91 protein-coding genes are annotated in these 108,741 nt (G+C 35.9%); 60 read left to right on the top strand and 31 right to left on the bottom strand.

Going from position 1 to position 108,741, the window contains the following annotated elements:
- The 6 genes from AC0KSB_RS03755 to AC0KSB_RS03730 form a co-directional block, all read left to right on the top strand.
- Positions 1-526 (top strand): ABC transporter permease (locus tag AC0KSB_RS03755; protein ID WP_472306873.1); only part of this gene is annotated, 526 nt, incomplete at its 5' end.
- A 27-nt stretch (positions 527-553) separates the two neighbouring features.
- Positions 554-1,510, top strand: coding sequence for a carbohydrate kinase family protein (locus AC0KSB_RS03750; RefSeq protein ID WP_472306872.1), 957 nt, complete (start codon positions 554-556; stop codon positions 1,508-1,510).
- Entirely contained in the window at positions 1,503-2,213 is a 711-nt protein-coding gene (locus AC0KSB_RS03745) for a ribulose-phosphate 3-epimerase (protein ID WP_472306871.1), read from the top strand. The genes AC0KSB_RS03750 and AC0KSB_RS03745 overlap by 8 nt, the downstream gene beginning before the upstream one ends.
- A complete protein-coding gene (hxlB, locus tag AC0KSB_RS03740) occupies positions 2,206-2,778 on the top strand; it encodes a 6-phospho-3-hexuloisomerase (RefSeq protein ID WP_472306869.1) in 573 nt (190 codons plus the stop codon). Before AC0KSB_RS03745 ends, hxlB begins: the two co-directional genes overlap by 8 nt.
- 5 nt (positions 2,779-2,783) lie before the next feature.
- Complete coding sequence (locus tag AC0KSB_RS03735; RefSeq protein WP_472306867.1) at positions 2,784-3,845, top strand: aldose 1-epimerase family protein; 1,062 nt, start codon at positions 2,784-2,786, stop codon at positions 3,843-3,845.
- A complete protein-coding gene (locus AC0KSB_RS03730; protein ID WP_472306865.1) occupies positions 3,842-4,522 on the top strand; it encodes a D-lyxose/D-mannose family sugar isomerase in 681 nt (226 codons plus the stop codon). Before AC0KSB_RS03735 ends, AC0KSB_RS03730 begins: the two co-directional genes overlap by 4 nt.
- Before the next feature lie 171 nt (positions 4,523-4,693).
- Here the strand turns inward: AC0KSB_RS03730 and AC0KSB_RS03725 are convergent, their stop codons facing one another.
- From AC0KSB_RS03725 to AC0KSB_RS03705, 5 genes are all read right to left on the bottom strand, one after another.
- The gene (locus tag AC0KSB_RS03725; protein ID WP_472306863.1) at positions 4,694-5,446 is read right to left on the bottom strand and encodes an amino acid ABC transporter ATP-binding protein; all 753 of its coding nucleotides are present in this window, start codon (positions 5,444-5,446) and stop codon (positions 4,694-4,696) included.
- Between the two features lie 70 nt (positions 5,447-5,516).
- A complete protein-coding gene (locus tag AC0KSB_RS03720) occupies positions 5,517-6,227 on the bottom strand; it encodes an amino acid ABC transporter permease (RefSeq protein WP_472306861.1) in 711 nt (236 codons plus the stop codon).
- Positions 6,217-6,984: an amino acid ABC transporter permease gene (locus AC0KSB_RS03715; protein WP_472306859.1), complete on the bottom strand. Its 768-nt coding sequence runs from the start codon at positions 6,982-6,984 to the stop codon at positions 6,217-6,219. Before AC0KSB_RS03715 ends, AC0KSB_RS03720 begins: the two co-directional genes overlap by 11 nt.
- A gap of 6 nt (positions 6,985-6,990) precedes the next feature.
- Entirely contained in the window at positions 6,991-7,914 is a 924-nt protein-coding gene (locus AC0KSB_RS03710; protein WP_472306857.1) for a transporter substrate-binding domain-containing protein, read from the bottom strand.
- 5 nt (positions 7,915-7,919) lie between these two features.
- The gene (locus AC0KSB_RS03705; protein ID WP_472306855.1) at positions 7,920-8,936 is read right to left on the bottom strand and encodes a uroporphyrinogen decarboxylase family protein; all 1,017 of its coding nucleotides are present in this window, start codon (positions 8,934-8,936) and stop codon (positions 7,920-7,922) included.
- A gap of 401 nt (positions 8,937-9,337) precedes the next feature.
- Between AC0KSB_RS03705 and AC0KSB_RS03700 the strand changes: the two genes are divergently transcribed.
- The 3 genes from AC0KSB_RS03700 to AC0KSB_RS03690 all read left to right on the top strand — a co-directional run bounded on the left by AC0KSB_RS03700 (position 9,338) and on the right by AC0KSB_RS03690 (position 12,868).
- Positions 9,338-10,912, top strand: a complete 1,575-nt coding sequence (locus AC0KSB_RS03700) for a hypothetical protein (RefSeq protein WP_472306853.1) — start codon at positions 9,338-9,340, stop codon at positions 10,910-10,912.
- Positions 10,913-10,997: 85 nt separating this feature from the next.
- Positions 10,998-11,915, top strand: a complete 918-nt coding sequence (locus tag AC0KSB_RS03695) for a hypothetical protein (protein ID WP_472306851.1) — start codon at positions 10,998-11,000, stop codon at positions 11,913-11,915.
- Positions 11,916-12,034: 119 nt separating this feature from the next.
- A complete protein-coding gene (locus AC0KSB_RS03690; protein WP_472306849.1) occupies positions 12,035-12,868 on the top strand; it encodes an L-ribulose-5-phosphate 3-epimerase in 834 nt (277 codons plus the stop codon).
- 1 nt (position 12,869) lies between these two features.
- Here the strand turns inward: AC0KSB_RS03690 and AC0KSB_RS03685 are convergent, their stop codons facing one another.
- From AC0KSB_RS03685 to AC0KSB_RS03675, 3 genes are all read right to left on the bottom strand, one after another.
- The gene (locus AC0KSB_RS03685; RefSeq protein ID WP_472306847.1) at positions 12,870-14,399 is read right to left on the bottom strand and encodes a xylulokinase; all 1,530 of its coding nucleotides are present in this window, start codon (positions 14,397-14,399) and stop codon (positions 12,870-12,872) included.
- A gap of 50 nt (positions 14,400-14,449) precedes the next feature.
- Positions 14,450-15,091 carry a class II aldolase/adducin family protein gene (locus AC0KSB_RS03680; protein ID WP_472306845.1) on the bottom strand — a complete coding sequence of 214 codons (642 nt, stop codon included), beginning with the start codon at positions 15,089-15,091 and terminating at the stop codon, positions 14,450-14,452.
- A gap of 75 nt (positions 15,092-15,166) precedes the next feature.
- The gene (locus AC0KSB_RS03675) at positions 15,167-16,198 is read right to left on the bottom strand and encodes a 2-hydroxyacid dehydrogenase (RefSeq protein ID WP_472306843.1); all 1,032 of its coding nucleotides are present in this window, start codon (positions 16,196-16,198) and stop codon (positions 15,167-15,169) included.
- Between the two features lie 180 nt (positions 16,199-16,378).
- On the opposite strand from AC0KSB_RS03675, the gene AC0KSB_RS03670 reads away from it, so the two are divergent.
- The 15 genes from AC0KSB_RS03670 to AC0KSB_RS03600 all read left to right on the top strand — a co-directional run bounded on the left by AC0KSB_RS03670 (position 16,379) and on the right by AC0KSB_RS03600 (position 33,344).
- Positions 16,379-17,149, top strand: a complete 771-nt coding sequence (locus AC0KSB_RS03670; RefSeq protein WP_472306841.1) for a DeoR/GlpR family DNA-binding transcription regulator — start codon at positions 16,379-16,381, stop codon at positions 17,147-17,149.
- Positions 17,150-17,277: 128 nt separating this feature from the next.
- Positions 17,278-18,753 (top strand): FGGY-family carbohydrate kinase, encoded by a 1,476-nt coding sequence (locus AC0KSB_RS03665; protein ID WP_472306840.1) that lies wholly within the window; start codon positions 17,278-17,280, stop codon positions 18,751-18,753.
- Positions 18,754-18,952: 199 nt separating this feature from the next.
- Positions 18,953-20,422: an ABC transporter substrate-binding protein gene (locus tag AC0KSB_RS03660; RefSeq protein ID WP_472306838.1), complete on the top strand. Its 1,470-nt coding sequence runs from the start codon at positions 18,953-18,955 to the stop codon at positions 20,420-20,422.
- Positions 20,423-20,489: 67 nt separating this feature from the next.
- Positions 20,490-21,431 carry a carbohydrate ABC transporter permease gene (locus tag AC0KSB_RS03655; protein WP_472306836.1) on the top strand — a complete coding sequence of 314 codons (942 nt, stop codon included), beginning with the start codon at positions 20,490-20,492 and terminating at the stop codon, positions 21,429-21,431.
- Positions 21,432-21,445: 14 nt separating this feature from the next.
- A complete protein-coding gene (locus AC0KSB_RS03650) occupies positions 21,446-22,273 on the top strand; it encodes a carbohydrate ABC transporter permease (RefSeq protein ID WP_472306834.1) in 828 nt (275 codons plus the stop codon).
- Positions 22,274-22,284: 11 nt separating this feature from the next.
- Positions 22,285-23,409 carry an ABC transporter ATP-binding protein gene (locus AC0KSB_RS03645; protein ID WP_472306832.1) on the top strand — a complete coding sequence of 375 codons (1,125 nt, stop codon included), beginning with the start codon at positions 22,285-22,287 and terminating at the stop codon, positions 23,407-23,409.
- Positions 23,410-23,420: 11 nt separating this feature from the next.
- On the top strand, positions 23,421-24,533 hold the full coding sequence (locus AC0KSB_RS03640; protein ID WP_472306830.1) for an ABC transporter ATP-binding protein: 1,113 nt from the start codon (positions 23,421-23,423) through the stop codon (positions 24,531-24,533).
- Between the two features lie 28 nt (positions 24,534-24,561).
- Positions 24,562-25,638 (top strand): alcohol dehydrogenase catalytic domain-containing protein, encoded by a 1,077-nt coding sequence (locus tag AC0KSB_RS03635; protein WP_472306828.1) that lies wholly within the window; start codon positions 24,562-24,564, stop codon positions 25,636-25,638.
- A 104-nt stretch (positions 25,639-25,742) separates the two neighbouring features.
- A complete protein-coding gene (rpiB, locus tag AC0KSB_RS03630; RefSeq protein ID WP_472306826.1) occupies positions 25,743-26,198 on the top strand; it encodes a ribose 5-phosphate isomerase B in 456 nt (151 codons plus the stop codon).
- Positions 26,199-26,222: 24 nt separating this feature from the next.
- Positions 26,223-27,224 carry a dihydroxyacetone kinase subunit DhaK gene (locus AC0KSB_RS03625; protein ID WP_472306824.1) on the top strand — a complete coding sequence of 334 codons (1,002 nt, stop codon included), beginning with the start codon at positions 26,223-26,225 and terminating at the stop codon, positions 27,222-27,224.
- A 16-nt stretch (positions 27,225-27,240) separates the two neighbouring features.
- Positions 27,241-27,888, top strand: coding sequence for a dihydroxyacetone kinase subunit DhaL (gene dhaL / locus AC0KSB_RS03620; protein WP_472306822.1), 648 nt, complete (start codon positions 27,241-27,243; stop codon positions 27,886-27,888).
- 100 nt (positions 27,889-27,988) lie between these two features.
- Positions 27,989-29,719, top strand: a complete 1,731-nt coding sequence (locus AC0KSB_RS03615; protein WP_472306820.1) for a sensor histidine kinase — start codon at positions 27,989-27,991, stop codon at positions 29,717-29,719.
- A gap of 31 nt (positions 29,720-29,750) precedes the next feature.
- Complete coding sequence (locus AC0KSB_RS03610) at positions 29,751-31,394, top strand: response regulator transcription factor (protein WP_472306818.1); 1,644 nt, start codon at positions 29,751-29,753, stop codon at positions 31,392-31,394.
- On the top strand, positions 31,384-31,764 hold the full coding sequence (locus AC0KSB_RS03605) for a hypothetical protein (RefSeq protein WP_472306816.1): 381 nt from the start codon (positions 31,384-31,386) through the stop codon (positions 31,762-31,764). Before AC0KSB_RS03610 ends, AC0KSB_RS03605 begins: the two co-directional genes overlap by 11 nt.
- A gap of 65 nt (positions 31,765-31,829) precedes the next feature.
- Positions 31,830-33,344, top strand: a complete 1,515-nt coding sequence (locus AC0KSB_RS03600) for an FGGY-family carbohydrate kinase (RefSeq protein ID WP_472306814.1) — start codon at positions 31,830-31,832, stop codon at positions 33,342-33,344.
- 57 nt (positions 33,345-33,401) lie between these two features.
- On the opposite strand, the gene AC0KSB_RS03595 is transcribed toward AC0KSB_RS03600, so the two are convergent.
- The 4 genes from AC0KSB_RS03595 to AC0KSB_RS03580 form a co-directional block, all read right to left on the bottom strand.
- Positions 33,402-35,810 carry an EAL domain-containing protein gene (locus AC0KSB_RS03595; protein WP_472306812.1) on the bottom strand — a complete coding sequence of 803 codons (2,409 nt, stop codon included), beginning with the start codon at positions 35,808-35,810 and terminating at the stop codon, positions 33,402-33,404.
- A gap of 303 nt (positions 35,811-36,113) precedes the next feature.
- Positions 36,114-36,848 carry a hypothetical protein gene (locus AC0KSB_RS03590; RefSeq protein ID WP_472306810.1) on the bottom strand — a complete coding sequence of 245 codons (735 nt, stop codon included), beginning with the start codon at positions 36,846-36,848 and terminating at the stop codon, positions 36,114-36,116.
- The gene (locus AC0KSB_RS03585; RefSeq protein ID WP_472306808.1) at positions 36,838-37,734 is read right to left on the bottom strand and encodes an ATP-binding cassette domain-containing protein; all 897 of its coding nucleotides are present in this window, start codon (positions 37,732-37,734) and stop codon (positions 36,838-36,840) included. The genes AC0KSB_RS03590 and AC0KSB_RS03585 overlap by 11 nt, the downstream gene beginning before the upstream one ends.
- Positions 37,715-38,107 (bottom strand): GntR family transcriptional regulator, encoded by a 393-nt coding sequence (locus AC0KSB_RS03580; RefSeq protein ID WP_472306806.1) that lies wholly within the window; start codon positions 38,105-38,107, stop codon positions 37,715-37,717. The genes AC0KSB_RS03585 and AC0KSB_RS03580 overlap by 20 nt, the downstream gene beginning before the upstream one ends.
- 227 nt (positions 38,108-38,334) lie before the next feature.
- Here AC0KSB_RS03580 and AC0KSB_RS03575 point away from each other — a divergent pair, with 227 nt between their 5' ends.
- Positions 38,335-39,603 (top strand): MFS transporter, encoded by a 1,269-nt coding sequence (locus tag AC0KSB_RS03575; RefSeq protein ID WP_472306804.1) that lies wholly within the window; start codon positions 38,335-38,337, stop codon positions 39,601-39,603.
- 8 nt (positions 39,604-39,611) lie between these two features.
- On the opposite strand, the gene AC0KSB_RS03570 is transcribed toward AC0KSB_RS03575, so the two are convergent.
- From AC0KSB_RS03570 to AC0KSB_RS03530, 9 genes are all read right to left on the bottom strand, one after another.
- Complete coding sequence (locus tag AC0KSB_RS03570) at positions 39,612-41,363, bottom strand: ABC transporter ATP-binding protein (RefSeq protein WP_472306802.1); 1,752 nt, start codon at positions 41,361-41,363, stop codon at positions 39,612-39,614.
- On the bottom strand, positions 41,356-43,155 hold the full coding sequence (locus tag AC0KSB_RS03565; RefSeq protein ID WP_472306800.1) for an ABC transporter ATP-binding protein: 1,800 nt from the start codon (positions 43,153-43,155) through the stop codon (positions 41,356-41,358). Before AC0KSB_RS03565 ends, AC0KSB_RS03570 begins: the two co-directional genes overlap by 8 nt.
- 143 nt (positions 43,156-43,298) lie before the next feature.
- Positions 43,299-43,910 carry a TetR/AcrR family transcriptional regulator gene (locus AC0KSB_RS03560; protein ID WP_472306798.1) on the bottom strand — a complete coding sequence of 204 codons (612 nt, stop codon included), beginning with the start codon at positions 43,908-43,910 and terminating at the stop codon, positions 43,299-43,301.
- 65 nt (positions 43,911-43,975) lie between these two features.
- Positions 43,976-46,027, bottom strand: a complete 2,052-nt coding sequence (locus tag AC0KSB_RS03555; protein WP_472306796.1) for a carbohydrate-binding domain-containing protein — start codon at positions 46,025-46,027, stop codon at positions 43,976-43,978.
- A 59-nt stretch (positions 46,028-46,086) separates the two neighbouring features.
- Positions 46,087-46,782, bottom strand: a complete 696-nt coding sequence (locus tag AC0KSB_RS03550; protein WP_472306794.1) for a DUF4956 domain-containing protein — start codon at positions 46,780-46,782, stop codon at positions 46,087-46,089.
- Between the two features lie 13 nt (positions 46,783-46,795).
- Positions 46,796-47,623, bottom strand: coding sequence for a VTC domain-containing protein (locus AC0KSB_RS03545; RefSeq protein ID WP_472306792.1), 828 nt, complete (start codon positions 47,621-47,623; stop codon positions 46,796-46,798).
- A gap of 87 nt (positions 47,624-47,710) precedes the next feature.
- The gene (locus tag AC0KSB_RS03540; protein ID WP_472306790.1) at positions 47,711-49,273 is read right to left on the bottom strand and encodes a sensor histidine kinase; all 1,563 of its coding nucleotides are present in this window, start codon (positions 49,271-49,273) and stop codon (positions 47,711-47,713) included.
- 5 nt (positions 49,274-49,278) lie between these two features.
- Positions 49,279-49,962 carry a response regulator transcription factor gene (locus AC0KSB_RS03535; protein WP_472306788.1) on the bottom strand — a complete coding sequence of 228 codons (684 nt, stop codon included), beginning with the start codon at positions 49,960-49,962 and terminating at the stop codon, positions 49,279-49,281.
- 152 nt (positions 49,963-50,114) lie between these two features.
- Positions 50,115-51,158, bottom strand: a complete 1,044-nt coding sequence (locus AC0KSB_RS03530) for a LacI family DNA-binding transcriptional regulator (RefSeq protein WP_472306786.1) — start codon at positions 51,156-51,158, stop codon at positions 50,115-50,117.
- Between the two features lie 289 nt (positions 51,159-51,447).
- Here AC0KSB_RS03530 and AC0KSB_RS03525 point away from each other — a divergent pair, with 289 nt between their 5' ends.
- From AC0KSB_RS03525 to dhaK, 7 genes are all read left to right on the top strand, one after another.
- Positions 51,448-52,791, top strand: a complete 1,344-nt coding sequence (locus AC0KSB_RS03525; protein WP_472306784.1) for an ABC transporter substrate-binding protein — start codon at positions 51,448-51,450, stop codon at positions 52,789-52,791.
- An 85-nt stretch (positions 52,792-52,876) separates the two neighbouring features.
- Positions 52,877-53,824, top strand: coding sequence for a carbohydrate ABC transporter permease (locus AC0KSB_RS03520; protein ID WP_472306782.1), 948 nt, complete (start codon positions 52,877-52,879; stop codon positions 53,822-53,824).
- The gene (locus tag AC0KSB_RS03515; RefSeq protein ID WP_472306780.1) at positions 53,821-54,636 is read left to right on the top strand and encodes a carbohydrate ABC transporter permease; all 816 of its coding nucleotides are present in this window, start codon (positions 53,821-53,823) and stop codon (positions 54,634-54,636) included. The genes AC0KSB_RS03520 and AC0KSB_RS03515 overlap by 4 nt, the downstream gene beginning before the upstream one ends.
- A gap of 12 nt (positions 54,637-54,648) precedes the next feature.
- The gene (gene lacZ / locus AC0KSB_RS03510) at positions 54,649-57,693 is read left to right on the top strand and encodes a beta-galactosidase, LacZ type (protein ID WP_472306778.1); all 3,045 of its coding nucleotides are present in this window, start codon (positions 54,649-54,651) and stop codon (positions 57,691-57,693) included.
- A gap of 196 nt (positions 57,694-57,889) precedes the next feature.
- A complete protein-coding gene (locus AC0KSB_RS03505; RefSeq protein WP_472306776.1) occupies positions 57,890-61,774 on the top strand; it encodes an alpha/beta hydrolase-fold protein in 3,885 nt (1,294 codons plus the stop codon).
- A gap of 145 nt (positions 61,775-61,919) precedes the next feature.
- Positions 61,920-63,050, top strand: coding sequence for a glycerol dehydrogenase (locus AC0KSB_RS03500; RefSeq protein ID WP_472306774.1), 1,131 nt, complete (start codon positions 61,920-61,922; stop codon positions 63,048-63,050).
- A 4-nt stretch (positions 63,051-63,054) separates the two neighbouring features.
- Complete coding sequence (gene dhaK, locus AC0KSB_RS03495) at positions 63,055-64,809, top strand: dihydroxyacetone kinase subunit DhaK (RefSeq protein WP_472306772.1); 1,755 nt, start codon at positions 63,055-63,057, stop codon at positions 64,807-64,809.
- On the opposite strand, the gene AC0KSB_RS03490 is transcribed toward dhaK, so the two are convergent.
- Complete coding sequence (locus AC0KSB_RS03490; RefSeq protein WP_472306770.1) at positions 64,806-65,636, bottom strand: aldo/keto reductase; 831 nt, start codon at positions 65,634-65,636, stop codon at positions 64,806-64,808. The two genes, dhaK and AC0KSB_RS03490, sit on opposite strands and share 4 nt — an antisense overlap.
- Positions 65,637-65,762: 126 nt before the next feature.
- Positions 65,763-66,722, bottom strand: a complete 960-nt coding sequence (locus AC0KSB_RS03485) for a D-2-hydroxyacid dehydrogenase (protein WP_472306768.1) — start codon at positions 66,720-66,722, stop codon at positions 65,763-65,765.
- Positions 66,723-66,977: 255 nt separating this feature from the next.
- Between AC0KSB_RS03485 and AC0KSB_RS03480 the strand changes: the two genes are divergently transcribed.
- The 25 genes from AC0KSB_RS03480 to AC0KSB_RS03360 all read left to right on the top strand — a co-directional run bounded on the left by AC0KSB_RS03480 (position 66,978) and on the right by AC0KSB_RS03360 (position 95,338).
- A complete protein-coding gene (locus tag AC0KSB_RS03480) occupies positions 66,978-67,562 on the top strand; it encodes a DUF1349 domain-containing protein (protein ID WP_472306766.1) in 585 nt (194 codons plus the stop codon).
- A gap of 137 nt (positions 67,563-67,699) precedes the next feature.
- Positions 67,700-69,070 carry an extracellular solute-binding protein gene (locus AC0KSB_RS03475; RefSeq protein WP_472306764.1) on the top strand — a complete coding sequence of 457 codons (1,371 nt, stop codon included), beginning with the start codon at positions 67,700-67,702 and terminating at the stop codon, positions 69,068-69,070.
- Between the two features lie 110 nt (positions 69,071-69,180).
- Positions 69,181-70,083: a carbohydrate ABC transporter permease gene (locus tag AC0KSB_RS03470; RefSeq protein WP_472306762.1), complete on the top strand. Its 903-nt coding sequence runs from the start codon at positions 69,181-69,183 to the stop codon at positions 70,081-70,083.
- Positions 70,083-70,949, top strand: a complete 867-nt coding sequence (locus AC0KSB_RS03465; RefSeq protein WP_472306760.1) for a carbohydrate ABC transporter permease — start codon at positions 70,083-70,085, stop codon at positions 70,947-70,949. Before AC0KSB_RS03470 ends, AC0KSB_RS03465 begins: the two co-directional genes overlap by 1 nt.
- Before the next feature lie 115 nt (positions 70,950-71,064).
- Positions 71,065-72,423, top strand: coding sequence for an ABC transporter substrate-binding protein (locus tag AC0KSB_RS03460; protein WP_472306758.1), 1,359 nt, complete (start codon positions 71,065-71,067; stop codon positions 72,421-72,423).
- Positions 72,416-74,221, top strand: coding sequence for a cache domain-containing sensor histidine kinase (locus AC0KSB_RS03455; RefSeq protein WP_472306756.1), 1,806 nt, complete (start codon positions 72,416-72,418; stop codon positions 74,219-74,221). The genes AC0KSB_RS03460 and AC0KSB_RS03455 overlap by 8 nt, the downstream gene beginning before the upstream one ends.
- Entirely contained in the window at positions 74,199-75,833 is a 1,635-nt protein-coding gene (locus AC0KSB_RS03450; protein ID WP_472306754.1) for a response regulator transcription factor, read from the top strand. The genes AC0KSB_RS03455 and AC0KSB_RS03450 overlap by 23 nt, the downstream gene beginning before the upstream one ends.
- Positions 75,834-75,844: 11 nt before the next feature.
- The gene (locus AC0KSB_RS03445; RefSeq protein ID WP_472306752.1) at positions 75,845-78,208 is read left to right on the top strand and encodes a glycoside hydrolase family 3 N-terminal domain-containing protein; all 2,364 of its coding nucleotides are present in this window, start codon (positions 75,845-75,847) and stop codon (positions 78,206-78,208) included.
- Positions 78,209-78,386: 178 nt separating this feature from the next.
- Complete coding sequence (locus tag AC0KSB_RS03440) at positions 78,387-78,701, top strand: hypothetical protein (RefSeq protein ID WP_472306750.1); 315 nt, start codon at positions 78,387-78,389, stop codon at positions 78,699-78,701.
- 110 nt (positions 78,702-78,811) lie between these two features.
- A complete protein-coding gene (locus tag AC0KSB_RS03435; RefSeq protein ID WP_472306748.1) occupies positions 78,812-80,005 on the top strand; it encodes a metal ABC transporter substrate-binding protein in 1,194 nt (397 codons plus the stop codon).
- Positions 80,006-80,740, top strand: a complete 735-nt coding sequence (locus tag AC0KSB_RS03430) for a metal ABC transporter ATP-binding protein (RefSeq protein WP_472306746.1) — start codon at positions 80,006-80,008, stop codon at positions 80,738-80,740. It begins immediately after the preceding gene.
- Positions 80,740-81,564 (top strand): metal ABC transporter permease, encoded by an 825-nt coding sequence (locus AC0KSB_RS03425; RefSeq protein ID WP_472306875.1) that lies wholly within the window; start codon positions 80,740-80,742, stop codon positions 81,562-81,564. Before AC0KSB_RS03430 ends, AC0KSB_RS03425 begins: the two co-directional genes overlap by 1 nt.
- The gene (locus AC0KSB_RS03420) at positions 81,561-82,178 is read left to right on the top strand and encodes a TIGR03943 family putative permease subunit (RefSeq protein WP_472306744.1); all 618 of its coding nucleotides are present in this window, start codon (positions 81,561-81,563) and stop codon (positions 82,176-82,178) included. The genes AC0KSB_RS03425 and AC0KSB_RS03420 overlap by 4 nt, the downstream gene beginning before the upstream one ends.
- Before the next feature lie 171 nt (positions 82,179-82,349).
- A complete protein-coding gene (locus AC0KSB_RS03415) occupies positions 82,350-84,140 on the top strand; it encodes an ABC transporter ATP-binding protein/permease (protein WP_472306742.1) in 1,791 nt (596 codons plus the stop codon).
- Position 84,141: 1 nt separating this feature from the next.
- Positions 84,142-85,872: an amino acid ABC transporter ATP-binding/permease protein gene (locus tag AC0KSB_RS03410; RefSeq protein ID WP_472306740.1), complete on the top strand. Its 1,731-nt coding sequence runs from the start codon at positions 84,142-84,144 to the stop codon at positions 85,870-85,872.
- Positions 85,873-85,983: 111 nt separating this feature from the next.
- Positions 85,984-86,526 (top strand): MptD family putative ECF transporter S component, encoded by a 543-nt coding sequence (locus tag AC0KSB_RS03405; RefSeq protein WP_472306738.1) that lies wholly within the window; start codon positions 85,984-85,986, stop codon positions 86,524-86,526.
- Positions 86,523-87,209, top strand: coding sequence for an energy-coupling factor transporter transmembrane component T family protein (locus tag AC0KSB_RS03400; RefSeq protein WP_472306736.1), 687 nt, complete (start codon positions 86,523-86,525; stop codon positions 87,207-87,209). The genes AC0KSB_RS03405 and AC0KSB_RS03400 overlap by 4 nt, the downstream gene beginning before the upstream one ends.
- Positions 87,206-88,633 carry an ABC transporter ATP-binding protein gene (locus tag AC0KSB_RS03395; protein ID WP_472306734.1) on the top strand — a complete coding sequence of 476 codons (1,428 nt, stop codon included), beginning with the start codon at positions 87,206-87,208 and terminating at the stop codon, positions 88,631-88,633. Before AC0KSB_RS03400 ends, AC0KSB_RS03395 begins: the two co-directional genes overlap by 4 nt.
- Before the next feature lie 308 nt (positions 88,634-88,941).
- A complete protein-coding gene (locus AC0KSB_RS03390) occupies positions 88,942-89,979 on the top strand; it encodes a sialidase family protein (RefSeq protein ID WP_472306732.1) in 1,038 nt (345 codons plus the stop codon).
- On the top strand, positions 89,972-90,907 hold the full coding sequence (locus tag AC0KSB_RS03385; protein ID WP_472306730.1) for a dihydrodipicolinate synthase family protein: 936 nt from the start codon (positions 89,972-89,974) through the stop codon (positions 90,905-90,907). The genes AC0KSB_RS03390 and AC0KSB_RS03385 overlap by 8 nt, the downstream gene beginning before the upstream one ends.
- A gap of 113 nt (positions 90,908-91,020) precedes the next feature.
- Positions 91,021-91,989: a Bug family tripartite tricarboxylate transporter substrate binding protein gene (locus AC0KSB_RS03380; RefSeq protein ID WP_472306728.1), complete on the top strand. Its 969-nt coding sequence runs from the start codon at positions 91,021-91,023 to the stop codon at positions 91,987-91,989.
- Between the two features lie 80 nt (positions 91,990-92,069).
- Positions 92,070-92,537: a tripartite tricarboxylate transporter TctB family protein gene (locus tag AC0KSB_RS03375; RefSeq protein WP_472306726.1), complete on the top strand. Its 468-nt coding sequence runs from the start codon at positions 92,070-92,072 to the stop codon at positions 92,535-92,537.
- 11 nt (positions 92,538-92,548) lie between these two features.
- Positions 92,549-94,048 (top strand): tripartite tricarboxylate transporter permease, encoded by a 1,500-nt coding sequence (locus tag AC0KSB_RS03370; protein WP_472306724.1) that lies wholly within the window; start codon positions 92,549-92,551, stop codon positions 94,046-94,048.
- Positions 94,045-94,494 carry a NanQ anomerase/TabA/YiaL family protein gene (locus AC0KSB_RS03365; protein ID WP_472306722.1) on the top strand — a complete coding sequence of 150 codons (450 nt, stop codon included), beginning with the start codon at positions 94,045-94,047 and terminating at the stop codon, positions 94,492-94,494. The genes AC0KSB_RS03370 and AC0KSB_RS03365 overlap by 4 nt, the downstream gene beginning before the upstream one ends.
- A gap of 85 nt (positions 94,495-94,579) precedes the next feature.
- Positions 94,580-95,338, top strand: a complete 759-nt coding sequence (locus AC0KSB_RS03360) for an IclR family transcriptional regulator (protein ID WP_472306720.1) — start codon at positions 94,580-94,582, stop codon at positions 95,336-95,338.
- A gap of 1 nt (position 95,339) precedes the next feature.
- On the opposite strand, the gene AC0KSB_RS03355 is transcribed toward AC0KSB_RS03360, so the two are convergent.
- From AC0KSB_RS03355 to AC0KSB_RS03320, 8 genes are all read right to left on the bottom strand, one after another.
- Positions 95,340-96,179, bottom strand: a complete 840-nt coding sequence (locus tag AC0KSB_RS03355; protein ID WP_472306874.1) for a MurR/RpiR family transcriptional regulator — start codon at positions 96,177-96,179, stop codon at positions 95,340-95,342.
- 104 nt (positions 96,180-96,283) lie between these two features.
- A complete protein-coding gene (locus AC0KSB_RS03350; RefSeq protein WP_472306718.1) occupies positions 96,284-97,480 on the bottom strand; it encodes an ADP-dependent glucokinase/phosphofructokinase in 1,197 nt (398 codons plus the stop codon).
- Between the two features lie 73 nt (positions 97,481-97,553).
- Positions 97,554-98,414, bottom strand: coding sequence for a ketose-bisphosphate aldolase (locus tag AC0KSB_RS03345; protein ID WP_472306716.1), 861 nt, complete (start codon positions 98,412-98,414; stop codon positions 97,554-97,556).
- A gap of 72 nt (positions 98,415-98,486) precedes the next feature.
- The gene (locus AC0KSB_RS03340) at positions 98,487-99,332 is read right to left on the bottom strand and encodes a carbohydrate ABC transporter permease (protein WP_472306714.1); all 846 of its coding nucleotides are present in this window, start codon (positions 99,330-99,332) and stop codon (positions 98,487-98,489) included.
- Positions 99,332-100,255: a carbohydrate ABC transporter permease gene (locus AC0KSB_RS03335; RefSeq protein ID WP_472306712.1), complete on the bottom strand. Its 924-nt coding sequence runs from the start codon at positions 100,253-100,255 to the stop codon at positions 99,332-99,334. The genes AC0KSB_RS03340 and AC0KSB_RS03335 overlap by 1 nt, the downstream gene beginning before the upstream one ends.
- 99 nt (positions 100,256-100,354) lie before the next feature.
- Positions 100,355-101,695, bottom strand: coding sequence for an ABC transporter substrate-binding protein (locus AC0KSB_RS03330; RefSeq protein ID WP_472306710.1), 1,341 nt, complete (start codon positions 101,693-101,695; stop codon positions 100,355-100,357).
- Positions 101,696-102,025: 330 nt separating this feature from the next.
- Complete coding sequence (locus tag AC0KSB_RS03325; protein WP_472306708.1) at positions 102,026-103,600, bottom strand: response regulator transcription factor; 1,575 nt, start codon at positions 103,598-103,600, stop codon at positions 102,026-102,028.
- Positions 103,601-103,656: 56 nt separating this feature from the next.
- Complete coding sequence (locus AC0KSB_RS03320; RefSeq protein ID WP_472306706.1) at positions 103,657-105,444, bottom strand: sensor histidine kinase; 1,788 nt, start codon at positions 105,442-105,444, stop codon at positions 103,657-103,659.
- A 216-nt stretch (positions 105,445-105,660) separates the two neighbouring features.
- On the opposite strand from AC0KSB_RS03320, the gene AC0KSB_RS03315 reads away from it, so the two are divergent.
- The 3 genes from AC0KSB_RS03315 to AC0KSB_RS03305 all read left to right on the top strand — a co-directional run.
- Positions 105,661-107,073, top strand: a complete 1,413-nt coding sequence (locus tag AC0KSB_RS03315; RefSeq protein ID WP_472306704.1) for a carbohydrate ABC transporter substrate-binding protein — start codon at positions 105,661-105,663, stop codon at positions 107,071-107,073.
- A 111-nt stretch (positions 107,074-107,184) separates the two neighbouring features.
- The gene (locus AC0KSB_RS03310; RefSeq protein WP_472306702.1) at positions 107,185-108,099 is read left to right on the top strand and encodes a carbohydrate ABC transporter permease; all 915 of its coding nucleotides are present in this window, start codon (positions 107,185-107,187) and stop codon (positions 108,097-108,099) included.
- A gap of 429 nt (positions 108,100-108,528) precedes the next feature.
- Positions 108,529-108,741, top strand: a 213-nt coding sequence (locus AC0KSB_RS03305; protein ID WP_472306700.1) for a transposase, incomplete at its 3' end; no start/stop codon positions are given.

The raw sequence follows: 108,741 nt of genomic DNA, 5'->3' as shown, positions 1-108,741 counted from the left end.
AACATATTCCTGGCTTGGAGCAGGCAGATTATTCAGAACAGATGATAAACCTACCGGCTGGCTGCCGATAATAACGATAGTGGTAATAGTGTTTGTAATAATTATGCATATTTTGCTATCTCGAACAGTATTTGGCAGACATGTGTATGCAACTGGTTCGAACAGAACAGTAGCGCATTTGAGTGGAATAAATACTGCTAGAATAATCTTTTTGGGACATGTGATTTGCGCAGCGATGGCTTCTGTTGGAGGTGTACTTAATTCTTCTAAGTTGCAAAATGGACAACCTGGTGCAATGGATGGTTACGAGATGTATGCTATTGCGGCTACTGTACTTGGTGGAACCTCATTGTCAGGTGGTAGTGGTTCTGTAGCTCGGGCTATGGTTGGTGTTGCGGTTATTGCAGTTATAAATAACGGTATGAATCTTCTGCACATTAATTCTTATTGGCAGAGGACTGTTATTGGTGCGATTATTCTGATGGCTGTTATCCTTGATATGGCTCAGAAAAAGAAAAAGCTTTAAGCTTTTCTTACCTTACAGGAGTTTTGCATGATAGATGTTATATGTATTGGAGAAATGGTTATAGACTTTATTCCAGGAAATGAAGCAAGTCATTACATAATGAATGCTGGAGGGGCACCTTCTAATGTATCAATTGCAGTGGCAAGAAATGGATATAAATCAGGTTTTATTGGCAAGTTGGGAAATGATGATTTCGGTAGGTTTCTTATAAATACACTTCTTGAAAATAATGTAAAGTATCTTTGTAAAAATTTAACTAATGATGCTATAACTACTTTGGCTTTTGTGACCCTCGACGAAAAAGGTGACAGATCATTTACTTTCGCTCGTAAACCTGGTGCCGATATGTTTCTTAGTATTTCTGATATTGATACAAAAGCAATAGATAGTTGCCAGATACTACATGCTGGATCTTGTTCTCTTTCTGCAGAGCCAGCTGCTGAAGCTACTGGGTTCGCTATGCGCTATGCGCATGAAGTAGGACGACTGGTTTCTTTTGATGTTAATTACCGAGAGTTGCTTTGGAATTGCGAAAATCATAGAGCTATAGAAGAAATAAATAAAATTATGCCTTATGTAGATTTTCTTAAAATATCTGAAGAAGAAATAGAAATGTTTGGTGGCGAAGATAGTATTAGATCTCTAATGCAGGAAAATAAAATATCCTTAGTCATAGAAACGCTAGGTCCCAAAGGTGCAAAAGCGTGGTGGAAGAATGAAGTGATACAAATTGATGGTCTTCCAGGAGATGCTGTTGATGCCACCGGTGCAGGGGATGCTTTCTGGGGAGCCTGTTTATCCAGTTTTCTTGATAATAAAGTTGAGAACAAAGAGGATTTAACCCGCGATATTATCAAAAAAGCAATGGACTATGGAAATATAGCGGGAACTCTTTGTGTAAGATCAAAAGGTGCAATTTCTTCCTTGCCAACAAAAAAAGAAATTCTTAATTATTTGGATTCTGCGGGTGAAACATATGAATAATATTTGGAATGAAAAAATAGTTTACTCACCATCTCTGATTTGTCTTGATATGTGTAATTTGCAAGATCAAGTAAAAGAGCTTGAGCAATCTGGAATAAAAATGCTGCATGTAGATATTCTTGATGGTCACTTCAGTCCTAGTATGCCGTTAGGTCTTGAAGCTGTCAGACAACTTAGACGTTTGACTTCTATGGAGTTTGATGTCCACGTCATGGCAATATCAAATGATTATTTTATCGATGAGCTTTTGGACATTGGTGTACAGCAGATCATATTTCACGTTGAAACTGAAGCTCATGTAGACAATCAAATAAACCGTATAAAAAATAAAGGGGTAAGGGCAGGGGTTGCCCTAAAGCCAACAACTTCATTATCGGAGTTGGATTATATTATTGAAAAGTGTGACACTATCTTATTAATGTTAATTAATCCAGGGTATGCAGGGAGTGCATCAGAAAAGCAGGTTGTATATGCAGATAGAAAGATTAAAGAATTAAAGAAATTAATAAATTCAAGAGGGTTAAATACTTTAATAGAGGTTGATGGCAGAATTTCTAAAGAAAATATAAAGATATATGGTAAAGAATATGTGGATGTTTTTGTAGCTGGAAGCACTTGTATATCAAAAGAAAATATAAGAGAAAGTGTCATGGAAATTCAAAATATCAGAAAAAATATATTAGCAGGTAATTATAATGGATAAGTTAAATTATGATTTTACAACAGCAAAAGATATGGTAATAAATGAGCTGGAAATAACATTAGCTAGAATAGATTCTGAACAAATTGAAAAGCTCGTAAATGAAATTATGCAGGCAGAACAGGTGTTTGTTGTTGGAGTAGGAAGAGTGTTATTGTCATTGCAGGCTATGGTTAAACGCTTAGCGCATTTAGGTATTGATACACATTTTGTTGGAGAAATAACCGAACCTGCTATTACTGAGAAAGATCTGCTAATTGTTGGTTCAGGAAGTGGGTCATCACTTTTTCCGCTTGGTATAGCAAAAAAAGCAAAAAAAATAGGTGCAAGAATTGTCCATATAGGATCTAATCCAAATAGTGAAATGATCGATATTGCAAATTTCATGGTTAGAATTCCTGTGCAGACAAAGCTATATCTTGAAGATGAAATTCCTTCTAATCAACCAATGACAACTTTGTTTGAGCAGTCTTTATTTTTGCTAGGAGATATAGTTGCAAAAATGATAATTGAAAAGAAGCATCTAAACTTAAAGAATCTTTGGCAACATCACGCTAATTTGGAGTAATTTTAATGAAAAAAAAGAATATTCTATCTTACATAGGAAGTATGCAACAGTTAGCTTATGTAAGACCGTTGACATTTAACGAGGGTCGATCCGCAGGATTGTCTGCATATAACGTAAAAAATGGTGATATTCAATTTGTTGCTATGGCTGATAAATGTTTAGATATTGCAGATTTTAGCTATAAAGGAATTAGTATCAATTTTCTTTCCAAACCAGGTCTTACTGGCAGAAATCATTATGATACCAATGGCAATGAAGCTCTTAGAAGTATCATGGGCGGATTGGTGTTCACATGCGGATTAGAAAACATTTGTGCGCCATGTACAGATGAGGGCAAAGATTATCCCATGCATGGAAGAATGAGAAGTACTCCGGCTGAACATTTGAGTGCGGATGCCTGTTGGGAAAAAGATGATTATGTGATAACAATCAGTGGCGAAATGCGGGAATCTGAACTTTTCGGTGAGAATTTAGTCTTGCGCAGAAAAGTTAAAACCATATATGGAGAAAAAATTGTCACAATCCAAGATGAAATTATTAATGAAGCATTCAGAGATGAGCCAATGATGTTGATGTATCACTTTAATATAGGCTACCCGCTTTTGTCTCCTCAAAGTGAGCTGATAATACCAAGTGTCGAGGTAAAACCCAGGGATGAAGTGAGTTCAATTGAAATAGACAAGTGGAGTTTAGTTGAATCCCCTGAACCTAATAAATCTGAGAGCGTGTTTATTCATGAACTGGCAGCAGATAAAAGCGGACAGACTTTCGCAGCGATCTGGAATAAAGAAATAAATATAGGAATCAAGTTGTCATTTAACAAAAAAAATCTACCTTTTTTCTATCAATGGAAGTCTATGGCATCTGGAGATTATGTTATGGGACTAGAGCCTGCAAATTCGAGTGTCTACGGAAGACTTTATCATGTAGAGCAAAATAATTTAAAGATGCTTAAGTCACAGCAAAATGAAAAGATAGAAGTTGTAATCGAATTAATCGATGATGAGATTGAAATTAATAAATTAAAGAAATTTGCAAAAAAATTGTGCGAGGAGAATAGAAAATGAAAAGATCACAAATTAATTTAGCCGTAAAAAGAATGGAAAAAATGATTCATGAGTATAAAATTGCTTTGCCTCCCTTTTTATACTGGACAAAGAATGAATGGCTAGAAAAAGGACATGAGTATGATGAAATTCGTGATTGTATGCTAGGTTGGGATGTTACAGATTATGGTATGGGTAAGTACGAAGAGCTGGGCATTGCGCTGATAACCTTAAGGAATGGCAAATTTGGTGATGCAAAATACAAAAAATCATATGCTGAAAAATTAATAATGATCGAAGAGGGTCAGGTATCACCAATGCACTTCCATTGGAATAAAATGGAAGACATAATAAACCGTGGTGGTGGCAATCTGATATTTACATTATATAATGCGGGTAAAGATCATAAAATGTTGGATACTGATGTAGAAATACTTAAGGATGGCTGTAAATATACAGTAAAAGCAGGCTCTGAAGTCGTTCTTAAGCCGGGAGAAAGTCTGACTCTTTATCCTTATTTATATCATGAATTTATTACTGAATCCGGTAAAGGATCGACTTTGATTGGCGAAGTATCTATGGTAAATGATGATACCAGTGATAACTGTTTTGTACAGGAACTAGGTAGATTCCCCACTGTTGAGGAGGACGAAGAACCATATAGACTGCTTTGCACAGAATATCCTAAAGCTAAATAATAGCAGCAATGGCTATCACAGACGCGTGTAAAAATTTTTGTATATACCTTAGTTAGTAATCAAATGGATCTGACGGGATTGCCTAAAATCAATCATAAACAAACCGTCTAGTTGCAAAAAGTATAACAGTCGATTCTAAGATATGTAGAATCGACTGTTTTTAAAAATAAATCATATGATAAAATCCTCGATTTGTCTGGTGCGCATCAAAAATTGTTTTGTTCTTGCTTGTTTTGGACGCTTGAAAATTTGTTCAGGACTACCTTGTTCAATAATATTACCGTTATCCATAAAAACCACCTGATCGGCAACTTCTCTTGCGAAATTCATTTCATGAGTGACGACAAGCATTGTGGTGCCTTCTTCTGCCAGTTTTTTCATTACTGCCAATACTTCTCCAACCAATTCAGGATCTAAGGCAGATGTAGGTTCATCAAATAAAATTACATCAGGTTTTACGGCTATAGCTCTTGCAATACCTACTCTTTGCTGCTGTCCTCCAGATAAAGTAGCAGGCCAGGAATTGTGTTTATCAGCTAAACCAACTTTGGCAAGTGCTTCCTCTGCGATTTTTTGTGCTTTTAACTTAGGAAGTTTGCGAGCTATAGTAAGACCGGCCATTACATTTTCCAAAACAGTTTTATTGTTAAATAGATTATAGTTTTGAAAAACAAAAGCGGTTTTTTTTCTAATGATTGATATTTCTGCAGATTTTGCTTTGTCGGCAGAAAGCTTTGTGTCGCCAAGTTTAATAATTCCTTTGTCTGCTTTCTCAAGAAAATTAGCGCAACGAAGAAGTGTTGTTTTACCAGATCCGCTTGAACCTATAATGACAACAACTTCGCTGTTTTTTACCTGCAGATTTACTCCTTTTAAAACATGATTATTTCCAAAAGATTTGTGAATATTCTCTAATACCAACATGTTTAATTTACCTCGTGCAGCAATCGGTTACTTCTTAAATCAGATCTCAACTTGCTGCTTTTCAAAATTTTCAGATGATTCCTAACTGACGGAAACGTCCAAATCTTTTTTCCGCTAGATTAAAAAGAAGCTGCGTTAAGGAACAGAGCAAAATATAGATTAGAAAAATAAGAATATATGCTTCTATATAATGGTAGCCGAAAGATGCTTCTATTCTTGCAATAGCTGTAACATCCTTGACTGTCATCAGAAATGCAAGAGATGTTGTTTTTATAAGATTTACTGTTAGATTACACAAGTTTGGTAAAGCACTTACCAAAGCTTGTGGAATTATTATTTGTTTATATGCTTGAAAGGTTGAAAAACCTATGGATAAAGCGCTTTCCAGTTGTCCCTTGTTTACAGTCGTTAGAGAAGATCTAAATATTTCTGATAATCCTGCGCTGCTGTTTATTGCAAAAACAATAAATGCATAGTAAATAGGATTGATATCAAAAACATTAAATGATAAACCTGCTTTTTGAGACAACGCATTCAGCATACTGGGGAAAAGGCTGTAGACAAGTAATATTTGCAAAACTATTGGTGTGCCGCGAACAAGAGAAGTGTATGTTTCTGCAATTCTGGATAAAATCTTAATCTGCTTTGTTTTTACAATAGCTATTAAATAGGCTAAAGGTGTTGCCAAAACAAGAGAAACTAGCGTGATACCAACAGTAGCAGGTATTCCCTTTAGAACAGATGGCAAGGCATCTAAAATAAACTGATAATTAAGATTCATTTTGCCTCACCTTCCCTTTACCTGAAAATAATTGTGCAAAATAGTTTTGTTTTGAGTTCAAAGTTAGACTTTTACATATGCTCAAACGATTTTCTATTGTGCCGAGCGCTTTCTCTATAATGATTGTCAGTACCCAATAGATAATAGCAAGAGCTGTATAAATTTCCAGACTGTATGCTCCATAATTTCTTGATACTATTAGTGTGCCTTGGCCCATCATATCTATCAGTCCGATTGTATAAGCCAGCGATCCATCTTTCATTAGATTTGTTAATGAATTTGTGAAATTCGGTAGTGCTGATATTGCGGCTTGAGGCAATATTATTTTGATAAATGCTTGGGTTTTGCTCATCCCAATGCTCAGTGCAGCTTCTCTTTGGCCTTTGTCAACAGATTGGTAGGCGGAACGCATAAGCTCTGCCATATTGGCTGCAAATAGAAGTGAAAATGATATAATTACAAAAATTGCTTTGTGCATTGAGTTGATATCAACACTGATTGCCTCTTGTATTAGTTTTGGCAATCCGTAATAAATAATAAACAGCATTACAATAGGTGGAGTACAACGCGTTACAGCTATGTATAAAGACGATAAATGAAAAGCAATTATAGATTTGCTGAGCCTGGCCCATGCCAGGAAAAATCCCAGCACAGACCCGGTGAAAATTGTGGCTACCAGTACGAGCAGTGTTACCGGCAAATATGACAGCAAATAAGGTAATGTCTCCAGAATAATTACTGGATCAAACTTGCGCATCAGATATTATTCCTGTACGTACTGGAATATGTCTTCGCCAAAATATTCCAGTGACAGTTCTGTAAGTATGCCATCTTCGCGTAACTGCTCTAACGCAATATCATAGGCTGATGCCAGATCAGCAGCTTCTTTATTAAACAATGGCCAGGTAGGTATTGCCTGATAAGGAACATATGATAGTTTATCTGCATAATCTGCATAAGGTGCTGACTCTGCAAGAATATTATTTTCGAAAGAAAGCTTGATGTCGAAAAAACCGTCATACCTTCCTTCAAGTACCCAAATATAAGCATCTGCTATATTGAAGGCTTCGGAAGGAGTTAGTTCTACCTGATTATCTGGATTGCTATCATTATACTGTTGAACAATTGTCCATTGAGCATTCTGCGGAGCTATTGGAACCAATTTACCGCTAAATTTGGCAAAAGATTCAAGATCAGTTATTTTATCAGCATTTTCTGACCTTATAGCCAGACCGATAATGCTTGCTCCAATATAGTTCTGAGGGAAAATATATTTTTCTGCTCTTTCTTCTGTAAACCAAGCTCCTTTTGTTCCACCATGATACTTGCCGGTTTCAATTCCTATCAAGAGATCATCATCTGATGTGGGAACAAATTCAAAAGTATATTGCGGTAAAAGTTCATCTACAGCTTTCATCACCTGTACCTCATATCCATCTGATTCGCCATCTTCATTTACAAAATCATATGGATAATAGGTCTGGGTATGAGCAATTCGAACGGTTATAGCTTCTTGATCATTTTCTGAATTATCAGAGATTTCATTGCTTTCTTTTTCGGTATCTGAAGTTGAAGTATTTTCGCTTGTTGAATCTGTATTTGAGGCTAAGCTTTGGCAAGCTGTTAAAAATAATCCTAAAGTAAGAATGACAGTTAGAACAACAAATAATAATTTATAATTTTTCATAATAATTACCTCACTTGTATAGTTTTTTTACTAAGAGCACTAGCTTTTTGACGAACCCATTCTAGTTTTGCTAAATCAATATCCCCTGGAAGAGTGCAGTCGGCACCCAAAATGATTCCTGCCTGTCCTGAATTGTTTAGAATACCTTCTACAGTTTGTTCTATTTCGGTACGATTACCACTGTAAAGAACTCCTTCGGGTCGATTGTCAAAACCACCTATGACGGCTCGTCCGCCAAATAGTTCTTTACCTTCTTCTAGGTTGATGTTTTCAATATGGACAGCCCAGTTAATTGCTTTTGCTTCATAATGAGTAAAGAAAGAAAGATCATTTCTACTTCCTTCATAACCGCATATATGCAAAATATTGTTGTCACTGAGACTGTTTGCAGATGCTAAAACTGATAATTCGGAAGGTTCAATTATTTCTTTATAAATATCACTTGCAACAGAGCTGTCCTGGATGCTTTGAACACTAAAATATATGCCATCTGCCCCGCCTATTCTTATAATCTCCTTAACAAGATGGGACAAGTCAGAGGCGATAATCCCTAGAACATACTTAACGGCCTGTTTATCTTCCTTAATAAATTCTGCCAGCACCTCATCGCCATTATCTCCATACAAAAGTCTGAGGTATTTTGAAGGTGAAAAAATATTGTAAAAAGAAGCGATGTCATGACCGAATAGTTTTATTAGTCTTTTCACATGCTCAACTTGTTTTTTGATCCACTCATGATCATGACCGATTGAATGAATTTTCCAAAAATCCGACGCTTTTTGTATTTTTACAAGTTCTTCATTAGGATACTTGAAAAATCCGTCACTCATAATTTTTATAAAATCAGGTTTAAAAGACTCATAGTATTTTTTGTGTCCGGCAAAATTTTGATCCAGGATTGAACTATTAACTAACCCATCGAAAAAATCATTTTCTTCGGTAAAGTGAAACCAAAATCCAACTGGCACACGTGAGACTGGTTTATTATTAAATGCATTAAAAACAAGATTTCTTTTAGACATATATGACCTCCTAAAAAACAATAAAAAAGCAGGTATCAGAAGACCCTGCACAGTTCCGAAATATAAAAAGAAACACGCAAAGTCAACACATTCGTGGCATCATTTTGCAACAACACATCTGCATGTTTCTTTCTTTAATAATGTTTGTTTGTACTGTTTTTGCAATTGTCAATTTCATATCGACTACCTCCTGATTACTATTCCTACTAAAACGGTATGCATAGTAGGGTATGAAAAGTTTATAACACAGCTTTTTTGATGTGTCAACAAAAATTTGCAACAAAATAAATCTATTAGGCAAAAGCATTGTATAATTAAGTAAATAGAAAAAGCTTGAGCTAGGCACTTTCTAATACTTGGAATATGGGATTAAAATATAAATTTTAATAAAGGCGATAGTTATGATAAAAAGTAAAAAAATAAAAATTAAATTCATTTCCTTATTCCTGGCTTTGATTATGGGCGTTTCCATAATGAGCGGATGTTCCGAAATCAAAGAGCTGCTGAATGATAAGATTAATACGGTAAAAACTACAGATGAATTGGATATCACCGAAAATTCAGCCGATAAAAACAATAAGCCTGAAACTACAGCCACGACAGAACAAGTTGCAGAGCCTACTGTTTTTGAGCAGGATCTTGAATACCTTAAAAGTCTTAACATAGATCTACCAAAGGTCAGACCGCAAGGAAATATAAGTAATGAACAGTTAATTGATATTATTGCTGAGGTTTATGAAGCCTTCGCCGGAGAAATAGACTTATCTTTAATGAACCCTGCATATGAAGTTAGTGAAGGGATAAAAAAACTAACTTATTTGGGAATATATTACAGTGATTATTTCTATGAAAAACCAGAACCTTATGTTGTTACTTATAGCCAGGCGTCTTTTTGGCTGACAGAAATATACAACAAATTATTGCAGGATTCTGTGAAACGGCAAAATAAAACTGCTATTGTTGAGGATTTATTAAAAAGAATTAATATCAGCACTTCTCTTTATGTCTGGACTCCTGAAATGACAGAACATATTACTTTTACAGTAGATGATCTTTTGGCTGATTATGCTGCTAAAGAAGCTCAAAATCAAAGTGATTATGTAATTAGAGGAGATGATCAGCTAACTAGAATAATAGCAGCACATATGCTGGTCAATGCTTTCGAAACATTTAATGGTGAGATTATTCCTGACAGGCAAAACAAGCCTTCTGACACAAATGATCTTGCCGCATGGAAAGCAAATAATTTTATGATCTGGCCCGATGATGAAAAATTTAATCCTAATCAAACTGGTGATTGGGATGATGTATATTTTCTAGGGGCTCTTGATTATGATAGTCAGCTAAGTATGACTATGAAACCGGGAGATCCACGCTGCCCCTACGGTGCAATAATTTCTGCACTGGCAAATCTGGCAAGATCCTGTAGCTTGCTAAATTTTAATTTTCCACCGGAGACCGTTGTTTTAAATGAAAGACCGTATCCCTGGTTTGTGTACCAACTTGATACAGGAGAATATGGGGATGTTAACTGTATGCCTTCATGCATAGAAATGTCTATAAGATACCAAAATCTCCCTTTCGTACCATCTACAGAAAACATGCGTGCAGAGCACCCGCTTGATGGACAAGGGTGGACTGACTTTCTTGCAGAAGAGGTGATGTATCAATACGATTTGAATTTCGGTTGGGCTTATGCCGAGGATATTGAAGGATCCCTTGACTATATGATGCATTTATTAGAAGAAGGAAATATACTATATGTAATGTATATTGAAACATATGCCTATGAAGGGCATGCTGTTATTTTGAAAGGATATCGACAGCGTGGCGATTTGATAGAATTTATTGTGTCAGATCCGAATTCAAGTCAGATAGGTTCGTATGGTTACCCGGATTATTTCAAAGATGCCAGAGTCATGATTGAAGATATTATGAGACATGTACCAAGATATTTTATAATATATCCCGACTAAATGAATCTTATTGAAAGTTTTATTTAATATATATTAAAAGAAAAAGAGTGAGTTGAGTAGGAATGTATATCAGGGGGAAAAAGATGTGAATGATGATGTCAATAGCAAAGATGGTAATAATAACAGTGAAAAAAGTGAAGATGTATTTACAGCAGGAAACTATGATTTGAAAAAGTGCTTAATAGGTCCGGAACTTTTTGACACTTACTTGCTGGTTTTGAAAATCGTTTTAATTGCTGTAGGAGTAGGTTTATTGATTGCCAAAACAATTCAGCTTGCGGGCATTAGTAGTGCAGTTGACAGTGGTGGTTCGGAAATATTATCGGCTTTTATGAGTTTAATAGGTGGTTTATGGTCAGGACTGCTTTCTGCTTTTGGTATGGTAACTTTAATTTTTGCGATGTTTGAGCGTTTTTCTGATGCAGAAGAATTACAAAAAATGAAGGAAGATTTTATTGGTAAGGGAATTTCTGGCAAAACAGCAGAAAAAAAAGAAAAAACAAATAAAACACGTATAAAATTAGGCGACCCTATTGCTACTATTATTTTCTCCTTGTTTTTTCTGATTGCTATAAATTTAATTCCCGAATTATTTGGATTATATAGACAAGGTGAAGCCGGTATCAGAATAACGGCTTTTTTAGGAGCGGGGTTCAGCCGTTATTTGATCTGGATTAATATTGTCCTGGTTCTTGGTATTGTTCTTGAAATGATAAAAATTATTTATGGTCGCTGGACTTTATCTCAGGTCGCAGCCGGCCTTATTCAAAATACTTTGTCTATTATTGTGTCTTTGCTTGTAATTAGAGATCCTCAGTTTATTAATCCATCTTTTGTAAACGAAATAAATAAGATGTTAGCAGAAGCAGGAGCTAATTTCTCTGTTAATTGGTCTTCTGGACTAATAACTGTATTAACTATTCTCGTTATACTGGGTTATCTAATTGATACGATTTCTATTGCTTATAAAGGCTGGTATCTTAGAACGGAGACTATAGAATAGACATGCTATTTTAGATATAATACATGAATGCCGCATATATTAATTGTTAAAACGTTTATTGCTTATTAGAAAAAATGTGTATAAATTTTGTTGTAAAATAATTAGGAGATCTTATATTTATGGATTATATGTTAGGACTATATGAAAAATCGATGCCTGATGAATTGACTCTTGAAGAAAAATTAATTTGTACAAAAAACGCAGGTTATAACTTTCTTGAACTTAGTATTGATGAAAGTGACATGAGATTAGCGCGTCTTGATTGGACAAAAGCAGAAAGAGCTGAACTGATTAATTCGATGTTGCGTACAGGTGTATGTATAAGAACGATGTGTCTTAGCGGGCATAGAAAATATCCATTGGGAAGTTTATCGGAAGATATAAAAAAAAGATCAATCGAAATAATGGAAAAAGCAATTATCCTGGCCTATGATTTAGGCATTAGAATAATTCAGATTGCTGGTTATGATGTTTATTATGAAGAATCTACACCTGAAACAGAAAGGCTATTTGCTGAAAATTTAAACAAAAGTGTTTCGATAGCCTCAAAATATGGTGTTGTGCTTGCTTTTGAAACTATGGAGACTGAATTTTTAAATACTGTAAAAAAATGTATGAAATACGTTAAATTGAACGATTCACCATATTTGCAGATATATCCTGATTTAGGAAACATTACCAATGCAGCCTTAAAGTATAAAACAGATCCTGTAGATGACTTGGAAAGTGGGCATGGTCATATTGCTGCCGTGCATCTTAAAGAAACAATACCGGAAGTGTTCAGAGAGGTACCGTTTGGAACGGGACATGTTGATTTTGCTGCTTTGATTAAAAAATCAATTGAATCAGGGGTGAATTTGTTTGTTGCGGAATTCTGGTTCACAGGTTCTCAAGAATGGGAACAGGATTTAATAGACAATAGACTTTTTCTAGAGCAATATCTGAGAAGATAAATTAATCTGGTTTTGCTAGATTGGCTAGCTTTTCAAAATCTGATTTTGTGTGCTGGTAAATGCTGATATATATATCAAAAAGCTTTGTGTAATATTTATGAAGTTCTTTGTTGGGATAATATATTTTCTTTTTGGAAATATATCTTTTAACAGTTGAAGGTGATTTTTCTAAATCACCTATAGACATAGCTGCGATCAAGGAGTTACCCAAGCCACCACCGCTTGAACTATCAATCGTGATGATTTTTTTGTTGATAATATCTGCTTTTATCTGTAACCAGATATTACTGCCTGATCCGCCACCAACTGAATACAAAGAATCAATTACAGCACCAGATTTTTCTGCTTCAATTACATTGTGGTACAGGGCAAAGGCGGTTCCCTCTAATATAGAACGTATAATGTCGTGTCTTGATGTCTTGTGTGTGAGGCCGAACATAAGCCCTTTGGCGTGAGGATCCCAGAGTGGTGATCTTTCACCGGAAAAATAAGGTAGGAATATGAGTCCGCTCGAACCTGGCGGTGATAAGCCGGCAAGTTCGTCCATATATTTGTAGGGGTTTGTCATATATTTTTGGAAATCATCATCCTGGGTGCAGCCGATATTGTTTCTGTACCATTTGAGAACTGATCCTGTCGAACTTATAGGGCCTATAAGCAGTTTTGAATCGGTAAAAATATGGTTCATATTTACCAGCATGCCCTGTGAGGAGCTGAAATTACCTCCTGCCATAAGCACTGTTGAAGTTCCTGTCATCTCAACGGCTTCCCCATGCCCTGTGACTCCGGCTTCTAAAGCTGCTGAGGAAGCATCAACATTCCCTGCTGTAACAGGAATTCCTTGTGGCAGTCCTGTTTCCTGTGCAGCACTGTGCGAAATTCCGCCGATTATATCAGTAGAATTGTAGATGGCCGGAAGGATGTTTATATCAAGATCAGCTTTTGTGCATATTTCATTTGACCAGGTTTTTTTCTTGATATCATAAAGGCCGGTTAAACTGGCGTGAGCACAATCGCAGCTTATTAAACCGGTTAATTTGTAATTTATGTATCCATTAACTTGCAAAAGATTGGCTGTTTGAACATAAAGATTTTTTTCTTTTTCTCTAAACCAGAGAAGTTTTCCTATTAAGTAATACGGATCCAGTCTGTTGCCGGTTATATTTATAAAATTTTCGTTAGAAAAGATTTCCTTGTATTTTCTACATTGGCTGGTTGAGCGCCTGTCTGCCCAGATCAGAGCATTTCTCAGTGGTTTGCCGGTTTTATCTAAAGGAAGCAGGGCTGGTGCATGTGAGCTTACACAGATTGAACTTATTTTATTTTTTAACAAGGGTTCGATGTTCAGGATTTTCCTGATGCAGCGTAAAGTTGCCTGCCACCATTCTTCAGGATTCTGTTCTACTTCAATTGAGGATAAATATATTGTAGGATATTCCTCGTTAAATTCGATTGTTTTTTTGAAATCAGAATTGTAGATTGAAGTTTTTACGCTCGTAGTGCCAATATCGATGCTCATATAATATTTCATACAATCACCCGTTCCTGAAATAACGATTTGAAAGCTTGTTTGCTCACCAATTATTTGTTATAGACATCGGCTTTTATTTGATAAAGTTTTTTCACCTGCTCATCGTCAAGACAGACTTCTCTGCCGATTAGTCTGGCATAAATAGTTATTGCGGCATAATGTTCAAGTGTTTCCATTTTATAATATGCGTCAAAAATATCCGGCCCTATTGTTAAAGCTCCATGGTTGGCCAATAAGATTGCACTGGTATTTTCAAGTTGTTTTCCCACGGCTTCAGGGATTTCATTTGTAGTAGGGGTGCCATAATTGGCTAGTTTAACCTCTCCTAGTGAAAAAACAATTTCCGGTAGTGTCACATTATCAAAGGTTGTATTTGTAACAGCAAAAGCAGTCGCTTTTGGCGGATGAGCATGGACAACTGCTTTTATGTCACTTCTTTTTTTATAAACTTCTAAATGCATTTTATACTCTGAGGAAGGTTTGCTTTTTCCCTCTAATAGGTTACCGTCAAAATCTATTATCAGCATTTCTTCTTCTTTCATAAACCCTTTTGACACACCTGAAGGTGTAATCAAAATTCGGTTTTCATCAAGACGGATACTTAAGTTGCCATCATTTGAAGCAACAAAACCTTTTTGATACATTAATTTTCCGACGCTTATCATATCTTCTCTTAATTTCTTAATATTCATTTATTTTTTCCTCGTTTTCTATTAATTAGTCAACTTTTTCGACTGATTTTAGGCATTGTGAATTTGGTTTTTAATTTACAAAGAAGGCGTTAAGGTGTTTTTTACAGGTTTGTTGTCAAGAAATGAAACTATGTCTTCAAAAAGCAAGCTAAGTCCATATTCAAGAGTTTCTTTAGTAGCACCTGCTATATGTGGCGTAACAATTATATTATCCAATTCAAGTAAAGGACTGTTGAAATTTATTGGTTCCTCAGGGAAAACATCTAATGCCGCTTGAGCTATATGTTTATCTCTTAAAGCAACATATAAATCTTCATAATCAACTAAACCGCCTCTGGCAGTATTAATAAAAACAGCATTGTTTTTCATTAGTGTAAATGCTTTGGAATCAAACAAGTGATAAGTTTCTTCCGTAAGTCTTGCCTGAACAGAAATTATGTCAGAAGTCTTAAGCATTTCACTGAAGCTAACTTTTTTTACATTATATTCTGCCATAGTTTTTTCAGAAACATATGGATCAAAAGATATTACACTTGTGCCAAAAGCCTGAAGCATTTTTGTGATTCTAATTGAAATATTCCCAAAACCTGCAAGGCCGACTATTTTGTTTTTTAGTTCAAAACCGGTTTTTTCATAACAATATAAATCATAGCGCCAGTTTTTGTTCATAAGATCAAAATGCGATCTGCAAATATTTTTACAGCAGGACAAGATAAGTCCCAAGGTGTATTCTGCAACTGCATTGGCATTTCTGCCAGGAGTATTCAAAACAGTAATTTTCCTTGCGATTGCTTCGTCAAGGTTAATGTTGACAGGGCCTCCTCTGATTACTGCGAGTAGTTTTAATTTATCAGCTTGCGAAATAACTTTTTGACTTATTGGAGCAGCGTGGAGAATTACAATTTCGGCGTCTTGGATTTTGGTTGCGATTTCGCTTTCCGAGCCTTCAAATTCTCTTATTTCATCATTTTTTTGAAAAGGTTTTAATGGCCAGCTGCCCTCGATTACATCAATTGCATCAATATTATACTTTTTCAAATAAGTATTAATGTAATTTTTTACAATTTCACTTTTTACGAATTTGTCTGCAAGAATAAGTATTTTCACGATGACCCTCCTTATTAATACTTTTGATAGTAAGTGTTATATTTGTTTTGGATAATATAACAAAAAACAACATTAGTCAACAAAGATTTGAGTTTGTTATGTGATGAACAGGATTTTTGCGGTATAATCATGTTTGAAATTATTTTTATATGATAAAAAATTATCTGCGAGGAATTTATAATGCTTAAGCAAACGAGACATGAAAGAATAGTCGAATTACTCTCAAAATCCGGGTCTGTTGAAATTAAAAATTTGTGTAGATTATTTGATGTAACAGAAATGACTATAAGAAGAGATTTGGACGAAATTGTTGAGCAGGGATTGGCAGTAAGAACGCATGGGGGAGCTATTCTTGCAGATAATAATACTCTTATTGAGCAACCTTTTGAGGTTCGGGTGAAAGCTGGTTATGATAAAAAAGATGCCATAGCCAGAAAAGCACTTGAATATATACAAGATGGAACAAAAAATTTCTTTAACAGCAGCTCTACCGTTTTTTGTCTTGCTAGAAGAATTGAAGCTGAAAGGTCTTTAATAATTGTTACCGAAGCAATAAACATTGCATATGAGCTTAATTCAAGAAATAATGTTGTTGTTATACAAATCGGTGGAGAGTTAAGGAAAAATACTATTTCCTGCATAGGTTATTTTGCCGAAAATATGATTTCCCAACTGCATTTTGATGCTGCATTTATAGGTGTTAATGCAATAGATCAGGAAGGGAATCTTTATTGCAGAAGTACTTATGAAATTGGTATATACAAAAAAATATTCAGTTCCAGTAAAAAAATAATTGTAATGGCTGATTCATCTAAAATTGGTGTTCAGGATTTTTCCTGTATAGGCCATATCAAAGAAACGACTGTTTTAATAACTGATAACGAATCAGATAAAGATATTCTGAAAAAATACAGTGATTATGGTGTAGAAGTTGTTATTGCACCTATCTAGTCTTGCAAAACCAATAAGTAGTAGAAAAATTCATTGTTTGTGTTATTATGATAAATATTGTTGCATATAAATTACATTGTATTCGGATAATGTGTTCTTTTTTGTGCGTTAAATTATTGGAGGTTACAATGAAAGATACTGTATTTGTTGGAATTGATGTAGGAACTACAAAGGTTAAAGCAGGTATTATCGATGAAAATGGAAAGATGATAGTGCTAAAATCCACCTCTGTAGATATACAAAGGCCTTTTATGGATGCTGTAGAAATAGATATGGCCGGTCTGTGGAGAAAAGTTGAATCAGTTCTCAAAGAATTAATTGCAGAATGTCCTGCAGATGTAATAAAAAAGATTTGTGGTGTAGGGGTCTCCGGACAAGGCGATGGCCTATGGGCAATTGATAAAAGCGGCTTACCTGTAGGTAATGCAATTTTGTGGAATGATACCAGAGCTAAAAAACTCAAACTAGAGAACTCTGATCTGATTGATAAGCTTTGCAGAGAAAATTATGTAACCCCATTTTTTACTGGTTCTATGCCCATGATACTTCAGTGGTTAAAAATAAATCAGCCTGAGAGATGTAAAAAGTTTCATAAAATATTTCATTGCAAAGATTGGATAAATTACAAATTAACAGGTGAAATTGTTTCCGATTATTCTGATATGTCAATATGCATGATGAATGTAAAGGAAAGAAAATTTGTTGATGACCTTTTTAGAGCAGCAGGACTGGAAAAGGAAAAGAAATTATTACCTGAAATTGTTACTTCAGATACTGTAATCGGTAAAATCTCGAAAGACGCATCCCTAGCAACAGGTATACCAGAAGGCGTTCCTGTTATTGCAGGTTCAATAGATGTAGCAGCAGTAGCAATAGGCCTGGGGGCATCGCAATCTGGAGATGCTTGTAGTATTTTGGGAACTACTTTATGCAGTCAAGTAGTTGTAGATGCCCGGAATTTAAATAAAGAAATTCAAGGCGGAGGAGCTTTATGTCACATAGCAGAAGGTTATTTGCTTAGATTTATGGCTACTTCAAGTGGAACGTCTGCACTTGACTGGGTAAAAACACAAATGTTTGAGTCAATGGGTTATCCTGAACTTGAAAAAATCATTTCAGGTTATGATATTGGCGCAAATGGTCTTGTTTTTCACCCTTACATTTATGGTGAAAGAGCTCCCTTTAATAATCCAAGAGCTACGGGAGGTTTTTTCGGTCTTCTTTCTTCACATGATAAATATCATCTTGCTAGAGCTGCGTTTGAAGGTGTTGTCTTTTCAATAAAAGATTGTTTTGACAATTTACCTGAAACAACTGAACAAATAAAAATAGGTGGAGGCGCTGCGAAAAGTGATCTTCTTTGCACAATGATTTCGGACTGTTTGGGTAAAAGAGTTATACGTCCGTCAACAACAGAATTTGGCATTAAAGGGATAGCGGCTACTATTGCAAAAAGTCAAAACTTAAGAGCAGATTATAATATTTTCGCAAGCAGTGATCAGACCATGTTTGATTTTGATAATGATAAGCATAAAAAATATGTTGATGCATTCGATGTTTTTAAGCGACTTGCACAAGATATGACGAATTTTTGGAATCGTTGAATTTTATAAATCAAAAAATATTTTAGGAAATCAAAAAATATTATAGAAAAAAACAGCTGATTTTTCACTGATAAAAAGAATATTTGCAATAATTGAAATATTTTCCATTACCTTGGTTGTGCATTTGCTATATGATGAAAGCGATCCGGATCTGATATATGCAGCAATATTCACAAAGAAAACTAAGGGAGGAAAATTAATGAAGAAGAAATTGACTAAGACTATTTCATTGCTTCTTGCTGTTGTAATGCTGATGGCATTGGCAGCTTGTGGTGGATCATCTGACACAACTACAACCGCTGCTCCTGCCCAGACAACAGCTCCTGCTGATGGTGGCTCGGACAATGGTGGTGATTCAGACAATGGCGGAGCTGTTGACGGTTTCAACTGGTTGCAGGCAGAAGGTAGCAAATTGAGAGTTCTTCTCAATCAGCATCCATATGCAGAGGCTATAGTTAGTAAACTAGATGATTTTACTGCTTTAACGGGCATAGAAGTTGAATATTCTCTGACTCCAGAAGAAAATTATTTTGACAGAGTTACAACTTCATTGAATAGTCGTTCTGGTGACCCGGATATCTTCATGACAGGTGCTTATCAGGTTTGGGAATATGCACCGGCCGGATATATTCAGGAACTAGATGAATTCTTAAATGATCCTACAAAAACCTCACCTGATTATGATTATGATGATTTTTATAGTGGTATAGTGGGTGCATTGAAATGGGATCTGGTAGCAGGAAATAAAACTGGAACAGGTCCACAATGGGCTTTGCCTCTTGGTTTTGAAATGTATACCCTTGCCTATAATAAAAGAATTTTTGATGAGCGTGGACTTCAGCCACCAGAAACTATGGACGACCTGCTTGCTTTATGTGAAGAATTGCAGGAATTCGATGGACCTGGCTCGTATGCACTGGCTCTTAGAGGAAGTAGAAACTGGGCAACTATCCATCCAGGATATATGACTACTTTTGCCAGCTATGGTGCTCAGGACTTTGCAATTGAAGATGGCAAACTTGTTTCTAAGGTTAATTCTCCAGAAGCTGTTGAAATGACGGATAAATGGGTTGAGTTAATCAAAACAGGTGGGTCTCCATCATGGTCTAGTTATACTTGGTATCAGGCAGGTGCTGATCTTGGTGCCGGGAAAGCTGCAATGTTGTATGATGCCGATATTAATGGATATTTCCAGAATCCCGAAGGAGCTTCACAAGAAGCTGGTAATATAGCATGGGTTCGTGCTCCGCTGCCGGAAGGTAAAACTGAAATCAATTCTAATATGTGGACATGGGCGCTTTCAATGAATTCTTCTTCAAATAATAAGGATGCAGCATGGTTGTTCATGCAGTACTTTACTTCAAAAGAATATGCTTTATGGTCTGCTGTGAATGCAAAAGCTGTTGATCCGGCAAGACAATCAGTCTTTGAGGATCCTTCATTCCAGGCTGTAATTGATGTAGCAGAAGGCTTCTCAGAAGCATTTGTAGCTACTATCGATAATACAAGCATACAGTTTACTCCACAACCACACTTCTTTGAAACCACTACTGAATGGGCCGCAACACTACAGGATCTTGTAGGCGGTAACTACTCAAGCACACAAGAAGCGATGGATGCATTGAAAAATAAAATGGACAATGCAGTACGAGATGTAGAAATCGGATAGTAAGTAAAACATAAACAAAATAGGGGGGCATTGCAAAATGCCCCCTGATTAACAGGGGGTAAAACAAGTGGCGAAAAAAAACAATTCTGACATTGTAACTGCCACCGATGTCAGTGTCTACAATAAAATTCCATTAAAAGTTAAAATCCGTCCATATTTGATTATTGCGCCAGCACTATTAATAACCATAGGTATACTATATCCGTTTTTTACTGCCATATTTTATTCGTTTACCAATTTTACCTTCAGATCAACAGAGTGGAGATTTGTCGGATTTAGAAACTGGATAGAAGCTTTTAAAGCAAAAGAGTTCTGGCATGCAATCTGGGTTACTGCAAAATATGCGGCAGCTACTACAATTCCGCAAATGTTATTAGGTTTAGGAATAGCTATATTGTTAAGCAGAGAAACCCGTTTTACCAAAATTCTTCGAGTTGTTCTTATTTTCCCGTTGATGGTTGCACCTGTCATTGCAACATTAATATGGCAGCTGATGACGAATAATTCAGTAGGAATTATTGAAAAATTTCTAAATTTATTTGGCATATATAATTTCCCGTGGGCATCGTCTTCTAGCACTGCTCTTTTCACGGCAGCGTTGATAGATTTTTGGGTTTACTGTCCATTTGTAATAGTACTTGTATTAGCAGGTATACAATCTTTGCCCAAATCGCCTTTTGAGTCTGCAAGAATCGATGGTGGTTCTGCCTGGTTTACTTTTAAGACATTAACGCTTCCTATGCTGAAGCCATTCATGTACATTGCTCTTATTTTTAGACTTATGGCATCAATGCAAGAATTTGCCATTATCTTCTCACTGACAAAAGGTGGTCCCGGTGATACTTTGATGAATTTGTCGGTAACAGCTTATAACACAGGATTTGCTTTTATGAATTTTGGTAAATCACTACCTTATATTCTTGTGTTGTGGGTAATTATATACATTATTAGCAAGAAGCTTGTCGGTAACTGGCTTAAAGTTCAAAAACAAGCATCAAGTGAGCAGTAATTGGAGGTATATAGATGTTCTCAGAAAAACAAAGTTTGCTTTCGCGATTTTTACAGACTTTACTGCTGGTGATATATGCAATATTTGCACTTTTCCCGTTGCTGTGGATGGTTATTATAACTTTTAAAGATAATATACAAATGTATAATACAACTTTCTTTTTTACACCGACCTTAGATAACTACAGAATAGTACTTCTGGAATCAGAATACTTTAAGTATTTTTTCGATAATGTAATAGTAAGTGCGGGTGCAGTGGTTGTATCTGTTATTGTTGGTGTTCCTGCGGCATATGCACTGGCAAGATTTCATTTCAAGGCAAAAGAAGATCTGGCTTTTACTATACTTTCATTTAGATTCGCTCCTGAGATTCTGGTAATTTTGCCATTATTCATGATCTATCAAAAAATAGGTCTGTATGATACCTATTTGGGATTAATCTGGGTTTATCAGCTGATCACACTTCCTTTACTCATCTGGGTTGTCAGAGGATATTTTGAAGATATTTCTGTTGAGATAGAACAGGCTGCACAACTTGACGGCTATCCTTGGTACTATGTTTTCTGGAAAATTCTTTTGCCTCTGATAAAACCGGGTCTGGTAGCCTCTGCCTTATTAGCATTTATTTTTGCATGGAACAGCTTTACTTTTTCACTTTTATTAAGTGGATTTCAGATTCAGACAGTTACGGTTGCCTCTCTTAGATACATAGCTTCAGACACTGTTAATTATGGTCAAATGGCTGTTGCTGCGTCTATTGCAGTGTTGCCCGAAGTTATTCTGGCATTAATAATTCAAAAGCATCTCGTTCGTGGTTTGAGTTTCGGTGCTGTAAAAGGATAAGGAGAAGATAGATGGCTAATATATCCATAAGTAATATAACTAAAAAATTCGGTAAGAATTTAGCTCTGGACGATATAAGTCTGGATGTGAAAGATAAAGAATTTTTCGTTCTTTTTGGCCCTGCAGGAGCAGGTAAAACTACAATACTTAAGACCATAGCTGGAATTGAGTTCCCCAATAATGGAGTGGTAAAATTCGATGATAAAATCATGAATCTTGTAGACCCTGCTGAGAGAAATGTTTCAATGGTTTTTGAGAATTACGCATTATATCCGCATATATCAGCTTTTGACAATATAGCTTCTCCGATGCGCAGTCCTTTGCATAAGAAAAGCGAAGATGTTATTAAAGAAAAGGTTTTGCACATAGCCAAGCTAATGAAAATAGATCATTTGATGGATAGGCTTCCTGCAAAAATGAGTAATGGACAACGGCAGCGTGTTGCTTTAGGCCGGTGCCTGGTCAGAGAACCAAATGTTTTTTTAATGGACGAACCGCTTGCTCATCTTGATGCAAAGCTTAGACATTTTATGAGAGCTGAACTAAAAGAAATGCAATCGAATTTTGATACTACTACCATATATGTAACACATGACTATATGGAGGCTCTGAGTCTTGGTGACAGGATAGCAGTTATTAATCATGGCAAGATCGAGCAGATAGGTACAGGCAGCGAAGTTTACTATACTCCCAAAAATATTTTTGTTTCTCAGCTTTTTGGTGATCCGGAGATAAATATTATTGAAATAACACTGGAAAAAAATAGTGAACGTTTATCATTCAAGCTTTTTAATTCTTTGGAGAATATAATTTTACCAGAAGATGTTGAGTCTGTATTGAGACGTAATAAAGAAGATCATTGCTATATGGGGATAAGACCGATAGATATCTCTTTTAGTCTTGAGCCCAAAGATTCATCTTTCATTAAGGGTACAGTGTATTCTGTTGAACCAATGGGTAACAAAGCCGTTCTTAATGTAAAAGTTTCTGACCAAATTATGCGCTTAGTCGCACCTAATGATTTTAGCGCAGAAATGGACTCAGAAATTTTCATAAGCTTGAACATTAAAAACGCTATGTTCTTTGATCATCGAACAGAGGAATTAATAGCTCGACACAATATAGAACAATATTAAGGGGTGAAAAAATGGCTAAGCTGGTTTTGAAAAATCTGTACAAGATGTACGATAATAAAAAGAAAAAGAAAAAAAATGCGCCCCAGGATACTTATGCTGTAAATAATCTTGATTTGATTTGTGATGATGGTGAATTTGTTGGTATTTTGGGGCCGTCAGGCTGTGGCAAAACAACAACATTAAGAATGATTGCTGGCCTTGAGGAAGTTACAAAAGGGCAGATTTATCTTGATGATACTTTGTTAAATGAATTGCATCCTAAGGATAGACAGATCGGTCTTGCTTTTGAAGATTATGCTTTATATCCTCCGTTAACTGTTTATGACAATATTGCCTTCAATTTACGGGCGAAAAAAATGACTGAGGAAAAAATAAAAAAAGAAATTGACAGAATTGCACCTTTGCTTAAAGTTGAAGATTTACTGCATATGAAACCTTCAGCCTTGAGTGGTGGACAAAAGCAAAGGGTCAATATTTCCAGAGCGCTTGTTCGCAAACCCAAACTACTTCTCTTGGATGAACCATTATCTCACCTTGATGGCAAAATGAGGCAGATACTGAGAACTGAAATAAAAAGACTTCATAAGGAAGTTGGCTGCACAACAATAATTGTTACTCACGATCAGCTTGAAGCGATGTCTTTGGCAGATAAAATAGCAATTATGAAAGATGGTGAGTTGCAGCAATTTGGAACTCCCGCTGAGGTTTACGACGATCCGGTAAATGTTTTTGTCGCAGGATTTATAGGAGAGCCTCCGATGAATTTGAATAGCAGTCTTATTGCTGAAGAAGCAGGAAAATTATTTTTCACATTCCCGGGTAGCGATGTAAAGATTGGCGTACCATCAAAATACCTTTCAATTCTGAAAAACAATATGAAGGTGACTTTGGGTATAAGACCTAATGACTTAATGATTTCAGAGGATGGTACTCCTGTTAAAATCGCTGTTTTCGAAAACCTTGGAGATGAGAAGAGAATCGGTATAAGAATAGGTGATGAATATCTTACTTTAATTACCAGTGACAGTAAATTATATCAGCAGGGAGATACTATCCTTATAAAAACAAGCGAAGAGAAAACACATGTATTTGATATTGAAACAGGGGATAAGATTATTGTCTGATAACAATTATTTTAAGGAGGAATTAAAAATGACTTTGCCAAAAACTATGAAAGCAGTAGTAGCCTACAGCCAGAGTGATTACAAATTTGAGTCCAATTATCCTATGCCTGAATTATTTGAGGGTGATTTGCTCATAAAAGTTGAAGTTTGCGGTATATGTGCCGGTGATGCCAAAGCTCATCATGGTGCTGCTATGTTCTGGGGTGATGAAATTCAGCCGTCATGGGTCAAAACTCCTTTTATACCTGGACATGAATTTATCGGAGAAGTAGTTGCAATCGGAGAAAATTATACCGGCGATATAGAGATTGGTGATAGAGTAGCCTCAGATCAGATTGTACCTTGTTGGGAATGTAAATTTTGTAAAACAGGTAAATACTGGATGTGCCAAAAGCATGATATATATGGCTTTCAGCAAAATGTAAATGGCGGTATGGCTGAATACATGAAACTGCCGAAAGGTTCTTTGGTCTACAAAGTGCCTAAATCTCTTACGGTTGAACAGGCTGCATTGATAGAGCCATATGCCTGCTCAAAACATGCAGTCGACAGAGGACAGATTACTAATGAGGATATAGTGGTTGTTTCAGGCGCCGGTACATTGGGTCTGGGAATGATTACCTATTTAAGAATGAAAAATCCTTTGAAACTTATAGTGCTGGATATGAAAGACGAGCGTCTTGACCTGGCCAAAAAGTTTGGTGCGGATATTGTTATGAATCCAGGAAAAACTGATGTCACAAAAGAAATAATGGATATGACTGATGGCTATGGGTGCGATGTGTATATTGAAGCAACTGGACATCCTTCAAGTGTTATTCAGGGTCTTGCAATGATAAGAAAGCTTGGACGTTTTGTAGAGTTCAGTGTTTTCAGTGGGCCTACAAATGTTGATTGGAGCATTATAGGAGACAGAAAAGAACTTGATTTGTATGGTGCACATTTAAGTCCATATTGCTTCCAGCCGGTTATTGACTGGATATCAGAAGGCAAGCTGATGACAGAGGGTGTTGTGACTCACAAATTTGGTCTTGAAGACTGGGAACATGCCTTTGAAATGGCAGGAAAAGGTGAAGGTTCCATGAAGGTTGTGCTAATACCTTGATTTCCAGTCAGATTTACCCCTTAACCGGTTTGGGCTCCGCGATACATAATTCTGTTAAGTGCCGCGGAGCAATCTGATTATAATAAGAGATGGAGGTTATTTAGATGCGTATTGCGATTGGCTGCGATGAAGCTGCCTGGATACTAAAAGATAAAATGAAAGAGTATCTTGAAAAGGAAGGTCATATTATCGATGATTATGGAACTGTTAATGGCGAACCTGTTTTATATCCAGATATAGCTACAGAAGTATGTCATTCAATTATTCGTGGAGAAAATGAAAGAGGGATTCTTCTGTGCGGAACCGGTATAGGTATGGCAATTGCTGCTAATAAAGTAAAGGGTATAAGAGCAGCTGTTGGACATGACCTTTTCTCTGTTCAAAGATCCAGAAGAAGTAATGATGCCCAGGTTTTGACTTTTGGTTCTAGAGTGATTGGCGAGCATTTAGCCTTGGAACTTCTAAAGGTATGGATGAATTGTGAATTTGAAGGTGGAGGCTCTGCTGAAAAGGTAGATAGAATTAAATTTTATGAAGCGATTGATGTGAAAACTAATTAATAATGTTCAATAGAGGAGATCAATATGCAAAGAATAATTAATGATAGAGATCAAGTTGTTGAGGATATGCTAAATGGTTTTTTGAAATGCCACACCGATATTGTTGCTGCTACCGATAATTCACGTACAGTAAAGTATATAAATGCGCCTGTCAATGACAAAGTTGGAGTTGTAACTGGAGGGGGATCAGGCCATAAACCGGCTTTTATTGGATATATCGGTGAAAATATGTTAGATGCTGTAGCAGTTGGAGAAGTTTTTTCGTCACCTACGGCAAAAGCTTTTTATGATGCTTTTAGAGCTGCTGATTCAGGTAAAGGCATAGCATGCCTCTATGGTAATTATGCAGGCGATAATATGAATGTGAAAATGGCCGTGGAGCTTGCTTCCGATGATGGCATAGAAGTAAAAACAGTTGTAGCAAACGATGATGTTGCCTCTGCTCCCAAAACCGAAAGAGAAAAACGCCGAGGTGTGGCAGGAGAAGTAATAATGTGGAAAATAGGGGGGGCAAAAGCTGCCAGGGGAGCCTCCCTGGATGACGTTATCGCTTCGGCGCAAAAAGCTATTGATAATACCAGAAGTGTGGGAATAGGTTTAACACCTTGCACGATACCTGCTGTCGGTAAACCTAATTTCCAGATAGAACCAGGCAAGATGGAGCTGGGAATAGGCCATCATGGTGAACCAGGAATTGAAGTGACAGATCTAAAAACAGCTGATGAAATGGCTGAAATGATGCTGGATATTATTCTGCCTGATTATCCATTTGTAGCAGGGGACGAAGTCTCGGTTCTGGTTTCGGGGTTAGGTGCTACACCAGTAATGGAGTTGTACATATTATTTGACAAGGTCGAAAAAATACTCTCAGAAAAAAATATAAAAATACATAGATCATATGTAGGCAATTACTTTACATCACTCGAGATGATGGGCGCTACGTTGACTATTACCAAATTAGATGATGAGCTTAAAGACTTGCTTGATGAAGAAGCAAATTCTGTAGCGTTAAAACAGTTTAGATAAGGGGAGAGTAATATAAATGGATTATTTTCTTTCTACAAAAGGTGGAATTATTGTTGATAAAATTATAAAAGCTATTCAGGAGAACAGGGATTATCTCAGTGAGATTGATGGTCTGATCGGCGATGGTGATCACGGAATAAATATGAATAAGGGTTTTTCACTATGCGAGAAATATCTAAAGGACGAAAAAGATATTCCTTTAGCAAAAGCTTTAAAAACACTTGGCAGAACTTTACTGCTTGAGATTGGCGGTTCAATGGGGCCTCTTTATGGAACCTTTTTCATTGAAATGTCAAAAGAATGCGATGTTGAAAACATTGACGCAGAAGTATTTGCAAGAATGATGGAGTCCTCTGTGGCAAGCCTTATGAATGTTGGTAAAGCAAAACCAGGAGATAAAACACTTCTGGATACTGTTGTTCCTGCTCAGCTTGCATATAAAAAAGCTATCAGCGAAGGGAAAGATTTTATAAGTGCTCTTAATGATATGAAAGAGGCCGCTGAAAAAGGCAAAGAGTCTACACGTGATCTTGTTGCTAAAGTGGGAAGAGCAAGCAGACTTGGAGAAAGATCCAGAGGTGTTCTGGATGCCGGAGCAACATCTTGTAATCTGATTTTGCAGGCTATGGCAGACAGTATGATAACTTGTTTGAATGAAAAATGATATGTTGCAAAAGCACTTTACAAAAGTGTATTATTTCATGTGTTGACCTGTTAAAATAACATTTGTTTAAACAAGCCGAAATGGTAATGTGTGCAATTATATGATTAAATGGCCATTCATTTCTATAAGACAAAAAATATTTGCAACAGTTTTACTGTTGATATTGTTGTTGTTCATTATAATAAGTACGATAGTTTATTTTATGTTCATGAGATCTTTTGTTCAAAGCGAAGTAAATAATACTATTAATAGTACGAATAATACCAATCACAATCTTGATTTTATTTTGCGTCAGGTAGAAAATACTGCGACTATCATTTCGGCTAATAACAGCATAAAGCAAGAAGTTGAAGCACATCGAAGTTCCGGAACAGTACATCAGATTTTATCACTTGATATTTTATCTAATGTTCAGGATATAGTAAGTGGAATTCATATTATTACTCCTGACCAAAAAATATATACCAGTTCCGGATCGATTGATAAAAATTATGAAATGATGCTACTGGATTATCTGAATATGCAAAAGGATAATCCGGAAGCAATCTATACCGGATTACAGACAGTTACTCTAAGTACAGGATTTACATTTTCGGCTGTTTCGTATGTGCGGCCTATTTTTGATTATGTTATGGATGACCCGATATCTGTCCTTGTTGTTGATATAGATTATGTTCGTTTGAGAGAGATACTTACTGCTACTTCTTTAGATGATAAGGAATGGGTTCTGATTACTGATGACAAAAATAATCGAATTTTCAATTATCCTTATAATATGGTTCTGGATGATCAAATGAAGGAAATGCCGCAGTTTTTTAAGAGAAATACTGTGGAGTACGATAAAAATATTTTTGGTAATAAAATGATTGTTGCCTCAATATTTCTTGAAAAACCAAATTGGACAATTATCAGATTTATTCCATATGATAGAATACAAGATGAAATAGATAGTATACAACTTAGAAATGTTATCATAATATTATTAGCTGTTTTTGTATCATTTATTATTTCTTATTATATTGCAAGAATAATTACTTTGCCGATAAAAGAAATACATGCGCAATTTAAGATTGCCGAAAAAGGTGACTTTTCGGCGAGAGTTAATATTTCTAGCAGGGATGAATTTGGGGAACTTGGCATTGCATTTAATAAAATGGTTATACGTCTGAAAGCGCTCATAAATGAGCGTCTTAAAGAACAAAAACAGAAGTCTGATTTTGAGTTTGAAATCCTGCAAGCGCAGATTAATCCTCATTTTCTATACAATACATTGGACTCAATAAAATGGTTGGCAGTTATTCAAAATGTTGACAATATTGCTGAAGTAATCAATGCTCTGATTAATCTTCTAAAATATAATATTTCTGTTAAAGCTGCCTGTGTTTCACTTTCAGAAGAAGTTGATAATATAAAGAATTATATAATTATACAAAGATATAGATTCGGTAATACTTTTGATACCAATTATGATATTTCAGTTGATGCTTTAGAATGTGGAGTTTTACATTTTATGCTTCAACCATTGGTTGAAAATTCGCTTTTGCATGGGCTTGAGGGAATAGATTATGCTGGTCTTATAACAATCAGAGCTTATACTGAAAATGATAAGCTTTTTGTCGTTATAAGTGACAATGGTGTCGGGATTGATGAAAAAACCTTAAATAATATAAGGAGTAGTGATAAAAATAACAAATTTAACCGTATAGGAATTAATAATGTAAGGGATAGAATTAAGCTGTATTTTGGGGTTGAATATGGATTAGACATTCTTAGTGAGAAAGATCAAGGAACACAGGCGACTATCTGCTTGCCGATTGTAAAAATGTCTTAAAGCAGGTAGTAATAAAAGTCAGGTGGAACAGATGATAAAAATTCTTATAGCAGATGATGAACTAATTGTCAGACTGGGCTTGAAGACAACTATAGATTGGGAGAAAAATGGCTACACTATAGTAGGAGAAGCGTCTAACGGAAAAGATGCCTTGGATCTGTTTGTAAAATTTAAGCCTGATATTGTTATAACAGATATAAAAATGCCTGTAATGGATGGCTTAACATTAATTGAGGAACTAAAGCATAGCTATCCTGATGTCAAGGCAGTTATTTTGACTCACTATGATGATTTCACTTATGCCAAAAATGCAATTAATCTAGGGGCTTCCGAATATTTATTAAAAACCGAGCTTACGGAAGAAAAACTTCTTAAGGTTTTAAGAAAATTGCATGATCAGATAAAAAGTGAAAGAAATTCAGGTGATAAAACTATAAATTCAGCTCTTAACAGCCAAAACATAATTGATGCTAATCAAAGGTACAAAATTTTAAAGGCAATTGTAGAAAACAATTTAACTAATAAAGAATCTGCATTAGAATATCTTAATAATCTCTCCTCTTCGTTTGGCGGTCTGGTTTTCCGTGTGGTTTGTTCAAGCTATGATCTTGATAATACTGCTGTTAACTATGATGACTCATCCAAACTGTATTATTCTTTTGATACAGTGACCAAAAATATAATGAGCAAAAAAGGCTGGCAACATACGATTTTCCTGGATAGAAATAAAATCGTTTTCTTGTTGATTAAAGAAACTTCTTTAGAAGAAAATCTGGATAATGATATTATTCAGTTGAAAATTAATATAGAGCAATATCTAGGGCTTAAGCTTAAATTTGGTGTAAGTAATATAGTTGATGATATATCTCGAATTACAGAAATATACAATAATGCTTTAAGGGCTTGGTCTTTAAGTTATTTTGAAACAAATTCAGTTCTTTTTTTTGATAAGCATGTACCAGTGACAGAAAATATTGATTGCCCGCAAATAGATCTTTATGTTGTCCGCGATTTATTGCAGGCAGAAAAGATTGAAGGCCTGATTCAATATATGGATGGAATTTTTGAAAAAATAGAGCAGGGGAAAAGTATTGATTGTGTCAAAAAGTGCTTTATTGACGCATTAAGTATTGCCAAAATAACCTTTAAAGAATATGCAGGCAATAGTTTTGAAGAAAATATGATAAGTGGAAAATTTGATTATGATGTTTTCGATACTATTACATGCTTTAAAGAAGCAAAAAATTATATATATGATTTATATTTTTTACTGTTTAATTTTCTTAAAGGAGATGTTAATGGACTGGAGAAATATTCATCTTATACTTCCTTGTGTATATCATATATAAAGAGTAATTATAAAAAAGCAATTTCCCTAACTGATATGGCTGAATATGCCGGAATAAGTAAATGCTATCTGAGCCTTGTTTTTAGACAGGAGACGGGAACAAATATTTCTACATATCTGACTAATTATCGGATATCAAAAGCAAAAGATCTTATTGCTTCAACTAATATGAAAATATATGAGATTGCTGAAGAGGTAGGTTTTGATAATCCTTACTATTTCAGTAAGGTTTTTAAGGATATAACAGGGGAATCATGCAAAAATTATAAAAACAGAAAAGCCAAAGAAAACGATATGCAGGCAGAAGGAATGTATAATGGAAAATGAAAAAAGAGGCAATAAAAATTTTGTGATATATTTTAAGGTCATTGTTTTATCTATGGCTTTAATGTGGTTACCATGGTTATTTATTACTTTTTCAACATTTTTGCGTAATATAGTTATTTTTCAACCCTATTCTGTCATGTTTATATACTATCCAATCATATTTGTAATTTGTGGAGCTGTATATAGAAAAAATAAAATTAGTCTAATATTATCATTAATACTTAATTGCAGTATTTTTTCTATTATAATAAGTTTAACAATAGGGGTTGAAGCTATTCAATATTTAATTTTTTATTTGTTTTTTGTTGTTATAGGACATTTAACCATGAATCTTATTTGCAAATCTAAAGAGGCAGATAAGAAGGAATAAAATTATAAGGTAAGTAATCGAGAACATTTATTTAACGGATATGCAAACCAGTCAAGGAGGCAATTATGAGCGGGCAATATGTTATGGGTATTGATAACGGTGGTACGGTAAGCAAAGCAGCGATATTTGACTTGAAAGGCAATGAAATATCAGTAGCCTCAAGACATTCATCTGTACATACTCCAAGACCTGGATATACAGAAAGAGACATGGAAGCTCTCTGGATAATGAATTGTGAGTGCATACGCGAAGCTATTGCCAAATCCGGAATTAATCCGGAAAATATTGCGGGTGTCTCAGTTTGTGGACATGGAAAAGGTTTATATGCATGGGGTAAGGATGATAAACCTGCATATAACGGTATAATTTCAACAGATAACAGGGCATGGGAATATCCTCAAAAGTGGAAGGAAACCGGGATTTTTTCTGAATTGTATCCTCAACTGTGTCAACAGCTGATTCCATGCCAGCAAGCAGCTATACTGGCATGGTTTAAGGATCATGATAAGGAAACCTATGATAATATCAAATGGGTTTTCTCGGTTAAAGATTATATAAGATTTCGTCTTACCGGTGAGGCATGGTGTGAGGCAACAGATATTTCGGGATCAGGACTTATGGATGTAAAAAATATTTGTTTTGACCGTGATTTGCTTGCTAAACTTGGTATTGAAGAGGTATATGACAAGCTTGCGCCTATAAGATATTCTTCAGATATTTGCGGATTCATTACGAAATCTACAGCCGAATTGACAGGTTTGCCGCAAGGTTTGCCTGTAGCTGGAGGCATGTTTGATATTGATTCATGCGCTGTTGCTATGGATGTAACTTCGCCCGAGGAATTGTGTGTTATAACCGGAACCTGGAGTATTAATGAATATATTGCGAAAGAGCCTGTATTAGGAACTGAAATTGCAATGAATTCTATTTTTGCGATGCCAGAGTATTATCTTATAGAAGAGTGCAGTGCAACAGGAGCCGGTAATATTGAGTGGTATATTGAAAATTATTTAAAAAATGAGACAGTTCCATCCGGCAAAAAATTATATCAGTATATGGATGAAATGGTTGAAAAAACAGATTCAAAAGAATGTGATATATATTATCTTCCATTTCTTTATGGTTCCAATGTACATGCGCTTGCAAAAGCTTCTTTTGTGGGGTTAACAAGTTTTCATAATAAGTGGCATGTATTAAGAGCCATGTATGAAGGTATTGCTTTTTCACATAAATATCATATAGATAAACTTCTTTCTGCAAGAAATGCTCCCAAGGAAATCCGTTTGGCTGGTGGTGCGGCTAATTCTAGAATATGGGTGCAAATATTTGCGGATGTTTTAAACTATCCTATAAGTACGGTAAGAGGAGTGAAAGAATTAGGGGCTCTTGGTTGCTCTATGTCTGCTGCCATTGGAGCAAGTATTTTTAAGGACTACAAGGAAGCGGCTCGGTCTATGGTAAGAGTTAACGAGGCCATAATACCTGACAAAGATATGTCTGAACTGTATAAGAAAAAATATGATAAATACCTGAAAATTGTTTCAGCTTTAGAAGAAATATGGTCTGACTTCGAAGTTTAAGCTGTTTTGGGTTTAAAGCGATCAAGGAATAGTTATGAAATTTTGTTTGTTTTATAATTACTGCAGCTGATCACGATAGTTTTTTAGCCAGTTAATAATTTGGTGACTGCTTATAGGCCGACTTATGAAAAAGCCCTGTATACAGTTGCAGGTTAATTCCGAGAGGGTGGATAGCTGTTTTTTTGTTTCTACTCCTTCGCTAATGACAGTCATGTCAAGCTTGTGACCTATATTGATCATTTCTTTTACCAACTCCAGGTTTAGTTCTGAATCAAGGGCGCTAATAAAGCTTCTGTCTATTTTTAATATGCTTACAGGCAGATTGCTGATATAGCTTAAGGAGGAATATCCTGTGCCAAAATCATCCATAGCTATATTGAATCCCTTTTCTCTAAGTTTATTGAGATTAGCTGTAGCTCTTTCCAGCGATTGGACAAGTTGAGTTTCAGTGATTTCCAGGACTATCTGGAATGGCGATATATTGAAGGTTTTAACAAGATCCATAATTCTAAAAACAAAGTCCGGTTCTGTTATTTGTGCAGCGGCAATATTTATTGAGATATGCAGGTTGTTGAAATTGTGCTTATTTAATTTGCTTTTAAAACGCAGTGCTTCGTTTAATACCCAGTTTCCAATAGGTACGATCAGTCCAATGGCTTCTGCCAAAGGTATAAACTCAGAGGGGGCTATTTGACCAAGTTCAGGGTCATTCCATCTAATTAATGCTTCCAGCCCGAAAATTTCATTGTTCTCACTATTTACCTGTGGTTGATAGTAGAGCTCAAACTGACTGTAATCTTGAAGAGTTCGTAATTTTTGCTCAATCAAAAGATAGCGTTTTCTGGTATCCGCTGTATTAGGATCATAAAAATCATAGCGGTTTCTGCCACCAAATTTTGCTGTGTCCAGAGCCATGTTTGCCTTTTCCAGCAATTGATTAATTGTAAAATCTGTATCGCTGCGCCTGACCGCCCCAATACTAACTGTTAAATTAAGTGTTTTGCCGGCAATATCAAAAGGTTTCTGCATATCATCCGACAACTCATCCAAAAGCTGGGTTAGGCTTTCATCACTATATACAACTTCGCTGCAGGCAATAAATTCATCTGCATTCATTCTATATAAATCACAGTTATATTTTCTACTGCTATCTTGTAGTCTTTGGGCTGACATGATTAGTAATTCTTCAGCAGCTTGCTGTCCGAGATATTTTTTGTGTCTTTTGAAAAAATCAATGTTAATAGTTAGTAACAAAGCTGGTAATTGCACGCTGTCTTGATTTGACTGATCATTAATATTAGCAGTAGCTTTTGTATAATAGTCAAATAATCTTTTGCTATTGTAAAGCCCGGTCAGACGATCGTGGAATGCGAGATAACTCAAATGATCTCTGTCTTCTGCGATTTTTACTGCTGTAGATTTTAAATTTAACAGCAGTTTATTCATTGACCTATCCTTAGTTAAAGCAATATCTTCATCTGCTAAAATTGCAGGGTCAAGAGCCATTTTGCCGAGTAAATCTATTGTTTGCCGGATTGGTTGGTTAATGTTCTGAGTGATAACTCTTCGTGTAATCAGCATTACAATAAAAGCAATTACGATGGAAGCAAACGCTATTAGATAAATTGATGTTTTGTGACTTTCCAGAAGAGTGGCATATTCCTGTCCTATAAATACTGCACCAGCAATTCCGTATTCATCTTCTATAGCTTCGTAAGTGCCAACATAAAGAGTATCTCTAAAGCGGAAAATGCCTGAAAAAGGACGTCCTTGATCGTATATGATTGTTGTTATCTCTGAATCAAGGGCGGTGCCAAGATAATCTTCATCAGGATTTGAAAGATTGGTATTTACTCTGATATCGCGATAAAAAATTGTCGATATGAATCCAAAATATTCGCCGATATGATCTGTGTAGGCTGGATTTGTCAGATCAGAACCTATTAATATATATCCAACTAAATGATCGCCTTGATAAATTGGTTCTTGTGACACGGCGTAGAATTGTCCTTGCAAATCACCGTAATAGAAAGATTTGTCTGCTCTATCATTTATTTTATTTCTGCTTTGAAGAAAAACACTAAGATGACCTAGGTTGATTAAACTATTATTGTCTTCAAGATAAATAATAGCAAAATCTTTGTTTGTGATTGCGACAAGATCATTGCCTGAATCTGAAGCATTTTTCAGACTTGAAAGAGCATATGAGTTGAAACCGTGCTCAAGAAAAGTGTTCATGGAATTTAGCGAGGCAAGATTGCTGGCAGTTTCTTCATTATCAAGCATTTTCTGGCGCAAAATCGCATTCTCAAAATAAGTGAGAGTGCTACGGGTTTGATTGTAAAAAGTCGATAATGATGCTCTGTAATATATAATTCCGGAAATGGCTCCGCTTACAAGAGCAACAACCATGACAATCAGAACAAAATAAATTTGAAGCCTTCTTTGGATGCTAAGTGATGTCATATCATTGGGAACTTCGACCTCCTACCAGGAGTTTGCAATGTCGAAATTTCTCCTTTCGATAATATATACCAATGTTGCAGCAAATCGCGATATTATATAAATATATTGCCGTTTCAAATTATTATAGCAAAAAGATCAACTAATAAAAGCATATATTTTACGAAATTCATTGAGAAATTAATTTCAAGAAATCTAAAAGAGCAGCACTTCTCATTTAGACAAGTCTCTTTAATTAGAGATAATCAAAAAAGAAATAGCTGCTCTTTGTTTTTTGAATAGGGAGGGCATACTGTGTTTGCTATTTTAGGCTTTTACCCTGACACGAATTGTACTTATATAGTATATTACTGCTCCGAAGGCAACAATTCCCAATCTGGTTAACACAAGAGGTATGGGAGAACTTAGTGCCTGAATATCTGTTGCACCAATAATAGCCAGCAAAAAGAGTTTTAGCAGAGCTTGCATTATTACTCCATCTGTCCATCTGAAATCTATAATCGGCAGCACAATAATAATCAGCATTGGTACGCCTACGGAGACGATGATTTTTTGTGCCAAGTCCATTCTATAATAAAGTGCACCAAGAAATAATCCGAGGAAACCTACTAAAACATATGATAGAAGCAAACCGATAAATTCCATGGCAAAGGAAGAAGGTGCATAGAATCCTGATAATGATTGCGAATCTACCATAACGGGGGCATTGCTTGGATTGAGATTTTTTATAACAAGCAGATCAAAACAAACCATTACAAGTGATATCAGACTTATAGAGCATAAAGATGCTTTGACCAAAGTCAGTCTTGATCGGCCATGTTGTATTAGAAAAAGAAAAGATTCCTTAAACATATTTATTCCGACTACAAAAATGAAGATGATAGAAGCAACGCTGAAGCCGTTAAATTGTCCATTAGCGTCAGGATATAATCTGTTCAGTATAATTATTAAAGTATTAAGAGCAAGTATTATTGAATAAAAAATTATTAGTGACTTTATGCTGTCATTGATTGTAAAACGAAAAGCTGATTTAAAATTCATTATTCTCACCCTCCTTTGGATCTTCAGTAATTCTGATGAAAAGCTTTTGCAGATCCATTCTGTTTATATCTAGATCATCAGGAACTTCTGTTCTTTCGAGTTTGCCCAGCACATAAGCTGTTTTGAGACCTCCGAGAATATCGTTGCCGATAATTTTTTTATCCATGCAGTATTTATCAACCGACTCGATTTTACCGGTAACAGCATATCCTGCTTTGAGAAGATTTTCTGTACTGTCAATCTTTACTACGTTACCTGCTCTAAGAATTATTACAGTTTCAAGCATGCTTGTAATTTCTTCTATGAGATGTGTCGAAACGATAAATGTTCTTGGGTTTTCTGCATAGGTTTCTAAAAGAGCTTTATAAAACATCTGCCTGTGATTGGCATCTAGCCCTAGCACTGGCTCATCGAGCAAGATATAAGGAATATCAACGCAAAGTGCAACGATTCCTTTAAATATTGAATTATAACCTGTCGAAAGTTGCTTCATTTTCTTCTTGGGATTAAGTTCAAATCGATTGCACAAATCATCTGCTCTTTTAAGATCAAATCCCGGATAAAAGATAGAGACCCATTTAAATGCCTGTTTTACAGTCATTGTTTCAGGATAACAATTTTTCTCCGACATATAATAGAGTCTGTTTTGAACACTATCATTTTCAACTGAAGTTTCTCCATCTATTAAGACATTTCCCTTGTCTGCAAAAATACGATTGCAGATTATATTTAGTAAAGTTGTTTTGCCTGCACCGTTTCTACCAAGCAGACCGTAAATGTGACCTTGCTGGAATTCCATGTTCACATTATTAAGGGCAGTTACTTTACCAAAATTTTTACTCACTCCCTCAATTTTGATGATGTTGTTATTTGATGTTATGACCATTTTCTTCACCCCCGAAACTTTTTTCTATCAGTGTAACCAACTCTTGTTCAGACAGCCCCAGCTTTTTGGCTTCTGTGACAAGACTGACAATATACTGTTCAAAAAAATCTTTTTTTCTCTTTTGTCTGATCAATTGTGTTGCCCCCTCTTTAACAAACATACCTAAGCCTCTTTTTTTATAAATCAGATCATCATCAACAAGTTTGTTCATTCCTTTAAGAACTGTCGCAGGATTTATATTAAATCTGGAAGAAAGTTCAGTTGTTGATGGAATCTGACTGGATTCTGCAAAAGCACCGGTTAAAATAGCATCTTCTATTTGTTCGGCTATTTGCAAAAAAATTGGCTTGTCACTTTGAAAATTCAAATCCATAACCAATCACCTCGTTCCGTAGTTGACTACTAATGTAACTAACCATACAGCATATTGAATAAGATGTCAATAGTCTTTTTCTCCTAATTGACATATTGCTTAATCAAGTGGAAACTGATAGCATATGCTCTCATGTTATTTTGTGATGTTAAATGTGTTTTGCTCATATTTTAAAGAATGGTATAAAATCTCGAAAGTACAATAGAGATAGTGTGGAGATATCATCAATGACTTTATTCAGCAGAATTATTGGCAGATTCAGAACAGACACTATTGGTATAAATGATGATCTGCCTTTGACACCTGAGCAAAAAAAGAATAGCAGAAGGGTAAATTTTTATTATGGTGCTGTCCAAAGCTTATACATGGCAGCTATCTGTTCTTTTCATGCTTTTTTAGTGCTTTATCTGGAAAGTAATGGTTACTCAGAATTCAGAATAGGTATTGTTATGACAATTCTTTCTGCTGTGGGAATAATTGCGCCTACTCTTACAGGATATATTGCAGATTTTTATATTCCTGTAAAAATAATCGTTGCTGTTCTGATGACAGCAAGTATTCCTCTTGCATTTACATTGGATGCAACAGTTGCTATTTACCCGTTGGCGATTGTATCACTTCTGACACTTGGCATTTCAGAAAAAGGGATGGGAAGTCTAATAGATAGCTGGGGAATGCGTCTTAGAAATAAACACCCATATCTTAATTATGGTGTGACAAGAGGCGTGGCATCCCTGGCATATGCTACAGTAGCACTTATAGCGGGACGTTTTTATGATGCAGCCGGTTTAGATAAACTTTTCTGGGTTCATGGTGTCTTGGCTGCACTATGTGTTATTGCAGCCTTACTGCTTGATAATGTCAAAGTTACTAAGCGCCAGAAAGGTCAACGTTCTTTCTTTAAGACGGTACAAGAGTTGCTGCAGATAAAAAAATATATGGTATTACTTGTTTGTATGATTCTTCACGGATTCAGTATGGTAATTATAGGTACTTTTCAACCTATGCTTATAACCGAGCATGGGGGTACTTCGGTGCATCTTGGTATGAGTTCTTTTGTAACTGCTGCCAGTGAAGTACCGATTATGTTTAACTCAACCAGGTTCCTAAGGCGATATAAAGTGGAGTCTCTTCTTACGGTGGCTTTTGTTTTTGCCGCTTTGAGGATGCTTTTAAGCGTTCTTGCTCCTAATCTTGGTTGGGTAATTGCCGTTCAATCGCTGCAAGCCTTATCTTTTGGACTGTATTTACCGGCGGTGCTTTTTTATATTAGTCTTATTACTCCTGATGAAATGCAATCAACAGCAATTACCCTTGCTATTTCGGTTGGTTTTGGCCTTTCTGGTATTGTCGGGAATTTTTTTGGTGGAATTTTAGCACAGACAGGCGGAGTTAGTTCAGTATATTATATGTTCAGTTTGCTGGCTGTCTGCGGCTTGATTATTTTTAGAATAAGTATTTCCGATAAAAGAAATATTAACAGAAAAACAGATTAATTTTTCTATTAGCCAGGCTTTACCGACCAACCATGACTTTCTTGCTGAATAGTAAAAAGTTTGTGATAAAGACCTTGCATATTAAGCAGATCATTATGCGTACCTTGTTCAACTATTTTACCTTGATCAAGCACAATTATTTTATCGGCATTTTTAATAGTGCGCAGACGATGTGCAATAACTATTACAGTTTTGCCTGCTATTAATTTGCCAATCGCTTTTTGAATGGAGGATTCACTTTCCGGATCAAGTGATGCTGTTGCCTCGTCAAGAATAACGATTGGTGCATTTTTTAATAAAGCTCTTGCTATTGAAAGCCGCTGCCTTTCGCCTCCTGATAATGTAGCTCCGTTCTCGCCCAGAATTGTGTCATAACCGGTTGGCAGACGTTCTGCAAACTCGTCGCAACGGGCTGCCTTGGCAGCTGCAATAACTTCTTCATGAGAGGCATTCATATTGCCTATTCGTATGTTATTGTAAATACTATCGTTAAACAAAACTACATCCTGAAAAACAAAACTCATATAACTCATGAGGTGTTCTGGATCCAGTTTTCTTATATCCGTGTTCCCAATTGTAATTTTCCCGTTATTAACATCCCAGAATCTGGCGATTAATCTTGAAATTGTACTTTTTCCGCTTCCTGAAGGTCCCACCAGAGCAGTTATACTGTCTGCAGGTATCTTGCAAGAAACATTTTTTATAGCTTCTTCTCCATTTTCGTTATACTGAAAACTAACATTTTCAAATCTGATATTGAAATCAGTTATTTTGGTTTCGTCTTTTCCTTCCATTGGTTTTACTTCCATAAGTGTTTTCATGCGTCGAACAGCTAATCTGTGATATAGAAATTCAGGTAATAAGGCAAGCTCGGTGAGTATGGGTCCATATATTCTTACAACAATTAAGACAAACATAAGCATAGGAATAACTTCTATTTTACCACCCGTTAATAAGGTTGTTCCTACAAATATTGTAAGACCTATTCCGGACTGTAGAATTACCTGTGCACCCGTTACAAAAACCCCAGTACCAAATTCCATAGAAATTGCCAGTTTTTTCATGGTTTTTAAAGCATTTTCCAGCGCATTGAATTTTTCGCCATCAAGGTTGCAGGCTCTGATTACTTTTATTCCTTCAATATATTCCTGCACCTGTCCAGATGCTGCGAGCTTGGCATCAATATGTTTTTTATGTAATCTGCCGTAAAATTTGCGGCTAACAAATATAATAGTGAAAGCTACAGGCACAGTTATAAATACGGCAAAAGCCATTCGCCAATCGAAAAAAGACATCATCAGACAAATTACTGTAATCGAAATAGCATTAGCAATAATTTGAGGCACAACATGACTCAGAACGTGTTCTCCGGTTGCAACATCTTCCATTAAATTAGTGGTTATTTCTGAAAGATCCTTAGAGTTAAAAAAACTCATAGGTAATTTTCTGATATGTTCAGCTATAGTAACCCTTGCATTTTCACTTTCCTTATAGGATGTGACATACGTTTTTTTATAATCATTTTTTAAAAACAGAAAAACCAGTAGGGCTGATAAAATGCCAGCTCCAAAAAGAAGCCAAAGATGATTCCATACTATTTCTTCACCAGATAGCGGTTTTATTATAATAATAATTATCTGAATCATGACACCAAAAGGCAGCATCATGGAAAAATTACTTAAAGTACAGGCGGCTATAGCTTTTTTTATGTCTTTATAACCTTTATCTGTTAGCATAAAAGCAGATTGTAGTCTAGGCATTTTCAAAAACCTCCCTTGTATCTATACTGTTTTTTGTCATAGTCCAGCTGACTGTATCCATGTACGTTGTCCACATGACATAATATTTATTCTTTTTCTCGAGTAGGCTTTCATGAGTTCCTTCTTCGATTACTTTCCCCTCGTCGATGACAATAATTTTGTCTGCACTACTTACAGTGGACAAACGATGTGCAATTAATATAACTGTTTTATCTTGCATTAATTTTTCAAAAGCTTTTTGTATAAGATGTTCATTCTCAGGATCAGCAAAAGCTGTTGCTTCATCAAGTACAATGATCGGAGCATCTTTAATTATTGCCCTGGCTATAGCAAGTCTTTGCTTTTCGCCTCCTGAAAGGTGTACCCCTCTGGTACCGATTATTGTATTGTACCCATTTGGCAATTTCATAATAAAGTCATGGCATTGAGCAAATTTAGCAGCCTCGATAACCTGAGAATCCGTTGCCTGCTGATTTCCCATTTTAATATTATCGATTACACTTTGTTTGAAAAGAAAAACGTCCTGAAAAACAAAACTTACCTGATCCATTAAGTAGTGTGTATCCATATTTCGGATATCTACACCTCCGATTTTTATACTTCCGGATCTGACATCAAAAAATCTTGGTATTAAATGAGCTATTGTGCTTTTGCCACCTCCGGAAGGTCCTACTATAGCAGTAATTTCTCCTTGATTTGCAATAAATGATACTCCGGATAATGCTTCGTTTTCTGTATTTTCATCATAGACAAAAGTAACATTCTCTAATTCAATATTGTGGCTGGAAACTTTTTCAGGGATTGCAGGTTGTTTTAGCTCCGGTTCAGAAAGTACGGCATCCATTGCTTCAACCCCGCCTATTATTTTCATAGCATTGCCATTAACATACATTACTTTCATCAGTATTGAAGAAACAGATTGAACAAAAATCAGGTAAAAAATAAATGTTGCTGCAAACTGGCTATAATCAGACGTGTTCATTCCAATAATAATCCCTGCTGGAACTACGAAAAGATAAATATTATTAACCAACATTACAAAAGCAGAAAATGAATTTTCCCAGGCAAGTGTATAAGGAATTACCATTGAAGTATAAGCTTTGATAGTGTCATGCAAACGGCGAAATGAATATACAGTTTGTTTAAACGCTTTCACGACCGTAATGCCTCTAACATATTCTACAGAAGCATTATTCATATCTTCTAAAGCCGATTGGTATTTCAGCATCATTTTTTTAGATCCTTCATTGCCGTAGACAGAAAGCTGAATTATAAAAGCAATCAGAACTCCTAACATTGAGGCAAGACCAAATCGCCAATCTACAGTGAGAAGAATAATTACCATTACAATTGGTGCAACACAAGCTGCAACAATATCTGGTAGTTGATGAGCAATAAAACCTTCAATTTTTTCAATGTTTTCATCAGTTATTTTTCTTAATTTGCCGCTTCCGATCATGACGTGAAAGCCGAGAGGAACTTTGGCAAGATGCGTTGCAAAATTTACTTTCAACTCATAAAGCGTGCCGAATGCTGCCATGTGCGAACATGTGAGTGCTCCAAAATACAAAATTACATTACCAACGACACCTGCAAAAGCAACCCAGCCATATTTAATCATTAGAGCACCGTTTATAGTTTCTACAAGAGAGATCGAGCGTAAGATTTCCTGAACGATAAAATAGATAGCTATATACGGTACAAAACTAATAATTGAGGCAAGCGCCGATAATATTCCGGAGCAGATTACAAGAGATTTCTTTGTGGCAGCAAGTTCTAATAATCTTGCCATTCCTGTTTTAGGGATTGATTTTTTTTTTCATGATAATTATTTCAACTCCTTTTCATTTTATATATATCCTATTACATTGGTTAGCTGTGGCTAACTTGAGTGTGAAATAAATCCTCTTTCCGATTTTTGATCAGAAAAAGGACTTATTGGATAAAAATTTCCCTCCAGCCAGCTTCAAAAAAGCGGTATAATTTGCTAGTAAGAGTTAGAGCTTTTTCTTTTGGCATATTATGGAGTACCATTTCAAAAAGAACTGAAAACTGGGCACTTACAAGCAGGTGTAGCTCTTCGCGACCGACCTTGTTTATTTCGTATCCCTTTGATCTGGCCGCTTCCATATATTGCAGAGTTGTTTCTACTTCCATATCAACCATCATATGTACAAAATCTTCATAGGAGGTTTTTTCTGCTGCCGTAAGCAGTAGTTTAAAGACCTGTAGATTTTCATACATGTACTCTACCCAGCATATGAGATTTTGCTCAGAAGAGGTCCAGTCAATTCCCTTATCATCTAACTGATTCATAAAGCTTTCTGCAGCTGTATCATACATTTCGATAAATTTATTAAAACACGGTGAAACAAGTTGATCAAATAAATCTGTTTTGTCCTTAAAATGCTTATACAAGGCTCCTGTTGTGACGCCAGCTTTTGCAGAAATAGTTCTGAGAGAAGCTTTGGCAAAACCGTGCTCAAGAAATTCTTCCCTTGCACTATTTAGGATTTTATCTTTTGTTGACAAATTGTTTTTTGACATAAATACCTCGTAAAGTGCTAAGATAACACTGTTATCTTAGCACTGTTAAAAAGGCTTGTCAATTCTCAAATATTTATTTCTCCTAATTTAACACCTTCAGAATATATTTCGTATGTATCGCCGGAAATTAATTCTGGTGAAGTGTAAATAACGGAGCTGAACTGTCGCGGTGAGCTAAAAGATATCATTTCTTTGCCATTACTATCATATATTATTAACTCTGTTTCTGCAGCGATATTGGTTGTAAATGACAATACTTGCTGACTGCTGCTGCTTACTGATTGAGCCATACCTGAACTACCAACAGCTAATAAGGTTCCTCCTGTCAAAGTGAAATTGCCATCGTAGTCAAGTGCTCCTTCATTGTTTGAAGATGGTCCGTAAACTATTACTGTTCCACCTGTCATATAGGCAGATCCATTAACGTCAATACCGTCTCCCTGAGCGTCTACTACTATTGTTCCACCATTGATTTCAAGTCTTTGGTCATCTGAGACATTCGTATTCATCTGCCCTGGTCTTCCGCCGAATGTCGAGCTATCCTGACTGCCGGCTACATTTATGCCATCGTCGCTGGCGGTAATATTTATGTCTCCACCATTAATTATGATTTCTTTGCTTTCAATTCCTTCGTATGATTCTCTAATGAGAATTGTTCCGCTATTGATGATTATTTTCAAATCTGCATGTATACCGTCGTCTCCTGTAGAAAGATCTAAATTGCTGTTTTCTATCGTGATGATGCCGTCAGAATGAATAGAATCATCAGCTGAATCTACCGTGATAATTCCATTCGTGATTTTAACGGCAATGTTCGATTTTAAGCCTTTAGTGCTTAAGGTAGAATCATCACTACTACTTGGGAGGTTTGTATTGTCTAAATTTGCCCCGTTTTCCTGAACATCTCTCGAAATATCTTCAGGCATAAACTCTCCGGTTTGATCATTGTTTCGCGGATTCATATTTTCCGGGAAATTTCCTGCTTGATCTTCAGGACTAGCACCTTGCATTCTGCCGGGATTTTGACCTCTATCACCAAATTCTCCACTTTGTGGATTTGTTTGTCTTTCAGATAAAGCCTGGCTGCTGCCATCGGCTGTATATATTTCTATTTCGCTGTTTTCAATGACAAGCTGTCCAAGTGCCTGAATACCGTCTTGTTCTGAAATGATGTTGATAGAGCAAGAAGTAATAATAATATGTCCCAAGGTTTCGTCCGTTGAGTTATTGCTGCGTATGCCATCGCCACCACTTTCAATGCTGATATTCGTATTATCCAATGCTAGTAAATCTTTGCCGCGAATACCATCATCTGCCGAGTCTATTACTATATTGACATTACTGATTAAAAGATTGTCACGACCACTTATTCCTTTGGCCCATTCGGTTGTAATTTCTATTATTCCTGTTCCTGTAATAGATAAATCATCCTTGCTGAATATTGCGGCGTCGATATTAGTGTCATCTTCTCCCGATGTGTCAGATTCGCTTTCGCTTGATGTGTAATTTTCACTTTCGGTATAAGCACGCAAATCATTAATTTTATTAGTGCTGCCACTGTTTGCTATTATTACAGTTTTTCCTGCGTTTTTTATGTAGACAGGAGCCGATTGAGAGTTGCTTATTTCAGCATTATTTAATACGAGAAAAATCAAACTATTATCATCGGCATCTACTAGTATTTGTCCATTTTCAATACTCCCGCTTATGACATAGGTGCCGCTTTCCGAAATCGTAACTGTTGCTCCGTTAGATGCAGCTCCTGAACCATTAACAGTAATACTATTTTTATTCAGTATTATTGTGGTTGAAGAATTTTCATCCCAGCTGTTATTATTATCTTCTGTCAGCCATTGTACTTCCGGAATAAATTCTGCCCATGATAGGATTTGTTCGCTACTTAATTCCGTAGCTTCTGATGAAGTTATAGTGGTTAGTTCTTGGCTATTGTTAGAATCTGAATCTAATTGACCAGAAATATTCTCTGCAGTATTTTCTTCTGTACCTGCACTAGTGTCCCTCATAGCCATAAAAACAAGTAACCCGCTGATTGTCATACAAACTATAACGAAACCGATTAATCCTAAAAATATCCCTTTGTTTTTTTTGTTAAACATATTATAGACTCTCCTTTGGCATCGACTTTTTATAGCCGGTCTATTTTATCCTCCGCTACTCAGCTAGCGAGAATTTCAGCGGTACTGTCTACATTCAGAGATATGCTGAGATTGCTGTTATGACAGCGAAGCTGATCTATCATACTTCTTGGATCTGCATTTTGTGCCAGTGTTATACGATATGTTATTTCATATAAACTTCCTAATTCTACAGTTTTAATTTTTATTAGCTCTGCATTGTCTGTATACTGACTGATTATTGGTTCGAGAGAGTCGGCATAACTAACATCCTCGGGTACCATTATTTTTATAAGATGTCTGGGAGAACCGGATCCTTGCCCAAAGTGGGTAGCACTTAAAATCAACATGACAATACTTACTATTACTGCAAATAATACTGCGTAGGCAATATAGCCCATGCCGCAAGCAAGACCTACTGCAAGTGCGAACAAGACCTGGGCAATATCCCTTGGATCACCAGGTGCACTTCTGAATCTGATTATGGAAAATGCGCCGGCAAGACTGAATGCTCTTGCGACATTACTTCCGATTAGAAGAATTATAATTGCCAAAATTGCCGGAAGTACTGCTAATGTGAGTGCAAAGCCTTGATTGTTACTTCGACCTCGATTAGTTTTCTGATATATATATGCCAGAAAAAGCCCGATTGCAAAAGCCGATAGAAGAGACAGAATAAGTTGTGTAGGGGTTACCGCATCGGTTGTTTGTGTAGAGGCAAATATTGAATCAAACATTTTTTATAACTCCTTAATATATGGTATTTTTAATTTGATATTTTGAATTGGAATAGCCTGATATATCGGAAGTGCTGCTTGAACCAGTCTCCGAAAATCTTACTGAAGCAGGAACAGATATATAGGGATTATTATTGGCTTCCTGGAGAAAAGATTTGCCATACTTTGAGAATCTTATGGGATATATTTTATTTGCAGATAAAAAATCTGAAAGCCATAAAGGAATGGTATCAGGTGTTTTTATTTCCATTAGCCATTGATTTTCGCCAATAAGACTATATCCATAATCTCCAGATCTAAGATCAAGATTTTTATTTCTCCAACGTATATTACAATCCAGCGAAATACGCAATCCGGATTTGTCGGCAGCAGCGAATGCTAATCGGTCATATGAAATATACCATGCAGGTACAAGCAGATAGCGCTGTAACAGAAATTGTATTTCTTCAAGTACAAGTTGATTGCATCTGTAGTCAAGAGGTATTTCTCTTCCTTCAGAGGCAAGCATCTTATAGGCATCACCAAGTTTTATTTTGGTTCTTCTTTTATTAACTTTTCCTTTGAATTTTTTCTTTATTTCGAGATAAACGTACTCCTGATTATCAGGAATACCATAAGATCTTAATCTTAATTTTTCCTTATAAAGAGGCTTGGATAAACTTTTCCTGATTAAAGTGAAATCTTTATCATCAAAATAGATATTATTTATAGAATAAGTTTGCCCTTCAGGATTACATGCATCTGCAATCATTTTTTGAGATAAAAATTCGCAAATTCTCATTTTAAATTCTGCATCAACAAGATATTTTTGTTCATATCTGTTAAAAACATCACATGCCACAGTAAATCATTCCTTTCATCTTTTCTGATTTAAGAATAATACTGTGATGTGTAACTCTTATGATGTTATGTGAAAACTATCTGAAATTTAAGGTTTTTTTATTAGAGGCATTTCAAACCAGAAAATACTTCCACCTTCCGGTGGTCTGTCAATGCCATAAGACGAATTATGATGTTCAAGAATTTGCCGAACTATTGATAAACCCAGACCAGAACCGCTGACCTCACGAACATTGCTGTTTTCACTACGGTAATAGCGTTCCCAGATATGATTTATTTGATCTTTTGATATGCCTTTGCCGGTATCTCTTATTTCTACCCTTACAGTATTATTTATGTGATTTTTGCAGGCTTTTACCGAAACAGAAAGGTCAGAGCCGGTATAGTTCAGCGCGTTGCTCATAAGATTTGATATGACCTGCTCCATACGCCTTCTGTCAGCATTTACAAAAAGCTTAGGCTCAATGTTTGTCTCTATTTTATAACCTTTATGAGCACAAAGTTGCCGGTAACTTTCTGATAAAGAAGTTAATATGTCACTTAAACAGAAAATCTCACAGTCCAATTTTTGTTTTCCTGACTGCAATTTGGATAAATCAAGCAGATCGTTAACCAGTTCGGTTAATCTGGAAGTCTCCTCAATAATTATTTGAATGTTATTTGCATTATTTTCTCCTGGCAGATCACGCATTACCTCAGCATAACCTCTTATCATAGTTAATGGCGTACGAAGATCGTGAGACACATTGGCAATAAGATCTTTTCGTAAATTTTCAACTTGTTCAAGATCACGTGTCATTTGATTTAATGTTCGGGATAGCTGAGTAATTTCTTTATATCCCTCTGCTTCAAAGGTCACATTATAATTTCCTGCTGCCAATTCCCGGGATCTGATATTTATCTTTTCAATTGGTCTGGCAATACGCTTAGATTGCAAAAGTGCCAGTATCAGAGAAAGCATAATCATAGCTGCAGAAACAATTATCAGCTGTAATCTTAATGTGCTTATTGTGCTGCTTACAGGAGAGAGCCTGGCTTTTGCAAGAATCATTACGGTATTGCCGGCTTCGTTTTGTACAAGCAAAGCATAAGAAATTTGATCGGTAGGTGTTTTTTCTCTAAAAGGCAGCTGTCCCTGAAACTGTTCAGGCACAAAAATATTTGCCGTATTTTCCGAGGAATCATTATCGACTGTTAAATTGCGGTCTGCATCATTTTGCGTGAACTGTTCCAGATAAGAACCACCTTCAGATTCGGCTTTGTTGAAAAAAAAGAAAAACTCCTCGAAAAATAAAGGTTGAATCTGGCTCGTGCGTGTTGATGTCTGCATTATTAGCTGTTTGCCATTTTCACCTACTATGCTGATATGTGTATCATTGTCCTCGCTCAATCTGTCCACCAGTGTTTGTAAATTTGGATGATCTATATTCTCTGCGATAGCTTCGGCAGTTTTTTTGATTGAAGATGCTTTAACTGCCTGATAAAAAGTTTCAAGAAAAACTGTTTGGAAAAACCAGAGCAGCATAAGAAGTATCAGTGAAAATAAAATAAAGGAGTAAAAAAGCTTCCATTTTATACTGGTATTTTTACTTTTAAATTTTGAAAAAAAACCTTTCAATCTGGGAAGATTTTTATTGGCTTTACTAAGCATAATGACTACACTCCACTATCAAAACGATATCCCAGACCGCGCAATGTAGAAATGAAATCACGATATGGACCAAGGCTATTGCGAATCATTTTTATGTGGGTATCTAAAGTACGATCATCGCCATCAAAATCATAGCCCCATACTTCGGATATTAATTTATCTCTGCTAAGTGCTATATTGCGGTTTTTCACCAAAAATAGTAAAAGATCACAGGCCTTGGGTGTTAAATCAACAGGTTGATTATCAACTATGACACGATGAGCAGTGAAATCTATAACAAGTCCAGAATGCTGCCAGACATCTCTTGTCTCAGCAACTTTTTTCTGATTAGTGTTACGGGAAATAAGAACATTCAGGCGTAACATTAATTCGCGTGGAGAGAAAGGCTTAACTACGTAATCTTCTATTCCCAGTTCGAATCCATGTATTTTGTCGTATTCTTCTCCTCTTGCAGAGAGCATCAGGACTGGAAAGTTCTTGTGTTTCAGTATTTCGCAGGCTGCAGAAAAGCCATCAAGCTCTGGCATCATAATGTCCATTACAATGGCATCATAATCATTTTCCCGGCAAAGATTTACTGCTTCAATGCCATTCGAGGCTTCCGTAACCCTATATTCATAAAATTCTGCATATTTGCGAATTAGTTTTCTGATATTAATTTCATCGTCCACTACTAAAATATGTGCCATATAAACCTCATTTAAACATGCTCTGCATGTTGAGAATTTAGTTTCTTGATTAAATTCATTGCTTTATCTTGATAAAACTATTATGCAACAAATTCTTCTAAAATGAGTATATCGCTTCTGTGTGAACGCTGTGTGAAGTGTATGGTATATTATTAATGCGATTCTTCCATTACTTTCCCTGTACTGCTTCTGATTTTGAGACTTGTGGGTATATATATCTTATAGGGAATGTTTTTCTCTCCTTCATAGTTCATTTTTAAGGTTTCTATTGCACATTTTGCGATCTTATTTATAGGAATACTTATGCTGGTCAGGGGAGGAGACAGATGCTTGATTGCAGCAATATTATTGAAACCAACCAGACTCATTTGTGAAGGTATCTTTATACCGATATTGCTTAAAACACCCATTACACCTATTGCCATTGTGTCATTAGCTATAAATAAAGCTGTTGGCAATTCTTCCAATGTATTCAACATTTGATGAGCCATACGATTGCCTTCGCTGAATGTTATTCTTGTTCCTTCAAAAATAAGACTTTCATCAAAAATTCCATGTGATTTCATAAAATTACTGTAGGCGATTTTACGATCATCGATTGATTTGTCTTTGCGATCGCCTACCACATTGCCGCCGACAAAGCCAATACGCCTGTGTCCTAAATCATATAAATGCTGTAATGCCTGTAATGTTCCCAATTTTATATTGACTAGTACTGAATCATATAGTTCATCGTCAGGTGAGGAATCCAGAAAAACAATATTGTTAGAAAACTGCTTTAATATTTCGACATCTTTTAAACTAAATCTGCCAATAGCGATTAATCCGTCGGCTTCGAAGTCTACGGTAGCTTTATAAACCCCGTCTACATTTATCAATCGGAAAGAGTTGATATTGTTTTCTGAGCAGGCCTTTTCAACTGCCGTGAGCAGATATAAATAGTAAGGATCCTCGGCAAGATTAGATTCTGTGTACCAATCTGCTATTGCAAAGTTCAATCTTTTTTTTACAGAGGAAAGATCGAGGTTGTTATCCTTTCTCATTTTCATAGGAACATATTCTAGTTCATCTGCTATTTCAAAAATTCTAAGTCTTGTCTCAGTATTAACATTAATGCTGGGATCATGATTAAGCACTCGTGAAACAGTGGTAGGACTTACTTTTGCCGCTTTGGCAATATCTCGTATTGTTGCCATAATTTAACCTCTTAATTAAAAATATTTCTGCAAAATCTTTAGTTTGTAATACAGTATACCAGACATTTAATTGTAAATATGTATAGCAAAACAAAGAAGTCACAAATAGTTAAGTAAAGTATTTAATTATTAAGGGTAAAGTTTACTATAAAACCAGATGGTAAACAACAGTAAACAAAAAAGTGTTTTTTAGTAAAATGATTATTGACAACAATCTTAAACAATGGTAATTTTTACTTAATAAAGTTGGGTGGTTTGCACAATACCATCACTAAACGGAGGTTGAATTATGAAAAAATTTATTGTCCTGTTATTGACTATGGCACTAGTTTTAAGTCTATTTGCCTGTGGTGGAGAAAGTTCTCCAGAAACAACTACCACAAAATCTGCTGAAGCAGGCGGTACAGATGAAACATCAGAAGGAGGCACAGATAATCAAGATCCTATTACTTTAACTGTATGGGCTTGGGATCCATCATTTAATATCAGTATAATGAATCGAGCTGCTGATATTTATAAAGCTGACAACGATAATGTATCTTTTGAAGTAATGGAGCTGGCAAAAGCTGATGTTGAACAAAAATTACATACTACATTGGCTTCGAAAACAACAGAAGGATTACCGGATATTGTTTTGATTGAAGATTATAATGCACAGAAATATCTGACATCTTATCCAGGATCCTTTGCGGATGTAACTGATGATTTTGATTTTTCTGAATTTGCTGCTTACAAAAATGAAATCCTTAAACTAGATGGCAGAATGTACGGTATACCTTTTGATTCTGGTGTAGCAGGCATGTTCTATCGCACAGATATTCTAGAGGAAGCTGGTTTTTCAGGCGACGATCTCCAGAATATTACATGGGATAGATTTATAGAAATAGGTACTGAAGTTAAAGAGAAAACCGGTGTTTCTATGCTTGGATTTGAAAGAAGTGACGGTGGACTTATGCGTATAATGATGCAGTCTGCTGGCGAATGGTATTTTGATGGAGCAGGAAATTCCATAATAACTTCAAGTGATGTAATCAAAGAAGCAATAGAGACATATAAAAAGATAGTTGAAGCAGATATTGCTAAACCTACCAGTGGTTGGGACGAATGGGTCGGTTCAATCAATTCAGGCGAAGCTGCAAGTATTACAACAGGTGTATGGATTGTAGGTTCTGTTAAATCCGGTGCTGATCAGAGTGGTTTGTGGAACATAGCACCAGTACCTCGCTTAAACAACAGTGCTTCTAAAAATGCTTCCAATTTAGGCGGTTCAAGCTGGTATGTATTAAATGACAGCCCTAACAAAGATGTAGCTATAGATTTCATGAAATCAGTTTATGGTTCCAATACAGAGTTCTATCAAGAAATTTTGATAGAAAATGGTGCTATGGGCTCTTATCTTCCAGCCTTTGAGGGTGATGCTTATGCTCAGGCAGATCCGTTCTTTGGAGATACTGCAATATATCTGGATCTTAGTTCATGGGCAGCAGAAATACCTAAAGTAAATTATGGTTCCTATACCTACGAAGCTGATTCTGCTGTAATGGCTCAGATGGATGCTTATATTACCGGAAGTCTCTCTCTGGAAGATATGCTTGCTGCAGCTGATGCACAACTAGCTAATCAATTACAATAATTCTGTTTTTTCACCCAACTATATGAACGAGGGGCTGTAAGACAGCCCCTTTCAAAAAATTCCACGATAAAAGGAGCTTGTCCTGATGGAAAAAAAATTAAAGAGAGCCGGATGGATATTTATAATACCTATCATTTTATTCTTACTGGCACTTCTTGTTTATCCCATGCTTTATTCACTATATTTATCACTAACATCTACTAAAGGTATCGTTACAGAATTTGTTGGATTGAAAAATTTTCAAAGAATGATTAGTGATCCGATGTTTTTTCTGGCTCTGAAAAATACTTTTCGACTTTTCCTGATACAGGTTCCCATAATGTTGACGATAGCTTTGATACTGGCAACTATATTAAATGACAAGAAGTTGAAATTTAAAGGCTTTTTTCGCACTGCCATATTCCTTCCGGCAGTAACTTCTCTTATTTCCTATACCGTACTATTCAAAATGCTTTTTTCCTATGACGGTTTGATAAATAAATTTTTGCTTGAGATCGGCATTATTTCAAATCCTCTTGAATGGCTTACAAAACCAAATCTGGCAGTTATTGTACTTATAATAGCAATGATTTGGCGTTGGACAGGTTATAACATGGTTTTTTATCTATCTGCCATGCAGAATATTTCCAACGATGTTTATGAGGCTGCCGAAGTAGATGGCGCAGGCAAAATCCAGACTTTTTTTAAGATAACTTTACCAAGTTTAAAGCCAATGATTTTGTTTACTGCTATCATGTCTACAATAGGAACGGTACAGCTATTTGATGAACCTATGAACCTTTCGCACAGTGGTGTTACTTCTGCAACCGTAGGCCCTGCCAATGTATTTCTAACTTTGAGTGTGTATATATATAATGTAAGTTTCAAATACACTCCTAACTTTGGCTATGCTGCTTCTCTTTCTTATGCAGTAATGATCATTATTGCAGTCCTAACAATTATACAGTTTAAATTAAGTGAAGATAGAGACATTAGAATGGCCAAAAGATTTGAAAAGGAATTGAAAAAGAAAAAAAGGAGTGAAAGAATATGAAGAAAATACGTATTGGAAGAGTTTTTCTATATTTGTTTTTAATAATTGTATCATTTCTTTCTATTTTTCCATTCTTATGGATGATTATCGGGACAACTAACAGTGCTGTAGATATTATTGCCGGTAAAATGACCTTTGGTCCATATTTCAGAGAGAATATGGTGAAACTTTTTACAGATTATGATATGCCTAGGATTCTTTACAACTCATTCAAAGTAACAGTGTCCAGTGTAGTATTGATTCTTCTTTTTGCTGGAATGGCCGGCTTTGGTTTTCAGTTTTACTCTACTAGAATAAAGGAAAAAGTTTATGGATTTATGCTGGCTACAATGATGATTCCTTTTGCGGCGTTAATGATACCTTTATTTCAGATAATTGTAAGGTTTAAATTAATTAATAGCCATCTTGCAATAATTATTGTTTCGGTAAGCTCTGCTTTTATGGTCTTCTTTTTTCGGCAAAGCTTTGCTGCTTTCCCTGTTGAAATTCTTCAGGCGGCTAGAATAGATGGCGCATCAGAAATGGCGATATATTTTACTGTTTTTATGCCTAGCATGAAATCGACTTATTATGCCGCAGCTATATATTCTTTTCTGACAAGCTGGAACTTATATCTTTGGCCTTTAATAGTTTTGCAGACGAATGACAAGAGAACAACAACACTTTTAATATCAGCTATGTCTTCATCTTATACACCTGAATATGGTGTCATAATGTGTGCTATTGTTCTGGCAACTTTGCCGGTAGCTACAATATTTTTTGCATTCCAGAAGCAGTTTGTGCAAGGCATGCTTGGCTCTGTAAAACAATAAGGACTGGTAAAAATGAAAAAGATGGAAAAATTAACTAAAAAAGATTATTTGAAATTTATTAATGACCCTACTGTTTTTGAAATTAATAGAGTTTCTGCTCATTCAGATTTTAATATCGATAAGGGAGCATTTTGCAAATTACTAAATGGCACATGGGATTTGTGCTGTTATTCTGATCCGGAATCTGCTATAGCTGACGTGATTGAGCAATCCGAGAAAAGAGTGTATGAGAAAATTATAGTTCCTGCTCATATTCAAATGCAGGGTTACGGGGATTTGCAGTATGTAAATACAATGTATCCTTGGGATGGACTGGAAAATATAGAACCACCACAAATTCCCCAAAAAAATATAACTGCTCTATATGTTAGAAAATTTGATTATGAAAAAAAATATGATCAGGCTGTAACAAGAATACGCTTCGACGGTGTAGAGAGTTGTTTGCTATTATGGATAAATGGTAATTTTGTAGGATATAGTGAAGATAGTTTTACGCCCGCAGAATTTGATATAAGTGACTTTATATTTGAAGGTACCAATGTGCTTGAAGTTGTGGTTCCAAGATTTTGTAGTGGCAGCTGGTTGGAAGATCAGGATTTCTGGCGTTTTTCTGGGATTTTCAGAGATGTAAGTATTATTTCAATGCCTCACAGAAACATTTCTGATGTAAGTATCAGTTATAATTTTTCAGATAAATACCAGCGAGTAGATTTGGCTGCAGAAGTGTTAATCAACAAATATAAAGAAGACACATATTTGCAAATCAAACTGATCGATCAAGATAATAATGAAATAATTAAGGCAGATAAAAGAATAATCTCTGAACGTATTAGTTTTAAATCCAGTATCCTCAATCCTATTTTGTGGAGTGCGGAAAAACCATATTTATATCGATTGGAAGTAGCGTTAATTGGCAGTGATCGGGAAATAAGTCAACAAGTCAGTATGAGTATAGGGTTTAGAGAAATTATAATTAAAGATAAAATACTATTTCTAAACGGGAAAAGACTAGTTTTCAGAGGCGTAAACCGACATGAATTTAATCACCAATCTGGCAGAGTTATCAGTCCCAAAGATATTGAAACAGATATTATCTTGATGAAGCAAAATAATATTAATGCAGTAAGAACTTCGCACTACCCAAATACAAGTGCATTTTATGATTTTTGTGATAAGTACGGACTCTATGTTATAGATGAAACCAATCTGGAAACACATGGCACATGGATGGTGATGAGCGAAGTTATAAAAAGAGATATAAATTTGCCAGGAGATAAGCAGGAATGGAAGGCTGCGGTAATGGACAGAGCATCTTCTATGTACGAAAGGGATAAGAATCATACATGTGTAATTGCTTGGTCATGTGGTAATGAAAGTTATGGTGGAAGTATATTATCTGAAGTAGCAGCTTTTTTTAGAACCAATGATCCCTCAAGGCCGGTTCATTACGAGGGAATAGTCCATGATAACAGATATCCAGATACAAGTGATTTTGAAAGTAGAATGTATGCAAGTGCTGAAGAAATAAAAACATATTTGCAAAACAATCCAACAAAACCATATATATCCTGCGAGTTTGCCCATGCAATGGGTAATTCATTTGGCGGGGTGCAATTATATACGGAGCTTGAAGATGAATATGATCAGTACCAAGGCGGCTTTGTATGGGATTGGATTGATCAGTGTATAGAATATAATCAGAGTATAAATGATGATATTGGTGTAGAAATTGCAGCTCTGAAAAATGAAAAAAAATATCAGGATAGTAGATATCTTTATACAGGGGCAGCCTTTGCAAAACCAAGTGATGGATATTTTTGTGCAAATGGACTTATATTTGCTGACCGTAAACCATCACCTAAACTTGCTGAAGCAAAATTTTTATTTTCACCAGTGAAAATAAAATGCGAAAGCGAAAAAATAACTATTGTAAATAAAAATCTTTTTACAGATACATCGATTTATGAATTTAAAGTGAAAATTCTTAAAAACGGGAAAACTATAAAAAGCGAAAAATTTTCTTTGGTTATCAGTCCTTTGTCTCAAGCTATATATCCTATAAAAGTAGATTTTGACGGTACGGCAGAAATCATTGTTGAATGTTCCGCACATTTGAAAGAAGATTGGATATGGGCAAGAAAAGGACATGAAATTTGCTTTGATCAACTTGTGTTAACTCCTAATGAAAGCTGTTTTTTAGATGTTTCTTCAGAATCAGCTCAAATAATTAATGGAGACTGTCACTTTGGTATTCAAATGAAGGAAAGCCATAGCCTTGTTTCAAAAATCACAGGAAAAATATCTTCATGGAATACTTCATGGGGAGACATTATAGATCATGAAATAAAACCGGAATTTTGGAGAGCACCAACAGACAATGATATTGGGGCAGGGATGCACTTGATCTGGGCCAAGTGGAAAACCGCTTCTTTATATCAGCATTGTGAAAAGAGCTTTTTTGACGACCATTATAATAAAATAAATTCGCTAGTTAAGCTGGCAGGTGTAGAAAAAACTGCAATAATAAATTACAGTTTCTATCAAAAAGATATGGTAAAAATATCTCTTGAATTAAATGTGGATGATGATGTTCCTTGCTTTGGTTTTTCCTTTTCCATGCCGCCACAATACAAATTTATAAGATGGTATGGAAATACTGCTAATGAAGCGTATATAGACCGTCAAAATTGCTGCCGTATAGGATTGGCTCATCAAAAAGTTGAAGAACAGTATATTCCTTATGCCAGACCACAGGAATGCGGAAACAAGAATAAACTCAGATGGCTGGATATCATAAATGATGAGGGTAAAGGTATACGAATTTTCGCAAAAGAATTTTTTGAGGCATCTGTTTTACCTTTTTCTTCACATGAACTTGAAAATGCCGGTCATTATGATGAACTACCAAAACATTCACATACATTTGTAAGAATTCTAAATAAGCAATGTGGTGTAGGCGGTGATGATTCATGGGGTGCACATGCACATCCTGATTTCAGATGCTATTTAGAAGGAAAAAATAAAGCTGAGTTTTACATAAGCCTCATTAAATATTGATAAAAAATAATGGCTGAGTTGTCTTTAACAGATACAGTGATTTCCCGCTTTAGAAAAGAAGGAGGTGATTTAGGTATCTGCAGGTTTTCTGTGTCTGATTTTAGAAGAAAAATGAAAAGTAGAACTTAAAAAAGTCAGATCATAGGGTATGAAAAGCATCATTTGACAGAATTTATCAAAAATCAGGAGGTAAGAAATGAAAAAAATAATATCACTAATGATAGCGATTGTTTTACTGGCAGCTACTTGTTTGCCTGTTCTTACAGGTGTAGCAGTTACTGCTGCCAGTTCAGCTATTGAAACACAAACATATGGAGAAGCGAATTCATATAAGGTTTATTTGCCACCTTCATACAATTCAGCCGATACATCAAAAAGATATCCGACAATTTATCTAATGCCTGAAGATGGATTTTCGGCAAATCGCTATATCAATGATGGCATAAAAAATAGAATTGATGAAATAATATCGAAGGACATATCTCTGGAATATATTGTAATAATGCCAGAATACAAAGCAACAGATGATTTTTCTTTGCTTATGTCTGATCTGGTTTCAGATGTAGACAGTAAATATAATACCATTAATTCTGCTTCTTTCAGAGGTATCCTTGGTGTTGGTACAGGTGGTTATATGGCTTTTGCAGCAGGTATGATAGAGCGCACAACCACAGGTGCTCATTTTACAGCTGTTGGTAGTCATATGGGCAATTTTACCAATAATCCCTGGGTTTCAAAGGGATCGGTATTAAGCTCTGTTAATGCAGTAAGTGCTACCAATATGAGGACAAAATATTACTATTTAGATGCACCTAATTCTGAGGCTGCTACAAGTGCTACTGGTTCAAGTTCAGATATAGGTAACGCTATGATGAACAAAATAAGTAGAAATCTTTCTAATGCAGAATACTCAATTCGTGAAGGCAAAGCAGACAGCGATTTTTATCTTTCTTCTTTAGAAAGGTCTTTTAACCGTTTTAGTAAATATTTTACAAGAAATATTATTAGCAGCCAGATAACAGTTAGTCCACAAGCTGTTACCTCAAATATAAGTACAATCAACACTGGAGTAAATTTAACATTAAATAGTGCGATTGAAAACTTTTCTGATTCTATTCCCAAAGTGAAACTGTCAGTACAAATGGTAGACCCCCAATCAGGCAATCTTTTAGATACCAAAACGATGACCATAACACCTGGCAGCATAGATGTTGCAAATAAGTTAGAAATAGGTCTTGAAAGAACTAAAATGGCATCTGGTATAAACACTAATGTGGTAGTTACAGCAGAATATCTGGGCTACAAATCTGAACTTGCGACCAGATCATTAGTTAGAGTTCAAGACACAGGAGAAGCCGACGAAGATAAGCTTGTTGATCTTATGGGAGACTGGCATTTTGATGCATACAAATTATATTCTTCTTCTGCAATTATAGATCTAGATAGAATAGAAAATATTACTAATGATGTATACAACCAATGGGAAGTTGTTCAACCTGCTTTAGGGTGGTGGACAGCAGATTTTGCTCAGTCTTTAGGCGGCAATGCAAATCGTGCAACATATGCATGGTATGTTAGAGAATTTGATCTTGATGAAGATTTTCCCAAAGATAATCTGCTTATGGCTGTAGGTAAATTTGATGAAGCTAATCAGGTTTTTGTTAACGGTAATTTTGTAGGTTCGACTGGTTTTACATATGCATCAACACCTGTAGGTGTTTATGATGGATCTAATCCATGGGATGTTGATTGTGTTTATGATCTTGATTCTGATTTTTTGAATTACGGTGGAAAAAATGTAATTGCTGTAAGAATGTGTAATTCCAGCGGCGGTGGCGGCTGGTACGAAGGCCCTGTCGGCATTTACTCAAAGGCTGCTTACAATAAAGCGATTGGAAAGCCTTCTGTTTACGCCTCTTCCGAAGATGCCACCAGACTAGCTGATCTTGTGGCGCAGCAAATAGATTTTATTGTAAATGAGGATATAAAAGGGTATAGAGAAACTCTTAGCAAAGATTTTTTCCATTCAGGATATGATGCCGATCGGAAAATTGAAGTTGTTACCGGGTGGATGGAAAACTATTCAGACATAAATATTACAGACTCAGCAGCAGGGGTGTTTGTTGATGGATCATCACTTGTTTATCAGGCGATGAGGAAAATAACCGGTAAAGATTTGCAAGGAGAAACTGTTACTATTTTCGAAGATGAAATCATAGATTATTACACTGATTTCAGTAGCTATATTCTCCAGACAGGTGATAAATCAAGATTTTTCCTTGACTCCTATATGTCTGATGCAATAAATAGTACAATGCGCGAGTTGACAATGCGTGTTTACCTGCCAGAAGGATATTTTGATCCTGAAAATTCTGGTAAACATTATCCCACAGCATATCTTTTCCACGGCATTAATAGTCAGAGTACAACTTATGAGATTGACAAAGTAGATAAGATATTTGATGAATATATTGCTAATGGCAATTTGCGAGATATGATAGTCGTTATGCCGGATGATCCCACAAGAACAAGCTGGTGGCGTGGAGACTATGCCGACATGATAACAGAGGATCTTGTTCCTACCATAGACGTCAGATACAGAACAATTCAGGATGCAAGATTTAGATTTACTGCAGGTAATTCCATGGGTGGCGCCGGATCCTTTGGAATAGGCTTTGCAAATCCTAATTTGTTTAGTGGTGCAATAAGTTTTTACGGAGCCTTGTCTTATAATAGTATTCCTACAATGTTATCAGGATTATCTAAAGAATACCTTGATCGTTATTCAATCTATATGTCTAGTGGTAATCAGGATGTTTATAGATTCTATGGCGTAGCTGGTGAGCTAAGCAGACTGTTCTTTAATAAAGATGTTAATCATTATCTTTATATTGATAATGGTGGTCATGATAGTATTTTCTATCTGCCGATTTTTGGTGAAGCTTTTAAATATGTCAATGATAGAATGTATAATCCTGAAGCACCTGGTGATATTTTAGATGGAAGTTTGAGTTCAAAAGAAAAAGACTCAACTTTAGATTTGAAATACTCTATTGAAATAAAAGAAGAAATTGCAAATTATCTTGATTATGTTCCTGAATCTACCTACACAATAAATTCAAATCCTGATCTTATTATTCCTGTTCAGTTACAGATTGAGCAAAACGAAGAAATTGTCTATCAAAATATTGATTATATAGGCTCAAAAACAGCTGTTGATATTGAAGAAACACATGTTATAAAAGATCCAGCATTTGATCTCACAAAAGCGTACAAAATAAAACTTATTGCTACAGTACTTGATGATACGAGGGTTTTAGAAGAAATAAATGTTGCTGCGGATCAAATCACACCTGATCCGACAGATCCTAAGCCGACAGATCCTAAGCCGACAGATCCTAAGCCAACAGATCCTAAGCCAACAGCACCTGCAAATCCGGGAATTGAGAATCCTGCCGAAACTGACACATCTATCCCGGATAATGGAGAACAGGTAGAAACTATTGACAGAACTTTATATCCTACAGATCCTGTTCAAATAATAGGAGCAAATGAAAAAGCGATAGAAGTAAGAAACAAAAGCAGCATTCCTTTTATTGCAAGGGCTAATAAGGAAGCTTTCGATCAGGAAGTTTATTTACAAGTTAATCAAATTGCTTCAAATTCTGACGAATGGCTGACTGCTATTGCTGCTTTGGAAAATGCTGAAATAGCATATCAGAAAATCCTATTGTTTGATATTAGTGCTTTCACAGCAGAAGGAAATGTAAAGGTACAACCTAAGGAAGGGACAAGCGTAACGATTACCATGTCTGTTCCGTCAGGGTATGATCCTAACAACACATATATTGTACATATTTTGCCTGATGGTAGTGTTGAAATCATCCCTGTGGAAATACAAGATGGTCAAATGACATTTACTGTGAGCAGTTTCTCAACTTTTGGTGTTATTCAGGCAACCCCTGAAATGCTTCCAAAAACAGGAGAACAGGCAGCAAACAATATTGTTGTGATGATCATGCTAATTATTCTTGCAGCCGGAGCTTTTACTGCAAAATATTTCATTAAGGTAAAAAGGTAATTTGCAGATAAATGTCTGACTTATCAGGACATCTAAAAAGTTTTGCATCATAAAAAATCTGAGAAGTCAGACTTTATTGAAAAAATCACAGCCTCAATTTTTGGTTAAGTTGAGGCTGTGAAACATTGATGAACGGAGAACAATTATGAGAAAAGCTTTTATAAGTCCCTCTAAGTATGTTCAGGGAGAAGATGAAATACTGAATCTAGGTTATTTTGTAAAAACATTTGGGGAAACTGCTTTGTTGATAGCACATCCGGATGATGTCCGGAGAGTAAAAAGCAAACTTGATGCAACAGCGGAAAAATTCGGCGTTAAATTTCTTGAAAGCGATTTTAGAGGTGAATGTTCCAGGCAAGAAATAACACGTTTACAAAAATTGGCGGCAGAAAAAAATTGCAGATCTACAATCGGACTTGGAGGCGGAAAAGCCATTGATACAGCCAAATGTGTTGCTGAAGGAGAAGCGTTGATAATTGTTCCTACAATTGCTGCTACCGATGCACCCACAAGCCATTCTGCAGTCATATATACAGAAGAAGGTGCTTTTGATGATTATGCATATTTTAAGCAAAGCCCAGATGTTGTGCTGGTTGATACAAGCGTTATAGCAAATGCCCCTGTAAGATTTTTAATTTCTGGAATGGGAGATGCACTATCTACCTATTTTGAAGCCAGAGCAACAAAAAATTCTTATTCTAATGTTAATGCGGGATTACCTTGTGGTTTCAGAGAAGGATACACAGACTCAGCCAAAGGAACTAATACTGCATTCGCTTTAGCTGAACTTTGTTATCAAACATTATTGAAAGATGGTTTGAAAGCAAAAAAAGCTTGTGAATTAAATCGGGTCACAACAGCTTTAGAAAACATTATAGAAGCTAACATTTTATTGTCTGGTCTTGGCTTTGAAAGTGGTGGACTTGCCGGAGCACATGCCATTCATGACGGCTTGACTATTCTGGAGGGTACACACAAATATTTCCATGGCGAAAAAGTTGCATTTGGTACATTAGTGCAGCTTGTACTTGAAAATGCCCCTGTAACTGAAATCAATGAACTTCTTGATTTTTGCTGTGACATAGGACTTCCCGTTTGTCTTGCAGATATTGGAATTGATACTATTTCAGATGATGAACTGAAAGCAGTTGCAGCAAAAGCCTGCATCCCTGAAGAGTCAATATATTCAATGCCATTTCCTGTAAGTTTAAATGATGTTGCAGCTGCGATTCTAGTGGCAGATAAATTAGGCTCTGAATATAAACAGCAGAGGTAAACAAATGAAAAAAATTATTAATGAAATAAATGATATTGTTGTCGAAATGTGCAAAGGATTTGTAATAGCAAATCCAGAGCTTAGTTTCAATGAAAAATATAAAATAATAGCAAAAAAGGAACCGGACAGAAATAAAGTCATACTTATAAGTGGCGGTGGAAGCGGACATGAACCTTCGCATGGAGGCTTTGTAGGAAAAGGGATGCTTGATGCAGCTGTATGTGGAGATGTTTTTGCCTCACCATCTCAAATTCAGGTGTATAAGGCGATAAAGGAAAATGAATCCGAAAAAGGAACTTTGCTCATAATTAAAAATTATAGCGGAGACGTAATGAATTTTAAAAATGCAGCTGCCCTTGCCATTGAAGACGGTATGGATGTTGATTATGTAAAAGTTGAGGATGATGTAGCTGTTGAAGATAGTTTATATACTGTAGGAAGAAGAGGGGTAGCCGGAACTGTTTTTGTGCATAAAATAGCCGGTGCTGCTGCGCAAAAGGGTGAAAATCTTGCACAGGTAAAAAGAATAGCTCAAAAAACAGCAGATAATGTCAGAAGTATCGGTTTTGCTCTTGATTCATGCACAGTTCCTGCCAAGGGGACGCCCACTTTTAAGTTGAATAATGACGAAATTGAATATGGAGTGGGTATTCATGGAGAACCAGGTGTGCGCCGTGAAAAAATGAAATCAGCAAAAGAATTGGCTGCAATGATGATTGAAGCAGTTTTGAAAGATTTTAATCTGACAAACTATTCTGAAAAAGAGTTTGCCGTAATTATTAATGGTTTTGGAGCGACTCCCCTACAAGAATTGTATTTGTTAAATAATTCAGTTATGGAATGTTTAGCAGAGTATGACTGTCAAGTGTACAGATGTCTTGTTGGTAATTATATGACAAGTATTGATATGGCAGGTGCTTCTGTTTCTGTGTTGTTGTTGGATGAAGAACTTAAAGATTTGTTGGATTATGAGTGCCGCACCCCTTCTTTGGTTTTTGATGGTCAAAAAGCTTTGCAAGCTAGCTTTTTAAAGAAGAATGAAATTCAAATCAAAGAGTTTACTCAAAAAAAATATTTTCAAGGTGACCCTAAAATTATTGAGAATCTAACTTTTAATAATTTGGTTTACATAGTATACAAAATGACGGAAATTATTTTGCAAAAAGAAGTCGAATTTTGCGAGTTGGATTCACACGCAGGAGATGGTGATTTTGGCATGAGTCTTGCCAAAGGATTTCGAATTTTGAAGCAGGAATTGCCTCAGATTGTAGATAATAGTTCAAACGATGCCGGTAAATTTTTATCTGCTTGTTCACTAATTATAATGGAATACTGTGGTGGAGCGACAGGTCCTCTATGGGGTTCTGCTTTTAGAGCTGCATCCCAAAAAGTAGAAGGTAAAAAAGAAATTACTCTTCCAGAATTTTATCAAATGCTTATTTCGGCGATAGATGCTATACAGTCTACAGGAGAAAGATCTTTTGGCAGGGGTGCCGTTGTAGGCGACAAGACAATTATTGATGCCCTTATTCCATGTGCAGAAGCCTGGGCTGAAAGCGTTAATTCGTGCTTAACTTTTAAAGAAGCTTTCTTGCGTGGCGCCCAGGCGGCTGTGATTGGTGCAAAAAACACAGAAAAAATAACAGCAAAAATGGGCCGGGCAGGAACTGTTGGGGAAAGAAGTATCGGCTATCCAGATGCAGGTGCACATGGAATTGGCGTTATTTTTACCTATATTGCTGAGTCGCTTATAAATTAAAAATCAAAATTATCCGGATCCGGTCCAACTCTTTTATTTTGATTTAATCCGTTGATGATAACCATATCGTCTGATTCAAGGGTGAAATCAAATATATCAATGTTTGAAACTATGCGATCCCTGTTAATCGATTTTGGCAATGTGATCATATTGCTTTGAACATTCCATCTTAATACTATTTGTGCGGGTGATCTGCTGTATTTTTTTGATAACTGAATAAGCGTTTCATTTTTCAGCAGATTACCTCCTGTTCCTCCCAAAGGACTCCATGCTTCGCATGCGATATCATTTTCTAAGCAGAAAGTACGCAGTTCAGTTTGTGTTAGCAAAGGATGGCATTCGATTTGATTAACTGCAGGAGTAATCTCAGCTGTCATCATCAGCGTGTTCAGGTGATGAATGTTGAAATTGCTTACACCTATAGCTCTTATTCTTTTTTCATGATACAACTTTTCCATTTCTGACCATGCTTTGGAGTATCCTTGTGCAGGCCAATGAATCAAATAAAGATCAACGTATTCAAGATCCAGTCTATCTAAACTTTTTTCAAAAGCCTCCCTGACTTTACCTGCTCTTATATCTGCATTCCAAAGTTTTGTAGTTATGAAAAGTTCTTCTCTGGGAATTAAACTTGTTTTAATTGCATTACCTACACTTTTTTCGTTTCCGTATATTTTGGCTGTATCAATATGGCGATAACCAGCTTCTAATCCCCAATTGACAACTTGCTCGGTTTCTTTGCCTGGTTCTACCTGAAAAACTCCAAGTCCTACAGAAGGAATATTGACACCATTGTTTAGTTCGACTTGTTTAACTGTTTTACCCATAGCACATTCTTCCTTTCTTCACTGTTGATTTTTTATAAAGCTTTTGATTTGATTATAGCTCAACGGTTTATTGAATGGTACATGCAGATCTAAAAGAAAAAACTTCGTTGCTTAAGTGACAAGGCTCTATTTGCTCACAATATTTATAGGTTTTCCTGATAACCAGGCAGAGAGGTTATCAAATGCTATTTTCATCAGTTTTGCTCTTGCTTCTTTAGGCGCCCAGGCAATATGAGGTGTAATGATACAATTTTTTGCCTGGAGTAAAGGATTGTCAGGCAGAATTGGTTCCTCCGATACCACATCTAAAGCTGCGCCGGCGATTCTATCTGAATTAAGGGCGTCGGCTAATGCTTTCTCATTAATAAGAGCACCCCTTGAGGTGTTTATGAGATAGGCAGTTTTTTTCATTAAACTAATTGCTTGACTGTCTATAAGATTAGAAGTGTCTGGAGTAAGAGGGCAATGTAAAGATATTACGTCAGATTTAGAAAACAGTTCCACTAGGCCCACTTGTTTGAATTTTTTTCCGGAAAAATAGATTTTTTTTTGTCTAGAATAAATTAAAATTTTCATTCCAAAGGCAGAGGCAATTTTGGCTACTGCCTGGCCTATGCTACCAAATCCTATGATCCCCATTTTTTTGCCGGCTAATTCTGTCAGCGGATATTTCCAATAACAAAAATCTAGATTTTTTTGCCAATCGCCATTGTGCACACTTACGGAATGGTCACCAACCCTGTGACATAGCTCCAGGAGTAGTGCAATTGTGAACTGGGCGACTGCGGAAGTTCCATATTTAGGGACATTGGTAACATCTATGTTAAAATCTCTGGCAGCTTTCAAGTCCACGGAATTATAACCTGTTGCCAGAACTCCTATATATTCGAGATTAGGGCAAGCCCGAATTACTTCTCTGCTGATGAAAGTTTTGTTTGTTAGTATTATTTTGGAATCGCCTATTCTTTGAATTATAAGGTCATCCGGTGTACGATCATAAACAATGACTTCTGCTAGTGAGTCAAAAACTTTCCAGCTTAAATCGCCAGGGTTGAGCGTATAACCATCTAATATTATAATTCTCATACTTGCTTTCCCTCTAATAACCAATGTATCTAAAGAATATTTTCAACGAAAACATTCTGAAAAGTTTAACTGTACTTTAATATTATATCAAATTATTCTGATTTGATAATAGTAACAAGAATACACTTGTATAATGTCCCATACTACTGGTAACATGATGCTATATCTAGTAGCGGCATGTTAACAAAAGCTAAAATGCTTTTTGGGGAAGTTGAAAAATTAGAGGTTAGTTGTGAATTAAGCAGGAGGATATGTATGCAGTTTGATGTTAAAAGTCTGAAGTGGCATAGCAAACCGGAAAAATTTCAAATAGGTGAAGATAAAATTGTTATATCAACAGAGCCTGGATCAGATTTCTGGCAGAGGACATATTATGGCTTTCAAAATGACAATGCACATGCATTAATGTTGAGAACAGATGAAAAGTTTTTCTCTTTTATTGTCAAAACTCAATTCGATAGTAAAAAAATGTATGATCAGTGCGGTGTAGTGATCTATCAGAACAGTGATAACTGGATGAAGGCTTCAATAGAATTTGAAAATGACAGATTTCAAAGATTAGGCAGTGTTGTTACTAATAATGGTTTTTCTGACTGGGCATCCACAGATATAAGCACATCGGTTAAAGAGATGTATTATAGATTAAGCCGCAGAGAAAGTGATTATTGTATTGAAAATTCGGAGGATGGAGTCAATTTCAAACAGATGAGAATCTTTCATATGTTTGAAGGATCTGAAAGCATAAATTTTGGATTTTATGCTTGTAGTCCAGGGGAATCTAGTTTTGAAGCAATTTTTACAGAGTTTAAGATGTTGTCTTGCCAGTGGGAACTTCATTGATATTATTGTCACATGACATAAAAATAATATATTTGGATAGAAATTTTTATTAAATATTACAAATAAACCTTCTAGAATAATGATCAAGATGCAAATATCCTGCATCGTATCAGGTAAACATGATAGGAGGTTTTTTTATGTCAAGAAAAGTTATGTCAAGAATAGCGTTGTTAATAATCATAGCAATGCTGACAACAATCCTAGGAGCCTGCGGGGGCTCGGAAACGACCACCACAACAGCAGCTCCAGATGACGGAGCAACCACTACGGCCGCACCTGACGACACAGATGAAACGACAGATAGTGGTGAAAAAATTGTTCTAGATTTCTGGCACATTCAAAATCAGGAAAATCAGGCAAGAATCATTCAGGATTCTATTGATCGATTCGTTGCAGACAATCCTCAGTATGAAGTAATTGTAGAGCCTATGCAAAATGATGCTTTCAAAACAAAACTTACTGTTGCATTGGGTTCTGACACACAACCGGACATTTTCCCACATTGGTCTGGTGGCCCTATGATCGAGTATATTGAGTCAGGCAAAATTGCAGATTTGACTGAGTTTATGAATGAAGGTAATTATGTTGATATGTTCATGCCTGCCGGAATATCTCAGGCTACATATCAGGATAAAATCTGGGCAATGCCTGTAGAAAATCTTGCTGTTGCAATGTTCTTCTACAATAAAGAAGTTTTTGCAGATAACGGCATAGAAGTTCCAGGTACTTTGGCTGAATTGGAAGCTGCTGCTGACAAACTTCTCGCAGCAGGCGTAACACCTTTCTCACTTGCAAATATGACTAAGTGGACAGGTTCAATGTACTATATGTATCTTGTTGATCGTATTGGCGGTGCCGATGTTTTTGCTAATGCTGCAACTCGTCAGAGTGGCGGAAGCTTTGAAAATGAAGCCTTCACAAAAGCTGGTGACAAAATACAAGAATGGGTTAACAAGAATTATTTCAACGAAGGCTTCAATGGTCTTGATGAAGATTCAGGTCAGTCACGTGCCTTGCTGTATTCAGGTCAGGCTGCTATGACATTGATGGGATCATGGATTGTATCTACCATTAATAGTGAAAATCCTGATTTTATTGATAGCCTTGGCGTATTCCCGTTCCCTGTAGTTGAAGGCGGTCAGGGAGATCCTTCCGGAACCGTTGGTACAGTTGGTGATAATTTCTATTCAATAGCTTCAAACAGCAAAGATATAGCAGGAGCATTTAAAGCTTTAACGTATTTGCTCGACGAACAGGCAATTGAAGATCGTATTGCTGATGGTAAAATTCCTCCAATCAATGGTGTTCAGTTAGCTGATCCTATGATGCAGACTGTTCTTGATCTTGCTACACAAGCAAAGACAAATCAGCTTTGGTATGATCAGTATCTACATCCAGAATTAGGCGATCTCCACAAAGATACAGTTCAGGAAATCTTCGGACTTACCAAAACACCTGCTGAAGTTAATCAGATTATGGAAGCAAAAGCTGCAGAGCTGGCTGGCTGATTTTGACTTAATTTATTTAGTGGTTGTTTATCAAAAAAGTATGACTATGCGGCAGTTTACTGCCGCATAGTATAATTATGCAAAAAATATAATTACTGGGGGGATTATAAATGTCATCTTTATCGATGCGGCCTTTAAACAGACGGCAACGATCTGTTGTTGGTACGGCTGTGCTGTTTCTTATTCCAGCATTCCTTGTACTCGGTATTTTTATGTTCTATTCAATTTTCGATTCATTCAGACTAAGTCTAGTTGAATGGAATGGTGTTTCACCGGTAAAAACATTTGTAGGATTAGATAACTGGAAAGAACTTATTCGTGATAATCGTTTTCATCAAGCTTTGACAAACAATTTTAAAGTTGTTATTTTCTCTATATTAATTCAATTACCAATAGGGATGCTCCTTGCTTTTTTCTTGGATACGGCTGGTAAAAAAGCTAACATATTTAAGGTGATTTGGTTTTTGCCTCTTCTAATGTCTTCAGTCGCTATAGGATTCTTATTTAAATATATATATGATCCTTCTTTCGGTATTGTATCTGCTGTTTTAAACATGTTTGGCGGCAAAAACATTGCTTTGCTGGGAAACCCGGCTCTTGCTTTGTATGCCGTAATAATGGTAATTTGCTGGCAATTTATTCCTTTTTATATGGTTTATTTTCTGGCTGGTCTTAGTTCAGTACCTGTTGAAATATATGAAGCTTCTATAATAGACGGTGCTACCAGAGGCAGATATTTTATATCAGTGGCACTGCCAATGCTAAAAAATACTTTTATTAATGCTGTTATTCTATCTATGGTTGGCTCGCTTAAATATTTTGATCTTATCTATGTAATGACAGAAGGAGGGCCTTCAGGTTCTACGGAATTGATGGCAACTTACATGTTTAAGAATGCTTTTTCAACTATGAAGATGGGATACGGTTCGACTGTGGCAAGTGCAATGTTTTTGATTATTACTGTTACTTCGCTTATAACCATGAATATTATGAGAAGGGCAGGTGACAAATAATGGGTAAGAGTAAACTCATGCGTAGAATTTCTAACATAGGTCCGTTGGGAATGATTCTTTATGCAATTATAGCGATCTTATCATTATTTTGGCTGGTCATTGCAGGTATGCCTTTCTTTTACATGGTAATGTCTTCGTTCAAAATGCAGTTTGAAATATATAATAATGGTGTTTTTGCCTGGCCTGAAGGATTGTATCTTGATAATTACAAAACAGTTCTGCAGGGTGGATTTTTAAGGTATCTCTCAAACAGTGTAATAGTTGTTGCTATCTCATTAGTTTTGATTTTGTTCATTAGTGCAATATCTGCCTATGTTTTCTCAAGATTGAAATTTAAATTGAGAAGCTCTCTTTATGCTCTCGTAATTGCTTGTATGGCTATACCTATACATGTGACTCTTATTCCCATTTATATTCTTACTCAAAGAATAGGTCTTTATGATAATATTTTTGCTTTGATTGGACCATATGTTGCTTTTAATTTGCCGTTGTCAATTTTTATTCTTACCGGATTTATGATGGATATCCCAGCCGATATAGAAGAATCAGCTGAAATTGATGGTTGTGGTAAAATAATGACTTTTTTCCGGATTATTTTGCCGCTTTCTCTTCCAGGGATGGCAACATTAGGTATATATAATAGTGTAAATATGTGGAATGAATTTAGTTTTGCGCTTGTTCTTACTCAAAGAGCTGCTAATAGAACACTTCCTCTGGCTGTCTGGGAATATCAGGGGCAGTACACTGCAAATATTACTATGATAATGACTGTACTTGCTCTAACAGCCTTGCCTATGATTATTGCTTTTATTATAGGTCAGGATAAGCTGGTAAAAGGAATGATGGTAGGTGCTGTAAAAGGATAAATTTTGTTTTGCTGAATCAGAAGAATTTCGCTAATAAAGTGGTTGTCATGGTAAAATCAATATATGTTAAGTGTTAATCCGCAAATTTCGTGATATTCAGCAGGAGGGCAGGTATTTGTCTGACCATAGCAAAAGAATATTTATAGTTTTTTCCCGAACTTCTGAAAAAAGTAGAACCCATTTATTTAAGCGTTTGGCAGGGGTGTTTTTACTAGTAACTGTTTCTGTCTATTTTGCTACTGGCTGTGGTGGACAGATTAATTTAGATCCTCAGCCCCAGGCTAAGAAAACAATAGTAATGGCACATAATCAAAGCCGCAGAGTTGTTTATGATACTATCAAGCATAGTACGGAACGTTTTGTAGAAGACAATCCCGAGTTTGAAGTTGAAATAGAATTGTATATTAACGAGGCATACAAGAAAAAACTTGCAACTGCAGCCGCTACAGGTAATCTGCCTGATATTTTTGCTACTTGGTCGGGTAGTACCTTAAATGAATTCGCAAGACTTGATATGGTAGTTGAGCTTAGTGATTTGATGAACGCGAATCAAGATATAGATAGGTTTTTGCCTTCTGCTATAGATCAGGTTAGATATGAAGATGGCATTTGGGCTGTGCCGGTGGAAAATATAGCTGTAGGTCTTATTTTTTATAATAAGGCAATTTTTGAAAAACTGAATTTGCAAACGCCTGATACTTGGGATGAATTGCTCGAAGTTATTACTGTTCTAAAAAATAATGGCTATATTCCTTTCGCTTTAGCTAATCGTGCTGGCTGGCCTGCTTCAATGTACTATATGTACCTTGTTGATAGGCTTGGAGGTGAAGAATTATTTGAGGGTGCGAAGAATAGAACTCTTGATCAGGGGTTTGCGGCGGATGAATTTATTAGAGCCTGGGAATATTTTAAACAATTAGTTGATATGGGTGCTTTCCCTGATAATGCCAATACTCTGGATGAAGATGTGGGTGATAGCAAGCAGCTTATGTATGATGGAAAAGCCGCAATGATGCTGACGGGCAGCTGGTTAATATCTGATGTTTATGATGAGCATTACGAGTATTTGGATAAAATTGATTTCTTTACTTTCCCCATTATTAGTGAAGGGAAAGGGCATCCGCAAAATATAATTGGAACAGTAGGAGATCAGTTTTATTCAATTTCATCTAATAGTCAGTGGAAAGAGGAGTCTTATGATCTTATTAGATATTTTATTGACGAAACGGCGGTAGAGGAACGTCTGGAAGCTTATCTTATTCCGCCGCTTATGAATATTAAACCAAGTGACCCTATGCTTAACAAAATAGTTCAGTTAGCGGTAGATGCTCCTTCTGTACAACTGTGGTATGACCAAAGCATATCACCTAAACTTGCCGAAGAGCATAAACAAATTTGCAGAGAAGTGCTGGAGATCCTTGATCCTCTTGCAGCGGCAGAAAGAATGGAGCAGGCAGCTAAGCAATATGAATAATCAGAAAAACAGATTTAAGATGCAAAGGTTTTGGTTTAGGAACTGGCTGATGCGAATGTCATTGCATCATAAACTGGTTTTAATGATGATTCTAATAGTTTCTTTTTCTGTTTTGCTTGTAGGAATAGTTACTTATAGACAAGCTAGTCACATGGTTAAAAAACAAGCTGCTATCCAAACCTTACAGCAATTGCATCAGTCATCTTCAAATTTGCAGAGATACTATTCAGAGATGCTTGAACTTTCTACTTTCATACTATCGGATGATAGAATTCAAAGTTATTTAAATTCTAATGAGATTGAAAATAGCGGACAATTTGATGAGGTGTTTAGAACATTATCTTATTTTCAGAATACAAAAAGCGGATTAAGCTATATGTATATTCACAAAGATCTGACGGATCGTATAGTGTATGTTGGTCCATCAAGATCCGGTAGAGCTCTTGATGGACAGCTAAAAGAAAGTATGGATACATATCTGTATGACGGAATGATAGGCTTGCAGCATTTTGGTCCCCTTACAGATCCTCTTGATAAAAATAACTGGAGTTTTTTGATTTTTCAGCAGATAAATGATCTGTACAGAGTTGAAGAAAAAGTTGGTACTCTGGGAATCAGTATTTCGGAATCAGCGTTAGCGGAACAATACCATTCAAGTGATGGTGCTTTTGAAATGACATATATGATAGTTGATAGTCAGCATCGTATTTTATCTCATCGCGACAAAAATATGATTGGACAATCTACAGATATCGGTGGAACTTTTTTGGAACAAAGAGGTGCTTATGAACTGGACAATCAATTACTTGTTTATGAGTATGTAGGAAACTGGGATTTTTATCTGGTAGGTTTGATTCCGATGAATATTTTGTTGGCTGATAACAGGATTTTGATTCTTGAAATATTCATTGCGATGGCTGCAATTATATTTGTCTCCATACTGGTTGCATTATTATTCAGCCGACAATTGACAAAGCCTTTTGGTGAACTCCTTGACAGTATGAATAAAATTTCTGCTGGTGACTGGGATCAAACAATTGATTTATCTCCTTATGGCAATGAATACGCAACAGTTTCTTCCGGGTTTAATACTATGACATCACGGATAAGACAGCTGCTTGAACAAATAGTTAAGGAGCAGAAGCAACTTCAGGAAATAGAGTTAAAAGCTTTACATGCCCAGATTAAACCTCATTTTTTATACAATACTTTAGATTCGATTCATTGGCTGGCTGCTGTTAATAATCAGGAAGAAATATCTACAATTGTAAAAGCTTTGGCTGGTTTTTACCGAATTTGTCTTAGTCAAGGACGAGATATGATTCCGTTGAAAGATGAGCTTGAACATATTGATCATTACCTTGTTATTCAAAAAATACGTTATAGTGATCTTTTTGAATATAAACAAGAGGTTCCAGAAGCTCTGATGGATACAATGCTTCCTAAAATGACTCTTCAACCACTTGTAGAAAATGCCATATATCATGGTCTGCGCAAAAAAAATGCACGTGGCAAAATTATTGTTAGAGCTAGCTGTATAAATAATATTTTGTCAATAGAAGTTATTGATAGCGGAATAGGTATGAATTCAAATCAGATCAGCGAAATTAATCATATAGCTGATTTTAATGAATCAAAAAGCTATGGTCTTAAAAATGTTCATCAAAGATTGATTTTGACATTTGGAGCACAATATGGACTGGTATTTCGTAATAATAGTCTTGGTGGTCTTACTGCTACTGTCAGAATTCCCCGGAAAGGAGGCCAATCAATAGATGTATTCAATACTGATAGTTGATGATGAAAAAATAATCAGGGAGGGCATCAGTAAGATGATGCCTTGGAAAGAGCTTAATATAAGCAAGGTTCTTATGGCTGCTGACGGCAGACAGGCTCTGGTATCGGCCAAAGAGAATCGACCTGAAATAATTCTAACAGATATATGCATGCCCGATATGGATGGTCTTCACTTTATCCACCAATTGATTGAGTCTGCGGATCAATCTGAAGATTACGATTATAAGCCTAGGATTCTTGTGCTTACAGGTCATGATCGTTTTGAATATGCGCAGCAAAGTTGTAAACTGGGCGTAAAAGATCTTTTGCTTAAACCTATTGATGAAAAACTTTTGACAAAAGTTATTGCCAGTCAGGTTGCGGAGGTTGAAAAATATCGAGATGAATTGAAAAAACAAAAGCATTTAGAGCTTCAATTGCAAAGACAGGCTCAAAATGCTCATAAAATGAAGCTTGAGCAAATTATATGTGATTTGACAGATGACAAAAATATGATTGCAGATGATCGTAAATGGTTGATGCAAAATGAACCCAGATTATTTACAGGTTGTAGAATGGCTGCTTTTGAAGCTGAAAATATATGCTCAGTTGGTAATGAAGATCATACTTTATTATGCTATGGGATAGAGCAATTTTGCCGACAGATGATTGACAATAACAATATAGGTGTATCATTTTATAAAGCTTCCGAGTGTGCTTTTTTGTGCTGGTTTTATATTGATGATGAAAATCATATAATTGATGTCAGTAATCAGCTATGTACTCTGATAAAACGTGAGTTTAATGTCAAAATAAAAGCAGGTATCAGTAAATCAGGGAAAATAGAAAGCAGCTCATCGGTCTGGCAGGAAGCTAAAGCTGCTTTGAAGAAAGGTCAGGCAGTCAGTTCAAATGTTTTTATTGCGGATGATATTATTCGTACAGGATTATTATTGAAGAATATCTATGAAGAAAAAAAGCAGCAGCTTTCTAAGATGACAGATGATTCTCAAATACAGGTGCATATTGTAGAGATGACCGATCTTTTAACTAAAATGAACGTTGACATTGCGATTATTCGCAAGGAATGCAGTGAAATAGCTTTATTTTTTCACTGGCATCATATAAATAACAGTACACAATCTCCCGACAATTCTATGAATGTGAATAAAGAATCTTTTGATAATTTTTTGAGAGATCTGACCAGACTTGATGCCGAAATAGCTTGTAGGCGCCTAAATAATTTTATTCAGGAAACTTTATTGCAGGAAAATGGAACTGTGATAATAAATCCGATAGCCCAACAGGCTGCCAGATATATTAAGGACAATCTATCTGCTGAATTGTCTGTGGCCGGAATTGCAGAATATCTGCATGTATCTCCTAATTATCTTTCCAGAATATTTCGTCAGGCGGTTGGAGAAGGATGCAATGAGTATATTGTAAGAAAAAGAATAGAAGCAGCACAATCTCTTTTGGCAAATACATCTCTTAAGACATATGAAATTGCAGAACAAGTTGGTTATCTTGACAAGAATTACTTTTCTCTTGTTTTTCGTAAACAAACTGGGAAAACACCTACTGAGTACCGTAAATCGGTACAAATTTCAAATGACCGGAACAATAACCGGTAAAGGAGGATACAATGATAATTTACAAAGACGCAAACCAAACCGTTGAAACAAGGGTGCAAGATCTTCTTGGTAGAATGAACCTTGAAGAAAAGGCTGCACAGTTAACTAGTATATGGGTATATGAAATAATAAAATCCAGTGAAATAAATGAAGAAAAAGCAAATTCTAAAATGGGAACTGGCATCGGTCAGATAACGAGACTGGGAGGAGCAAGTAATTTTAAGCCATCTGACGCAGCAAAGGCTGCAAATAAGATCCAGAGATTTCTTGTTGAAAAAACACGATTAGGAATACCTGCTATTATTCATGAAGAATCATGTGCAGGGTATTTAACCAGAGGTGCAAATGTTTTTCCGCAGGCGATAGGGATGGGGGCTACTTTTGAACCTGATCTTGCTGAAACAATGGGAGAAATAATACGTGAGCAGATGATGTCTCTAGGGGCAAGACAAGCCCTTGCACCTTTGCTGGATATAACTCGTGATCCCAGATGGGGACGAACAGAAGAAACCTATGGTGAAGATAGATATTTGGCTTCACGGATGGGTGCTTCTTATATTAAAGGCTTGCAAAATGATTCGCTTGAAAATGGGATTTTGGCCACAGGCAAACATTTTATTGGTTATGGTCAGTCAGAAGGTGGTATGAACTGGGCTCCTGCTCATATAAGTAAGCGTGATTTACTGGAAAATTTTCTTTTCCCATTTGAAGTTGCTGTTAAAGAAGCTAACTTAAGATCTATTATGCCAGGTTATCATGAGCTTGATGGTGTACCATGTCATACGAATAAATGGCTGCTGGATGACTTGCTTCGCAAGCAATGGGGATTTGACGGCTTAGTTGTAAGTGATTATTTTGGTATAAATATGATATATGATTATCATAAGGTGGCTTCAGATAAGGACAATGCAGCTCGCATGGCTTTAGAGGCTGGCGTGGATGTTGAACTTCCTTCAACGGATGTTTACAGCAAACCCTTAATAGAAGCTGTTGAGAATGGTCTGGTTCAAGAGGAATTGCTGGATAAAATTGTTGCTAGAGTTTTAGGAATGAAATTCCGTTTAGGTTTGTTTGAGAAACCGTATGTTGAGGAAGATGATGTTGAGTCTCACTTCCAGACAGCCGCTCAAAGAGCTTATTCTAAACTAGCTGCTGCCAAATCAATTGTATTACTTAAAAATGACGGCATTCTTCCGCTTAGCAGAGAAGAAAAAACAATTGCTGTTATTGGGCCTAATGCAGATAGTGTCAGAAATATGTTAGGAGACTATAGTTATCCTGCACATGTTGAATCGCTGCTTGATATGGCAGAGGATAATTTTGCTAATACAGAATTACCTGAAGATCAGATAAGTGTAAACGAAGCTCTGCCACCTATGAAGTCTGTTCTTGAAGGAATTAAACAGTCCGGTGGCAGTAAAATTAAATGGTTATCTGCCAAGGGCTGCGATGTTTTACCACAGGTAGACAAAAAAACCGGAGAAAAGCAATATTCTGACTTTACTGAAGCGCTTGATATTGCAAGTAAAGCTGATTTAAATGTTATGGTACTGGGAGATAAAGCTGGTTTGATCGAAAATTGTAGTAGTGGGGAAGCAAGAGACAGGGTAAGCCTTGATCTTCCTGGACAGCAGAAGAAACTTCTTAAAGAAATATGCGCTTTAGGCAAGCCTGTAGTGCTTGTTCTCGTAAATGGTAGACCATATTCATTGAGCTGGGAACATAGTAATGTTAATGCTATTATTGAGGCCTGGCTTCCAGGAGAAGAAGGGGCAGAAGCTATTGCAGAAGTTATTTTCGGCGATGCTAACCCCGGAGGTAAGCTGCCGATTACTTTCCCACGTAGTGTAGGCCAGGTTCCTGTATTTTATGCACATAGGCCTTCCGGAGGCAGATCTCATTGGAAGGGTGATTATGTTGATGAGTCTTCAAAACCACTTTATCCTTTTGGACATGGCTTGAGCTATACAAATTTTGAATATTCAGATTTTAGTATGCCCGAAAAGGTAGCAATTAATGATGAAATATCAATTAGCTTCAAAGTTAAAAATATTGGAGCTGTGGCTGGTGATGAGGTAGTACAGCTTTATCTACATGATGTTTGTTCTGAAATAACTCGTCCTGTTAAACAGTTGATGGGATTCAAAAGAATATCTTTGCAACCAGATGAAAGCAAGGGCATCAAGTTTACTGTGAAAACCGATCAATTAGGGTTCTATGATAAGGAAATGAAGTATGTAATTGAACCAGGTGATACCGAGATTATGATTGGATCTTCGTCAGAAGATATAAGATTAAGCGGAACTTTAAAAATTGAAGGATTAAAAAGAGAGATAAGCCAGAAGGCATATTCCAGTAAGGTAGAAGTGATCTGATATTATCTGTTAATCATGGAACTGTACCCCCCAGTCGGTTCTATTGATACAAAAAGACTGCCTCGCAAGATTTGTCTTGAAGGAGGCAGTCTTTTGTATGTAGAATTTTTGTTTGGAAAAGTTAACTTGACGAAGGTTTAAATTGTTGCTAGCATTAAATAATTATACGAAAGGATTAATGATGAATTTTTTGCGCAACAGACAACACCGTATAATATCATTGCTGATAGCAATTCTTATGATTGTTGTATTTATGTTGTCAACTGCAGTGTTTGTTGAAAATTATGATCATGATTGTCATTCTATTGACTGTCGATCCTGTAGAATTCTTGATTTATCAGCTTCTATAATTAAAGCTCTGGCGGAAAAACCAGTATTCACCTCTTTACTTATCACATTTATTCTTTTGAATATAATAAATAAATTTCTTTTTGTACATTCATTTGCTAAACTTTTAACTCCTATAAGTCTCAAAGTACGTATGGATAATTAAAGCATTATTCAGTCTGGTGATTTCAGATTATATGTTTCTGATTAAGCTTTGATGTTTTAAGCGAAAGTCAAATCCGACTTTCTGTTTTCGTGTATAGAATTACAAAGATTATGATTAGTAAAAGCGCAGGTATATTTTCTGCTGCTTTTTTCCATGACAAGTTGAAAGGAAAAAATATGTTTTATAAATTATCTCCAAAATTGTTTGCAAAAAATAATCGCTCTTTATTATATAGTTTTATGGCAATATTATTAGTCTTTTTTTTGGTGCTGCAGTTAACCGGATGTGCTTCTGATAGCATAGAAAAAACTCAAGATGAAAAAGATGTAGAACAATCTGAAAAAACAATAGAAACTTCACAAGTTCAGGAAGAGCAGTCAAATAAAAATAGTGATAAAACCGATGATATACAGTCTGACGATAAGCTGAAAATAGTAACTACAATGTTTGCACCTTATGATTTTATCAGATCGATTGGTAAAGATAAAATAGAGGTGGTAACTATTTTGCCGCCGGGTTCAGATAGTCATGCATATGAACCTAACCCTGGTGATTTGATAACAATAAGCAATTCTGACATATTTATTTATGTTGGTGGAGAATCATGGGTGGATGGTATAAAAGAGTCAATAGATATGGGGCAAACTAAAATGATATCTTTGGTTGATTCAATTGATATGTCAGGTTTGCAAAATGATCATGAACACAGTTGCGACCACGACCATGATGACCATGACCATGACCATGACGATCACGACCATGATGACCACGATCACGAATACGATATGCATTTGTGGACTTCTATAAAAAACTCTATTCTAATGTGCGAAATTATTGCGGATGAGCTTTGTGTAGCTGATCCTGATAATGAAGCATTCTATAGATCAAATCTTAGTGAGTATGTTGATGAGCTCAACAAGTTGGATATAGCCTTTATGAGTGTTGTAGAAAATTCTTTGCACAAAGTAATAGTTGTTGCTGATCGTTTTCCCTTTTATTACTTTGTAAATGATTATGGACTTGAATATTATTCTGCTTTCGCTGGCTGTTCTTCAGAAGGTGATCCCAGTGCAGCTGTAATAGCAGAGTTAATTAATGTGGTAGAAGAGAATTCAATAAAAGCAGTTTTATATACCGAAAGTTCGAATCAAAAAATAGCAGATAATATTTGTGAGGTAACTAATACTGGTAAATTACTTTTCCATTCTTGCCATGTTCTATCTCAAGAAGAAATCAACAATAATGAAACCTATCTAAGCTTGCAAAATAATAATTTAAAGGTTTTAGAAGAGGTATTGAATTAAATGTTGTTAATAAAATTATTTGATGCTGCTTTTGGTTATGACAATAACATCGTTGTCTCTGATTTGAATTTTGAAATAAATCAAGGCGATCATCTTTATATAATTGGTGAAAATGGTTCTGGCAAAAGCACATTGTTAAAAGGATTGTTAAGATTAAAAAAGCCTAGTTCCGGCAGAATACTGTTTGCCGATATTTTGAAAAAAGAAGGTACTGGGTTTATCCCACAGCAATCTCAGATCCAACGTGATTTCCCGGCAAAAGTAAAGGAAATTGTACTTTCTGGATGTTTGAGCCGAAAGAGATTTAATCCATTTTATTCAAAATCAGATGAAAACAGGGCATCTTGTAATATGGAGTTGCTTGGAATAAAAGAAATAGCCGGAGTATGTTATAGTGAATTATCAGGCGGACAGCAACAAAGGGTATTGCTGGCAAGAGCTCTTTGCGCTGCTGAATCAATACTTATTCTTGATGAACCGGCAACCGGACTGGATTCCTTGGTAACTTCTGATTTATATAATCTGGTTTCTGAAATCAACCAGGAAAAGAAAATTACTGTTATTGTAGTTTCTCATGATATAGAGGCTGCTTATAAATATAGCAGTCATATACTTCATCTTGGTAATCGACAATTATTTTTTGGGACGAAAAATGAGTATTTTAATAGTGAACTGGCGGCTTTTTCTAAAGCTGCCAGTTCCAATCGCTTTTATGGGAGGGAGGAGAATTCTTGATTGAAATAATTTCCCAGATGATGTCTTATCCTTTTATGGTTAGAGCCTTTGCGGTAGGAATAATGATTTCACTTTGTGCTGCCTTGCTAGGTGTAAGTCTGGTTCTGAAACGGTATGCAATGATAGGGGAGGGATTGTCACACGTAGGATTTGGTACAATTGCCATAGCGATGGCATTTAACCTTGCCCCATTATATGTTTCCATACCAGGGGTTGTAATATCGGCTTTTCTATTATTGCGTATAAGTGAAAATAGTAAAATTAAAGGAGATTCTGCAATTGCTATTATCTCAAGCAGTGCATTGGCTATAGGTGTTATATCAGTTTCAATTACATCGGGAATGAGTGTAGATGTTTGTAATTTTATGTTTGGAAGTATTCTCGGAATGTCTATCAGCGATGTTAAGCTTAGTCTCATTCTTGCGGTTATCGTATTAATTCTCTTTTGTTTTTTTTATCATAAACTTTTTGCGGTTACTTTTGATGAAAATTTTGCCAGCGCTTCTGGAATAAAGACAGGATTTTACAACAGTTTGTTGGCTGTGTTAACATCTGTAACTATAGTTCTGGGTATGAGAATGATGGGAACTTTGTTAATATCAAGTCTGCTGGTTTTCCCTTCGCTCACATCAATGAGAATATTCAAGAGTTTCAAAGCTGTTGTGCTGTCTTCTGCGGCTGTTTCGGTTTTTTGTTTTCTTACAGGAATGACTCTTTCTTATATCCTTTCCACACCAACAGGAGCAAGTGTGGTTTTGACAAATTTAGTGATTTTTATTGTTTTTTCGGCAATAAGTATTTTAAAAAGGAGATTGGTGAGATGAAGAAAAAAACAAGAAAAAAACTTTTTCTTTGTGTTTTTTTATTAGTATTAACTTTTGCTGTATTAATGTCATCATGCGATAAAGAAGCAAAGTCCGATGTAATAATTGAAAATCAGGAAGATCAGACTGATATAGAAAACACTCAAACATATTCTACAGCAGATTCGGAAGAGAGTGTTCCACAATACCAGGCTTTGCCATCTGGTGAATTGTCAGATAAGGCAACGGGAGATATTGTCGAAATAGATGAAGATATGTTTATGCTATGGCTGATGGAAATCAGCTCTAACAGCGATCACTATATAGGTAAAACCATACGTCTTCAAGGATTATATGATATTTATGAAGATCCTGCTGATGGCAGCACTTATCCTATTGTTTACCGTTATGGATCTGCAGGGGGTTCTTGCGGCGGTTGTTCTGATGATCTTGGAAGATTTGGTTTTGAATTTATTTGGGATCAGGAATTGCCGCAAAAAGATGACTGGATAGAAGTGACGGGAGAAATGGTAAGGATGGTTAGCAGCAATGGTTATGAGTACTATGCTTTAGATGCTATATCGGTTGAGATAAAAGAAGAAGAAAGAGGTTTAGAGGAAGTCGGCAGCTGGTAGAGGAAAGTTCTAAATTATTTGTTTTTCAGCAAAACAGAAAAATTCATAATAAAAGTTGCTCTCAAATGGATTGTATGTTATAAAATACAGTTAGCTCAGGTTAACAAAATCATGTTTGTTTTATAGCTATTTGTTACGGCATAAATTTTAGATAGAATGGAGCAGCTTTTAGTGATAGAAAAGGAATTGTATCAATTTTGCGGAGAAACCAGGAAATATATTTGGTATTCGGTTATTTTGAATTGCCTTAAACTAATTGCGGGTATAACTTTTGCGTTTATATTTGCACATATGTTGAATGCTTTACTGCAAGGAGAACAAATAAACTATTTGGTTGCTTTTGGGTTGCTATTTGCGGTAATAATTATTAAACAAATATGCATACGTTTTTCAGCCAGAAAAAATGCGCAGGTAGCTTTAGAAGTTAAACACTCTCTTAGAACTGCTATTTTTTCAAAAGCTATTAAACTGGGTCCATCGTATCAGCGTTTTTCATCAACTCAGGAAATGGTTCATCTAGGGGTAGAAGGTGTAGAGCAACTGGAAAATTATTTTGGAGGATACTTGACGCAGTTTTATTATTGCTTTTTCTCTTCTTTAATTCTTTTTGCTGCAGTTTTACCTTTTAGTATTGCTGCTGCTATTATTCTCTTGGTTGTTTCACCGTTAATACCTTTTGTTTTGCAAATTATTTTGAGATTGGTGAAAAAAGTACAGCGAGAATACTGGGGGAAATATGCTAATGTTGGCAATTTGTTTCTAGATAGCCTACAGGGGCTTACTACACTTAAGATATTTAAGGCTGATCAAAAGCGATCAGATGAAATAGATAATAAAACAGAACAGTTTCGTTTACAGACCATGAAACTTCTTGCAATGCAGTTGAATTCAATGACGGTTATTGACTGGATTGCTTATGGGGGTGCTTCTGCAGGCATAATTGCAGTTGTCTTAGGTTTTTCATCTGGAGAGGCAAATCTTTTTGGTGCGATTTTAATTTTACTTCTTGCTGCAGAGTTTTTTATTCCTATGCGGCTTTTGACTTCGCAATTTCATGTGGCCATGACAGGCGTTGCGGCTGCGGAAAAAATTCTTTCTTTTTTAAAAGAAGAGGTTCCCGATAGTAAAGGCGATAAATTATTTGAAAAAAGAAAAGAAATATATGTTAGAGATCTTAGTTTTGTTTACAAAGACGGAACCATTGCGTTAAGAAATGTCAACTTGCTTGTTAAACCTGGCAATATGACTGCTATAACAGGGCCTTCCGGTTGCGGTAAATCCACTTTGGCATCAATAATGTGTGGTGTTAATCCGGTGAAAAAACAAAGTCTCTTTTGTGGTAAAACAGATTTTGCAAATCTGGTAAATGGAGAGCTTGAAAAAAATATAGGTCATATAACGCACGAAGGACATATTTTTTCAGGGACAATTAGATCTAATCTGTTAATGGGAAATCCGAAAGCGGCTGAAGAAGATATGATATCGGTGCTGCAAAAAGTCAGACTTTGGCATTTCCTGTCAGAAAAACAAGGTCTGGATACAGTTGTTTTGTCTCAAGGCAAAAATCTTTCAGGTGGACAAGCACAGAGATTATCTCTGGCAAGGGCTATTTTACATGATTATGAAATATACATATTTGATGAGGCAACCTCAAATATAGATGTTGAATCAGAAGAGATAATTCTGGAAACAATCAAACAGATAGCAAAAGAGAAAACTGTTATTTTTATAACACATCGTTTGTCGGCTATTAAGGAAGCCGATAGAATTTATGTTATGAAAGATGGAAGTATAGTTGAATCAGGTAAACATGATTTGCTTATAAAACAGGGGGGCATGTACCAAAGTTTATTTAGAGAGCAGGAAGTTTTGCAGTTTTATAGAAAAAATGTTTTGGCATTTAATAATGCAGATGAAATAAAGACAGTAAATCATGATTTTTATAGAAAAGAGGTAAACTAAATTGACCGGTAAGCGAAGTAATATAAAAATAATGATTGAATTGATAAAATTATTGCGTCCTTTGATCTGGGCAATGATGCTTGCTGTTATTGCAGGGGTAACCGGCTTCTTAATCGCCTTTGCTTTAGGTATTATTGGTGGCTATGCTCTTTTAAGCTCTATACCATCTATGGCTGAATCTTTGCAGAGTCTGCCTTTTGGCAGTTATGATGTTTATACTTATTTTACTGCGTTAATAATCTGTGCTTTATTAAGAGGTATCCTGCATTATGCAGAGCAGTTTTGCAATCATTATATTGCATTTAAAATACTTGCTCAGATAAGAAGCCGCATTTTTACGGCAATGAGGCGCCTCGCTCCGGCTAAGCTAGATGGCAAAAATCAAGGCCAGTTAGTGTCTCTTATAATGGGAGATATTGAATTGCTGGAAGTTTTTTATGCTCATACAATTTCCCCCATAGCTATAGCTTTGATAAGTTCAGTATTATTATTTATTTTCTTTTTTTCCTTGCATCCGTTATTTGCCGTGCTGGCACTTTTGGCGCAACTTGTAATAGGAGTTATAATGCCGGTTATTGCTTCGAAAAAGGGTAATAATATTAGTTCGTTTATAAGAAAAGAAATAGGAGAGTTAAATGGACAATTTCTCGATAAATTACGAGGGATAAAAGAAATTATTGCTTTTCAGCAAGGCGATGCAGTAATTTCTGAAATAGATCAGGCTACAGAATATTTAGGCAAGCAGCAAAAAGTTTTAAAAAAGCAAGGTGCTGCTGTAATTGCCGGTACAGATTCTTTGATAATGATTTTTACTGTTTTGCAAATTATATCAGGTATTTATCTTTTAAGAAGTGGACAAGTATCTGCTGTGGCTGTTTTTATAGCAGCAATCACACAAGTTAGTACTTTTGCACCTTTTGTAAATTTGGCAACTCTTGGCAATACTCTTACTCAAACTTTTGCTTGTGGACAAAGGGTACTTGATCTGTTGGAAGAAGAACCGTATACTCCTGACATTTTTAATGGTAAAAACGTAGATTTTGGTGATATAAATGGTAAGACTGTTTCATTTTCTTATCCTGATTCCTTTATCAGTGAGTCATCGACAGAAGATTTTGAAAATAAAGCTGTTATAAGAGATATAGATTTTTCTATCAAAGAAGGTGAAATGCTTGGCATAATGGGTGAAAGCGGGTGTGGGAAATCTACATTACTTAAGCTTATTATGAGATTTTGGAAACCTGAAAAAAATTGCATAAAATTAAATGGTTCGGATCTTGAAGAGATTAATACAAACTCTCTATATAGTCATATAAACTTTATGACACAAAATACAGTTTTATTTACAGGTACTCTTAGAGAAAATCTTCTGATTGCAAAACAGAATGCAACTGAGGAAGAGTTATGGCTTGCTTTGCGTAAAGCTGCACTTAATGATTATGTTATGAATTTGCCAGATTGTCTTGATACCGAAGTTGGCGAAGGTGGCTCTAATTTTTCTGGAGGTGAAAGGCAGAGAATAGGCTTGGCAAGATGTTTTTTAGCCGACCGTAATTTGTTTCTGCTTGATGAGCCAACATCTAATCTTGATTCATGGAATGAGGCTGTTATTCTAAGAGCCTTAGCCAAAGAAGCTAAGGGTAAAACAGTTGTAATTGTGTCTCATAGAGCCTCCACGCTTGGAGTTTGCCAACGTGTATTGAATATGAGAGATGGAAAGTTTGTCTCTTAAATAATATTGCTGTTAAGAAAATTTCTGAAAGATGAAAAAAAACAAGAAAAGTGGTTTAATTTAAATATCCTGAGTGGTACTAGATTAAGTCTACTGCTTATAGGAGGAAAAATGTTCAAAAAATTTACTTTAAAAGAGATTGTTTTTATTGCAGTTTTTTCTGTGGCGTTATTGCTCATATCCGGTCTAATTATGCCAATAGTTATGTTTACTCAGCTTTTTGCATTGAGACAGTTGTTTTCTGCTCCTATATTTGGACTTTTCTGTGCAATTGCTTTAATAAAAATACCTAAACCGGGAACGCTTACTTTGATAGGTATTTTTACTGGTTGTGTACTGCTGTTTATGTCTCCTATTATGTTTTTTAATAATGTAATAGGTGCAATAGTAGCAGAGATAATTACTCTTTTATTTTATAAACGCTTTGACAGTAAAAAAGCTATAATAATAGCAGCTACTATTTACGTACCACTGACTTTGCCTGTTACTATCATTGCAACCATGATAATGCGAGGACAAAGCATAAGCGAGCAGTTAGGTGATCCAGGACAGTCTTTGTTAATAGCTGCAGGCTGTATTGTACTTTCTTTTGGAGGAACTATGCTAGGTATAAGACTTGGCAGCGAACTTAAAAAGGCTGGTAAACTTGCATGACTTCAAAAGTGCGTGCCGCAAAAGGAATATATCCGATTATTGCTTTGATTTCGGCTGTAGTCGTGTTTCTTGCCGGCCTTTTGCTCGTAAAAACAAAAGTTTTTCCTTTTTATTTTATTAGTCTGGCTTTGATATACATAATATTTGGCTATGGCAGAGCTTTGACAAAAGTGTTGTTGATTTTTGTGCCTATCTCTCTAATAACCGGCTTGATTTCATTGGTTAGTGCTGAGCCTTTGGAGGCTTTGTCCCATTTCTGGAGAACTATGCTTCTTGGCATGGGTGCTGTATTGACAATTGGAATGGAACCGGTGGATTTGGTTAGAAATCTTAATCAGCTAAAAGTTCCACGATTTTTAACCACAGGTATTTTAATTTGTCTCAGATTTATACCTGTGATGGCGGAAGAATTCAAGCGCATAAGGATGGCTATGCGGTTAAGAGGGATGAGTGTGGGATTCTATCGTCCTTCAATAATATACAGAGCCTTTTTTGTCCCTTTAATTATGCGGCTCATGAGCATCTCGGATACATTATCTGTCTCTCTTGAAACAAGAGCTTTCACTATGGATAATAAGGCAACTGCCTATAAAGTGATTGTTGTTAGAGTAAGAGATATTATTTTTACTTTTTTAGTTTTGAGCCTTTTGATTATATGTTTTACAACTGGAGGTTTTTGGTGAACGCATTATTAGAATTAAAAGAAGTCTCCATAAAGTACAGCAAGTCGGCTCCCTGGGTGCTGCGGGATACTAGTTTTTCTGCCAGTGCTGGTGAATTCATTGTTCTTACAGGCCCGTCAGGTGGAGGGAAAACCACCCTGCTCAATATTCTCAATGGTATTATTGCTAATCCTTTTTCAGGAGTTTTTGAAGGAGACATTTTATTTAATGGCAATAGCATCGCTAATCTGCCTGCTGCTGAACGATCTTTATTGATAGGAAGCATCCTTCAGAATGCTGATGAGCAAATTATATTTGAAAAGATTGAAGATGAACTGGCATTTGCTTTAGAAAATATGCAGATTGAGTCAGATCTTATAAATGAAAGAATAAGCAAAGCTGCTAAAATGATGAAACTTGATCTAAATTGGGCAACAAAAACTTTATCAGGAGGACAAAAACAACGCCTGATAGCAGCAACTACTCTGGCAATGGGGCAGCCAGTTATCCTGTTAGATGAACCACTTGCCAATCTGGATAAAAATGGATCAGAACTCCTTTTACAGAAACTAAAATTTTTGTCAAAGGAAAAAGGATATTGTGTGATTCTGATTGAACATCGTCTGGATTGGGTTTTTGAAATCGCTGATAAATTCTGTTGGATTGATGAATCAGGGATCAAAACTTTTTCTTCAGGTGAAATATTTAAATCGTTCTGGCAGGAAAAAATCAAATATGCTTTGAGCAATAATTGTCTTTTGCTGCAAGGCTCTTTATGTAACTCAGAATATAACTCGGATTGTAGAGTTCTCATAGATTTAATTAAGGCAGGTGTTAAAAAAAATGGCCGCCAGATACTTGAAGATATTAATTTTAAACTTAAGCAAGGTGACAGATGGGTTGTTATAGGCGATAACGGAGCCGGCAAAACTTCTTTGCTTAAACTTTTAACCAATATTTATAAACCTAATAGTGGCATAAGAAAGACTACAATCAAGACAAAAGATATTTTTAGTAAAATAGGATATGTTCTACAAAATCCGGACTATCAACTTTTTATGTCAACTGTACGTGATGAAATATCGTATCAAAGTAAATCAGACGAATTGGTTTCTGAAATAATAACTTTGTTTGAATTGGATGATTTGCTTGACAGGCATCCTCACAGTTTAAGTGAAGGTCAGAAAAGACGAGTAGGTGTAGCAGCCGTACTTGCCATGCAGCCAGAAGTACTTTTTCTTGATGAACCAACTGTGGGGCAGGACTATAACAGTCTAGGCAATATGATCAAAGCTATTGCTCATATATATAGAAATAAATCTTTAACAATGATTACGCTAACACATGACACCCGCTGTGCCAGATATCTGGGTGACAAGATTCTTTGGCTTGATAACGGACGAATAAAAAGTATAGGAGGTCATGAGTTGTTAGAAAAATTATAAGGAATTATTTCTCGATTTATTCTTGTATGGCAATCTTATATCAGCAGTAAAAAATATAACTTTGTCAAAATGCATAACTGTTCTTTGTTTATGTTGTGGTTTTGTCACAATTGACATCATTGGCTCTAGGCGGTATTCTCTATAAAACAAAAGAAAGAACGACGTTCTCTATTAAAGAACGAAATAAAGAATAGACTTATATTACATAAATAACAAATGATATTATACATACCGGCAAAAGCCGGTCTTTTTACCACAATATTAAAGAACGTTGTTCTTTAATAAAGAACTGAAAAGGAGAAAATATTTTGCATAAACTAAAATTGAAAAAGAAAGAAATGATTTTTACTCCTTTTATAGCAAGTGAACGTATATGTCATGCATCAAATGTCTGTGTTTTGGATAATGGCAATATACTTGCTGCCTGGTTTGCCGGTAGTAAAGAGGGGGCAGATGATGTATCGATATGGTACAGCATAAGAAAAAGTGATGGCTGGTGCAATCCTATTGCTATAGAAAATAAATACGGTGCGCCTTGCTGGAATCCAGTGTTTTATCAACTGGATAGTGGAAGGATTATACTTTTTTTCAAAGTGGGAAAAGAAATAAGCAAATGGCAGACAATGGTAATGTTTTCAGATGATGACGGACATCAATGGTCAGTTCCGGTTGAGCTTGTTCCTGGAGATTTTGGTGGAAGAGGGCCTGTGCGTTGTAAAGCGATAAAGCTTTCAGATAATTCAATTATAGCAGGAAATTCTACGGAAAAAGGCAAATGGAAAGCGTATGCTGACAGATCAGAAAATAATGGCATAACCTGGATTCAAAGCGAGCCTATTGAAATTTCTGTAAATTATGAAGGTGGAAATATTGCCGAAGATAGTGAAATAGAAGTATCAGAACAGTCTTTTTACGGCAGAGGTGTTATACAGCCAAGTATATGGGAATCAGCAAATGGTGAAGTGCATATGCTCATGAGAAGCAGCGAAAGTAAAATCTATAGAGCTGATTCCGAAGACTATGGCATAACCTGGTCAAATGCTTATGCTACAGAGCTTCCTAATAATAATAGTGGGATAGATGTAGTAAGAAGCAAATCCAATTTGCTGGTTTTATGTTCCAATCCCGTTGCTAAAGCATGGGGTCCAAGAAGTCCATTGACTTTGCAAATATCTGAAGATAATGGTTTTTCGTGGCAAGAATCATTAGTTATTGAATCAGAACCAGGAGAATTTTCTTACCCTTCTATTGTAAGCAAAAATAACTGTTTGTATTTGACATACACTTATGATCGTAAAACAATTGCATATTGCGAAATAGAAATTTTGGAGGAAGTAAATGAGTAATGAATTTCCGGGTGGAGTATGGCCTGTGATGCTAACCCCTTTTACAAAGGATAATCAGGTCGACTATAAAGCCCTTGGACAATTGGTTGATTGGTATATAAGTGAAGGTGTTTCAGGCTTGTTTGCAGTATGCCAGTCAAGCGAAATGTTTTTTCTTAATGCTGCTGAAAAAATAGAAATTGCTAAATATATAGTAGAGAGAACAAAAAATAAAGTTCCTGTTATTGCTTCAGGACATACATCTGATGAGCTTGATATGCAAGCAGAAGAAATTTGTCAAATGGCGGAAACAGGAGTAAAAGCAGTTGTTCTAATTACAAATAGACTGGCAAAAGAGAATGAAGATGATACAGTCTGGATAAAAAACATGCAATATCTTCTTGGAAAAATTCCAGAGAATATCAAACTTGGTTTTTATGAATGTCCCTATCCTTATAAGAGAGTGATGTCTGAAGAAACTGTTAAATGGTGCTCTAAACAGAATCGTTTTTACTTTTTGAAAGATACAAGCTGCGACATAAATAATATAAGAAGAAAACTTTCACTGATAAAAGACAGCACCTTCAAACTTTATAATGCTAATACGGCAACCCTATTGGATTCTCTGCGTGATGGTGCTGCCGGCTACAGTGGTGTTATGGCAAATATGCAGGCAAAGTTATATAGCTATTTGTGTAAAAATTATCAGAATTCTAAAGCGGAAGAACTGTCAGATTTTTTAACAATATGTGCTTTGATTGAACGACAATACTATCCTGTTAATGCAAAATATTTCTTGAAAAAAGAAGGCTTGAATATTGAAACCTTATCGAGAATAAAATCAGATATTTGTTTTACTGAAACATTTAAATCAGAAACAGAGATGCTTAGAAGACTTACTATAAAAGCTGAAAAAGAATACATAGATAGTATAAATAACAATGCATAAAATATTCTAGCAAATTATTGCAGACAAAAGAAAAGTTGAAGTGGGTTTGTGCGACCGGTATAATCCTCTGGTCGTCAAAATATAACAAAGAAGAAATCTGAGGAGGCAAAAAAATGAAAAAGAAAATTATTTTCTTAATGCTGGCAGCTTTGATGATTGTCGGAATGCTTGCTGGTTGTGGCGGCGACAAAGAGTATCCAACAGGTGGCGATATTACCGTTATTGTCCCCAAAGCACCAGGTGGAGGAACGGATGTTTCTGCAAGGGGTCTTGTACAATATATGCAAGAGCATATTGAAGGAACAAATTTTGTTGTAACGAATAAACCTGACGGTGGTGGTGTTACCGGGATGGTTGAAACAGCAAAGGCTGATGCTGATGGTTATACATTGGGATTTGTAACAGTTGAGCTGGCGATGTTCCCTCATCAGGATAAGAGTACGGTAACCTATGAAGATTATGAGGCTATTTGTGCGCCTATAGCTGCTCCTGCTGCTTTGATTGTTCCTGCGGATGCTCCGTATGACTCTGTTGAAGAGTTTGCAAAATATGCAGCGGAAAATCCAGGACAAGTACAGGTCGGTAATTCTGGTGCTGGCGCAATCTGGCATATAGCAGCAGTTGCTTTTGAAGAAGAATTTGATGTTGAACTGCTTCATGTTCCATATCCAAATGGAACTGCAGATATTGCTGCAGCCTTAGCTGGCGGACATATTGATGCAACCCTGGCGGATCCTTCAAGCTTCAAAAGTCAGGCCGATGCCGGAGCTTTAAAAATTCTTGGTGTTATGGCAGACACACGTTCTGGGATATATCCGGATGTTCCTACATTTAAGGAATTAGGATATGATATGACAATAAGGGCATGGGCTGCTATGGTGGCGCCTAAAGACACACCGGCAGATGTTTTGGAAATGCTCAGAACTGCTGCTGAAAAAGCCTGCCAGTCTGAGGAACTTGTAAACTATTTTACTAATCAGGGAATTGACCCTGTTTCTATTATTGGTGATGACTGTTACAAGATGATGGAAGAAGATCATGCGATGTACGAAAAACTGCTTGAGAAAATTGAAGTAGAATAATCAGTTTAATTCCTTCCTGAAAAATCTCCCGGTTAGTAATAACCGGGAGATAAATTAATTACCTATGAGGAGTGCCTGAAATGAATAATATGAAGAAATGGAACTATGCCATTTCCATAATTGCTTCAGTACTTGGTATTGCAATAATATATTTCTCGACAAAATTACCTTTTGCTTTTGGTTCTGGAGATCCAGGTGCAGGTTTCTGGCCTGCTATGCTGGGAGGTTTGCTTATTTTTCTGTCTCTAATACTAACTTTTACGACAATTGTAAAACACAAGGATTTGGAAAAAATACCGGTTTTGTTGAATAAGGCTGGCAATCATCGTGTATATATCATCATGGGTGTGATTGTTTTGTTTCTTATAATAATGAAAATACTGGGTTTTTATATAGCTGCTTTTTTATTCATTCCCGCGACAATGCTGATCATGGGTGAGCGCAGCAAAAAGAAAATGTTTTTGGTTACGATAATTACACTGATAGCCATATATGTAATTTTTGAGCTGGTTTTGAAAACTAAAATGCCTTTACCGTTTTTTGTATAGGGGGGATAATAATGGGCGATATTATTTCTGCCTTTGGGCAGGTTTTTGCTATAGAAAATATTATAGTGCTTCTATTTGGAACAGGGGTTGGTATTGCTATAGGTGCGATGCCTGGATTGTCAGTTAATATGGGAATAGCTCTTTTATTTCCTTTAACTTTTGCTTTCCAGGGGGTTGGCGGTATTCTGATGCTTATGGGCATATATTGTGGTGCTATTTACGGTGGATCAATTTCGGCAATTTTGCTGAAAACACCTGGAACCCCAGCTTCTGCTGCTACAACACTTGATGGTTATCCTATGGCTGTAAAACTTGGTCAGCCTGGCAGAGCCTTGGGTTTGTCTACACTAGGGGGTATGTTTGGCGGTATTTTCAGCACAATTTGTTTGATTCTTTTGGCTCCGCAGTTGGCAAAAATTGCTTTGCAGTTTTCTAAACCGGAATATTTTGCATTAGCTCTTTTTGGAATTAGTATCATAACAAGTGTTTCATCTGGCTCTATTATTAAAGGAATAATAGGTGGTGTTTTAGGTTTATTCATATCAACAATCGGCATTGATGCCATGAGTGGAAGAATGCGCTTTACTTTTGGTACGACATATTTGCTAGGGGGACTTTCTTTTGTTCCTGTTCTGATAGGTTTGTTTGCATTCTCTCAAGTTCTTTTATCAATTGAAGAATCGTATGGTAAATCGCATAAAAAACATGATGTAAAACTTGATAGAGTTTTACCTACTTTGGCTGACATAAAAAGAGTGCTGATTACTCTTGTGAGATCATCATTTATAGGAACTTTTATAGGTTGTATTCCTGGTACTGGTGGAGATATTTCATCTTTTATATCCTATGATCAGGCGAAAAGATGGTCAAAGTATAAGGATAATTTCGGCAATGGGGAACCTGAAGGCATAGTTGCTCCTGAAGCTGGTAATAACGCTGTTTCTGGAGGTGCATTAGTTCCTATGCTTACTTTAGGGATACCTGGGGATGGTGCTACAGCAATCATGCTGGGAGCGCTAATGGTACAAGGATTGCAGCCAGGACCACTTCTTTTTACGACACAAGCTTCTTCAGTATATGCAATTTTTATCGGCCTTTTACTAGCTAATCTTGTTATGGGTCTTTTTGGATACTCCTTGATCCGTGTTTTTGTAAAAGTAATTAATATACCAAAGGAAATACTCATACCGGTTGTCTTAATTCTTACTTTTGTAGGATCGTACTCCTATAATAATTCAATAAATGATGTATTTGTCATGGTCTTCTTTGGATTCCTGGGCTATTTTATGAGTAAAATGCAATTTTCCATGTCTTCCATAGTAATAGGCATTATTTTAGGAGCAATGGCTGAAGCTAATTTCCGAGGATCTTTAATAATGAGCAGTGGAGAATTTTCGATATTTTTTACACGTCCGATAAGCGCTGCTTTTTTAATCATTTCATTTGTTTCATTAACTTCACCTGTTATTAAACCTTTGATAAAAAGTATTGTGCAAAAGGTGAAGAAATGATTATAGGAGATTTTAAGTCAATAGAAAAATATTGTAACTTAATATCAGGATTATCTGAGGCTTTAGATGCTATTAATAGTATGAACGAGATAAAAACAGGTCGATACGATTTGATTAAGGGATATTTTTTTGTGCAAGAAGGATATACGAAATTTTTGGAGGATCAGTTATTTGAAACTCATCGTAAATACATAGATGTTCAGATTCTTCTTGAAGGTCAGGAAGTTATGGAGTGGTCGCAAGTGAGCAAACTGACTATTGACGAAAAATACAACGAGGAAAAAGATATTGAGCTTTATCAAGGCAAAGGAACACAAATTCTTATTGAACCCCAAAGTTATTATATTCTTTTTCCAGAAGATGCACACAAGGCATGTGGACATCTTAAAGAGCAATCAAAATATTTTAAAATTGTTGTGAAATTACCTGCTTGCGAAAATGATTAAAATCATGCATCATGTTTACATGATTCTAAGCTATAAAAAAGATATATTCTGAAAAAATAATTTTGCCATCTTGGGGGTTTGTGTTTTGAGTAATCGACCGGAAGTAAAAGTAAAAAGTCTTCAGAAGGCATTAGAAATATTAAATTGTTTTATTGATAAACCTACATTAGGTGTTACAGAGATAAGTGAAAAACTCGATTTATACAAAAGCAATGTTCACAATATTCTTGCGACTTTTGAAGCGATGGATTATCTGGAACAAGATCCTGAATCTGGCAAATATAGACTGGGGATAGGTGTTTTTTCTTTGTGTAAGTCTCTGGGAGATAATTTTAGCATAACTAAAATTGCCTTGCCCTACATGCAAGAGATTGCTAATGCTTGTAATGAAAGAGTTTATTTGGCTGTTCCTCAGGAGGACGAGGTAATATATCTTGATTCGACCTATCCTGCGGAATCTTTCAATCTTATGCGCACAATAATAGGTGAAAGAGCACAAATGTACTGTACAGGAATTGGCAAAGCAATGCTGGCTTATCTGTCAGAAAAAACAATACACGATTATGTTGGCAAGGATCTTGTAAAGTATACGGAAAATACAATTACAGATAAGGATATTCTTCTTGCCGAGTTGAATAAAATTCGAAAACTAGGTTATGCTGTTGATAATATGGAGCATGAATTTGGCATAAAATGTGTTGCCATGCCTGTATTTAACAAAAGAGGACAGCTTGAAGCTGCTATCAGTATAAGTGGCCCTTCGCTTCGCTTCTCAGAAGAGCGAATCCCAGAACTTGCAGAACTGCTCAGAAATAAAATTAATAAAATACAAAGCCGCCTATAGTCTATAGCTTTGTTTCGGATAAAATCATTTCAGGTATGTCGGCACTGCTTTCAATAATCTTCTTTTCATTTGTAACGAAATGCAATAGCATATCAATAACGGCAGTTTCGTTAAAATGGGAATAATTTTTATAATAATCAAAAGATTCCTCTTCTTCCAGCCCCGACAGAACAACAAGATCGGCAAGTTTTGAAACAGGAGAGTTTTTGTAGCTTGTGATAGCAATTATTTTTAACCCTTTATCCTTTGCCAGTTCCATAGCCTGAACGACCTGTTTGGAAGATCCTGATTGAGAAATTGCGATCAAAATATCACCTCTGTCAGCGAGATTTACATGATTCATAAAGTATTCTGGCAGAGTATTATAGGTGCACTTGATCCCTAACCTTCCCAGGCGAAAACCCATATACTGAGAAAGAGGACTCGTATTTCCGACTGCTACAATATGAGATTGCTTGCAGTTTTTTATTAGATTAACACATTCCAGGAGTGTCCTTGGATTTATATTTTTCCCTACCGCAAGTAAATATGAAGCCATTGAATGGAACTTTTCCATTACAGCATTTTCTGCATCTCCTTCAAGATTAATCTGAGGAACTTGTTTTCTGCCTATATCGCGAGACAGTTTAATTCGAAGTTGGTAGTATCCCTGATATCCGATATGTTTGCAAAAACGAATTACGGTGGCATCACTGACTCCGCTATAGCTTGCTAATTCTGATACGTTCGCGTTCACTGCTTTCTCCGGATAAGCCAACACAAAGTCGGCCACCTTTTTTTCTGCATTGAAGATGTCATCATAATTTTCTTTGATAGTATCAATAACAGTCTTATAATTCATTGGAATCACGAAATCAACTCCTCAAAAAGATGATATGGATTAATTACATTGTAACTATAACATAGTTATATTTCCATAGTAATCTAATACTCTTATTTGCTATGTTATAATTTTCCCAAATCTAAAATGCTAGGGAGAAAGCCGCCTACAAAAGAATCTCCTAAGCCGATGGTTGTTGCTTTACTTGTTTTGATGTTAAAACTAGGAACACTGCAAACAAGACTTTCAGAAATTTTCTCTATAGTAGCTGAAAAATCATACCCTTCTTTCTCGGCAGGGAAAGATGAAGTTTCCTGATAATCTTTTTTTGTATAATTATCTCCGAGGCGAAAGCGTGTGTTAGACATGCAAACTCCTCCTTTAAGTGCTTCTTTCATTTTTGCTGATGATTTTCCATATGCTAAAGCCCAATATCTTGAATGTACGACTATAATTTTTGTTTGTATAATTTTTGACAATTCAATTAGAGCTTGAAGAACATCTTCAGGGTCTAACAGGTCTATCTCTTTTCCTAGATATTTTGACATTTCATCTTCATTCAGGCTATATATATCAATTTTTTTCATGAGTCTTTTTTGGACAAGATGGCTGAACTCATGATTATGATAACAACCATCTTCGTAAAAAATATTAGCCGATTCCGGTAAACTTTGGATGATATCAATCAATTCGTCTAGTCTTGATTCAAGAAGCTTATAATCATGCATTGCGTTAAATCCTGAAATCAGAAAAACTTTTGCCTCATTGATTAAATCCTTAAATTTGGGATCCAGCTTCATTTGATCGTTATCGGGATCATTAACATAAATCAGGCGATTGGCTCTTTTAGGTTTTATGTTAATATCTCCTGCTGAAATTTCGCTGCTTTGATCATATTGGACAATTAAATGCGGGTATAAACTGTTTTTATCTGAGCTGCATACAAATTCGCAATTTTCGGGGAGTAATTCAAGAACGTTGTTATTAATGGTAACAAGATGTAAAGCAGAATCAAAACCTATTTTGTCCATGGCGATTGCTGCACGAACAGAGGTTCCTCCTAGAGTTATTTTTTTTCTGAAAAAGCTAGAAAAATTGTTAATTACTTCTGCTTCTGTCACATGAATTTCTCCGCCGCATTCAGTTTTTAGCATGGAAAGAATAGATATTAACAGATCACGGATTGTTCTTATCTGCTTCTTTTCTTGTAGATCTGACGCTCGTATATCATATTTTAATATTAGATTTTCAATAGTCTTTGAATTCCATTCGATTTCATAATCAATATTATTTCCTAAGCCGAGTGCGATTTTTTTGCCCATTGAATACCTCTCTATGGAAATTGTTAATGTGATTTATATGGGCAGCCGTATTCGCTACAGCTGCCCGGCGTTTTTAATACAGTTTTGCTTTATCGTCTGACATGAATAGTTTTATTTTCTGATACGCTGTCTCTTTCATAGCTGCGATACAGGGTGGTTGAATAACATTTGGTTCCCTGTAGCCTAGGTTTGATAATATTTCACGCATTTTTTCGTGATAAGTTACTTTTATATCGCTCGAAATATTTATTTTGCTTATGCCCAATTTAACTGACTCATGAATTTCGTCGTCGGAATTATTAGATCCTCCATGCAAAACAAGAGGAAGATCAATTTTTTCTTTTATTTCTTTTAGTATGTCTAATTTTAATTCAGGAGTCTTGCCTGAAGGGTATATCCCATGTGAAGTTCCAATTGCAATTGCGAGTGAGTCTACACCGGTTTCTGTAATGAATTTCACAGCATCTTCTGGATTGGTATAGATAATTTCATCTGTCCCGGCTTCTGCTTGTTCGTCTGTAGATCCTATAGTTCCCAATTCGCCTTCTACCGAAACATTTACAGCATGTGCAGCTTCTACAACTTTTTGACATATCTTGATGTTTTCTTCAAAACTTAATGTTGATCCATCAATCATAACTGAGGTGAAACCACTTTGAATCGCTGTGATTATCTGATCAAAAGTGCTGCCATGATCAAGATGGATACAAACAGGAATTGTTGCTTTGTTTGCTTTCTCGCGTATAGCAGTTACAGCCTCAACACCAATATGACTTAATTCATCAGGATGAATAGCAATTATCAAAGGGGATTGCTTTTCTTCGCATGCTTCAAATATTCCATTCATCATAGCATAATCACTAATATTAAAAGCCGGCACTGCAAAATGGTTCTTGTTGGCTACAGCCAGAATTTCTTTCATTGTCATTAACATAAATAATCTCCTGTTTCTTTTGGTTATTTGTAAAATCAGCAAAGGATTTTATCAGCGTTGTTCTTTGTATTTCTAATGTTTAACAGATCCTGAGGTCATTCCTCCTATGAAAAATCTTTGGAAGAACAGGAATAGAATAAGAATGGGCAAGCATCCCAGAATACTCATAGACATCATTTCGTTCCATTCATATGAGTGCTGTCCCATAAGTAGATTTATACCTATAGGAACTGTTCTTCTATCCAGTGTTTTCGTAAGAGTTAGTGCAAATAGATATTCGTTCCATGCTTGCATAAATGTATACATACCTACCGAAACAATGCCGGGAATTGATATCGGAACTAAAACCTTCCAAAGAGCAACGAAGTTGCTGGCTCCGTCTATTAGTACTGCTTCGTCAAGTTCTTTGGGTAGGGTGTTAAAATAACCGGTCATCATCAGAATTGCATAAGGTAAAGTGAAAATCATATATGTAAGGATCAAAGCCCAGTACGTATTATATAGTCTTAGGGTTACTATCAACCCAAAATAGGGTATCAAAAGTGTGATAGGAGGGACTGCCTGTACACTTATTATGATCGTACTTAATGGTTGTTTTAGTTTATAATCGTATCTGCTAAAACTATAGGCTGCAAGAATCGCAACTGTCAAAGTCAGTATAGTAACAGCTCCCGATACCAAATAACTGTTAAGAAAGAATCTGATCTTTACAGGATCTCTGAAAATAGCTGCATATGCACTAAATGAAAAAGTATCAGATATGAATTTGGGAGGATACGCAAAAATTTCAGTGTTTGGCTTGAACGAGCTTACTAGCATCCAAAGGACGGGAAATCCTGCAAATATTGAACCGATTAATAAAGCTAGAAAAATGATAGACTTATGAAATAATTTTTTTGTTGTCTTTGTCACTTTCATTAATCCCTCGCTTTCTGATGCCTTACATATATTATTGCCATTAACATGGAGAATAAGAATATAATCACGGCACTTGAAGCAGCCATTGAAAACTGATAACTGCTAAAAGCAAATTTGTATGTATATGTGCTTAGCATTTCGGTGGCATGACGAGGGCCGCCTCCTGTTGTCATCCATACTAAGGGGAATTGCTGCATTGTCCAGATTAAATCAAGCATCGCCATACTTATAATTATAGGTTTTAACTGAGGAATGGTTATTCGAAAAAATTTCTGAACCGCATTAGCGCCATCAACAGTTGCTGCTTCGTAAAGATCTGCGGATATTCCCTGTAAACCAGCAAGAAGACTGATCATAAAAAATGGATAACCGGACCAGATATTTATAAATGTCAAAGAATATAAAGCTGTTTTTGATGAACTGAGCCATTCGACTTTTGAGCTGATTATGCCTGATGTTTCCAATATATAATTTACTATCCCGTTAGGGTTAAGCATAAGACGCCATAAAATTGCGATGATTGCTGCTGTAAAAACCCAGGGCAATATATAAATCATTCTGAAAACAGCTTTTGTGCTTTTGCTTAATACGGGAGTATTTAAAAGCATTGCAAAAGTTAAACCGATTATCAAATGTACCACTACGCTTGTGATAGTGAAGAATGCCGTATTGGAAACTGTCTCAAAAAAAACTTTATCAGTTAAAACTTCCAGATAGTTCGAAAGTCCGACAAACTCAGGATTCTGGTTCATGATTACGTTATCAAAAAGAGAATATCCTATAACCATGATTATAGGCACAAACATAAGAACCAGCATCAGAATCAACGTGGGTGATACATACGCATATGGTGTTAACCTTTTGATGACTAGATTTTTGCCTGGTCGCTTCCTCTTTTGGATAGCGGCACCGTTTTCTGCCAAAAAGTCCAACCCCTCTCTTGAAACTCTTGCGTTAGCAAGGCTACACAATCTTGCAGATGTGTAGCCTTGTACTAAAGCATCTTTTATCTGCTAAATATTTTAGAATTCTTTTTCCCATTCCGCCTGGACGGTATCAAGCATTTCATCAATAGTTTGATCTCCCTCGAGAACAATCTGGAACTCGCTGGCATATGTTCTCATAAGATCTTCTGCTACAGGTAGTCCTACAAATTCATTGGCAGGATAACCGGCGCTGTAAATTTCAAAAGCAACTTCAAATAGTTCATCTGATTGTGAAAAATCAGGAGCTGATTTAGAATTTCCAGGGAAGGCATTCGCTATTGTTGAAAGCTGTGAATTGATTTCTTCGCTCATTAGGAACTCTACCAATTTCCAAGCTGCCTCTTTGTTAGGGCTGTTTTCGGCAACGCCTATACCCCATGATGCATAAGGCATACCTCTTGAGCCGGTATAACCGTCTTCTGCCGGCATGGCCATAATGCTGAAATCAAGGTCAGGATTTCTATCCCGAATCATATTTATATGAGACAGGCTGCTTATCATCATTCCTACTCTTTCGTTTGTAAATTCTTCTACTTTATCCTGTTCCTTCATCGAGAAAGAACCTAAAGCTATAACGCCTTCGTCATAAAGTTCTTTAACAAACTCAGTGGCTTTTTTTACATCTGCATTATTAACATCGGGCTGTCCGTTGTTCATCATCGATTTTCCTGATGCCCATAACCAGGACATAATGTCGTTTTGAACACCATTAGGTGCTTCCAGAGAAAGAGGAAGTACCCAACCATAAACATTGCTGTCTAAAGCTGTAATTGCTTTGGCTGCTGCCATAAATTCGCTTCTGGTTGATGGCAAACTTTCTATGCCTGCTTGAGATAGTAGATCGTTGTTTACAAAAACAGGATATACATAATTAACTACAGGAATCATGTATGTGCTTCCGTTAAGCTGTATTTGAGCAGCTAAATCGCTGTCATCGTATCCTGCAGAAGACATCAGATCTGTAAGGCTGGCCAAGGATCCTTGTTTAACAAAGTCACTAACCCAGGCTCCGTCAAGACCGACTACATCGGACATGGTGCCTGCGGCTGCTCCTGCAACAACTTGTTCTCTGGTTGATGCATAAGGGCCGCTGATAAGTTCGACTTTGATTCCTGGATTCTCGCTTTCAAAACGATCCATAAGTGATCTGAAAGAACCATCTTCCAACTCTGGTTCCCACCATTGAGTAAATTCCAAAACTATTTCATCACCGCTAGGTTGCTCATCTTTAGTTTCGTCTGTTTTACTGTCTGCTGTGGTCGTGGTATCACCCTGAGCTGACGTGGTTGTTATATCTGTATCACTACCGCCGCAACCAGCGAGTAGTGATCCGACGATGGTCATACTTAGAAGAATGCTAATAAACTTTTTTCTCATTTTCATATCTCCCATCTCATATTTTCTCTGTTTTTTCAAAAGTGAATGCAATTAGGCCTGATTGCATTGTCATCATATAACATGCTTCTTTGACTGTCAACGGTTTGATGAAAAATAATTTTATTTTGTGGTGTTTGTGATAGTAGTATGTGCTAAGTGAACAATTTTATGGCGTTTGTGTGTACTTTTGGCATCAAATTCGTTATTTTTGACTATTTTTTCTGTGTAATAATATTTCATGACATGAAAATTGAAACGAGGTTATCATAAAAAATGGGCAAAGATTTTTCTTTGCCCATAGAAAGTGATATACAAATATAGCTTTGTTTTTCAATCAGTGAACTGGCTTTGGTACTCTGTTGGAGACATTCCATAATGCTTTTTAAACATTTTAGCAAAGTAAAATTGATCGTCTATACCTACCTGGGCGGCAATTTCTTTTATGAGTCTGTTTTCTTTTCTCATTAAATTTGCAGCTCGCTCCAATCTTAATTTATTGAGGTGCTGAAAAACACTTTCTCCTGTTTCTTTCTTAAATAGTCGGCATAAGTAACTAGGGTTTAGGTTAACTGATTTTGCTATATCTTCTAATGATATTTTGTCAGAGCAGTGAAGTTGCATGTAAAGAAATATTTTTTGTATTTCTTTTTTGTGTTTTGAATATTTTGGTAGTAAAACACATTCTGAAATGTCTGTTAATATGCACTTTATAGCTGATTTTAACTGGCTTACTGTTTGGCATTCCAAGATTAGATTTCTTTGAGTATTAAGAGCTTCTTTGTTAATTTCCGTTTGAAAAGTTAAGTTATCATTGAAAATTCCAAAAGTGTTATATAGCAGCTCCTTTACTTCCGATGGTCTGACAAGAACCCTGTTAAATGTAACAAAAATATTATTTATGTAATCGTTAAGTTCGGTTATCTTATTATCAAAATAGTAAGCGAGTAATTCTTGACCGATTTTATTACTGTTAAAATTGTCAGGAATAGAAGAAAACTCTATCATTTCTGGTCTAATCAAAAAATATTTGCTTTCGTAGAAAAAAATATCCGCTCTTGATTTACAAAGTTGATATTTTTCATGAGCATTACAAATGTTACCAAAACTTCGAGGAATAATTATTGATGTATTCATATCATAGTACATTCGCACCTGTCTTGTGATTTGCTCAGCACAAATTTCAATGCTTTGGTAAGAAGCTGTTTGAGTTTTCTCTGGTAGAATGCAAATAATTTCATTGCTGCTAATTGGGAAAATATCTGCATGAGTTTTTTCAAGTATTGATTGCAAAAGTTCTACTATTCCGTCAAGAGGCATTTTTTTGTCTGTTTTTTGATGCAAATATATGTTAAGGAGCCAAAAATAATTGTAAGTATTAGGTGAATATAATGACTCTAGTATACAGTTGTCGTTTGGAATGCTGCTTTCTTCTGTGAAAAAATCTCGTAGTTTTTTTGAGCGCATGATTCTCCTGCTTGTTTCAATAAGTTTATCTTGTTCGACACTTGCTTTTTGGCTTTGTTTTATGGTTTTCAGTTTTTCTGCTGCTTTTAATAATTGCTCCTTCAGAATAACAGCATTTACGTTAACCTTTAAAATATAGTCTATTGCCCCTGCTAACAAAGCCTCTCTAACTAGATCAAAATCCGAGTAATTACTTAATACTATTATTACACCTTCATATTTTATAGTATTAAGCTGTTTAATAAGCTCAATACCATTCATTTTTGGCATTTTTAAGTCGGTGATAACAATATCTATATTCTTTACATCAATTAATTCTAGTGCTTCTAAACCATTGCTTGCTGTAGCAGTAAGTGCGTATTGGTCTGGAATGGTTGCCATTAATTTTCGTATTGCGATTTTAGTTATAGGTTCGTCATCAACAAGTAAAATATTATACATAGACACCTCCAATTTTATTTGCGGTCATATCTATTGAATTAGACAGATAGTCGGACTCATTTCGTTTTTTTGGGTATAATTATTCTGCAGTCTGTTCCATGATTTATTTTGCTGGTGATAGTGAGACCGTAGTTTTCACCAAAATACAGCTTTAGTCTCTCGCTTACATTTTTTAAACCAATGCCTGAAAATTTTTCTGTTGTATCTTTTTTAAAATTTTTATTCTGAGGAAGGTTCTGATCAAAGCCGATACCATTATCGCAAACCTCAAGAATTAGACTGTCTGAAGAGTGATCTTTACATCTTACAAAAATATCTACTTTGAAATTGCCGTTTTGAGTTCCGTGAATGATAGCATTTTCTGCAAGTGGCTGCAAAATAAGGCGAGGAACTTTATTTTCCAGTAATGATTCATTGATTTCGAAAATAACATTAAAGGAATCGGCATAACGTATTTTTTGAATTGTAAAATAGTGATCTAGATTTGATAATTCATCTTTTATACTTATTTCGTCGTCCTTATGGAGGATGGTATTTTGTAAAAGATTCGACAAGGAGGTTATTCCTTCTTCCAAAATTGGTACGTCGTTCATTACAGCTATCCATTTAAGAGTATTGAGAGTATTAAATAAAAAATGTGGATTTATCTGATATTGTAATGATTCAAGCTCAAGTTCTCTTTTCCTCTTCTGATCCTGCCGCCATTGATGTGCCATTCTTTTTAATTGTGCAAAATTTTGATCAATGGTACGTGCCAAAAACCCTAGCTCATCAGGGCTTTTATCGTTGATTCCTTCTTCTTTAGAGTCTTCTGAAACAACCCGACATCTGGATAAAATAGTTTTTATAGGCTGCATTATACTAATATAAATTAGCATAGTTGCTGCAAAGCTCAGTATTATTAGCAATGCTGCCGCAATAATCAGATTTTTGGTGATTGCTCTGGTTTCGTTAGCGATATAATCTCTAGTGATAGTTGTGACAAAAAAACTATCATACTGTTGACTATAACTAAAAACAGTATGTACTGTTTCATCTCGAAAAACTGTATCGAAAGATTTTTCTCCTGATGTATGTGCTGTAATCATTTGTTGATAAATTTGCTCTTCTTGAATATTTATTCCTAGATAATCTTGGTTCTTTGATGAGATTACAGTTCCTCTGCGATCAATCAGCATTATATCGCTTCCTTCGCCGTAAGAGATGTCTGGATATATAACGTCACTTAGTAAAATTTCGTTAATATATATCAAAATGTAACCTATATGCTCAGTGGCTCCGGGATAGCTATATATTTTTCGCCCCAGCACAAGATTGTCTACAGATCGAAAAGTTCTTACATAACTCAAACTATCTTTGGGAGAAGAATTATCAATGTATCTAAGTGTTTCTAGGTATTGATGTGAGTCTACTTCATCAAAACCTAAATCATAAAGCACCTTACCATTTATATCTGCTATTCTTATGTTTTTTAGATATATTGGTTGAATAGTTGTATCGGTTATTTTGTTTCTGATTGATATGACATCCTGCACATCAATTACAAAATCTTCTGAAGGTGCGGCAAGAAGAAGCTGCTGTACAGAATCGGATATTGAAAGAGAATTGATATAGAAGGCGTATCTTTCAAGTTCGGTTGCTATAGTAGCGTTAAGAAGTCCAACTGTTTGTTGAGCTGATGAAGAAAGCTTATCATTAATTGAGTTGGTATAAATATTATAAGCATAAATGCCTATAAAAAGGACAGGGATAAGTGATAATGAAAGGAATATAATCAAAAGCCTGTTTTGGATGTTTATTCTTCTGATTGAATAAATAACTTTGTTTTTGAAATTGGTTGTCATAAAAACCTCCCTGAAACAATCAGTGATTTTTAATAAAAATGCAAAAAAAATTAATTGCTCATTGTTCTTTATTCGATGCATTCTACACCCTAATATTTTCAAAAGTCAATATATTACATATCTCGGTTAATAGTCTCCATGTTTTTTTGCTTTCTCCATAACTATAATATGGATGCAAACAGGATCCTGAACAAGCAAAATCTAAGGAGGATAGCAATGAAAAAGTATATTAGTCTTATTTTAGTTTTTTTATTGGCGGTGAGTGTTATAGCTACGGGATGTGGCAATAATGAAACAACAACTTCAACAACTACGTCTGCGACTAAGGCAGATACAGGGGAAACCTCTGACGATAGTTTAGAAGAGCAATCTGATTCAAAAGATTTTGAGAATAAAGAACTGAATATTGCAATTTTTGAAGGCGGATATGGACCTGATTATTGGAATGAGGTAATAACTTTATTTGAAGCAGCGTACCCCGGTGTTAAAGTAAATATGCAGATAAGTCCGACTATTGGAGATATAGTTAGACCTCAGATTGTTGCCGGTAATGTTCCAGACTTTATCAGTATGAATGATAATGATCAATCTGGTGTTGTTGCCGCTTTGGTTAAAGAAAAAAGTTTGCTTGATATTACAGATGTTTTTGATAAGCCGGCTCTTAACTCAGAATCAAATCTGAGAGAATTGATAATTGATGGTGTGCTGGAAACAGGAAAATGTGCTCCTTATGGTGATGGCAAAATCTATCTTGCTCCATTTAATGTTAGTCCTATGGGATTAGTATATAACAAAACATTATTTGAAGAAAACAATTGGGATTTACCTGAAACATGGGCAGATTTTTTTGAATTAGGCGAAAAGGCAAAAGAAGAAAATATTGCACTTCTTACATACCAGGGTATTTATCCTGGATATATGGAAAGTGTTATCTGGCCAGCAATTGCTTCAGCAGTTGGACTTGATAATTTTGCCCAAATAACCAGCTATGAAGAAGGTTCCGTTGATAATGCAGAAGTTCTCTCTGTTCTGGAAAATGTTGCCCGTATTTCTGCCGATGGTTATCTTATGGAAGGCACGGTAGCTTTGAATCATACACAGTCACAGACTGATATGATGATGAACAAAGCTCTTTTTATCCCAAATGGTAACTGGATGGAAGGTGAAATGGCTGAAGCTCCACGTGCAGAAGGATTTGAGTTTGGTCTCACTCCTGCGCCTGTTATGACTTCTGGTGATGATCGTTTTGTTATGACCAGTGTTGAACAGTTCAGTATACCTGCACAAGCTAAAAATTCTGAACTTGCAAAAGAATTTTTGAGATTCCTTTACACAGATGAATCTGTAAAACTTTTTGCAGAAAATGCTAATGGTATATATGCTCTCAAAACAGCTGACGAGCTGGTAAAAGGCATAGTGACAGATGGTGTTTATAACATGAATCTAGTTTACGGAGAAGGTATTTCAATGGTTGTAGGATTTGATGCAGTTCCTCAGGGCAGCAAAATTGTTGTTTCAGATGAAGTTTTCAATCCTTTGACTGATGTAATGAATGGAAGTATGACTGCTAAGCAGTGGGCAGAAGGGATTGAAGAAGCTTTTGCCGAAATCCGGTCAGATGCAGCTTAAATTAATATAAATATCTCCTGCTAAGTAAAAAGTAAACATTGGTACAATAAACGGCTCTGCTTGTTGTGGACACCAGCCACTATGGCGGAGCTGTTTTCTGGAGGAAGTAAAATGAGGCTTGAAAACAATATTAGAAAAAAAAGGAGTTTAGAAAAATTACCAGTAAGTTTTGTAGTTGTATCGATTTTGCCTGCGCTGATACTTACGATATATTTTACTATTATTCCAACTATAAGAGCATTGTTGCAGTCGCTTACTACTGCAACTACCCTTGGTGGAGTTTCTAAATTTATCGGTTTATCAAATTATACCTATATGCTTGGTGACAAGTACTTTGTGCAGGCTTTTACAAATACCGCAAAACTAATGCTTGTAGTGCCTGTTGTTACTCTTACATTTAGCCTGTTATTTGCATCTTTACTTGTTCAAAGCAGGTTAAAGGAAAAAGGCTTTTACAGAACTTTTCTATTTTTCCCTAGCATAGTATCAATGACGGTAGTAGGTATAGTTTGGTCTTTTGTTTTCCATCCCAATATGGGCATTTTAACTACTTTGATGAAAAATATTGGAATGGAATCGCTTGTTAAGCCTTGGCTAGGAGATGGCTCTACTGCATTGTGGTGTATAGGGGTTGCGCTTATCTGGCAGGCGGCAGGATATTATATGGTTATGCATATTGCTGCTATGGACAGTATATCTCCAGAAATATATGAAGCAGCAACGATTGACGGTGCAGGTAAAATGAATCAGTTTTTTTTGATAACAATTCCTTTAATAAAAAATATTATTGGCATAACTTATGTTCTTTCCCTGTCAGGAACGATTAACTTGAGCTTTGTTTTGTCAAACGTAATGACTGGTGGAGGTCCTAATGGTGCTTCAACTGTTCTGCTTCAGTATATGTTCAATCAGGGGATGGTCAATGCTAATTTTGGCTATGCCATGGCTATTACTGTTTTCACTTTGTTCATATCTATTTTTCTATCAATTATATCTCGCCTTATGACGGCTAAACAGGAAGGTTAGGTGCATTGCAGTGCATGAGTTGAAGCAAAAAAGCATAATGTCAAGTTGGTTTTTAAGAACATTTTTTATTTTAGCAACATGTGTTATGTTATATCCTTTGTTCTGGAATGTGTATTCATCATTTAAAACAAATACTGAATTTTTGGCAAATCCTTTTTCGTTCCCTGAGTCTTTGGCTTGGGATAATTATGTACGTGCTTTTGAGAAATCAAATATAGGAAATAATTTATTTAACTCAGTTTATGTTGTTATTGTTTCGATTATCGTTATTGTAATATGTGCTATACCTAGTGCATATTGTCTATCAAGATTTAAGTTTTGGGGGATAAAGTCCGTATACTTGGTGTAAATTGAGAAATAAAAAAGAGCCACGAGCTCGCTTTCGGTATAATAGGTTTTGCGAAACTAACAACTGAAAGGAATGAGATCATGGCTCAAGTACATCTTACACTGGAAGACGAAATTCTTAAAGACCTTATGCTTGGAAATCGGGAGAACGGGGTGGCGAAATTACTGGAAAAAGTATTTGATGCGGTGCTGCGAGGACAGGCCAGCGAACAATTGAATGCCGAGCCGTATGAGCGAAGTGATGGACGTGTCAGCTATCGGAATGGCTATCGCGAGCGTACCCTGACAACTAGA

The sequence above is a fragment of the Ercella succinigenes genome (assembly GCF_900002895.1).
Note: the sequence above shows the minus strand (reverse complement) of the source record. Positions and strands in the feature narration are given on the sequence as shown.

Excerpts from the sequence above, each read along its gene's own strand:
- AC0KSB_RS03750 (WP_472306872.1), top strand. The coding sequence starts at position 554 with ATGATAGATGTTATATGTATTGGAGAAATGGTTATAGACTTTATTCCA.
- AC0KSB_RS03745 (WP_472306871.1), top strand. The coding sequence starts at position 1,503 with ATGAATAATATTTGGAATGAAAAAATAGTTTACTCACCATCTCTGATT.
- hxlB (WP_472306869.1), top strand. The coding sequence starts at position 2,206 with ATGGATAAGTTAAATTATGATTTTACAACAGCAAAAGATATGGTAATA.
- AC0KSB_RS03735 (WP_472306867.1), top strand. The coding sequence starts at position 2,784 with ATGAAAAAAAAGAATATTCTATCTTACATAGGAAGTATGCAACAGTTA.
- AC0KSB_RS03730 (WP_472306865.1), top strand. The coding sequence starts at position 3,842 with ATGAAAAGATCACAAATTAATTTAGCCGTAAAAAGAATGGAAAAAATG.
- AC0KSB_RS03725 (WP_472306863.1), bottom strand. The coding sequence starts at position 5,446 with ATGTTGGTATTAGAGAATATTCACAAATCTTTTGGAAATAATCATGTT.
- AC0KSB_RS03720 (WP_472306861.1), bottom strand. The coding sequence starts at position 6,227 with ATGAATCTTAATTATCAGTTTATTTTAGATGCCTTGCCATCTGTTCTA.
- AC0KSB_RS03715 (WP_472306859.1), bottom strand. The coding sequence starts at position 6,984 with ATGCGCAAGTTTGATCCAGTAATTATTCTGGAGACATTACCTTATTTG.
- AC0KSB_RS03710 (WP_472306857.1), bottom strand. The coding sequence starts at position 7,914 with ATGAAAAATTATAAATTATTATTTGTTGTTCTAACTGTCATTCTTACT.
- AC0KSB_RS03705 (WP_472306855.1), bottom strand. The coding sequence starts at position 8,936 with ATGTCTAAAAGAAATCTTGTTTTTAATGCATTTAATAATAAACCAGTC.
- AC0KSB_RS03700 (WP_472306853.1), top strand. The coding sequence starts at position 9,338 with ATGATAAAAAGTAAAAAAATAAAAATTAAATTCATTTCCTTATTCCTG.
- AC0KSB_RS03690 (WP_472306849.1), top strand. The coding sequence starts at position 12,035 with ATGGATTATATGTTAGGACTATATGAAAAATCGATGCCTGATGAATTG.
- AC0KSB_RS03685 (WP_472306847.1), bottom strand. The coding sequence starts at position 14,399 with ATGAAATATTATATGAGCATCGATATTGGCACTACGAGCGTAAAAACT.
- AC0KSB_RS03680 (WP_472306845.1), bottom strand. The coding sequence starts at position 15,091 with ATGAATATTAAGAAATTAAGAGAAGATATGATAAGCGTCGGAAAATTA.
- AC0KSB_RS03670 (WP_472306841.1), top strand. The coding sequence starts at position 16,379 with ATGCTTAAGCAAACGAGACATGAAAGAATAGTCGAATTACTCTCAAAA.
- AC0KSB_RS03665 (WP_472306840.1), top strand. The coding sequence starts at position 17,278 with ATGAAAGATACTGTATTTGTTGGAATTGATGTAGGAACTACAAAGGTT.
- AC0KSB_RS03660 (WP_472306838.1), top strand. The coding sequence starts at position 18,953 with ATGAAGAAGAAATTGACTAAGACTATTTCATTGCTTCTTGCTGTTGTA.
- AC0KSB_RS03650 (WP_472306834.1), top strand. The coding sequence starts at position 21,446 with ATGTTCTCAGAAAAACAAAGTTTGCTTTCGCGATTTTTACAGACTTTA.
- AC0KSB_RS03645 (WP_472306832.1), top strand. The coding sequence starts at position 22,285 with ATGGCTAATATATCCATAAGTAATATAACTAAAAAATTCGGTAAGAAT.
- AC0KSB_RS03640 (WP_472306830.1), top strand. The coding sequence starts at position 23,421 with ATGGCTAAGCTGGTTTTGAAAAATCTGTACAAGATGTACGATAATAAA.
- AC0KSB_RS03635 (WP_472306828.1), top strand. The coding sequence starts at position 24,562 with ATGACTTTGCCAAAAACTATGAAAGCAGTAGTAGCCTACAGCCAGAGT.
- rpiB (WP_472306826.1), top strand. The coding sequence starts at position 25,743 with ATGCGTATTGCGATTGGCTGCGATGAAGCTGCCTGGATACTAAAAGAT.
- AC0KSB_RS03625 (WP_472306824.1), top strand. The coding sequence starts at position 26,223 with ATGCAAAGAATAATTAATGATAGAGATCAAGTTGTTGAGGATATGCTA.
- dhaL (WP_472306822.1), top strand. The coding sequence starts at position 27,241 with ATGGATTATTTTCTTTCTACAAAAGGTGGAATTATTGTTGATAAAATT.
- AC0KSB_RS03615 (WP_472306820.1), top strand. The coding sequence starts at position 27,989 with ATGATTAAATGGCCATTCATTTCTATAAGACAAAAAATATTTGCAACA.
- AC0KSB_RS03610 (WP_472306818.1), top strand. The coding sequence starts at position 29,751 with ATGATAAAAATTCTTATAGCAGATGATGAACTAATTGTCAGACTGGGC.
- AC0KSB_RS03605 (WP_472306816.1), top strand. The coding sequence starts at position 31,384 with ATGGAAAATGAAAAAAGAGGCAATAAAAATTTTGTGATATATTTTAAG.
- AC0KSB_RS03600 (WP_472306814.1), top strand. The coding sequence starts at position 31,830 with ATGAGCGGGCAATATGTTATGGGTATTGATAACGGTGGTACGGTAAGC.
- AC0KSB_RS03595 (WP_472306812.1), bottom strand. The coding sequence starts at position 35,810 with ATGACATCACTTAGCATCCAAAGAAGGCTTCAAATTTATTTTGTTCTG.
- AC0KSB_RS03590 (WP_472306810.1), bottom strand. The coding sequence starts at position 36,848 with ATGAATTTTAAATCAGCTTTTCGTTTTACAATCAATGACAGCATAAAG.
- AC0KSB_RS03585 (WP_472306808.1), bottom strand. The coding sequence starts at position 37,734 with ATGGTCATAACATCAAATAACAACATCATCAAAATTGAGGGAGTGAGT.
- AC0KSB_RS03580 (WP_472306806.1), bottom strand. The coding sequence starts at position 38,107 with ATGGATTTGAATTTTCAAAGTGACAAGCCAATTTTTTTGCAAATAGCC.
- AC0KSB_RS03575 (WP_472306804.1), top strand. The coding sequence starts at position 38,335 with ATGACTTTATTCAGCAGAATTATTGGCAGATTCAGAACAGACACTATT.
- AC0KSB_RS03570 (WP_472306802.1), bottom strand. The coding sequence starts at position 41,363 with ATGCCTAGACTACAATCTGCTTTTATGCTAACAGATAAAGGTTATAAA.
- AC0KSB_RS03565 (WP_472306800.1), bottom strand. The coding sequence starts at position 43,155 with ATGGCAAGATTATTAGAACTTGCTGCCACAAAGAAATCTCTTGTAATC.
- AC0KSB_RS03560 (WP_472306798.1), bottom strand. The coding sequence starts at position 43,910 with ATGTCAAAAAACAATTTGTCAACAAAAGATAAAATCCTAAATAGTGCA.
- AC0KSB_RS03555 (WP_472306796.1), bottom strand. The coding sequence starts at position 46,027 with ATGTTTAACAAAAAAAACAAAGGGATATTTTTAGGATTAATCGGTTTC.
- AC0KSB_RS03550 (WP_472306794.1), bottom strand. The coding sequence starts at position 46,782 with ATGTTTGATTCAATATTTGCCTCTACACAAACAACCGATGCGGTAACC.
- AC0KSB_RS03540 (WP_472306790.1), bottom strand. The coding sequence starts at position 49,273 with ATGCTTAGTAAAGCCAATAAAAATCTTCCCAGATTGAAAGGTTTTTTT.
- AC0KSB_RS03535 (WP_472306788.1), bottom strand. The coding sequence starts at position 49,962 with ATGGCACATATTTTAGTAGTGGACGATGAAATTAATATCAGAAAACTA.
- AC0KSB_RS03530 (WP_472306786.1), bottom strand. The coding sequence starts at position 51,158 with ATGGCAACAATACGAGATATTGCCAAAGCGGCAAAAGTAAGTCCTACC.
- AC0KSB_RS03525 (WP_472306784.1), top strand. The coding sequence starts at position 51,448 with ATGAAAAAATTTATTGTCCTGTTATTGACTATGGCACTAGTTTTAAGT.
- AC0KSB_RS03520 (WP_472306782.1), top strand. The coding sequence starts at position 52,877 with ATGGAAAAAAAATTAAAGAGAGCCGGATGGATATTTATAATACCTATC.
- AC0KSB_RS03515 (WP_472306780.1), top strand. The coding sequence starts at position 53,821 with ATGAAGAAAATACGTATTGGAAGAGTTTTTCTATATTTGTTTTTAATA.
- lacZ (WP_472306778.1), top strand. The coding sequence starts at position 54,649 with ATGAAAAAGATGGAAAAATTAACTAAAAAAGATTATTTGAAATTTATT.
- AC0KSB_RS03505 (WP_472306776.1), top strand. The coding sequence starts at position 57,890 with ATGAAAAAAATAATATCACTAATGATAGCGATTGTTTTACTGGCAGCT.
- AC0KSB_RS03500 (WP_472306774.1), top strand. The coding sequence starts at position 61,920 with ATGAGAAAAGCTTTTATAAGTCCCTCTAAGTATGTTCAGGGAGAAGAT.
- dhaK (WP_472306772.1), top strand. The coding sequence starts at position 63,055 with ATGAAAAAAATTATTAATGAAATAAATGATATTGTTGTCGAAATGTGC.
- AC0KSB_RS03490 (WP_472306770.1), bottom strand. The coding sequence starts at position 65,636 with ATGGGTAAAACAGTTAAACAAGTCGAACTAAACAATGGTGTCAATATT.
- AC0KSB_RS03485 (WP_472306768.1), bottom strand. The coding sequence starts at position 66,722 with ATGAGAATTATAATATTAGATGGTTATACGCTCAACCCTGGCGATTTA.
- AC0KSB_RS03480 (WP_472306766.1), top strand. The coding sequence starts at position 66,978 with ATGCAGTTTGATGTTAAAAGTCTGAAGTGGCATAGCAAACCGGAAAAA.
- AC0KSB_RS03475 (WP_472306764.1), top strand. The coding sequence starts at position 67,700 with ATGTCAAGAAAAGTTATGTCAAGAATAGCGTTGTTAATAATCATAGCA.
- AC0KSB_RS03470 (WP_472306762.1), top strand. The coding sequence starts at position 69,181 with ATGTCATCTTTATCGATGCGGCCTTTAAACAGACGGCAACGATCTGTT.
- AC0KSB_RS03465 (WP_472306760.1), top strand. The coding sequence starts at position 70,083 with ATGGGTAAGAGTAAACTCATGCGTAGAATTTCTAACATAGGTCCGTTG.
- AC0KSB_RS03455 (WP_472306756.1), top strand. The coding sequence starts at position 72,416 with ATGAATAATCAGAAAAACAGATTTAAGATGCAAAGGTTTTGGTTTAGG.
- AC0KSB_RS03450 (WP_472306754.1), top strand. The coding sequence starts at position 74,199 with ATGTATTCAATACTGATAGTTGATGATGAAAAAATAATCAGGGAGGGC.
- AC0KSB_RS03445 (WP_472306752.1), top strand. The coding sequence starts at position 75,845 with ATGATAATTTACAAAGACGCAAACCAAACCGTTGAAACAAGGGTGCAA.
- AC0KSB_RS03440 (WP_472306750.1), top strand. The coding sequence starts at position 78,387 with ATGATGAATTTTTTGCGCAACAGACAACACCGTATAATATCATTGCTG.
- AC0KSB_RS03435 (WP_472306748.1), top strand. The coding sequence starts at position 78,812 with ATGATTAGTAAAAGCGCAGGTATATTTTCTGCTGCTTTTTTCCATGAC.
- AC0KSB_RS03430 (WP_472306746.1), top strand. The coding sequence starts at position 80,006 with ATGTTGTTAATAAAATTATTTGATGCTGCTTTTGGTTATGACAATAAC.
- AC0KSB_RS03420 (WP_472306744.1), top strand. The coding sequence starts at position 81,561 with ATGAAGAAAAAAACAAGAAAAAAACTTTTTCTTTGTGTTTTTTTATTA.
- AC0KSB_RS03405 (WP_472306738.1), top strand. The coding sequence starts at position 85,984 with ATGTTCAAAAAATTTACTTTAAAAGAGATTGTTTTTATTGCAGTTTTT.
- AC0KSB_RS03400 (WP_472306736.1), top strand. The coding sequence starts at position 86,523 with ATGACTTCAAAAGTGCGTGCCGCAAAAGGAATATATCCGATTATTGCT.
- AC0KSB_RS03385 (WP_472306730.1), top strand. The coding sequence starts at position 89,972 with ATGAGTAATGAATTTCCGGGTGGAGTATGGCCTGTGATGCTAACCCCT.
- AC0KSB_RS03380 (WP_472306728.1), top strand. The coding sequence starts at position 91,021 with ATGAAAAAGAAAATTATTTTCTTAATGCTGGCAGCTTTGATGATTGTC.
- AC0KSB_RS03375 (WP_472306726.1), top strand. The coding sequence starts at position 92,070 with ATGAATAATATGAAGAAATGGAACTATGCCATTTCCATAATTGCTTCA.
- AC0KSB_RS03370 (WP_472306724.1), top strand. The coding sequence starts at position 92,549 with ATGGGCGATATTATTTCTGCCTTTGGGCAGGTTTTTGCTATAGAAAAT.
- AC0KSB_RS03365 (WP_472306722.1), top strand. The coding sequence starts at position 94,045 with ATGATTATAGGAGATTTTAAGTCAATAGAAAAATATTGTAACTTAATA.
- AC0KSB_RS03355 (WP_472306874.1), bottom strand. The coding sequence starts at position 96,179 with ATGAATTATAAGACTGTTATTGATACTATCAAAGAAAATTATGATGAC.
- AC0KSB_RS03350 (WP_472306718.1), bottom strand. The coding sequence starts at position 97,480 with ATGGGCAAAAAAATCGCACTCGGCTTAGGAAATAATATTGATTATGAA.
- AC0KSB_RS03345 (WP_472306716.1), bottom strand. The coding sequence starts at position 98,414 with ATGTTAATGACAATGAAAGAAATTCTGGCTGTAGCCAACAAGAACCAT.
- AC0KSB_RS03340 (WP_472306714.1), bottom strand. The coding sequence starts at position 99,332 with ATGAAAGTGACAAAGACAACAAAAAAATTATTTCATAAGTCTATCATT.
- AC0KSB_RS03330 (WP_472306710.1), bottom strand. The coding sequence starts at position 101,695 with ATGAGAAAAAAGTTTATTAGCATTCTTCTAAGTATGACCATCGTCGGA.
- AC0KSB_RS03325 (WP_472306708.1), bottom strand. The coding sequence starts at position 103,600 with ATGTATAATATTTTACTTGTTGATGACGAACCTATAACTAAAATCGCA.
- AC0KSB_RS03320 (WP_472306706.1), bottom strand. The coding sequence starts at position 105,444 with ATGACAACCAATTTCAAAAACAAAGTTATTTATTCAATCAGAAGAATA.
- AC0KSB_RS03315 (WP_472306704.1), top strand. The coding sequence starts at position 105,661 with ATGAAAAAGTATATTAGTCTTATTTTAGTTTTTTTATTGGCGGTGAGT.
- AC0KSB_RS03310 (WP_472306702.1), top strand. The coding sequence starts at position 107,185 with ATGAGGCTTGAAAACAATATTAGAAAAAAAAGGAGTTTAGAAAAATTA.